At 65.0% G+C, this 112004-nt stretch carries 98 protein-coding genes (1 of these 98 only partly in view); 57 read left to right on the top strand and 41 right to left on the bottom strand.

The window, feature by feature from the left end; translation table 11 throughout:
• The 3 genes from GGD63_RS23690 to GGD63_RS23700 form a co-directional block, all read right to left on the bottom strand.
• Positions 1–600: the 5' portion of a Spy/CpxP family protein refolding chaperone gene (locus GGD63_RS23690; protein WP_183245561.1), read on the bottom strand. 894 nt of this gene lie to the left of the window's left edge; 600 of the gene's 1494 nt are visible here — the first part of the coding sequence; it begins with the start codon at positions 598–600; its stop codon lies off the left edge, out of view.
• Positions 601–1102: 502 nt separating this feature from the next.
• Positions 1103–2317, bottom strand: coding sequence for an ornithine--oxo-acid transaminase (rocD, locus tag GGD63_RS23695; protein WP_183245562.1), 1215 nt, complete (start codon positions 2315–2317; stop codon positions 1103–1105).
• A gap of 221 nt (positions 2318–2538) precedes the next feature.
• On the bottom strand, positions 2539–3759 hold the full coding sequence (locus GGD63_RS23700) for a cytochrome P450 (protein WP_183245563.1): 1221 nt from the start codon (positions 3757–3759) through the stop codon (positions 2539–2541).
• 105 nt (positions 3760–3864) lie between these two features.
• On the opposite strand from GGD63_RS23700, the gene GGD63_RS23705 reads away from it, so the two are divergent.
• The 9 genes from GGD63_RS23705 to GGD63_RS23745 all read left to right on the top strand — a co-directional run bounded on the left by GGD63_RS23705 (position 3865) and on the right by GGD63_RS23745 (position 15332).
• Positions 3865–4407, top strand: a complete 543-nt coding sequence (locus GGD63_RS23705; protein ID WP_183245564.1) for a phosphonopyruvate decarboxylase — start codon at positions 3865–3867, stop codon at positions 4405–4407.
• Complete coding sequence (locus GGD63_RS23710) at positions 4404–4994, top strand: thiamine pyrophosphate-dependent enzyme (RefSeq protein WP_183245565.1); 591 nt, start codon at positions 4404–4406, stop codon at positions 4992–4994. Before GGD63_RS23705 ends, GGD63_RS23710 begins: the two co-directional genes overlap by 4 nt.
• Before the next feature lie 130 nt (positions 4995–5124).
• Complete coding sequence (locus tag GGD63_RS23715) at positions 5125–5826, top strand: TetR/AcrR family transcriptional regulator (protein ID WP_183245661.1); 702 nt, start codon at positions 5125–5127, stop codon at positions 5824–5826.
• Position 5827: 1 nt separating this feature from the next.
• Entirely contained in the window at positions 5828–7021 is a 1194-nt protein-coding gene (locus tag GGD63_RS23720; RefSeq protein WP_183245566.1) for an efflux RND transporter periplasmic adaptor subunit, read from the top strand.
• Between the two features lie 69 nt (positions 7022–7090).
• Positions 7091–10186, top strand: a complete 3096-nt coding sequence (locus GGD63_RS23725) for a MexW/MexI family multidrug efflux RND transporter permease subunit (RefSeq protein ID WP_183245567.1) — start codon at positions 7091–7093, stop codon at positions 10184–10186.
• 159 nt (positions 10187–10345) lie between these two features.
• Positions 10346–12943 carry an ATP-binding protein gene (locus GGD63_RS23730; protein ID WP_183245568.1) on the top strand — a complete coding sequence of 866 codons (2598 nt, stop codon included), beginning with the start codon at positions 10346–10348 and terminating at the stop codon, positions 12941–12943.
• Positions 12940–13329, top strand: a complete 390-nt coding sequence (locus tag GGD63_RS23735; protein WP_183245569.1) for a response regulator — start codon at positions 12940–12942, stop codon at positions 13327–13329. The genes GGD63_RS23730 and GGD63_RS23735 overlap by 4 nt, the downstream gene beginning before the upstream one ends.
• On the top strand, positions 13326–14576 hold the full coding sequence (locus GGD63_RS23740) for an adenylate/guanylate cyclase domain-containing protein (RefSeq protein WP_183245570.1): 1251 nt from the start codon (positions 13326–13328) through the stop codon (positions 14574–14576). The genes GGD63_RS23735 and GGD63_RS23740 overlap by 4 nt, the downstream gene beginning before the upstream one ends.
• A 9-nt stretch (positions 14577–14585) precedes the next feature.
• Positions 14586–15332 carry a hypothetical protein gene (locus tag GGD63_RS23745; RefSeq protein ID WP_183245571.1) on the top strand — a complete coding sequence of 249 codons (747 nt, stop codon included), beginning with the start codon at positions 14586–14588 and terminating at the stop codon, positions 15330–15332.
• A 63-nt stretch (positions 15333–15395) separates the two neighbouring features.
• On the opposite strand, the gene GGD63_RS23750 is transcribed toward GGD63_RS23745, so the two are convergent.
• From GGD63_RS23750 to GGD63_RS23805, 12 genes are all read right to left on the bottom strand, one after another.
• A complete protein-coding gene (locus GGD63_RS23750) occupies positions 15396–16286 on the bottom strand; it encodes an ABC transporter permease (protein WP_183245572.1) in 891 nt (296 codons plus the stop codon).
• Positions 16287–16290: 4 nt separating this feature from the next.
• Positions 16291–17232: an ABC transporter permease gene (locus tag GGD63_RS23755; RefSeq protein WP_183245573.1), complete on the bottom strand. Its 942-nt coding sequence runs from the start codon at positions 17230–17232 to the stop codon at positions 16291–16293.
• A gap of 31 nt (positions 17233–17263) precedes the next feature.
• Positions 17264–18775 (bottom strand): ABC transporter substrate-binding protein, encoded by a 1512-nt coding sequence (locus tag GGD63_RS23760; RefSeq protein ID WP_183245574.1) that lies wholly within the window; start codon positions 18773–18775, stop codon positions 17264–17266.
• A 23-nt stretch (positions 18776–18798) separates the two neighbouring features.
• A complete protein-coding gene (locus GGD63_RS23765; RefSeq protein ID WP_183245575.1) occupies positions 18799–19899 on the bottom strand; it encodes an ABC transporter ATP-binding protein in 1101 nt (366 codons plus the stop codon).
• The gene (locus GGD63_RS23770; RefSeq protein WP_183245576.1) at positions 19899–20888 is read right to left on the bottom strand and encodes an ABC transporter ATP-binding protein; all 990 of its coding nucleotides are present in this window, start codon (positions 20886–20888) and stop codon (positions 19899–19901) included. The genes GGD63_RS23765 and GGD63_RS23770 overlap by 1 nt, the downstream gene beginning before the upstream one ends.
• Entirely contained in the window at positions 20885–21595 is a 711-nt protein-coding gene (locus GGD63_RS23775; RefSeq protein ID WP_183245577.1) for a DUF1028 domain-containing protein, read from the bottom strand. The genes GGD63_RS23770 and GGD63_RS23775 overlap by 4 nt, the downstream gene beginning before the upstream one ends.
• 9 nt (positions 21596–21604) lie before the next feature.
• A complete protein-coding gene (locus GGD63_RS23780; protein ID WP_183245578.1) occupies positions 21605–23410 on the bottom strand; it encodes a gamma-glutamyltransferase family protein in 1806 nt (601 codons plus the stop codon).
• Positions 23411–23497: 87 nt separating this feature from the next.
• Positions 23498–24487, bottom strand: coding sequence for an ABC transporter ATP-binding protein (locus GGD63_RS23785; RefSeq protein WP_183245579.1), 990 nt, complete (start codon positions 24485–24487; stop codon positions 23498–23500).
• Positions 24484–25470: an ABC transporter ATP-binding protein gene (locus tag GGD63_RS23790; RefSeq protein ID WP_183245580.1), complete on the bottom strand. Its 987-nt coding sequence runs from the start codon at positions 25468–25470 to the stop codon at positions 24484–24486. Before GGD63_RS23790 ends, GGD63_RS23785 begins: the two co-directional genes overlap by 4 nt.
• A gap of 13 nt (positions 25471–25483) precedes the next feature.
• A complete protein-coding gene (locus GGD63_RS23795; RefSeq protein WP_183245581.1) occupies positions 25484–26446 on the bottom strand; it encodes an ABC transporter permease in 963 nt (320 codons plus the stop codon).
• 2 nt (positions 26447–26448) lie between these two features.
• Positions 26449–27429 carry an ABC transporter permease gene (locus tag GGD63_RS23800; RefSeq protein WP_183245582.1) on the bottom strand — a complete coding sequence of 327 codons (981 nt, stop codon included), beginning with the start codon at positions 27427–27429 and terminating at the stop codon, positions 26449–26451.
• 114 nt (positions 27430–27543) lie between these two features.
• Positions 27544–29142, bottom strand: a complete 1599-nt coding sequence (locus GGD63_RS23805; protein WP_183245583.1) for an ABC transporter substrate-binding protein — start codon at positions 29140–29142, stop codon at positions 27544–27546.
• A 398-nt stretch (positions 29143–29540) separates the two neighbouring features.
• Here GGD63_RS23805 and GGD63_RS23810 point away from each other — a divergent pair, with 398 nt between their 5' ends.
• From GGD63_RS23810 to GGD63_RS23835, 6 genes are all read left to right on the top strand, one after another.
• The gene (locus GGD63_RS23810) at positions 29541–29798 is read left to right on the top strand and encodes a DUF6489 family protein (protein ID WP_183245584.1); all 258 of its coding nucleotides are present in this window, start codon (positions 29541–29543) and stop codon (positions 29796–29798) included.
• A complete protein-coding gene (locus GGD63_RS23815) occupies positions 29798–30598 on the top strand; it encodes an esterase/lipase family protein (protein ID WP_409334089.1) in 801 nt (266 codons plus the stop codon). Before GGD63_RS23810 ends, GGD63_RS23815 begins: the two co-directional genes overlap by 1 nt.
• Before the next feature lie 45 nt (positions 30599–30643).
• Positions 30644–32194, top strand: a complete 1551-nt coding sequence (locus GGD63_RS23820; protein WP_183245586.1) for a wax ester/triacylglycerol synthase family O-acyltransferase — start codon at positions 30644–30646, stop codon at positions 32192–32194.
• Between the two features lie 10 nt (positions 32195–32204).
• Positions 32205–33200, top strand: a complete 996-nt coding sequence (locus tag GGD63_RS23825; RefSeq protein ID WP_183245587.1) for an alpha/beta fold hydrolase — start codon at positions 32205–32207, stop codon at positions 33198–33200.
• A 124-nt stretch (positions 33201–33324) separates the two neighbouring features.
• Complete coding sequence (locus GGD63_RS23830; protein ID WP_183245588.1) at positions 33325–36564, top strand: bifunctional cytochrome P450/NADPH--P450 reductase; 3240 nt, start codon at positions 33325–33327, stop codon at positions 36562–36564.
• 30 nt (positions 36565–36594) lie between these two features.
• Entirely contained in the window at positions 36595–37269 is a 675-nt protein-coding gene (locus GGD63_RS23835) for a spermidine synthase (RefSeq protein WP_183245589.1), read from the top strand.
• Here GGD63_RS23835 and GGD63_RS23840 read toward each other — a convergent pair.
• Complete coding sequence (locus GGD63_RS23840; protein WP_183245590.1) at positions 37266–38180, bottom strand: alpha/beta fold hydrolase; 915 nt, start codon at positions 38178–38180, stop codon at positions 37266–37268. The genes GGD63_RS23835 and GGD63_RS23840 overlap by 4 nt on opposite strands.
• Positions 38181–38341: 161 nt before the next feature.
• Here GGD63_RS23840 and GGD63_RS23845 point away from each other — a divergent pair, with 161 nt between their 5' ends.
• From GGD63_RS23845 to GGD63_RS23920, 16 genes are all read left to right on the top strand, one after another.
• On the top strand, positions 38342–38725 hold the full coding sequence (locus GGD63_RS23845) for a hypothetical protein (protein WP_183245591.1): 384 nt from the start codon (positions 38342–38344) through the stop codon (positions 38723–38725).
• A complete protein-coding gene (locus GGD63_RS23850; RefSeq protein WP_183245592.1) occupies positions 38722–39804 on the top strand; it encodes an alpha/beta fold hydrolase in 1083 nt (360 codons plus the stop codon). Before GGD63_RS23845 ends, GGD63_RS23850 begins: the two co-directional genes overlap by 4 nt.
• Complete coding sequence (locus GGD63_RS23855; protein ID WP_183245593.1) at positions 39801–40394, top strand: GNAT family N-acetyltransferase; 594 nt, start codon at positions 39801–39803, stop codon at positions 40392–40394. Before GGD63_RS23850 ends, GGD63_RS23855 begins: the two co-directional genes overlap by 4 nt.
• A 260-nt stretch (positions 40395–40654) precedes the next feature.
• Positions 40655–41110: a phasin gene (locus GGD63_RS23860; RefSeq protein WP_183245594.1), complete on the top strand. Its 456-nt coding sequence runs from the start codon at positions 40655–40657 to the stop codon at positions 41108–41110.
• 160 nt (positions 41111–41270) lie between these two features.
• Entirely contained in the window at positions 41271–42557 is a 1287-nt protein-coding gene (locus GGD63_RS23865; protein ID WP_183245595.1) for a DUF445 domain-containing protein, read from the top strand.
• A 189-nt stretch (positions 42558–42746) separates the two neighbouring features.
• Positions 42747–43517 (top strand): triacylglycerol lipase, encoded by a 771-nt coding sequence (locus GGD63_RS23870; protein ID WP_183245596.1) that lies wholly within the window; start codon positions 42747–42749, stop codon positions 43515–43517.
• A 209-nt stretch (positions 43518–43726) separates the two neighbouring features.
• The gene (paaX, locus tag GGD63_RS23875; RefSeq protein ID WP_183245597.1) at positions 43727–44593 is read left to right on the top strand and encodes a phenylacetic acid degradation operon negative regulatory protein PaaX; all 867 of its coding nucleotides are present in this window, start codon (positions 43727–43729) and stop codon (positions 44591–44593) included.
• 76 nt (positions 44594–44669) lie between these two features.
• Positions 44670–45662, top strand: a complete 993-nt coding sequence (gene paaA / locus GGD63_RS23880) for a 1,2-phenylacetyl-CoA epoxidase subunit PaaA (RefSeq protein ID WP_183245598.1) — start codon at positions 44670–44672, stop codon at positions 45660–45662.
• Positions 45663–45672: 10 nt separating this feature from the next.
• A complete protein-coding gene (paaB, locus tag GGD63_RS23885; RefSeq protein WP_183245599.1) occupies positions 45673–45960 on the top strand; it encodes a 1,2-phenylacetyl-CoA epoxidase subunit PaaB in 288 nt (95 codons plus the stop codon).
• Positions 45960–46736, top strand: a complete 777-nt coding sequence (paaC, locus tag GGD63_RS23890) for a 1,2-phenylacetyl-CoA epoxidase subunit PaaC (protein ID WP_183245600.1) — start codon at positions 45960–45962, stop codon at positions 46734–46736. The genes paaB and paaC overlap by 1 nt, the downstream gene beginning before the upstream one ends.
• Entirely contained in the window at positions 46730–47233 is a 504-nt protein-coding gene (paaD, locus tag GGD63_RS23895) for a 1,2-phenylacetyl-CoA epoxidase subunit PaaD (protein ID WP_183245601.1), read from the top strand. The genes paaC and paaD overlap by 7 nt, the downstream gene beginning before the upstream one ends.
• Positions 47234–47235: 2 nt before the next feature.
• The gene (paaE, locus tag GGD63_RS23900; protein ID WP_183245602.1) at positions 47236–48318 is read left to right on the top strand and encodes a 1,2-phenylacetyl-CoA epoxidase subunit PaaE; all 1083 of its coding nucleotides are present in this window, start codon (positions 47236–47238) and stop codon (positions 48316–48318) included.
• Between the two features lie 101 nt (positions 48319–48419).
• A complete protein-coding gene (gene paaI / locus GGD63_RS23905) occupies positions 48420–48869 on the top strand; it encodes a hydroxyphenylacetyl-CoA thioesterase PaaI (RefSeq protein ID WP_183245603.1) in 450 nt (149 codons plus the stop codon).
• Between the two features lie 37 nt (positions 48870–48906).
• Positions 48907–50238, top strand: coding sequence for a phenylacetate--CoA ligase PaaK (paaK, locus tag GGD63_RS23910; protein WP_183245604.1), 1332 nt, complete (start codon positions 48907–48909; stop codon positions 50236–50238).
• 64 nt (positions 50239–50302) lie between these two features.
• Positions 50303–51307, top strand: coding sequence for a zinc-binding alcohol dehydrogenase family protein (locus tag GGD63_RS23915; protein ID WP_183245605.1), 1005 nt, complete (start codon positions 50303–50305; stop codon positions 51305–51307).
• 115 nt (positions 51308–51422) lie between these two features.
• Positions 51423–52478: a YeeE/YedE family protein gene (locus GGD63_RS23920; RefSeq protein ID WP_183245606.1), complete on the top strand. Its 1056-nt coding sequence runs from the start codon at positions 51423–51425 to the stop codon at positions 52476–52478.
• Here GGD63_RS23920 and GGD63_RS23925 read toward each other — a convergent pair.
• The gene (locus tag GGD63_RS23925; RefSeq protein ID WP_183245607.1) at positions 52457–53371 is read right to left on the bottom strand and encodes a DMT family transporter; all 915 of its coding nucleotides are present in this window, start codon (positions 53369–53371) and stop codon (positions 52457–52459) included. The two genes, GGD63_RS23920 and GGD63_RS23925, sit on opposite strands and share 22 nt — an antisense overlap.
• A gap of 103 nt (positions 53372–53474) precedes the next feature.
• Between GGD63_RS23925 and GGD63_RS23930 the strand changes: the two genes are divergently transcribed.
• Positions 53475–54905, top strand: coding sequence for a PLP-dependent aminotransferase family protein (locus tag GGD63_RS23930; protein ID WP_183245662.1), 1431 nt, complete (start codon positions 53475–53477; stop codon positions 54903–54905).
• Between the two features lie 66 nt (positions 54906–54971).
• Here GGD63_RS23930 and GGD63_RS23935 read toward each other — a convergent pair whose 3' ends face one another.
• The 5 genes from GGD63_RS23935 to GGD63_RS23955 are packed head-to-tail and all read right to left on the bottom strand — an operon-like array spanning position 54972 to position 59732.
• The gene (locus GGD63_RS23935; protein WP_183245608.1) at positions 54972–56195 is read right to left on the bottom strand and encodes a bifunctional alpha/beta hydrolase/OsmC family protein; all 1224 of its coding nucleotides are present in this window, start codon (positions 56193–56195) and stop codon (positions 54972–54974) included.
• Between the two features lie 25 nt (positions 56196–56220).
• Positions 56221–56883, bottom strand: coding sequence for a sulfite oxidase-like oxidoreductase (locus GGD63_RS23940; protein ID WP_183245609.1), 663 nt, complete (start codon positions 56881–56883; stop codon positions 56221–56223).
• Positions 56884–56886: 3 nt separating this feature from the next.
• Positions 56887–58209, bottom strand: coding sequence for an MFS transporter (locus GGD63_RS23945; protein WP_183245610.1), 1323 nt, complete (start codon positions 58207–58209; stop codon positions 56887–56889).
• Positions 58210–58242: 33 nt separating this feature from the next.
• On the bottom strand, positions 58243–59463 hold the full coding sequence (locus tag GGD63_RS23950) for a cytochrome P450 (RefSeq protein ID WP_183245611.1): 1221 nt from the start codon (positions 59461–59463) through the stop codon (positions 58243–58245).
• Between the two features lie 59 nt (positions 59464–59522).
• Positions 59523–59732, bottom strand: coding sequence for a ferredoxin (locus GGD63_RS23955; RefSeq protein ID WP_128952982.1), 210 nt, complete (start codon positions 59730–59732; stop codon positions 59523–59525).
• Positions 59733–59887: 155 nt separating this feature from the next.
• Here GGD63_RS23955 and GGD63_RS23960 point away from each other — a divergent pair, with 155 nt between their 5' ends.
• A complete protein-coding gene (locus GGD63_RS23960; protein ID WP_183245612.1) occupies positions 59888–60535 on the top strand; it encodes a TetR/AcrR family transcriptional regulator in 648 nt (215 codons plus the stop codon).
• Here GGD63_RS23960 and GGD63_RS23965 read toward each other — a convergent pair.
• From GGD63_RS23965 to GGD63_RS23980, 4 genes are read right to left on the bottom strand one after another with little or no spacing between them, the layout of a single operon-like run.
• Complete coding sequence (locus tag GGD63_RS23965; protein ID WP_183245613.1) at positions 60532–61170, bottom strand: aspartate/glutamate racemase family protein; 639 nt, start codon at positions 61168–61170, stop codon at positions 60532–60534. The two genes, GGD63_RS23960 and GGD63_RS23965, sit on opposite strands and share 4 nt — an antisense overlap.
• A gap of 49 nt (positions 61171–61219) precedes the next feature.
• Entirely contained in the window at positions 61220–62230 is a 1011-nt protein-coding gene (locus tag GGD63_RS23970; protein WP_183245614.1) for an amino acid ABC transporter substrate-binding protein, read from the bottom strand.
• A gap of 12 nt (positions 62231–62242) precedes the next feature.
• Positions 62243–63592, bottom strand: coding sequence for an aspartate aminotransferase family protein (locus GGD63_RS23975; protein WP_183245615.1), 1350 nt, complete (start codon positions 63590–63592; stop codon positions 62243–62245).
• 3 nt (positions 63593–63595) lie between these two features.
• Positions 63596–64468: a MurR/RpiR family transcriptional regulator gene (locus GGD63_RS23980; protein ID WP_183245616.1), complete on the bottom strand. Its 873-nt coding sequence runs from the start codon at positions 64466–64468 to the stop codon at positions 63596–63598.
• Positions 64469–64555: 87 nt separating this feature from the next.
• On the opposite strand from GGD63_RS23980, the gene GGD63_RS23985 reads away from it, so the two are divergent.
• From GGD63_RS23985 to GGD63_RS23995, 3 genes are all read left to right on the top strand, one after another.
• The gene (locus GGD63_RS23985) at positions 64556–65740 is read left to right on the top strand and encodes an amino acid ABC transporter permease (RefSeq protein ID WP_183245617.1); all 1185 of its coding nucleotides are present in this window, start codon (positions 64556–64558) and stop codon (positions 65738–65740) included.
• 2 nt (positions 65741–65742) lie between these two features.
• Complete coding sequence (locus GGD63_RS23990) at positions 65743–66852, top strand: amino acid ABC transporter permease (RefSeq protein ID WP_183245618.1); 1110 nt, start codon at positions 65743–65745, stop codon at positions 66850–66852.
• 100 nt (positions 66853–66952) lie between these two features.
• On the top strand, positions 66953–68389 hold the full coding sequence (locus GGD63_RS23995; protein ID WP_183245619.1) for a fibronectin type III domain-containing protein: 1437 nt from the start codon (positions 66953–66955) through the stop codon (positions 68387–68389).
• 56 nt (positions 68390–68445) lie between these two features.
• Here GGD63_RS23995 and GGD63_RS24000 read toward each other — a convergent pair whose 3' ends face one another.
• Both GGD63_RS24000 and GGD63_RS24005 read right to left on the bottom strand, forming a co-directional pair.
• Complete coding sequence (locus GGD63_RS24000; RefSeq protein ID WP_183245620.1) at positions 68446–69864, bottom strand: amidase; 1419 nt, start codon at positions 69862–69864, stop codon at positions 68446–68448.
• Positions 69865–69982: 118 nt separating this feature from the next.
• A complete protein-coding gene (locus tag GGD63_RS24005; RefSeq protein WP_183245621.1) occupies positions 69983–70759 on the bottom strand; it encodes an SDR family oxidoreductase in 777 nt (258 codons plus the stop codon).
• A 158-nt stretch (positions 70760–70917) separates the two neighbouring features.
• Between GGD63_RS24005 and GGD63_RS24010 the strand changes: the two genes are divergently transcribed.
• A complete protein-coding gene (locus GGD63_RS24010; RefSeq protein WP_183245622.1) occupies positions 70918–71991 on the top strand; it encodes a tartrate dehydrogenase in 1074 nt (357 codons plus the stop codon).
• 205 nt (positions 71992–72196) lie between these two features.
• On the opposite strand, the gene GGD63_RS24015 is transcribed toward GGD63_RS24010, so the two are convergent.
• The 4 genes from GGD63_RS24015 to GGD63_RS24030 all read right to left on the bottom strand — a co-directional run bounded on the left by GGD63_RS24015 (position 72197) and on the right by GGD63_RS24030 (position 76497).
• Complete coding sequence (locus GGD63_RS24015) at positions 72197–73270, bottom strand: malate/lactate/ureidoglycolate dehydrogenase (RefSeq protein WP_183245623.1); 1074 nt, start codon at positions 73268–73270, stop codon at positions 72197–72199.
• Positions 73271–73281: 11 nt separating this feature from the next.
• Positions 73282–74193, bottom strand: coding sequence for an NAD(P)-dependent oxidoreductase (locus GGD63_RS24020; RefSeq protein WP_183245624.1), 912 nt, complete (start codon positions 74191–74193; stop codon positions 73282–73284).
• Between the two features lie 12 nt (positions 74194–74205).
• Positions 74206–75456, bottom strand: coding sequence for a Zn-dependent hydrolase (locus GGD63_RS24025; RefSeq protein WP_183245625.1), 1251 nt, complete (start codon positions 75454–75456; stop codon positions 74206–74208).
• A gap of 123 nt (positions 75457–75579) precedes the next feature.
• Positions 75580–76497 (bottom strand): LysR family transcriptional regulator, encoded by a 918-nt coding sequence (locus GGD63_RS24030; protein ID WP_183245626.1) that lies wholly within the window; start codon positions 76495–76497, stop codon positions 75580–75582.
• Between the two features lie 119 nt (positions 76498–76616).
• On the opposite strand from GGD63_RS24030, the gene GGD63_RS24035 reads away from it, so the two are divergent.
• From GGD63_RS24035 to GGD63_RS24060, 6 genes are all read left to right on the top strand, one after another.
• Positions 76617–77432 (top strand): putative hydro-lyase, encoded by an 816-nt coding sequence (locus GGD63_RS24035; protein ID WP_183245627.1) that lies wholly within the window; start codon positions 76617–76619, stop codon positions 77430–77432.
• A 93-nt stretch (positions 77433–77525) separates the two neighbouring features.
• Positions 77526–78770, top strand: a complete 1245-nt coding sequence (locus GGD63_RS24040) for an ABC transporter substrate-binding protein (protein WP_183245628.1) — start codon at positions 77526–77528, stop codon at positions 78768–78770.
• Between the two features lie 148 nt (positions 78771–78918).
• Positions 78919–79797: a branched-chain amino acid ABC transporter permease gene (locus tag GGD63_RS24045; RefSeq protein WP_183245663.1), complete on the top strand. Its 879-nt coding sequence runs from the start codon at positions 78919–78921 to the stop codon at positions 79795–79797.
• Positions 79797–80780 (top strand): branched-chain amino acid ABC transporter permease, encoded by a 984-nt coding sequence (locus GGD63_RS24050; protein ID WP_183245629.1) that lies wholly within the window; start codon positions 79797–79799, stop codon positions 80778–80780. Before GGD63_RS24045 ends, GGD63_RS24050 begins: the two co-directional genes overlap by 1 nt.
• The gene (locus GGD63_RS24055) at positions 80777–81508 is read left to right on the top strand and encodes an ABC transporter ATP-binding protein (protein ID WP_183245630.1); all 732 of its coding nucleotides are present in this window, start codon (positions 80777–80779) and stop codon (positions 81506–81508) included. The genes GGD63_RS24050 and GGD63_RS24055 overlap by 4 nt, the downstream gene beginning before the upstream one ends.
• Entirely contained in the window at positions 81492–82196 is a 705-nt protein-coding gene (locus GGD63_RS24060; protein ID WP_183245631.1) for an ABC transporter ATP-binding protein, read from the top strand. Before GGD63_RS24055 ends, GGD63_RS24060 begins: the two co-directional genes overlap by 17 nt.
• 151 nt (positions 82197–82347) lie before the next feature.
• Here the strand turns inward: GGD63_RS24060 and GGD63_RS24065 are convergent, their stop codons facing one another.
• Complete coding sequence (locus tag GGD63_RS24065) at positions 82348–83034, bottom strand: aldolase (protein ID WP_183245632.1); 687 nt, start codon at positions 83032–83034, stop codon at positions 82348–82350.
• 100 nt (positions 83035–83134) lie between these two features.
• Between GGD63_RS24065 and ltnD the strand changes: the two genes are divergently transcribed.
• From ltnD to GGD63_RS24100, 7 genes are all read left to right on the top strand, one after another.
• Positions 83135–84058 carry an L-threonate dehydrogenase gene (gene ltnD, locus GGD63_RS24070; protein WP_409334090.1) on the top strand — a complete coding sequence of 308 codons (924 nt, stop codon included), beginning with the start codon at positions 83135–83137 and terminating at the stop codon, positions 84056–84058.
• Positions 84059–84073: 15 nt separating this feature from the next.
• A complete protein-coding gene (gene otnI, locus GGD63_RS24075) occupies positions 84074–84856 on the top strand; it encodes a 2-oxo-tetronate isomerase (protein ID WP_183245634.1) in 783 nt (260 codons plus the stop codon).
• Positions 84853–86127, top strand: a complete 1275-nt coding sequence (gene otnK, locus GGD63_RS24080) for a 3-oxo-tetronate kinase (RefSeq protein WP_183245635.1) — start codon at positions 84853–84855, stop codon at positions 86125–86127. Before otnI ends, otnK begins: the two co-directional genes overlap by 4 nt.
• 166 nt (positions 86128–86293) lie before the next feature.
• Complete coding sequence (locus GGD63_RS24085; RefSeq protein ID WP_183245636.1) at positions 86294–87985, top strand: methyl-accepting chemotaxis protein; 1692 nt, start codon at positions 86294–86296, stop codon at positions 87983–87985.
• Positions 87986–88223: 238 nt separating this feature from the next.
• On the top strand, positions 88224–89918 hold the full coding sequence (locus GGD63_RS24090) for a methyl-accepting chemotaxis protein (protein WP_183245637.1): 1695 nt from the start codon (positions 88224–88226) through the stop codon (positions 89916–89918).
• 169 nt (positions 89919–90087) lie between these two features.
• Positions 90088–93267, top strand: coding sequence for an efflux RND transporter permease subunit (locus tag GGD63_RS24095; RefSeq protein WP_183245638.1), 3180 nt, complete (start codon positions 90088–90090; stop codon positions 93265–93267).
• On the top strand, positions 93254–94456 hold the full coding sequence (locus GGD63_RS24100) for an efflux RND transporter periplasmic adaptor subunit (protein WP_183245639.1): 1203 nt from the start codon (positions 93254–93256) through the stop codon (positions 94454–94456). Before GGD63_RS24095 ends, GGD63_RS24100 begins: the two co-directional genes overlap by 14 nt.
• 130 nt (positions 94457–94586) lie before the next feature.
• Here GGD63_RS24100 and GGD63_RS24105 read toward each other — a convergent pair whose 3' ends face one another.
• Both GGD63_RS24105 and GGD63_RS24110 read right to left on the bottom strand, forming a co-directional pair.
• Positions 94587–96104, bottom strand: a complete 1518-nt coding sequence (locus tag GGD63_RS24105) for an acetyl-CoA acetyltransferase (protein ID WP_183245640.1) — start codon at positions 96102–96104, stop codon at positions 94587–94589.
• A 114-nt stretch (positions 96105–96218) separates the two neighbouring features.
• A complete protein-coding gene (locus GGD63_RS24110; RefSeq protein ID WP_183245641.1) occupies positions 96219–97352 on the bottom strand; it encodes a nitronate monooxygenase in 1134 nt (377 codons plus the stop codon).
• 378 nt (positions 97353–97730) lie between these two features.
• Here GGD63_RS24110 and yghU point away from each other — a divergent pair, with 378 nt between their 5' ends.
• Complete coding sequence (yghU, locus tag GGD63_RS24115; protein WP_183245642.1) at positions 97731–98606, top strand: glutathione-dependent disulfide-bond oxidoreductase; 876 nt, start codon at positions 97731–97733, stop codon at positions 98604–98606.
• A 195-nt stretch (positions 98607–98801) separates the two neighbouring features.
• On the opposite strand, the gene GGD63_RS24120 is transcribed toward yghU, so the two are convergent.
• The 3 genes from GGD63_RS24120 to GGD63_RS24130 form a co-directional block, all read right to left on the bottom strand.
• A complete protein-coding gene (locus GGD63_RS24120; RefSeq protein WP_183245643.1) occupies positions 98802–100079 on the bottom strand; it encodes an acyl-CoA dehydrogenase family protein in 1278 nt (425 codons plus the stop codon).
• A gap of 290 nt (positions 100080–100369) precedes the next feature.
• Positions 100370–100750, bottom strand: coding sequence for a VOC family protein (locus tag GGD63_RS24125; protein ID WP_183245644.1), 381 nt, complete (start codon positions 100748–100750; stop codon positions 100370–100372).
• A 116-nt stretch (positions 100751–100866) separates the two neighbouring features.
• On the bottom strand, positions 100867–101646 hold the full coding sequence (locus GGD63_RS24130; RefSeq protein ID WP_183245645.1) for an SDR family NAD(P)-dependent oxidoreductase: 780 nt from the start codon (positions 101644–101646) through the stop codon (positions 100867–100869).
• 165 nt (positions 101647–101811) lie between these two features.
• On the opposite strand from GGD63_RS24130, the gene GGD63_RS24135 reads away from it, so the two are divergent.
• The 3 genes from GGD63_RS24135 to GGD63_RS24145 are packed head-to-tail and all read left to right on the top strand — an operon-like array spanning position 101812 to position 103964.
• Positions 101812–102600 (top strand): enoyl-CoA hydratase/isomerase, encoded by a 789-nt coding sequence (locus GGD63_RS24135; RefSeq protein ID WP_183245646.1) that lies wholly within the window; start codon positions 101812–101814, stop codon positions 102598–102600.
• On the top strand, positions 102597–103583 hold the full coding sequence (locus GGD63_RS24140) for a phosphotransferase family protein (protein ID WP_183245647.1): 987 nt from the start codon (positions 102597–102599) through the stop codon (positions 103581–103583). Before GGD63_RS24135 ends, GGD63_RS24140 begins: the two co-directional genes overlap by 4 nt.
• 3 nt (positions 103584–103586) lie before the next feature.
• Entirely contained in the window at positions 103587–103964 is a 378-nt protein-coding gene (locus GGD63_RS24145) for a DUF6285 domain-containing protein (protein WP_183245648.1), read from the top strand.
• A gap of 300 nt (positions 103965–104264) precedes the next feature.
• Here the strand turns inward: GGD63_RS24145 and GGD63_RS24150 are convergent, their stop codons facing one another.
• Positions 104265–105044 (bottom strand): enoyl-CoA hydratase-related protein, encoded by a 780-nt coding sequence (locus GGD63_RS24150; protein WP_183245649.1) that lies wholly within the window; start codon positions 105042–105044, stop codon positions 104265–104267.
• A 212-nt stretch (positions 105045–105256) separates the two neighbouring features.
• On the opposite strand from GGD63_RS24150, the gene GGD63_RS24155 reads away from it, so the two are divergent.
• The gene (locus GGD63_RS24155) at positions 105257–106531 is read left to right on the top strand and encodes an acyl-CoA dehydrogenase family protein (RefSeq protein WP_183245650.1); all 1275 of its coding nucleotides are present in this window, start codon (positions 105257–105259) and stop codon (positions 106529–106531) included.
• A 182-nt stretch (positions 106532–106713) separates the two neighbouring features.
• Here GGD63_RS24155 and GGD63_RS24160 read toward each other — a convergent pair whose 3' ends face one another.
• Together GGD63_RS24160 and GGD63_RS24165 are read right to left on the bottom strand one after the other, a co-directional pair.
• The gene (locus tag GGD63_RS24160) at positions 106714–108291 is read right to left on the bottom strand and encodes a fatty acid--CoA ligase (RefSeq protein WP_183245651.1); all 1578 of its coding nucleotides are present in this window, start codon (positions 108289–108291) and stop codon (positions 106714–106716) included.
• A gap of 117 nt (positions 108292–108408) precedes the next feature.
• On the bottom strand, positions 108409–109281 hold the full coding sequence (locus tag GGD63_RS24165) for an SDR family oxidoreductase (RefSeq protein ID WP_183245652.1): 873 nt from the start codon (positions 109279–109281) through the stop codon (positions 108409–108411).
• Between the two features lie 105 nt (positions 109282–109386).
• Between GGD63_RS24165 and GGD63_RS24170 the strand changes: the two genes are divergently transcribed.
• Together GGD63_RS24170 and GGD63_RS24175 are read left to right on the top strand one after the other, a co-directional pair.
• Positions 109387–110196 (top strand): crotonase/enoyl-CoA hydratase family protein, encoded by an 810-nt coding sequence (locus GGD63_RS24170; protein WP_183245653.1) that lies wholly within the window; start codon positions 109387–109389, stop codon positions 110194–110196.
• A gap of 163 nt (positions 110197–110359) precedes the next feature.
• Positions 110360–111904, top strand: coding sequence for an acyl-CoA synthetase (locus tag GGD63_RS24175; protein WP_183245654.1), 1545 nt, complete (start codon positions 110360–110362; stop codon positions 111902–111904).
• Positions 111905–112004: the final 100 nt, after the last annotated feature.

Here is a 112004-nt window from a genome sequence, read left to right on the forward strand (position 1 = left end):
GAACACGGGCCCGAGCCACGCCACGAAGATCGCAGGATGGCGGTGCCGCCAGGCCTCTCGGGGAGCCCAGCCGCTCTGGCGGGTGATGAGCGCCGCCTGGCTTAGCGGAGTGGCCTGCTCGCGGAAGCGCTCGGTAAACCGCCCGCGCGTGGCGGCCTGCACAGCGGCCGCAGTAGCTGCAGTAGCTGCCGCGCGCCCGACCGGCGCCTGTAGCCCAAGCCGCTGCTGGCGCGCCAGGTCGCTTTGCTGCGCGCGCTGCTCACGCTGAAGCAAGCGGTTCTGCGTCTGGAGCGTCCGTTGCTGCTCGCGCAACGCCCGCGCGCCTTCCGGCTTCTGCGACTGGAGTTGCTGCACGCGCTGCTGCAGGCGATCGATCCGGGTCTGACGCTCCGTGGTCTGGCGCGACAGCATGTCGCGCTGGCGCTGCTGCACCATCTGCTGGTGCTGCTGGATTTGCTGCTGGTGCTGCTGCGCGCGCTGTTCGATTTGATCCCGTCGCGACAGCCGCTCGCTCGCGGCCGGCGGTCCGCTGGGCCGCGAGGGGGCGGCCGAGGGAGCAGCCGAGGGAGCAGCGATGTGCGGCGTCGGCCGGGGGGCCATGGCCGGACGTTGCGGTGCTGCCGGCGCCCGGTGGAATTCAGGCCGCGGCGCCGCCACGTGCGGAGCCGCCCGCGGTGGCGGTGCAGCGAAATGCGGGGCCGGGCGCGGTGGCGGTGAGGCAATATGCGGCGCAGGATGTGGCGCCATGGCCGGTCGCTGCGGCATGGCCGGCGGATGGAATGCCGGCGCGGCGGGACGTGCCATGGCTGGCGGCGCCGCCGGACGGGCCATCGCCGGCGGCGGTGCTGCTGGCCGTGGTGCCGGCGCTGCGGCAGGCCCCGGTGGCCCGCCTCTTCCATGTCCCTGGCCGGGTCCTTGGGCGAACGCGCCAACGCTCACCGCCAGCATCGAGGCACCAACTAAAACAGCCGTCAGGCAAACGCCACGCGGAAGCATGATCGTCGCTCCCAGCTCGTAATCGCCCACGACATTCAACGCACAGCTGGCGGAATCGTTCGTTGTTGGCCACGGCCGGCATTGCGATCTTCCGACGCAGGCAGCCTCAAGAGAAGTCCTGCGTCAGGGTGGTGGCGAGCCGCTCCAGCGCCCAGTCGACCTGGTCGCTTGTGATCACCAGCGGCGGAGCGATGCGGATCGTTTGCTCATGGGTATCCTTGGCGAGGATGCCCTTGCCCTGAAGCGCGTCGCAGTAGCGGCGTGCGCGGCCGGCCTCGGGATGCAGCTCGATCGCCAGCATCAAGCCGCGCCCGCGCACCTCGCGGATCGTATTGGCGCGAATGTCCTTCAAGCCTTCCAGAAAGCGCGCGCCCTGCAGGGCCGCGTTCTCGATCATGCCTTCCTCGACCAGCACGCGCAGCGCCGCGCGCGCCACCGCGCAGGCAAGCGGGTTGCCGCCGAAGGTCGAACCGTGCTGCCCGGGCCTCAATGTCCCGAGCACGTCGTTGTTCGAGAGCACGGCCGATACCGGATAGAAGCCGCCGGACAGGGCCTTGCCGAGCAGCGTCACGTCTGCCTCGATACCCTCGTGCTGTTCGGCGAGCAGCTTGCCGGTGCGGCCGAGCCCGGTCTGGATCTCGTCGAGCACCAGCATCACGTTGTTGGCGGTGCAGAGCTCCCGCACCTTCGTGAAGTAGCCGGCCGGAGGAATGATGACACCGGCTTCGCCCTGGATCGGCTCGACCAGGAAGGCAACTGTGTTTGGGGTGATGGCCTCCTCCAGCGCCGCGGCGTCGCCGAACGGGATGATCCTGAAGCCCGGCGCGAACGGCCCGAAGTGTCCGCGTGTCTCGGGGTCGGTTGAAAAGCCGACGATGCCCAGCGTGCGTCCGTGGAAATTGTTGGCGCAGACGATGATCTCGGCCTGGCCGTCCGGCACACCCTTCACCTCATAGCCCCATTTGCGGACCGATTTGATCGCGCTTTCGACCGCCTCCGCGCCGCTGTTCATCGGCAGCACCTTGTGGGAACCGGTGAGCGCCGCGATCTCCTCGTAGAACAAGGCGAGCTGGTCGTTGTGGAAAGCCCTTGAGGTAAGTGTCAGCCTGTGCGCCTGTTCGACCATCGCCGCCAGGATCTTGGGGTGGCAATGGCCCTGGCTGACCGCCGAATAGGCCGAGAGGCAATCGAGATAACGGTTGCCTTCGGTATCCCAGACCCAGACACCTTCGCCGCGTGACAGGACGACCCCGATCGGCTCGTAATTGCGGGCCCCGAAGCGGGCTTCCGTTGCGATGAAATCAATGACCGACGAGCTCATCTGTCGTCACTCCATGGCGCGCGGGCGTCGACCGACTGCACCGGCGGCCTTCAGCTTGATTTGGGGATCAGCAAGCCGCCTTGGAAGCCTTCATGCACCATTTGCGCGGCGCAGCCCGATTTGCCCGAAACATCAGATGGTTCTGCGGAACCACGGTTTGTCGTTCGTCGACCCGGCCTCTACTGTGCATGGGGTTGTTTTCGACCTTTTGTTTGGAGGCGTCACCCGATCGAGCAGGGCACGCTCAAAAATCCGCGAAACCGCACCCGTCCGCCGCGCACCGGCTGACCGCTCACGGCATAGTTCGGGAAGCGCGCCAGGAAGCGGGAGATCGCAATCGCCCCTTCCAGCCGCGCCAGCGCCATGCCGGCGCATTGATGTGCGCCGGTGGCGAAGGCGAGATGCCGGTTCGGCGTCCGCGCGATGTCGAAACGTTCGGGGTCGGGAAACTGCTCGGGATCGCGGTTGGCCGCCCCGATGCACAGCGTCACCGACGTGCCGGCCTCGAGCATGACGCCGCCGAGCTCGACCTTCTCGGTGGTCATGCGGTTGCCGAGCTGGTTCGAGCTCTCATAGCGCAGCATCTCCTCGACCGCGGTCTTGATCAGGTCCGGGGTGTCGATCAGGCGCTGCTTCTGGTCCGGATTGCGGTCGAGCGCGACGAGGCCGTTGCCGATCAGGTTGGTGGTGGTCTCGTGGCCGGCATTGAGCAGGAAGATGCAATTGTGCAGCAGCTCCTTCTCGGTCAGCCGCTCGCCGTTCTCCTCGCCCTGGATCAGCCGCGTCAGTACGTCGCGCTCGGGATTGCCCGGCTTGGCGCGCCGCCGCGCCACCAGCGTTTCGAGATAGGCGAGGAAATCCGTCACCGCCTTGTTGCCGCGCGCGGCGACTTCCGTCGACACCACGGGTTCGAGCGCGCCCAGGATCGCCAGCGACCAGTCGCGCAGCGGCCCGCGTTCCTCATGGGGCACGTCGAGCAGATTGCCGATCACCTCGATGGGAATCGATGCGGCGAAATCCTCGATCAGCTCGCAAGCGCCCTTGGCCGCGATGGCGTCGAGCAGGCCGTCGACCAGCTTGACGATGTCGCCCTCCATCCCCGCGATCGCGCGCGGCGACAGCGCACCCATGATCAGGCGGCGCACGCGGGTGTGCGCCGGCGGATTGTTGAAGACGAGGCTGGTGGTGTGGTGCTCGTAGAGCGGGGTGTCGCCGTATTTCGGTGCGAACTCGCGCTTCTTGTCCGAGCTGAACGATTTCGTGTTCTTGTAGGTGGTGACGAGATCGTCATAGCGGGTCAGGAACACGGTGCCGTTCGGCAGGCGCTTGACCGGCGCGTTCTCCCGCAGTGCACGATAAGTCGGATAGGGGTTGTCGTAGAATTCAGGCGTCAGCTTCTCGAGGTCGAAGCTGGCCGCCAGCGCCTTCGCATCTGCGTTCATCCCGTTATACTCGCCGGTTAAAGCCGTTATGCCGTTTTTGTTGTTCTGGTCGGCGCACGCATGCGTCTACAGTCGTTGCACCTTGCTAGCCGACCGGACGGGAAAATGCACGCACGCGCTGACGCTGCCGACACGGTGCCGAACTGGCCCGACGATATTTTCGCGACCCTGCAACGCTTCGACGTCCGGCAGGTGCCTTACGTGCCCGATGCCGGCCATTCGAAACTGATCCAGCGCGTGCTGGACTCCTCCACCATGCGCGGCATTGCGCTGACGACGGAGGAGGAGGGCGTGGCGCTGCTCGCCGGCGCCTGGGCCGGCGGCCAGCGCGGCGTCTTGCTGATGCAGTCGAGCGGCGTCGGCAATTGCATCAACATGCTGTCGCTGATCCCGATCCTGCGCTTTCCGTTCCTGACGCTCGTGACCATGCGCGGCGAGTGGGGCGAGTTCAATCCGTGGCAGGTGCCGATGGGCTCGACCACGCAGGGCGTGTTCGAACTCTCTGGCGTCCAGGTGCTGCGCGCCTCGCACGCGGCTGAAGTGCCGGCTGTGCTCGAGGCCGCCGCCTCCCAGGCCTACAACGCGCTCACGCCCACTGCTGTCCTCCTGTCGCAGCGCCTGATCGGCGCCAAGGTTTTCACCAAATGAGCAAGGCCAATCTCCTCGACCGCCGCCAGGTGGTCTCCACCCTGCTTGCGAACCGCAAGGACGTCGTCGCGATCGGCGGCCTCGGTGCTTCCACCAACGACATGTGCGCGGCCGGTGACCATGCCCGCAACTTCTATCTCTGGGGCGGCATGGGCGGCGCGGCGATGATCGGGCTGGGTCTGGCGCTGGCACAGCCGAAACTTCCGGCGCTGGTCATCACCGGCGACGGCGAGATGCTGATGGGCCTGGGCAGCCTTGCCACCATCGGGCTGCAGAAGCCGGCCAATCTCTCGATCGCAGTGCTCGACAACGAGGCCTATGGCGAGACCGGCGGCCAGACCAGCCACACCTCGGCCGCCGCCGACCTCGTCGGTGTCGCCAGGGCCTGCGGCATCAAGGACAGCCAGTCGATCTCGACCATGGCCGAGGTCGAGGCCTTCGCCAAAGCCGTCCATGACGTGTCGGTGGGCCCCCGATTTGCCAATGTGAAGATCGGCAGCGCCAATCTGGAGCGAATTCTGCCGACCCGGGACGGGACCTACATCGTCAACCGGATCCGCGGGGACCTCGGCTTCCAGCCGATCTAGCCGGTCTGCTCCCGACATCCTGCACGCGGGCCGTGCAGGCTGGATCAATTTCGACTAATTCTACACCGCATGCAGGTTGCGGTGCAGTATAATGCTTGACTTTTGCGTGGGTGAGTGCTTACTCACTATCATGAGCTCATTGCGTATGACGAGCGACCTGAGGCGTCAATTGATCCTCGGTGCCGCGAAACGCTGCTTTGCCCGCCACGGATATAACGGCACCACGACGAAGAGCGTGGCGGCCGCTGCTGCCATTTCCGAGGCGCTGCTGTTCAAGCATTTCCCGTCCAAGGCGGCGCTCTACGCCGAAATCCTCAGCGACGAATGCGAGGCGGACCCGGCGCTCATCGAGCTGCTGGAGCGGGAACCGTCGACGGCCACCCTGGTCGAGTTGATCCGCGGCATGGTCCAGCACTTCCTCCACATCGCCGACGGTCCCGACCAGGAAGAAGCGCAGCGCCTGCGACTGATGGCCACGAGCCATTTGGATGATGGCGAATTCGCCCGTCTGCTATATGCCAAAATCGAGAAGCTGATCGGGGCGGTCTTCCTCGCCTCGCTCGAGCGTGCGGTGTCCAGCGGTGACGCGCGGCCATTCAGCGGCGATCCGCTCAACCTGTTCTGGTTTGCGCATCACACGGTGATGACGGCTGCGCTGACCAGGTTGCCGGCCGCGCCTTGCCTCGCCTACGGCAAGGCGGGTGACCTCGAGCGGCAGCTCTGTGAGTTTCTCCTGAGGGGTATCGGACTTAACGACGCCGCAATTGCTTCGCATTTGGGCCGCGATCAGGCCGCGGATGCGGGCAAGACGGCGATTGCAGAAAGTGCATGACATGAACATCGTAGCCGAACACAAGATTTCGGGCGAACCGATCGACAACAAGGCTCCCAAGCGTCCGGTCCGGCCGGTACGCTGGTTTATCATCGTCGGCACGCTGCTTGCCGTGCTCGTCGGTGGTCTCGTCTGGTTCAATAATTTCCGCGGCCAGATGATCAAGCAGTTCTTCGCCAACAACAAGCCGCCGCCGACGGCCGTCAGTGCGGCCGAGGCGAAGTCGGAGGTGGTGCCGAACCTGCTCACCGCGGTCGGCAGCCTCGTCGCCGTGCACCAGGTCGACGTCAGCGCCGATGTCAACGGCCGCGTCACCGAGATCAAGTTCGAGCCGGGTACGCGTGTCGAAGCCGGCACGCCGCTGGTGCAGCTGTTCGACGCGCCGGATCAAGGTGACCTCGCCAACTACAAGGCGCAGGCGACCGTCGCGCAGCTCTCGCTCGACCGCGCCAAGCAGCTGGCCTCGCGCCAGTTCGGCCCGCAGGCGACCGTCGATACCGCGCAGGCTGCCTACGACCAGGCGCAAGCGGGGATCGCCAAGACCGAGGCGCTGATTTCGCAGAAGCTGGTGCGCGCACCGTTCTCGGGCGATCTCGGCATGCGCAAGGTGGAGGTCGGCCAGTATCTGACGGCAGGCACCGCGATCGTCTCGCTGACCGACCTGTCGGAGCTGTGGGCCAACTTCACGGTGACGGAAAAGGATTCCGGCAACCTCAAGGTCGGCCAGACCGTTCGGCTGAAGGTCGACGCCTATCCGGGCCGCACCTTCGACGGCAAGATCACCACGATCGAGCCGCAGATCGCTGCCGACACCCGCAACATCCGCGTGCAGGCAACGATCGCCAATCCCGAGAAGATCCTGAAGCCCGGCATGTTCGTGACCACGACGGTGGTGCTGCCGGAGAAGCCGGCGGTGATCACCGTGCCGGAAACGGCGGTCGACTACACGCTGTACGGCGACTCCGTGTTCGTGATCACCGAGAAGAAGGAAGAGGACGGCAAGACCAGCCTCTCCGCCGTGCGCACCTTCGTGCAGACCGGCAGCCGGGTCGAAGGCCGCGTCGAGATCGTCAAGGGTCTGAAGGCGGGTGACAAGGTCGTCGCCGTCGGCCAGCTCAAGCTGCAATCGGGCGCGGCGGTGTCGATTTCGACCGACCCGGCTCCGCAGATTCCGGCGCAGCCGCCGCGCTACTGACAACATCCTCGCGTGATCCGGCCCGGCCGGATCACGCATCGTGAGACAAAAGAAATCGAGATCGCCGCGATGGCCTTTACCGATATTTTCATCAAGCGCCCGGTTCTGTCGGTCGTCGTCAGCCTGCTGATCCTCCTGATCGGCCTGCGCGCGGCAATGGTGCTGCCGATCCGGCAATATCCGAAGCTGTCGAACACGGTCATCAACATCACGACCGTCTATCCCGGCGCATCCGCAGACCTGATCCAGGGCTTCATCACGACGCCGATCGAGCAGGCGGTCGCCTCCGCCGAAGGCGTGGACTACATGACCTCGTCCTCGGTGCTCGGCACCTCGACGATCCAGGTCTACATCAAGCTGAACTTCGATCCGAACCAGGCGCTCACCGAGGTGCTGGCGAAGACGAACTCGGTCAAATACCTGATCCCGAAGGAATCGAACGACCCGATCGTCACCAAGACCACGGGCCAGACCACGGCCGTGATGTATCTCGGCTTCTCCTCAGAGGAGCTGTCCGGCTCGGCGATCTCGGATTATCTGACGCGCGTGGTGCAGCCGGTGCTGTCGACCGTCGACGGCGTCGCCTCAGCCGATATTCTCGGTGGTCAGACCTTTGCGATGCGGCTGTGGCTTGATCCCATGAAGATGGCCGGCCGCAACGTTTCGCCCGCGGACGTCGCCGCTGCCATCCAGGCCAACAACTTCCAGTCGGCGGCGGGGCAGACCAAAGGCTATCTGATCGTTTCCAACATCTCGACAAACACCAGCCTCACCGACGTCAACCAGTTCCGGAAGATGATCGTCAAGGCCAAGGACGGTGGCTTTGTGCGGATGGAGGATATCGCGACAGTCGAGCTTGCCGCGCAAAGCACTGACGCAAGCGTCGCCTTCAACGGCGAGCATGCGATCTTCATTGGCGTGAACGCAACGCCGCAAGGCAATCCGTTGACGCTGGTCAAGGGCGTGCGGGCGCTGTTCCCGGAGCTTGAGCGCAATCTGCCACCCTCGATGAAGATGAAGGTCGCCTACGACTCGACCAAGTTCATCCAATCCTCGATCGACGAGGTGGAGAAGACGCTGGGCGAAGCCGTGATCATCGTGATCGTGGTGATCTTCCTGTTCCTGGCCTCGCTGCGCTCGGTCATCATCCCGGTCGTCACCATTCCGTTGTCGATGATCGGCGTCTGTACTTTGATGCTGGCGCTGGGCTTCAGCTTCAACCTGCTGACCTTGCTTGCGATGGTGCTCGCGATCGGTCTCGTGGTCGACGACGCCATCGTGGTGGTGGAGAACATCCACCGCCATCTGGAAGAAGGAAAGACGCCGGTACAGGCGGCGATGGAAGGCGCGCGCGAGATCGTCGGTCCCGTCATCTCGATGACGATCACGCTCGCCGCGGTGTACGCCCCGATCGGCTTCCTCGGCGGCCTGACCGGCTCGCTGTTCCGCGAATTCGCTTTCACGCTTGCCGGCTCGGTGATCGTATCAGGCGTGATCGCGCTGACGCTGTCGCCGATGATGTGCTCCGTGCTCCTCAAGAACACCGAGGAAGGCCGCTTCGCGAAGCTCGTGAACCGGGTGTTCGGCGCGATGACGCGCTGGTATGGCCGCAGGCTCGACCGCTCGCTCGACTACAAGGCGATCACCGGCCTGTTCGCGGTGACCATCCTCGGTCTCGTCGGCTTCCTCTACATGCACACCTCGAAGGAACTGGCGCCGGAAGAAGACCAGGGCATCGTCTTCGCGGTGACCAAGGCGCCGAAATACGCCAACATCGACTATGTCGATTACTACGGCGATAAGCTCGACAAGGAGTTCCAGAAGTTCCCCGAGACCGATCTGCGCTTCGTGTTGAATGGCATCAACGGCCCGCAGGGCGGCATCGCCGGCATGCTCTTGAAGGCATGGGACGAGCGCAAGCGCTCGTCGATCCAGCTGAAGCCGCTGGTGCAGGCCGAGCTTTCCAAGATCGAGGGCGTGCAGGCCTTTGCCTTCAACCTGCCGCCTTTGCCGGGTGGTCCCGGCGGTCTGCCGGTGCAGATGGTCATCAACTCGACCGCGGGCTACCAGACCGTCTTTGAGCAGATGGAGAAGCTGAAGGACGCTGCGCGCAAGAGCGGCATGTTCATCGTCTCCGACAGCGACCTCGCCTTTAACCAGCCTAGCGTTCAGGTCACGATCGACCGTAGCAAGGCGCAGGATCTCGGCGTCAACATGCAGAACCTCGGCTCTACGCTCGCGGTTCTGCTCGGCGGCAACTACATCAACCGTTTCAATCTCGAAGGCCGGTCCTACCAGGTGATTCCGCAGGTACCGCGCGCCAACAGACTGTCACCGGAGTCGCTCGGCGGTTACTATGTGACGACCAACACCGGCCAGCAGCTCCCGCTGTCGACCGTGGTCTCGATCAAGACCAGGACCGACCCGAATTCGCTGACGCACTACAACCAGCTGAACTCGGCGACCTTCTCGGCCGTGCCGATGCCCGGCGTGACCGTCGGCGCGGCGGTGGACTTCCTTGAGGGCGAGGCCAAGAAGCTGCCGGCCGGCTTCAGCCACGACTATCTGGCGGACTCCCGGCAATACGTCCAGGAAGGCAATCAGCTCGCGATTACCTTCGGCTTTGCGCTCATCATCATCTTCCTGGTGCTGGCGGCGCAGTTCGAGAGCCTGCGTGACCCGTTCGTGATCATGATCTCGGTGCCGATGGCCATCGTCGGCGCGCTGATCCCGCTGTTCTTCGGCGTGGCGACCATGAACATCTACACCCAGGTCGGTCTGCTCACCTTGGTTGGCCTGATCACCAAGCACGGCATCCTGATGGTGGAGTTCGCCAACGAGCTCCAGATCAAGGAGCGGCTCGACCGCCGTTCGGCCATCGAGATGTCGGCCCGCATCCGCCTGCGGCCGATCCTGATGACCACGGCCGCGATGGTGACCGGCCTGATCCCGCTGCTGACCGCGACCGGCGCGGGCGCGGCCAGCCGCTTCTCGATCGGTCTGGTCGTCGTCGCCGGCATGTCGATCGGCACGCTGTTCACCCTGTTCGTGCTGCCGGCGGTCTACGTGGTGCTGGCGACCGACCATCGTGCCGCGGCCGATTCCGAGCGGAACAAGCAGGTCAACGAGCTCGACCTCGGCGCCAAGGCCCTGCGCCCGACCTGAGGCCGGAAGCAAGCCAATCGAAGGGCGGCAGCGGCGGGTCCGCTGCCGCCCTTTTTCGTTGGGTCCCGGCCCGGCCGATCCGGCGGCCGCAGCCATTGGGGTGGACCTCGGCTGCGCAGGCGAGAGACAAGGTCGGGCCTTCTTGCTAGTTTCCGCGGGATGACCCTCTCCCTCCATCCCGATACCCCGCAAGCCAGGACAGCGCCGAGCACCGCCTCGAACGTGTCCGGGGAAGCGGCCGGGCGCGGGATCAGGACCCGGCTGTTCGCCAAATACGTCGCGCTGTTCGTGGCCGTCGTCGCCGTCGCGCTGCTCGCCAACGGGCTGTTCGAGGTCTTCTTCTATTATCGCGAGCACAAGGCCTCACTGATCCGGGTCCAGCATGAGCAGGCCGAGGCGGCCGCGGCCAAGATCGGCCAGTTCGTCAAGGAGATCGAGAGCCAGCTCGGCTGGACCACGCAGCTGCCCTGGTCGGCGGGCTCGATCGAGCAGCGCCGGTTCGACGCGCTGCGGCTGCTGCGCCAGGTGCCGGCTATCACCGAGCTCGCTCAGGTGGATTCGACCGGCAAGGAGCGGTTGCGGGTCTCGCGGCTGGCGATGGACGCAATTGACAGCGGGCTTGACCTGTCGGCCGATCCAAAATTCACCGAGGCGGTCGCGCGCAAGGTCTATTACGGCCCGGTCTATTTCCGCAGGGACTCCGAACCCTACATGACGCTGGCGCTGGCTGGTGCCCGCAAGGATGCCGGCGTCAGCATCGCGGAGGTCAATCTCAAGCTGATCTGGGACGTCGTCTCGCAGATTAAGGTCGGCGAGCACGGACACGCCTATGTGGTCGGCCCGGAAGGGCGCCTGATCGCCCATCCCGACATCAGCCTCGTTCTGCGCAACACCGACATGTCTGGCCTCGCGCAAGTGCGCGCCGCGCAGGCGGGAGGGGGCACGATCTCGGACGTGCTCCCCGAAGCGCGCAGCATCCAGGGCCAGAAGGTGCTGACCGCATCGGCTCCGATCGCGCCCCTGCATTGGACCATGTTCGTCGAACTGCCGGTCGAAGAGGCCTATGCCGCGCTGTACGCCTCGCTGCAGCGGCTCGCGATCGTGCTGCTGGCGGCATCGATCTTCGCGGTGCTCGCCGGGATATTTCTCGCCCGCCGGATGGTCGGGCCGATCCAGGCGCTGCGCAGCGGCGCCGAGCGGATCGGCAGCGGCGATTTCGCGCAACGCATCTCGATCAAGACCGGCGACGAGCTCGAGGGGCTCGCGGACCAGTTCAACGACATGGGCGCGCGCCTGCAGGAATCCTATGCGGATTTGGAAAGGAAGGTCGAGCAGCGCACGGCGGAATTGAGCGAATCGCTGCAACAGCAGACCGCAACTTCCGAAGTGCTCCAGGTTATCTCCATCTCCCCCGGACAGCTGGGACCGGTATTTCGCATCATGTTGGAGAACGCCACTCGCATCTGCCAGGCTGAGTTCGGGTCGCTTTATCTGCGCGAGGGAGACACGTTCCGCGCCATCGCGATGCACGGCGTCCCGGCCGAGCTGAAGGACCAGATCTACCAGAAGCCGACACGGCCGGCTCCGAACACTGTCATTGGCCGCATCGTTAGGACCAGGGAAACCGTGCATGTCGTCGATACGAGGACGGAGCCGGACTTCTTCGAAACACCTCAAGGATATGACGGACCAATACTGGCGCTGCGCGCGGGAGCGCGGACACTGGTTGGCGTTCCCATGCTCAAGGACGGGGACCTGATCGGCGCCCTTCTGATCTATCGTCAGCGGCCTCTTGCCTTCTCCAGCAAGCAAATCGAGTTGGTGACGAATTTTGCGGCGCAGGCGGTGATCGCCATGGAAAATGCGCGCCTGCTCAACGAATTGCGTGACCGCACGGATGAGCTGTCGCGTTCGCTCGAGGACCTGCGCGCTGCGCAGGGCCGCCTGATTCAGACGGAAAAGTTGGCTTCACTCGGCCAGCTCACGGCAGGGATCGCGCACGAGATCAAGAACCCGCTCAACTTCGTCAATAATTTCTCTTCAGTCTCGACCGAGTTGATCGACGAGCTCAACGAGGTCCTGCAATCGGCCTCGCTCGACGACAGGACCAGGGAGGAGATCGACGAGTTGACCGGCATGCTCAAGGGCAATCTCGAGAAGGTCGTGCAGCACGGCAAGCGCGCCGACTCCATCGTCAGGAACATGCTGCTGCATTCGCGCCAGGGGGCTGGCGAACATCGCCTCGTCGATATCAATGCAGTCGTGGAGGAGAGCCTCAATCTGGCCTATCACGGCGCGCGCGCCGAAAGGCCCGGCTTCAACATCACGCTCGAGCGTGCGTTCGACCCCGCCGCCGGCATGGTGGACATCTATCCGCAGGAGATCACCCGCGTTTTCCTCAACCTGATCTCGAACGGCTTCTATGCAGCGGCCAAGCGCAAGGAGGGCGCGGCGCAAGGTTTCGAGCCGACCCTGAGCGCCGCAACCAGGAGCCTCGGCGACAAGGTGGAGATCCGGATCCGCGACAACGGCACCGGAATTCCGCCCGAGGTGAAGGAGAAGCTGTTCAATCCGTTCTTCACGACCAAGCCGGCCGGTGAAGGCACCGGGCTCGGCCTGTCCATGAGCCACGACATCGTGGCGAAACAGCACTGTGGCACCATCGACGTGAAGACCGAGCCCGGTGTATTCACCGAATTCATCATCACTCTGCCGCGGACGATGGCAGCGGGCGACACACCCGGAGGCAAGACTTGAACGTTTATATCCTGGTCGTCGATGACGAGCCCGACGTCGAGCCGCTGTTCAGGCAGCACTTTCGGCGCGACCTGCGTGCCGGCCGTTTCCAGATGGAATTTGCGCCCTCTGCGGCGGATGCGTTGAGGCGTGCCGCCGAGGTCCGCGATCCCTCGCTGATCCTGATCTTGTCCGACATCAACATGCCCGGCATGAGCGGACTAGACATGCTGCCGCAGGTGCGTGCCGACTATCCGCACGTGCCCGTCATCATGATCACCGCCTATGGCGACGCCGAGACGCGCCGCAAGGCGATCGAGCGAGGCGCCCACGGGCTCCTCACCAAGCCGATCGATTTTGCTCTGCTGCGCCAGGAGATCGATACGAGGCTCGAGCAAGCCGCATGACTGCGACCATCCTCTTCGTCGACGACGAGCCGGACCTCGAGGCGCTGATCCTGCAGAAGTTTCGCAGGCAGATTCGCGATGGGCAGCTCGCCCTGATGTTCGCCCGCGACGGAATCGAGGCGCTGGAGTCGCTCGAGCAGAATCCGCATGTCGACATGGTGGTCTCCGACATCAACATGCCGCGGATGGACGGTCTGTCGTTGCTCGCAAAGCTCCAGGAGGCCGAAGACAAGAAGTCGACCATCATCGTCTCGGCCTATGGCGACATGAGCAATATCCGCACCGCCATGAACCGCGGCGCGTTCGACTTCCTGACCAAGCCGATCGATTTCGCCGACCTGGAAACCACGATCCAGAAAACCATCCGCCATGTGGAGATGCTGCGCGACGTGCGGCGGCGCCAGGCGGAAGCCGAGCGCGCCCATGCCTCGCTGTCGCGTTTCTTCTCGCCGGAGATCGCACGACGCCTGGCGGCGGATGTCGACGGTGACGGCATGGAGGTGCAGTGGCGCGATGTCGCCACCCTCTTCACCGACATCACCGGCTTCACCTCGCTGGTCGAGACCGCGCCTCCGCAGACACTCGGCCAGCTCCTCAACGAATATGTCGGCGGCATGACCGAGATCGTGTTCGCGCATGAGGGAACGGTCGCCAAGATCATCGGCGATGCGATCCAGGTGCTGTTCAATGCACCCGGCGATCAGCCGGACTATGCGACGCGTGCGGTCGCCTGCGCGCATGCTCTCGACGCCTGGGCGCAGGATTTCTCGGCGCGCTGGAAGGCGAAAGGGGTGAATTTCGGTACCACCCGTATCGGTGTCCATGCCGGCCCGGCGCTGGTCGGTAATTTCGGTGGCAATCGCTTCTTCGACTACACGGCTTATGGCGACACCATCAACATCGCCGCGCGGTTGGAAGCCGCCAACAAGTATCTGGGAACGCGCATCTGTGTTAGCGCCAGCGTCGCCAACGCGGCTGAGAATTTTCAAGGCCGTCCCGTGGGGGAGCTGATGCTGCGCGGACGCAGCGAGCCGCTGCGTGCGTTCGAGCCGCTGCCGCAAGCCAGGTTCGAAGCGCCGGCGACGGCGCAATATTCCGAAGCCTTTGCCAAGATGGAGGCGGGCGATGCCGCGGCCATGCCGGCCTTTGCAGCGCTGGTCGGCATGCACGCCGACGATCCGCTGGCCGGTTTTCACCTGAAGCGCCTGCTCAATGGCGCCAAGGGCATTCGCATTCAACTGGAATAGGAGCCCGTCATGACGCGCGAATTCTCCGCCGGCAATTATCGTTTCATTCCGTCCGTGTTCCAGTATTCGGCTGGCGCGGCCGCGGATGAGAGCTACGAGATCGAGCGCGTCCGCTTCGACCGCCTGGTGCCGCTGGCCGAGGGATTTGCGCTGGCCGCAAAATTCATCCAGGAGGCGGGGCGTCCGCTGACGGCGTTCTGTGCCTGCGAGCTGCGCTCGCCCGCCGCCTTCAGCGAAGAGGGCTTTCGCGCGTTCAATCTGCATTATGTGAAGACGCTGTCCGAATGGGGCATCTTCGACGGCACCACCAATCCGGTGGCGCGCAGCAATGTCTGTCCCGAGATCGATCCGCCGTCCGAGCCGTCGTTCTATGCCTTCTCCTTTACGCGCCCGACGCGGTCGAACGCGCCGAGCTTCGTCATCGCCGGCGGTGCGGAGGCACGCGAGGGCAGCGGCACCTATGTCGAGCGTACGGTGCGTTACCGCGATCTCAGCCCAGAAGGGCTGCGCGAGAAGGTGCGCTTCACCACGACGTCGCAGATGGAAAACCGGATGGCGGCCTTCGGCTTCGGCTGGAAGGACACGACCGGCGTGCAGGCCTATTCGGTGCATGACTTCCACCACGCGCTGGTCGACGAACTCGTCCGCCGCGGCGCGCTGCGCTCCGGCCTGACCTGGCATTTCGCCCGGCCGCCGGTGGTCGATCTCGAATTCGAGATGGATTGCCGCCGCGTGATGCGGGAAGTGGTGATCTGACCCGTCGACAGTCGATCTTCACCTCTCCCGTAGGGAGAGGTGAAGGGCGACCTTGACACTACTTCAGCGCTGCCTTGGGTCGAGGGCGTCGCGCAGGCCGTCGCCGAGCAGGTTCAGAGACAGCACCACGAGGAAGATCGCGAGGCCCGGCCAGATCGCCATCCACGGCGCCTGGGTCAGGAAGCGTTGTGCCGCGTTGAGCATGCTGCCCCAGGACGGCGCCGGCGGCTGCTGGCCGAGGCCGAGGAATGAGAGCGCGGCCTCGGCGATGATGGCCGCGGCGATCGAGAGCGTCGCCTGCACCAGCAGCGAGGGCAGGATGTTCGGCAGGATGTGCGAGAACGCGATCCGCCAGGGCGGGTTGCCGAGCGCACGCGCGGCCTCCACGTAATCTTCGGCCTTGACGCTCAGCACCTGGCCACGGGTCAGGCGGATGAAGATCGGGGTTGCCGAGATGCCGATCGCAATCATGGCATTGCCGAGGCTCGGACCGAGGAACGCGGCGAGTGCGATCGCCAGGATCAAGAACGGGCAGGCCAGCATCGCGTCGGTGATGCGGCTGATCAGCGCGTCGGTGAAGCCGCCGCGATAGCCGGCGAGCAGGCCGAGCGGCACGCCGATGCCGAGCGCGATCGCGACGGAGATCAGGCCTGCGAGCAGGGAGGCGCGCGCGCCGTAGACGACGCGGCTCAGGATGTCGCGGCCGAGCTCGTCGGTGCCGAACCAGTGGGCTGCTGTGGGCGGCTTGCGCACCAGGCTCCAGCTCGTCGCGATGGGATCGTAGGGCACGACGATGGGCGCAAGGACTGCAAGCGCGATGAACATCGTGATCACGACAAGCCCGAACACGGCGGCCTTGCGCTTGAACAGCCGCCGCCGCGCGCGGCGCGCCGGGCTGTCGAGCTCATAGGCCTGCGTGGTGGAGGGGGCGGCGGGCAGCGCGGCGTCGGTCATGGCGCTAGCCCCGCAGCCGCGGATTGACGAGGATATAGGCGATGTCGGCCACGAGGTTCAGCGTGATGTAGACCGTGGCCGTCACCAGCACGACGCCCTGCACGACCGCGTAGTCGCGATTGAACACGGCGTCGACGATCAGCTTGCCGAAGCCGGGAATGGAGAAGATCTGCTCGGTCAGCACGGCGCCCGACAGGAGCGTGCCGAGTTCGAGCGCGCCGAGCGTGATGACGGGCGTCAGCGCATTGCGCATCGCGTGCTTGAGGATGACGGACCGCTCCGACAGGCCCTTGGCGCGCGCTGTGCGGACATAGTCGCTTTCCAGCACCTGGAGCATCGCACTGCGGGTATGCCGCATCAGGATCGCCGAAATCGCGTTGCCGAGCACGAAGGCCGGCATGATGGTGGCGGCGAGACTTGCGCGCCAGTTCTCGCTGAGCGGCACGTAGCCCGAGGCCGGCAGCCAGCCGAGCTCGATCGAGAACAGAAAGATCAAGAGGATTCCGAGCCAGAAATTCGGCGTCGAGATGCCCCACAGCGCGAACAGATTGGCGCCATAGTCCCAGGCCGTGCCCTTCTTCACTGCGGAGACGATGCCGGCGGGAATGCCGATGAAGAACGCGATCAGGATCGCCATCGAGCCGAGCTGCAGCGTCACCGGCAGCTTCTGCGCGATCAGCTCGCGCACCGGCATCTTGTTGCGCAGGGACTCGCCGAAATCGCCTGAGAGCACGCCCTTGAGCCAATAGACGTATTGCACGGGAATCGGCTGATCGAGCTTATGGAGTTGCCGGATCTGCTCGATCACGGCGGGATCGCGCTCCTCGCCGGCCATCACCAGCGCGGGATCGCCCGGCAGCAATTGCTGCAGCGAGAAGATCAGCACCGACACGAAGAACAGTGTCGGCACGATCTGCGCGATGCGGCGGGCGAGGAAGTTCAGCATGATGCCGATCGTTTCGTGGGCGCTGTTGCGATCACTTGAACTTCAGCCCGACCACGCGCACGAGGCCATCGGGCATCTGCCGGTAGCCATCGAGCTTCTTGGTGTGCGCGATCAGCAGCGTGCGGTGATAGATGTAGATGATCGGCAAATCGTCGAGCAGGACCTTGGCCAGCTTCGCGTAGATCGCCTTGCGCTGCTCGACGTTGGAGGTGGCTCGGCCCTCTTCCATCAGCTTGTCGGCCTCGGGGTTGGAATAGCCGCCGTCGTTCTGCGGCGCCTTGCTGCGCATGAAGATGTAGGAATTGCCGTCGGGATCGATGCGGCCGCTCCAGGGGATCTGGAAGACCTGGAATTCGCCGGCCTGGGACTGCTTGAAGGTGGTGGCGAATTCGACGGCGCGGATCTTGATGTCGAAGCCGGCTTCCGCGGCCATGGACTGCACGACCTGGGCGACGGCCTCGTACTCGGTGCCCTTGGGAACCATGTAGTCGACAGTGACCGGGAGGCTGACGCCAGCTTCCTTCAACAGCGCCTTGGCCTTGGCGATATCCCGGCCCTGAATGGGAAACGCCTTCTGGTAATAGGGGTGCGTCGGGCTGACCCACTGATTGCCCGGGGTGAACTCGCCGTTGAACACGACCTGGTTGATGGCCTCGCGATCGATCGACAGGCTGAGCGCCTGGCGCACCTTCGCCGACTGGCTGAGCGGCCCCTTGGCCTTGTCGTTGCCGATATTGATGGTCATGCCCTGATAGCCGAGCTCGGGAGCCGTGGACAGCACCAGCTTGGGATCGGCGCGGACGTCCTTGATGTCGGTTGCGAGCACGCGTTCGATCAGGTCGAGCGCACCGGATTTCAGGTTCGCAAGCCGCACGGTCGAGTCGATGATCGGCTGGAACACGACGCGGTCGATGTGAACGTTGTCCTTGTTCCAGTAGTCGGCGAATTTCTCGAAGACCATGCGGTCCTGCTGGACGCGCTCGACGAATTTGTACGGGCCGGCGCAGACCGGATGCAGGCCGAACTTGTCGCCGGCTTCCTTCGCCGCCTTCGGCGAGACCATCATGCCGGAGCGGTCGGTGAGTTGGGCGATCAGCGGCGAGTATGGCGTCTTCAGCACCAGCTTGATGGTGAGGGGATCGACCACCTCGACATGGTCGACGCTGGCAAGCTCCGACTTGCGGAACGAGGTCGGCAGCGTCATGTGACGCTCGATCGAGAATTTTGCAGCCTCCGCATCCAGCGGCTCGCCGTCGTGGAATTTGACGCCCGGCCGAAGCTTGATCGTCATCTCCTTGCCGTCGGCCGACGTCTCATGGGACAGCGCCAGCTGCGGTACGATGTTCAGCTTCTCGTCGATGTCGAACAGCTTGTCGCAGAAGGCGGAGAACACGATGCGGCCGACATAGGTGCGGCCGATGCTGGGATCGAGAATATCAGGATCTTCGGCGATCCCGATGCGAAGCGTGGACTGAGCCTGGGCTGCGCCCGCGAGCGACGTCAGCAGGGCCGACGCCAGGATTGCCAAACGCACAAAGCTCATCGTTCTCAACCTCTGTTTCACGGCTATGCGGGGTCCGCCCCCAATGAACTAACCCCGCCGCCGCGTGCTGCTTCCGGTCCGCCGCTGAAGGCCGCGACCAATTTTTCCAGGACCGGCGAGAAGCCGCCGTCCATGGGAACGATCGCCGCCGAGGATGGCAGTTCCGACGTTCGGTGGCAGGCCGTTGCATGTCCGATGCCATCCGGGACGAGCCGGGGCATTTCGCTGCGGCAGCGCTCGACTACATAGGGGCAGCGGGTGTGGAAGCGGCATCCGGCGGGTGGGTTAAGCGCGCTGGGGATCTCGCCCTGCAGCACAATCCGGCTGCGCTTTGCCCGCGGTTTGGGCACGGGGATCGCGGAGAGCAGCGCGCGGCTGTAGGGATGGCGCGGCGCGGCGAACAGCGCGTCGGCTTCCGCCGTCTCGACGATCTGGCCGAGATTCATCACCGCGACGTGGTCGGCGATGTGCTTGACCACGGCGAGATCATGCGAGACGAAGATGTAGGCGAGGCCGAGCCGGTCCTGAAGCTTGCGCAGCAAATTGAGGATCTGCGAGCGGATCGAGACGTCGAGCGCTGAGACCGGCTCGTCGCAGATGATGAGCTTCGGTTCGACCGCGAGCGCGCGGGCAATGGCGATGCGCTGACGCTGACCGCCGGAGAATTCATGCGGATAGCGCCGGGCGAGGCGCGGCTCCAGCCCGACCAGCCGCAGCAACTCGGCGACGCGCTCGGCCCGCCGCGCCGCCGGCACGAGATCGTGCAGCGCCAGCGGCTCGGTCAGGATCTGGCCGACCGTCATGCGCGGATTGAGCGAGGCGTAAGGATCCTGGAAGATGATCTGCGCCTCACGGCGGAAGGCGCGCAAGCCGCCGGCATCGAGCGAGAGCAGGTCGCGGCCGTCGAAGCGCACCGTGCCCGCATCCGGCTCGATCAGCCGCAGCACCAGGCGGCTGACGGTGGACTTGCCGCAGCCGGATTCGCCGACGAGCGCGAGCGTCTTGCCGGCATCCAGCGAGAAGGACACGCCGTCGACCGCCTTGACATGCGCCAGCGCCCGGCCGAACAGCGAACGCTCGGCGACGAAATGCTTGACCAGGCCTTCGACCTCGAGCAGCGCCATCACGACACCAGGAGTTCGAGCGGCGCGCGAATGCAGCGCGAGAGGTGGCCGGGGCCGACCTCCACGAGCGGCGGTGGCGCCTTGGTGCAGGCGTCCAGCACGAAGGGACAGCGCGCGGCGAAGCGGCAACCGGCGGGCGGCTGCGCCATGTTCGGGACCATGCCCTCGATCGTCGCAAGCTGCTCGGCGCGGTGGTCGAGCCGTGGGATCGAGCCGAGCAGGCCCACCGTGTAAGGATGCTGCGGCGCGGAGAACAATTCATCCACCGGCGCGCGCTCGACGATCTCGCCGGCATACATCACCGCGACCTCGTCGCAGACCTCGGCGACGACGCCGAGATCGTGGGTGATCAGGATGATCGCCGCGCCGCTTGCCGCTTTCAGCTCGCGCATCAACTCCAGGATCTGCGCCTGCAGGGTGACGTCGAGCGCCGTGGTCGGCTCGTCCGCGATCAGGAGCCGCGGGTCGCAGGCGAGTGCCATCGCGATCATCACGCGCTGGCGCATGCCGCCGGAGAGCTTGTGCGGATATTCGTCGATGCGCCGCTCGGGCGAGGGGATGTGGACCCGGCGCAGGAGGTCGATCGCGCGGTCCCGCGCGCTTTTCCGCGAGCCGCCACGATGGCGCAAAATGGTTTCGATGATCTGGTCCCCGATCGTGAAACTCGGGTTGAGCGAGGTCATCGGCTCCTGGAAGATCATCGCCAGCCGGTTGCCGCGCAGATCGCGCAGCGTCTGGTCCGGGGTCTTCAGCAGGTCAAAACCGTCGAAGCGGATCGCGCCAGTAATCTCCGCGCTCTGCTTCGGCAGCAGCCCCATGATCGCCAGCGACGTCACGCTCTTGCCGCAGCCGGATTCACCGACAAGACCGAGCGTGGCGCCATTGGCGACGCTGAGATCGACGCTGTCGACCGCGTGGGTGACGCGGCCGTCATCGCCATGAAAGCGGATACGGAGATCGCTGATCTCGATGAGAGGGCTCGCGCTCATGATTCTCTCGCGCGCGCCGCAGCGATGCTGGCGTCGATGACACTGCGATCGGTGTTGCCGGCCGGGTTCTGCCGCGTCGGCATGGAGGAGCGGAAGTGCACCCAGAGCTCGCGGCTGACGCGCTCGAGCCGTTCCAGCTCGCCCAGCGGATCGGGATGGTCGTCGGCGCGAATGTCCAGCGCCGGCCATTCCTCTTCGCCGTGGATCAGAACCGCGGCCGACTGCTTGCCGCGCTTGTCGCCACCGGCGGCTTCGCCTGCACGCATCGCCGCAAGCAGGCGGCGCGGGAACGGCAGGCTGTCATTGGCGATGTAGGTCTTCGCGGTCTCGTCGAGCACGTCGGCACCGGCGAGCATGTTACCGGCGATCGAGAAGCCGCTGCCGGCGATGTGGCCGCACCAGTCGACGCAGTCACGCCCGGTATGCGCCGCGATCTCGCCGCTGGCATCCATGATGTGGACCTGGCGGCTTTCGCGGCCGTCATCGGTCGCGAGCAGCGTGGCGAGCACGTCGTGTGCGTTCAAACCTTCGCGCAGCAGCTTGACGCCGTCGATGCCGTAATAGGGATTGACGAAAGCCTGGGTCGCAATCGCACCGAGGCCGGCGGCGATGTAGGGTACACGCGCGCCGACGGCGAAGAAGCGGGTCGCAACGGCGATGCCGAACTGGCCGGTGACAGGATCGCGCGCGATGATCGACCAGGTCATGTGCTGCCTTCAGCGTCCTGCGGCGTAGCCTTGCATGCCGCGCGGATTGGCGGCGGCGCGGCGGCGGACCCCGACGCGTGAGGCCGCGGTGAGGCGGCCTTCCGACCAGTCGGGACCGACCTCCACGATATGCCCACGCTCGCGCAGGTTCTCGATCGTCGCCTTCGGCACGCGGTTCTCGACCACGAGCACGCCGGGGCGCGCGGTGCGCGGCCAGAACGAGATCGGGAAATGCTCGGAATGCCAGGCGGGCGCGTCGATGGCTTCCTGGAGATTGAGGTTGCAATGGACGTGGCGCAGGAAGAACTGCGTGATCCACTGGTCCTGCTGGTCGCCGCCGGGCGAGCCCCAGGCCAGATACGGCTCGCCGTCGCGTAGCGCCATGGTCGGCGACAGCGTCGTGCGCGGCCGCTTGCCCGGCGCGAGCGCTGCGGGGTGGCCTTCCTCCAGCCAGAACATCTGGGCGCGGCTACCGAGGCAGAAGCCGAGCTCGGGAATGATCGGCGAGGATTGCAGCCAGCCGCCCGACGGCGTCGAGGACACCATGTTGCCATCCTTGTCGATGATGTCGAAATGCACGGTGTCGCCGCGCACTTCGCCGAAGCGTCCGACCGTCGGCTCGCCGGCGCCGAGCGCGCCGACCGCCTCGCGCTGCCCCTCGGCGCGCCGCAACTTGACCACGCCGCCAAAGCCTTCGACTGAGCCGGGAATGAAATCGAGCGAGGCCTTGTCGGTGACAAGCTTGCGGCGCTCGTCGTTATAGGCATCCGACAGCAGGGTCGCGATCGGGATCTCGGTGAACTTGGGATCGCCGTAGAATTTTTCGCGGTCGGCGAACGCGAGCTTGGCGCACTCGATCTGGAGATGGATGAACTCCGGCCCGGTTGGGTCGAGACCGTCGAGCGCAAAACCCTTCAGCAGCGCCAGCTGTTGGAGCGTCACCGGGCCCTGGCTCCAGACGCCGGCTTTGCAGACCGTGTAGCGGCCGTAATCATAGGTGAGCGGTTCTTCGATCGTCGGCTGCCAGCGTGCCATGTCGTCGGCGGAGAGCACGCCGCGATGCGGCGAGCCGCTGACGTCCATCACGTCCTGGGTGCGGCAGAACTTGTCGATGGCTTCGGCGACGAAGCCTTGCGACCAGGCTTCTCGCGCGCGCTCGATCTCGGCGTCCCGGCCACCGCCGCCGCTTTCCGCCTCGCTCAGGATCCGGGCGTAGGTCGCGGCCAGCGTCTTGTTGGTGAAGAGCGTGCCGGGCTTCGGCACCTCGCCGTTCGGAAGATAGACCGCGGCCGATGTCGGCCAGTGCTTGCGGAACAGCTGCTCGACGGTCTGGATCGTGGCGCAGGCGCGCTCGACTAGCGGATAACCGTCGCGCGCATAGGAGATCGCGGGCTCGAGCACATCGCGCACGCGCATCGTGCCGTAGTCGCGCAGCAGCATCATCCAGGATTCGAACGTGCCGGGAACGCAGGCGGCGAGCAGGCCGGTGCCAGGCACCATGTCGAGGCCTTCGCTCTTGTAATGTGCGATGGTGGCGCGCGCCGGCGCCGGCCCCTGGCCGCAGACCACCTCGGTGCGGCCGCGCTTGACGTCATGTACGATGATGGGGACATCGCCGCCGGGACCGTTCAGATGCGGTTCGACCACCTGGAGCGTGAAGGCGGTGGCGACGCCGGCATCGAAGGCATTGCCGCCTTTTTCCAGAATGCCCATGCCGACGGCGGTCGCGATCCAGTGCGTGGTGGCGACGACCCCGAACGTGCCCTCGATCTCGGGCCTCGTCGTGAACGGATCGGGATTGATATTGCTGCCCATGGGACTTCACCACCTTATTTCCGGCGCGCGCAATTGATCACAGCCGATGCCGCGCCGCCAATGCGCAGGCTGCATGGCACGCGCGCGTCACGCCGGGACCGGCGCGGTGTTGACCGCGTGGCAGGCGACGCCGTCGATCAGTTCCGGCGTTTCCTTGCGGCAGAGATCGAACGCCAACGGGCAGCGCGGATTGAATGCGCAGCCGGGCGGCGGATTGATCGGGTTCGGGATCTCGCCCTTCACCGGAATGCGCTGGCGGCCGCTCATGGCGAGATCCGGCACGGCGCCGAGCAGCATCTTGGTGTAGGGCATGCGCGGGTGGGAAAACAGCTCGCGTCCCTCCGCAATCTCGACGATGCGGCCGAGATACATCACGCCGACGCGGCTCGCCATGTGGCGGACCACGGCGAGGTTGTGGCTGATGAACATGTAAGTCAGGCCGAACTTGTCCTGGAGATCGCGCATCAGGTTGAGGATCTGCGCCTGCACGGAGACGTCGAGCGCCGAGGTCGGCTCGTCGCAGACGATGAATTCGGCGTCGGAGGCGAGCGCGCGCGCGATCGCGATGCGCTGGCGCTGGCCGCCGGAGAACTCGTGCGGAAATTTCAGCCGATCGTCGGGATGCAGGCCGACGAGGCTGAGCAGCTCGCCGACACGGGCCTGGATGTCGCGCTCGCCCTGGATCAGGTCGAAGGCGCGGATCGGCTCGGAGATGATGGCATCGACGCGGAAGCGCGGGTTCAGGCTCGCGTAGGGGTCCTGGAAGATCATCTGGATGCGGCGACGCAGCTTTCGCCGCGCCGGGGCCTGCCGCGGGTCCGCCATCGAGACGCCGTCGATCAGCACGTCGCCGGAGCTCGGCGGCAGCAGGCCGACGACCATGCGAGCGACCGTGGTCTTGCCCGAGCCGGACTCGCCGACCAGCGCAAAGGTCTCGCCCTTCCTGATGTCGAAGGTGACGCCATCGACCGCCTTGAGATATTCGAGGTGGCCGCCTTCGAGCACGCGGTTGAGCCAGGGTTTCGAGACGTCGAACACGCGGCGCAGATTGGTGGCCTGGACGAAAGGCGTGCTCATGCCGCGCTCTCCGCCGGCACGGTGTCGTAGAGATGGCAGGCGACCGATTGCGTGCCGCGCGGCAGGGGCTCCGGTCGCTCGACACGGCAACGATCGAAAGCGAAGGCGCAGCGCGGATTGAACGAGCAGCCGCGCGGGATCGCCGACAGGCGCGGCATGGAGCCCGGGATCTGCACCAGGCGCTTGTCCTCGCCGGCAAGCGTCGGAATCGCGCCCATCAGGCCCTTGGCGTAGGGATGCAGCGGGTTCTTCACGACGTCCTGCACCGGGCCGATCTCGGCGACGCGGCCGGCATACATCACCGCGACTCGGTCCGAGGTCTCGGCGATCACGCCCATGTCGTGGGTCACCAGCATCACGGCGGTGCCGTGATCGCGGCCGAGCCGCTTGATCAGCGAGATGATCTGGGCCTGCACGGAGACGTCGAGCGCGGTGGTCGGCTCGTCCGCGATGATCAGTTCGGGCTCGGCGCAGATCGCGAGCGCGATGACCACGCGCTGGCGCATGCCGCCGGAGAATTCGTGCGGGTAGCCGTCGATGCGCTTTTCCGGCGCGGGGATGCCGACTTCCGCAAGTAGATCGATGGCGCGGCGGCGCGCGGCCGTTTCGGACAGGTTCAGGTGAGTCCGGATCGTCTCCACGATCTGGTCGCCGACCTTGTACAGCGGATTGAGCGAGGTGAGGGGATCCTGGAAGATCATGCCGATGCGCTTGCCGCGGATGCGGCGCATCTCCTCCGGCTGCAGATTGTCGACACGCAGGCCTGCGAGATGAATCTCGCCGCCGGCGATGCGGCCGGGCGGATCGATCAGGCCGATCACTGCGAGGCCAGTGACGGATTTGCCGGCGCCGGATTCGCCGACCACCCCGAGCACCTCGCCCTTGGCGATGTCGAAGGAGACGTCGTCGATGGCACGCAGCGTGCCGCGGCGGGAGGCGAACTCGACTTGGAGGTTACGCACGGAGAGAACGGGTTCGGTCATGGGCGAGGCGCACTCATCGAAGCTTCGGGTTCAGCGCGTCGCGCAGCCAGTCGCCGAGCAGGTTGATCGACAGGATCAATGCGGCGAGAGCGAGTCCGGGGAACGCGACGATCCACCATTCGCCTGCGAACAGATAGCTGTTGCCGATGCGGATCAGCGTGCCGAGCGACGGCATGGTCTCGGGCATGCCCGAGCCGAGGAACGACAGCGTCGCCTCGGTGATGATGGCGAGCGCGAGGTTGATGGTGGCGATCACGAGGATCGGTCCCGTGGTATTCGGCAGCACGTGGCGCAGCATGATCACTGGGGCGGGCAGGCCGATCAATTGCGCGGCTGCGACATAATCCTTGTTCTTCTCGACCAGGACCGAGCCACGCACCGTGCGCGCGTACTGCACCCAGAAACTCAGGCCGATCGCGAAGACCAGGACCGCCAACATGCTCATCTCGTCGAGCTTGTTGCCAAAGACCGATTTGGCGATGCCGTTGATCAGCAGCGCGATCAGGATGGCGGGAAAGGAAAGCTGCACGTCGGCGATGCGCATGATCAGGCCGTCGACGGCGCCGCCGAAATAGCCGGCCGTCAGCCCGAGCAGGATGCCGAGCGCGCCGGAGAGGACCACGCCGAGCACGCCGACGAGAAGCGAGATGCGCAGGCCGTAGAGAATCGCCGACAGCACGTCGCGGCCCTGCTCGTCGGTGCCGAGCAGGAACGGGCTCTGGCCGTCGGCGGTCCAGAGCGGCGAGATGCGCGAATTCATCAGCTGGAGCTGCGCCGGGTCGAATGGATTTTGCACCGACAGCACCGATGCAAAGATCGCGAGCAGGAAGAACAGCAGCGTTACACCCGCCGCGATCATGGTGATCTTGGAGCGGCGGAACGAGTAGAACAGATCGCTGTCGAGCGCACGCCTGAACCAGCCCGGTGCGGCGGCGGTGCGCTTCTCGGCACTCTTCGGAACGACGGCGTCGCTCATCTCTAATGCGCCCGGCTGACCGTCGAGCGCAGCCGCGGATCGACGATGGTGTAGAGGATATCAACCACGAGATTGATGGTGACGAAGATCAGGGACACCATCATCAGATAGGCCGCCATGATCGGGATATCGACGTTCTGAACGGCCTGCACGAACAGGAGCCCCATGCCCGGCCACTGGAACACGGTCTCGGTGATGATTGCGAAAGCAATTACCGAGCCAAATTGCAGGCCTGCGACGGTGATGACGGGAACCAGCGTGTTGCGCAGCGCGTGACCGAAATGGATTGCGCGCGTGGTCAGGCCGCGGGCGCGGGCGAAGCGGATGTAGTCGGTGCGCATGACCTCAAGCATCTCCGCGCGCACCAGCCGCATGATCAAGGTCATCTGGAACAGGCCGAGCGTGATCGCAGGCATGATCAGCGCCTTCAGCCCCGAAAGTGTCAGGAGACCTGTCGTCCACCAGCCGATATGCACGACGTCGCCGCGCCCGAACGAGGGTAGCCAGCCGAGCGTCACCGAGAACAGGTAGATCATGAGGACGCCGATCAGGAAGGTCGGCAGCGAGATGCCGATCAGCGAGACGGCCTGGAAGACATGGGCGAGCCAGCTGTCGCGGCGCAGCGCGGAATAGACGCCCATCAGGATGCCACTGAGCATCGCGAAGATCGTAGCAACGATGGCCAGCTCGAGCGTCGCCGGCATCCGCTCAATCAGCAGATTGGTGACGGGCAGGCGGAACTGATAGGACACGCCGAACTTGAATTGCGCGGCGTTGCCGACATAACGGCCGAACTGCACGATCACGGGATCGTCGAGGCCGAGCGATTTGCGGATCGCGGCGCGTTCGGCGCCGGAGGTATCCATCCCGACCATCTGGTTCACGGGGTCGCCGGCGAAGCGGAACATCGAGAACGCGATGATTCCGACTGCGATCATGACGCCGATGGCCTGGATGGCCCGGCGCAGTGTGAAAGCGAGCATCTGTTCCTTTCACATCTCTTCAGCGGCACGCTTCATCGCGTAGCCCGAAACGGCAAGTCCCGGAAGCCAGATCTTGAAAGCGATGGCTTCCGGGACTTCACAACTTGTCGACACCTACTCGTCCTGCTTGGTCGCCCAGTAGAGCAGGACCTGGTTGTCCGCGCGCTGGGTCAGTTTCACCTTCTTCGACACGCCCCAGGCGAGCGCCTGCTGGTGCAGCGGGACATAGGCCCAGTCCTTCATCGAGATCTCGAAAGCCTGCTTGATCAGGAGATCGCGCTTGGTCGTATCGGACTCAAGGAGAACCTTGTCGGCGAGCTCGTCGAACTGCTTGTTGCAATAGCCTGCGAGATTGGCCTCACCGCGGTTGGGATCCTTCGGGTCATCGCGGCAGCCCATGATGTCGTGCAGCACGTTCTGGGAGTCGAGCGTATCCGGGGTCCAGCCCAGCATGAACAGCGAGGTCTTGTAGCCGCCGGGCTTCAACACCTTGGCGAAATACTGGGCCTTGGGTTGCGCCAGCAGATCCACCTTGATGTTGATGCGGGCGAGCATGCCGACAATCGCCTGGCAGATCGCGGCGTCATTGACGTAGCGATCGTTCGGGCAGTCCATCGTCACCTCGAAACCATCAGCATAGCCGGCGTCGGCCAGAAGCTTCTTGGCGGCGTCGGGATCGAACTTCGGCCGGGTGAAGTCCTTCGAGGAAAAGATCTCTGGTGCGACCATCAATGCGGACGGCGTGGACAGTCCGCGCATGACGCGATTCTTGATCAGGTCGACGTCGATTGCCCGGTAGACCGCTTCGCGGACCCGGACGTCCTTGAACGGGTTCTTGCCCTTGACGTTGGAGTACAGCAGCTCATCGCGCGCCTGGTCCATGCCGACGAAGATGGTGCGGAGCTCGGGTCCGGTCAGCACCGTGGCGTTGGGGCTTGCTTTGACGCGCTCGATGTCCTGGACCGGAACCGGCTCGATCACGTCGACCTCGCCCGACAACAGCGCCGCGACACGCGTGGCGGGGTTTGCGATCGGCGTGAAGACGATCTCCTTCAGATTGTGTTCCGGCTGGCGCCACCAGTTCGGGTTGGGCTTGAAGACGGTCTTCACGCCCGGCTGATGGCTCTCGATGGTGAAGGCGCCGGTGCCGTTTTCATGGAGCGAGGCATAGCTCGGGGTCGTTGCGGCGGCGGGCGTCGGTGCCGCCGCATCGTTCGCCTCTGCCCATTTCTTGTCCATGATGTACCAGGTCGCCCACAACGCCGTCAGGATGGGATTGGGCGAGGTCAGGATGAAATCGACGGTGTAATCGTCGACCTTGACGACCTTTGCATCGGCGGGAACGCGGCTCTGAAAATTCGAACCTTTCGCCCGCACGCGCTCGGCCGAGAACACCACGTCATCAGCGGTGAAGGGGTCGCCATTGTGGAACTTCACGCCCTTGCGCAGGTGAAAGCGCCAGCGTGTCGGCTCCGGCGTCTCCCAGCTTTCGGCGAGCGCCGGGATGATCTTCAAATCCTTGCCGCGGGCGACCAGGCCTTCATAGACATGGCCGAGATGTGCACTGGTGGTCGACTCGTTCAGCGTGTAGGGATCGAGCGACTTGAGCTCACCCTGGTTGGCATAGCGCAGCGTCTGGCTCGACGCCGGCGACACCACCAACGCAAGCGCACCGGCGAGCGTCGCCGCAAACAGACTTCGTCCCACTAACATTCTTGACCCTCTCCACTCGCCCGCACCGTCATTTTTGATTGTTCGGCGGGGCTGATCGATCCATGTTGCCCAGAGTTCTCGACCCGTGCAAGCGCCATTCCAGCAAGGAACGCGCCAAGTTGCACCGCTGTGCAGCAATGCTGCCCGGCAATCTAGGGGAGGCCGGCGCGCGAGCGACATTCGACTTTCGACCCGTGATGTCTCCGGAAGCAGGCAGATTGGCCCGACCGGCCCTCTGCGTTTCAGCCGTCCGCTGCGGTCGCGGCCGGGCGATTTGATTGACCATACCCGTCGATTGCCGAAGCCGGTCCCCGCAGCTTCCCCTCAGGTCGCTTGCGTTGCACACCGTGTCGCGGTGATACTGCCGGCAGGCCGTTCGAATCTCATCCGGAGGGGACATGAAGGTTAACATCGAAATCGACTGCACCCCCCTCGAGGCCCGCCAGTTCTTCGGATTGCCCGACGTGGCGCCGATGCAGACGGCGGTGATGGACAAGCTGCAGCAGCAGATCCTCAGCAATATCGAGAAGGTCTCGCCGGAATCGCTGATCCAGAGCTGGTTCACCTTCGATCCCAAGATCGCCGAGCGGTTTCAGGACATGTTCGTCACCATGGCTGGTCTCGGCAGCCCGCGCAGCAGCGACAAGAAGAAATAGTGCAGTCCGGGCGGGACGGGGCGCAGGATCCAGGTCGGCTTCGTCCGCCGGGTCTCGGCATGCTGCTGGCCGAAGCCCGTGGACTGTTCGAGTTCAATGCGAGCCTGCTGCTCTCGCCGCTCCTGATGCGTGCGCCCAAAGGCGACGGCCATCCGGTGCTGGCGCTGCCGGGCTTTCTCGCCAGCGACCTCTCGATGGCGCCGATGCGGCGCTATCTCAGCGAGCTCGGCTATGAGGCACATGCCTGGCGGATGGGCCGCAATCTCGGCGGGCTGGAGCGGATGCGGGAGGCATTGCGCACGCGTCTTGCCGAAATCCACGCGGCGAGCGGGCGCAAGGTCAGCCTGGTCGGATGGAGCCTCGGCGGCGTCTATGCCCGCGATCTCGCACTTTGCGCACCCGACATGGTCCGCTACGTCGTCACGCTCGGCAGCCCTTTTGCCAATGACGTGCGCGCGACCAACGCCACGCGGCTCTACGAGGCGCTGTCCGGCGAGCGGGTCGAGGATTTCGCGGAAGCGCGCGAAGCCATCGCCGGCGAACTGCCGGTGCCGGCGACGTCGATCTATTCGCGTGCCGACGGTGTCGTGAACTGGCGGACCTGTCTGCTGCATCCCTCCGACCGTGCCGAGAATATCGAGGTGCACCTGGCGAGCCATATCGGGCTCGGCGTGAACCCCGCGGTGCTGTGGGCCGTGGCGGACCGCCTGGCGCAACCGGAGGGACAGTTCTGGCCATTTGACCGGGCGGGGCCCTTTGCCATTGCATATGCCCCGCCGGAGCGGGCAGTATCGGCCTGACGAGAAGCGCCGCCAAGGCGCCCGTCGAATACTCGGGAGGGAACCATGGCTGACGGTAAGAAGCTGTCGTCGCTGGACGCGTCGTTTCTCTATCTGGAAACACCTGAGATGCCGATGCATGTCGGCAGCATGGCGATCTTCCGCCTGCCCGACGACTACAAGGGCGATTTCTTCGAAGACTTCAAGGCGATGATCGTCTCGCGCCTGCACATCGCGCCGATCCTGAAGGCGCGGCTGGAGAAGGCGCCGCTCGACATCGATCATCCCTCCTGGGTCGAGGACGACCAGTTCGACATCGACCGTCATATCTTCCGCGCCAGCCTGCCGCAACCGCGCGACCGCGCCACGCTCGAACGCATCGTCGGCTGGATGCATGCCAAGCTGTTGAACCGCGCCCGCCCGCTCTGGGAGTTCTACGTGTTCGAGGGCATGAAGGACAACGAGGTCGGGCTCTATTCCAAGATGCACCATGCCGCCATCGACGGCGGCGCCGGTGCGGCGCTGACCAACATGATCTACGACATCTCGCCGATCCCGCGGAAGGTCGATCCACCGACGATCGGTGCCAAGCCCGGACAGGAGCCGCGCGACATCGCCGCGAACCTGCTTGATTCCTACCAGCAGCTGTTCAGCCAGCCGCTCGATGCCTCGCAAGCGGCGAAGAACCTGCAGCTGCCACGCACGGGCAAGAGCGACATCGGCTCGATCCTGTTCGACAACGCGATGTACCAGATCGAGAGCGCGGTGCGCTTTGCCGGCAACATTCCGACCATGCTCAAGAGCGTGTCAGACGTGCTCGGCAAGATCGCCGATCCGAAGTCGCGTGAGAGCCTTGCCAGCATGGTGTCGCCGCCGACCATGCTCAACAAGACGATCTCGTCGGAGCGGAGCTTTGCCGGGGTGTCGATCTCGCTGTCGCGGGCCAAAGCGCTTGCGAAGCAGGCCGGCGGCAAGCTCAACGACGTCGTGCTGGCGCTCGCCTCCGGTGTGGTCCGCCGCTACCTCCTGCAATATGGCACGCTGCCGGCGAAGTCCCTCACCGCCGCCGTGCCGATCTCGCTGCGCGAGGAGGGCAACACCGAGGCCAACAACCAGGTGTTCGGCATGATCTGCTCGATCGCCACCAACATCGAGGATCCCAAGGCGCGGCTGGAGGCGATCATCGCGCAATCGACCAAGTCCAAGGAGATGTCGCATCCCCTGCGGGCCTTGATGCCGCAGGTCTCCAACATCTCGATGCTGGGCGCGCCGATCATGGTGCAGATCCTGGCGCTGCTCTACAGTCGCTCGAATCTCTCCGACGTGCTGCCGCCGGCCGCTAACATCACGGTGTCCAACGTGCCCGGGCCGCGGCAAACGCTCTATGCCGCCGGCGCCGAGCTGCTGCACATCTTCCCGGTGTCGATCTCGACGCACGGGCAGGCGCTCAACATCACCGTGCAGAGCTATCGCGACCAGCTCGATTTCGGCTTCATCGTCGGTGCCAACATCATTCCGCACGTGCAGGTGATGTGCGACATGCTGCCGGAGGAGTTTGCCGCGCTGGAGGCGGCCTATGCGCCGCCCGCGGCCGACATCAAGGGCGCTGCTGAGTAGGAAGTTCGCCATGATTGATATGCCGCCGCTGAAGTTTGCGCAGACGAACGGAATTCGCATGGGCTACTACGAGGCTGGTCCGGCCGATGACAAACCGCCGGTCGTGCTGTGTCACGGCTGGCCCGAACTCGCCTTCTCCTGGCGCCACCAGATCAAGGCGTTGAGCGAGGCCGGCATCCGCGTGATCGCGCCCGACCAGCGGGGCTATGGCGCGACCGACCGGCCCGAGCCGGTCGAGGCCTACGACATCGAGCACCTGACCGGCGATCTCGTCGGACTGCTCGATCATCTGCAGATCGACAAGGCGATCTTCGTCGGTCACGATTGGGGCGGCTTCATCGTTTGGCAGATGCCGTTGCGGCACATCGACCGGGTCGCTGGCGTGGTCGGCATCAACACGCCCCACACCGATCGCGCCTGGGCCGATCCGATCGAGCTGTTGCGCGCACGCTTCGGCGACAAGATGTACATCGTGCAGTTCCAGGATCCGGCACGCGAGCCGGACAGGATTTTCGGCAGCCGTGTCGAGCAGACCTTCGATGCGTTCATGCGTAAGCCGGTGCCGCGCCCGACCGACGCGCCGCCGGAGGAGGTCGTTGCCGGTGTCGGCGCTTCGCCGCGGCTCAATCTGGCATTTCCGCAGATGATTGCCGGCTATGACGCGAAGCACGATCCGCGTACGCCGATCCTGTCGCCGGAAGAGAAGAAAGTCTTCGTCGATGCCTTCACCAGAACCGGCTTCACGGGCGGCATCAACTGGTACCGCAACATGTCGCGCAACTGGGCGCGTGCCGAAGGGCTTGATCATACGGTCCGCGTGCCGTCGCTGATGATCATGGCTGAGAATGACGCGGTGTTGCCGCCATCCTCCGCTGATGGCATGGACAAGCTGATCCCCGACCTCGAGAAGTACCTGGTGAAGGACAGCGGCCATTGGACGCAGCAGGAGAAGCCGGAAGAGGTCAGCGCCAAGCTGATCGAATGGCGTAGAAGGCGGTTTGGCTAGCTCGTCATTGCGAGGAGCGGAGCGACGAAGCAATCCAGATCTGTAGCCGTGGATACATTTCTGGATTGCTTCGCTTCGCTCGCAATGACGACGTTGAATATCGATGCAGGGGGAAGCGCATTTAATGTCGTCATCCAAGAACCGATTGGACCCGATCCCGCAGCCGCCGACCAAGCCAGTGGTCGGCAACATGCTGTCGCTGGACCCGGCCGCGCCCGTGCAGCACCTGACACGGCTCGCCAAGGAGCTCGGTCCGATCTTCTGGCTCGACATGATGGGTTCGCCGATCGTCATCGTCTCCGGCCACGATCTCGTGGACGAGCTCTCCGACGAGAAGCGCTTCGACAAGACCGTGCGCGGCGCGCTGCGGCGCGTGCGGGCGGTCGGCGGCGACGGCCTGTTCACCGCGGATACCAGGGAGCCAAACTGGAGCAAGGCGCACAACATCCTGCTCCAGCCCTTCGGCAACCGCGCCATGCAGTCCTATCACCCGAGCATGGTCGACATCGCCGAGCAGCTCGTCCAGAAATGGCAGCGGCTCAACGCCGACGACGAGATCGACGTCGTCCATGACATGACGGCGCTGACGCTGGACACGATCGGCCTTTGCGGCTTCGACTACCGCTTCAACTCGTTCTACCGGCGCGACTACCATCCTTTCGTCGAGTCGCTGGTGCGCTCGCTCGAAACCATCATGATGACGCGCGGCCTGCCGTTCGAGCAGCTCTGGATGCAGAAGAGGCGCAAGACGCTGGCCGAAGACGTCGCCTTTATGAACAAGATGGTCGACGAGATCATCGCCGAACGCCGCAAGAGCGCGGACGCTATCGACGACAAGAAGGACATGCTCGCCGCGATGATGACCGGCGTCGACCGTTCAACCGGCGAGCAGCTCGACGACGTCAACATCCGCTATCAGATCAACACGTTTTTGATCGCGGGGCACGAGACCACCAGCGGCCTGTTGTCCTACACGCTGTATGCGCTGCTTAAGCATCCGGACATCCTCAAGAAGGCCTATGACGAGGTCGATCGCGTCTTCGGTCCTGACGTCAACGCGAGGCCGACCTATCAGCAGGTGACGCAGCTCACCTACATCACCCAGATCCTGAAGGAGGCGCTGCGGCTGTGGCCGCCGGCTCCGGCCTATGGCATCACGCCGCTGAACGACGAGACCATTGCCGGCGGCAGGTACAAGCTCAGGAAGGGTACGTTCGTCACCATCCTGGTGACGGCGCTGCATCGTGATCCCAGCGTGTGGGGTCCCAACCCCGACGCCTTCGATCCCGAGAATTTCAGCCGCGAGGCGGAAGCAAAACGGCCGATCAATGCCTGGAAGCCGTTCGGCAATGGCCAGCGCGCCTGCATCGGCCGCGGCTTTGCCATGCATGAGGCCGCGCTCGCGCTCGGCATGATCCTGCAGCGCTTCAAGCTGATCGACCACCAGCGCTACCAGATGCACCTGAAGGAAACGCTGACGATGAAGCCGGAGGGCTTCAAGATCAAGGTGCGTCCGCGCGCCGATCGCGAGCGCGGCGCCTATGGCGGGCCTGTCGCGGCTGCGTCCTCAGCGCCGAAGGCACAGCGCCAGCCCACCACGCGGCCAGGCCACAACACGCCGATGCTGGTGCTCTACGGCTCCAATCTCGGCACCGCGGAGGAACTCGCAACGCGCATGGCGGATCTTGCCGAGATCAACGGCTTCGCCGTGCATCTCGGCCCGCTCGACGATTATGTCGGCAAGCTGCCGCAGGAGGGCGGCGTGCTCATCATCTGCGCCTCCTATAACGGCGCGCCGCCCGACAATGCCACGCAATTCGTCAAATGGCTCGGTGGCGATTTGCCGAAGGATGCTTTCGCTGGTGTACGCTACGCCGTGTTCGGCTGCGGCAACAGCGATTGGGCCGCGACCTATCAATCGGTGCCGCGCTTCATCGACGAGCAATTGTCGAAGCATGGTGCGCGCGCGGTCTATCCGCGCGGCGAGGGCGACGCGCGTAGCGATCTCGACGGCCAGTTTCAGAAATGGTTCCCGGCGGCGGCCCAGGTCGCAACCAGGGAGTTCGGCATCGACTGGAATTTCACCCGCACGGCGGAGGACGATCCCCTTTACGCGATCGAGCCTGTCGCGGTGACCGCCGTCAACACCATCGTCGCCCAGGGCGGCGCGGTGGCGATGAAGGTGCTGGCCAATGACGAGCTCCAGAACAAGTCCGGCGCGAATCCTTCCGAACGCTCGACGCGCCATATCGAGGTGCAGCTGCCGTCCAACATCACCTATCGCGTCGGCGATCACTTAAGCGTCGTTCCGCGCAACGATCCGACGCTGGTGGATTCGGTTGCCCGCCGCTTCGGCTTCCTGCCCGCCGACCAGATCAGGCTGCAGGTCGCCGAAGGCCGCCGCGCGCAATTGCCGGTCGGCGAGGCCGTATCGGTTGGCCGCCTGCTCAGCGAATTCGTGGAGCTGCAGCAGGTGGCGACCCGCAAGCAGATCCAGATCATGGCCGAGCACACCCGCTGCCCCGTCACCAAGCCGAAGCTGCTGGGCTTTGTCGGCGAGGAGGCCGAGCCGCTCGAGCGCTACCGCACCGAGATCCTGTCCAGGCGCAAGTCGGTGTTCGACCTGCTGCTCGAATATCCCGCCTGCGAATTGCCGTTCCACGCCTATCTGGAAATGCTCTCGCTGCTGGCGCCGCGCTATTACTCGATCTCGTCCTCGCCGTCGGTCGACCCGGTGCGTTGCAGCGTCACGGTCGGCGTGGTCGAAGGCCTGGCCGCCTCCGGCCGCGGCGTCTACAAAGGCATCTGCTCAAACTATCTCGCCAACCGGCGCACGGGCGATACGATCTACGCGACCGTGCGCGAGACCAAGGCGGGCTTCCGGCTCCCGGATGATCCATCCGTGCCGATCATCATGATCGGCCCAGGTACGGGGCTCGCGCCGTTCCGCGGTTTCCTGCAGGAGCGCGCGGCGCGCAAGGCGAAAGGGGCCACGCTCGGCCCGGCCATGCTGCTCTTCGGCTGTCGCCATCCCGATCAGGATTTTCTCTACGCGGACGAGCTGAAGGCGCTGGCGGGCGCCGGCATCACCGAGCTGTTCACGGCGTTCTCGCGCGCGGACGGACCGAAGACCTATGTGCAGCATGTGCTCGCCGCACAAAAGGACAGGGTGTGGCCGCTGATAGAGCAGGGTGCAATCATCTATGTCTGCGGCGATGGCGGCAAGATGGAGCCCGACGTGAAGGCCGCGCTGGTCGCGATCCATCGCGAGAAGAGCGGCGGCGATGCCGCCGCCGGCGCACGCTGGATCGACGAGATGGGCGCGAAGAACCGCTATGTGCTCGACGTCTGGGCGGGTGGATGATTGTTCGACCGATCGTGCTAAAGCATTCCCATGATTCCCTGGGAAAAGATCGACACCGCCAAAATCCCCGGCTCCGACGAAGAACTCCGCCTGATGCGGCGGGGCAAGGAGTTTTCGATCAAGCTCGGTAGCAACGAGCTGATGAACAGCCGTCTGTCGGGCTCGGAAGCAGCGCTGGCGACGCTCGCCGCGAAGCAGATCGACAAGGTCGCCAAGCCCGTCGTCCTGATCGGCGGTCTCGGCATGGGCTTTACGCTGCGTGCGGCGCTGGCCGTGCTCGGAGATAAGGCGAAGATCGTGGTCTCCGAGTTGGTCCCGTCGGTCGTCGCCTGGGCGCGAGGCCCGATGGCGGAGGTCTTCGGCGACAGCCTCGATGATGTCAGGGTCAGCATCCGGGAGACCGACGTCGGCGAGATCATCCGCGCGCAGCGCGCGGCGTTCAACGCCATTCTGCTCGACGTCGACAACGGGCCGGAGGGGCTGACCCGGAAGGGCAATGATGCGCTCTATGGCGCGAGCGGGTTGCAGGCCGCGAAGATGGCGCTGCGGCCCGGCGGCGTGCTCGCCGTCTGGTCCTCGGGACCGAACCCGGCATTCACCAGGCGCCTTCGCAGCGCCGGATTCGACGTCAACGAAGTCAACGTCCGGGCGACCGGCCGAGGCGGTGGCGCGCGCCACGTGATCTGGATGGCAAGGAAGAGTTAAGCCGCCCGCACTGCCGCGCCATGCGCGTGCTTGTCGATGGCGCCGATGATCTCGGGCCAGAAGCGCATCGGCAGTGCGTGGCCCATGCCCGGGATCATCAACAGCTTGGCGTTCGGAATTGACGCCGCTGTGTCCTTGCCGCCCTCGGGATGGACCAGCGGATCGACGGTGCCGTGAATGACGAGCGTCGGCGCCTTCACGGCGTGCAGCCGCTCCTTGCGGCTGCCGGAGGCGAGCACGGCGCGGAGCTGCCGGCCGACGCCGGCCGGATTGAGCCCGCGCGCAAACACGCGCTCGGCACGGTCAGGGTCGAGCGCTTCCTCTTCCGGAAACGATCCGGCGCGCAGCACCTTCCAGGTTTGGCCGTAGCGGACGATGAACTCCTCCTTGCTGCGCGGCGGCGGCGCCATCAGCATCGCCGCGGCGTCGCGGGTCGGGGGCGGCACGCGCGGATTGCCCGTGGTCGACATGATCGAGGTCAGCGAGCGCACGCGCTGCGGAAACGACAGCGTCACCTCCTGCGCGATCATGCCGCCCATGGAGGCGCCGACCAGATGCGCCGACTTGATGCTGAGCGCATCCATCAGGCCGATCGTGTCCTTGGCCATGTCGATCAGCTTGTAGGTTGCGGCCACGGGAATCCTGAGGAAGCGCAGCTTCAGCAGCTCAAGCGGCGTCAGCCGCTTGCCGCCGGTGAGATGGCTCGACTTGCCGATGTCGCGATTGTCGAAGCGGATCACGCGAAAGCCGCGCGCGGCAAGCTGCTCGCAGAACGCATCGTCCCAATGGATCATCTGCGCGCCGAGCCCCATGATCAGCAACAGCGGCTCGGCATTGTCGTTGCCAAAAATCTCGTAGCAGATGTCGATGCCGTTGGTGCGGACGGTCTGGGGCGGCTGATGGGCGGTCACGGGTCCCTCCTGCTGATCGATGCTGTATCGCACGGTTTGCCGCCGCAAAGAAGCGCATGCGCGACGACGCGCCCGCTGCTTGCCGGTTGACCGGCCCCGCGCAACGGTGTGGTATGGCGAAAAAGAAGGGCATCGCAGCTCTCGATACCAGGAGGACGCCGATGACCGACAAGACCAATGACCCGGTCGCCATGTGGCAGAAGATGATGGGGGAGATGGAGAAGGGGTTCAATTCCTTCGCCAACCAGGCCATGTCGTCGCCAGAATTTTCTCAAGCGCTGAATCGAGCCGGCGGCGTTGCTGCAGGTGCTCAGAAGCAGCTCGGCGATCTCATGGAGAAATATCTCGTCGCGATGAATCTGCCGAGCCGGGACCAGGTGACGGGGCTTGCGGAACGGCTGCAGTCCATCGAGGGCCAGCTCAGTGAGATGAAATCGATCCTGACGCAGATGGCGGCAAGTTCCGGAATCTCGCAAAGCCTCGATGCTGCGCCGCGGCCGCCGCGCACCAAGCGGCCGCCCTCCGAAAACGGAGGACAGACATGAACGCGCCGGCGGGACTTGATTTCGCGTCCATCCCGGAGCGCATCCAGTCCGAGGTGCAGCGCGCGATCCAGCGCAGCATCAAGGGCGTCGAATATTTCTCGACCTCGGGTCCTTCGCTCGGCTCGACACCGAAGGACGTGCTGCATTCGCGCGGCACCATGAACCTCTACCATTATCGGCCGATGTCGGACGAGATCTATCGCGTGCCGGTGCTGATTGTGATGGCGACCACCAACCGCGGCTACATTCTCGACCTCGTACGCGGCCAGAGCTTCATCGAGTTCCTGCTGAAGCGCGGCTACGACGTTTACATGCTCGACTGGAGCGCGCCGCGGCCGGAGGAGAAGAGCCTGCGCATGGAGGACTATGTCCTCGACTTTATCCCGGATTGCATCCGCCGCGTGCAGGCCGATTCCGGCGAGCAGGACGTCTCTTTGATCGGCTATTGCTTCGGCGGCGTGCTGTCGCTGCTCTACGGCTCGATCCACAAGGACGGGCCGATGAAGAACCTGATCTGCTTCACCACGCCGATCGATTTCCGCGAGATGAAGCTGTTCTCGAACTTCTCCGACCGCCGCTATTTCGACGTCGACCACCTCGTCGACAGCGTCGGCAACGTGCCGCCGGAGATGATCCTGTCTTCGTTCGAGATGCTGCGGCCGGCCTCGCGCACGGTAAGCCAGATCCAGCTCTGGGAAAACATCTGGAACGACGAGTTCGTGAAGTCGTACCGCATGTTCGACCGCTGGGCGACCGACACGCTGCCGCTGGCGGGTGAATATTTCCGCACCATCACCAAGGACCTGATGTGGGACAACAAGCTGTTCAACGACACCATGTCGGTCGCCGGCCGTCCGGCCATGCTCGAGAACATCACGGTGCCAATCCTGCATGCGGTCGCCGAGCACGACCACATCGTGCCCTATGACGCCGCAAAACACCTGATCGCCAAGATCGGCTCGGCGGACAAGGACGAGGTGATCCTGAAGGGCGGGCACGTCTCGCTCGTCGCCGGCGCCAACGCGGTGAAGCGGCTGTGGCCGAAACTGGATTCCTGGCTGGGGAAGAGATCGACATGAGCGAGCAGCGTTCCTATCCACGCCACGTCAAGACCGACGCGGGCGATATCGAGATCCGCCTGATGTCCCCCGCGGACGAGGCCGCCGTGCTGGCCTTCGGCAAGGGCCTGCCGACCCATGATCTGCTGTTCCTCCCCCGCAACATCAGCGAGCCGAAGGTGCTGTCGGCCTGGGTCAAGGAGATCGAGCGCGGCGCGATTCAGAGCCTGCTCGCGGTGAGCGCGGGCAGGGTTGTCGGCTGCGGCACGCTGGTGCGCGATCCACACTCCTGGTCGCCCCATGTCGGTGAGATCCGCATGGTGGTTTCGCCCGACGTGCGCGGCAAAGGGGTGGGCAAGGCGCTATCGCAGGAGACCTTCGCTCTCGCGCTCGGTGCCGGGCTGGAGAAGCTCTCGGTCCAGATGACGGTCGACCAGCAGGCGGCGATCGCCCTGTTCGAAAGCCTCGGCTTCAAGGCCGAAGCACTGCTGAGGGACCATGTCCGGGACGTTGAGGGCAAGACGCACGACATCGTCGTGCTCGGGCACAACATCGCGCAGGTCCAGGCCCAGATGGAGGCCTATGGGCTGCCAGGCGCCGTCCAGCACTAGGAGCGCCGTCCAGCACTAGGAGCGCCGTCCAGCGCTGAGAGGGCCGTCCCAGCATTAGGTCCGGATCGGTTCGATTGTCGGGACTAATTGGCTAGGGAGGCATCAGGATGCCTCTCGTTGAGGCTTTTCACGACTTCGTGATACCGCAGTGCAATACGAATATTGCATCGCACAATTAACCGTGCCATATACGCCGTGCCCCGGGCCAACGTGGACGGGGTGAGCCCATAGCTCAGACCATTGAGGATGGAGAGAACCCCATGACCACTGAAACCAACACCGCTTTCGAGGGCTTCAAGGACGCTTTCAAGAACATCCAGAACCTGGAAGTTCCCGAGGCCGCCCGCGAATTCGTCAAGAAGACTGCCAACACCGCCAAGGACCGTGCTGCCGAGGTGTTCGCTGGCTCCGAGCGCGTGACCGCCGCCGTCGAGAACGCGGTGACCGAGTCCGTCACTGAAGCCGGCAAGATCAGCCGCAACATCCAGCAGGCGATCTACGAGGACGCCGAGGCGTTCTTCTCGGGTATCGACAAGCTCGCGTCCGCCAAGTCGGTCAGTGAAGCCGTCGAGATCCAGTCGAGCCTGCTCCGCGCCCGCGGCGAAGCGTTCGTCTCGCGCGCCAAGGCGACCGCCGACTATCTCGGCAAGCTCGCCGCCAACGGTGCGAAGTCCGCTCAGGACAACTTTGCCAAGGTCTACAACAAGACCGCCTGATCCGGCGCCTGAGTAGAAACTGAATTTAAGGCCCGCTTCGGCGGGCCTTTTGTTGTGTGCCGCCGTCATTGCGAGCGAAGCGAAGCAATCCAGAGTCTTCCCGCGGAGGCAGACTGGATTGCTTCGCTTCGCTCGCAATGACGAGTACTGTGACGCAGTCATGAACGCACCCGCAACCTTTTCCTTCGACACCCCCGGCGATGCCGAACGCGCGGCCGAGCTGCGCCGCGTGAAAGCGCTGGCGACACTGGTGCTGGCCTCGACGCTCGCCCTGTTCATCGTCGCGAAATGGCTGCTGCCCGTGCATCCCGTGTTCGGCTTCATCGCAGCCTTCGCGGAGGCCGCGACCATCGGCGGGCTCGCCGATTGGTATGCGGTGGTTGCGCTGTTCAAGCGTCCGCTCGGCCTGCCGATCCCTCACACTGCGATCATCCAGAGCAACCAGGCCCGCATCGCCGACAAGCTCGGCGAATTCATCCAGGTGCATTTCCTCGAGACAGGTCCGGTCGAGGCCAAGTTGAACGAGATCGATTTCGGCTCGTTCGTCGCCGATTGGCTGCGCGACCGCAAGCGCAGCGACGACCTCGCGCGTTTTGCGCTGCGTCTGCTGCCGGAAGCCGTCTCCGCGACGGAAAGCTCCGGCCTGATGACCTTCATCATCCGCCGCATGTCCTCGCAGCTCCAGGCGATCGACCTCGCGCCGCTCGCGGCCGGCACGCTGCGCGGCTTCGTGGCGGAAGGGCGGCATCAGATCCTGTTCGACGATCTCCTGCGCGTGATGCACGAGACCTTGAACCAGAAGGAGACGATGGCGATGATCCGCGAGAAGGTGCGCGCGGAGTTGCCGACCCTGCTGCGCCTCTATCGCGCCGACAAGTTTCTGGTGAACAAGATCGTGGCCTCCGCCACCGCATTCTTCAACGAGGTGCGCAGCGATCCCAAGCATCCGTTCCGCGGCGAGTTCGACCGCATGGTGCTGAGCTTCGTCGACCGGCTCGGCACCGACCAGGCCTATATCGACCGCATCGACGGCTTGAAGCGCGATCTGCTGGCGCGGCCGGAGCTTGCCGATCTCGCCCGGACGGTATGGGCCAACACGCGCTCCTTCATCGAGCGCAGCGCGAGCGGCGAGACGCAGGTGCTGCAGCATCATCTCGCCGGCATGTTCGTCTCCGCGGGCGAAGCGCTCGCCGGCGATGCCGAGCTGCGGGGCGAGATCAACAAGGGTCTGGTGACCGTGCTGCGCAGCTTCGTCGCCGACCAGAAGAGCGGCGTCTCGACCTTCATCTCCGACCAGGTCAAGGCGTGGAATATGACGCAGCTGATTTCGCTGATCGAAATCAACATCGGGCGCGACCTGCAATACATCCGCTTCAACGGCTCGCTGATCGGCGGGCTCGCCGGGCTCGCGCTCTACTCCGTAGAATTCCTGCTTCGATTGTTGTGACTTTTGCGTCACGGCCGTTGGCATTAACGCGCGAGCCTATTGTCGCGCCGCATCTCTCCCGCTTGAATGTCCGGAGCCGGCCACCTAGCTGATTCATGTTGCGCTGCGGAACGTTCAAGAAGCCGGCGTATTGGAATTCATGCCCATTTGCCGGCGTCGCAGTCGGCGCCTTCTCCAGGGGAAACATTGATGACCGCTACTGCCCAGACGCTGCGTCCGCCGTCCCGTACCCTGATGTTTCTGGAAGGGCGCGCAATCCATGAGTTCGGTGCATTCCTCGGCGCGCTGCCGCTGCTGAGTCTTGCGCCGCGCGGCGACGGGCATCCGGTGCTGGTGCTCCCGGGCCTCGTAGCGTCTGACGCGTCCACACGCGCGCTGCGCACGTTCCTGACCAGCAAGGGCTATGCGGTGAGCGGCTGGCGCCAGGGCCGCAATTACGGCCTGCGCGAGGGCGTGCAGCACGCGATGGTCGACCTTGTCCAGGAGCTCAGCGACACGCACGGCCGCAAGATCAGTCTGGTCGGCTGGAGCCTCGGCGGCCTCTATGCGCGTCAGCTCGCCAAGATGATGCCCGAGCGCGTGCGTCAGGTGATCACGCTCGGCAGCCCCTTCGCGGGCGATCCCCGCTCGACCAATGCCTGGCGGGTCTATGAATGGGCGAGCGGCCGCAAGGCCGACGAGGTCGATCCGCGCTTCGGCGGCGAGCTCGCCGTCCCGCCGCCGGTGCCGACCACCGCCATCTTCAGCCGCACCGACGGCGTCTGCGCCTGGCAGGGCTGCATGGAGAAGTCGGGTGCACAGACCGAGAGCATCGAGATCGAGAGCAGCCATTGCGGCATGGGGCACCATCCGGCCGCCGTCTATGCCGTGACCGACCGTCTCGCGCAGAATGAGGGCCAGTGGCGCCCCTTCGACCGCAGCGGCTGGCGCAGCCTGGCCTATCCCGACCCGCATCGGTAGCTTCTTTGCCTCTCCCCCCTGCGGGGAGAGGCCGGAATTTGCGAAGAGCAAATTCCGGGTGAGGGGGACTCTCCACGCGTCCAACTCTCACCGAATTCGCGGAGGCTCCCCCTCATCCCGACCTTCTCCCCGCAAGCGGGGAGAAGGAGAAGAGGAAGCGTCGCTCCCGTCCATTGTCGCGGCCGCATCAAACGCGCTATGCCTCGCGCATGGCGCATCCGCTCTCCCGCATCATCGACCAGCTCAAGCGCGAACCGTCGCGCACCGGCTCCATCGTCATCACCGTGTTCGGCGACGCCATCGTGCCGCGCGGCGGCTCCGTGTGGCTGGGCACGCTGCTGGAATTCTTCGAAAGCCTTGATATCGACAGCGGCGTGGTGCGCACCGCGATGTCGCGCCTTGCGGCCGACGGCTGGTTGACGCGCGAAAAGGTCGGGCGGAACAGTTTTTATCGTTTGGCCGACAAGGGCCGGCAGACGTTCGAAGCTGCCACGCGCCACATCTACGATCCGCCGCCGTCGGATTGGACCGGGCGCTTCGAGTTGCTGCTGATCGGCAATGGCGAGGACCGCGACGCCTCGCGCGAAGCGCTGCGCAATGCCGGTTTCGGCAGCCCGCTGCCGGGTGTGTGGGTCGCACCGTCAGGCGTGCCGGTGCCGGATGAGGCTGCGGGCGCGATCCGTCTCGAAGTCTCCGCGGAGGACGACAGCGGCCGCCGTCTGCTCAGCGCGAGCTGGCCGCTGGACCGCACCGCGGACGCCTATCTGAAGTTCATGAAGACGTTCGAGCCGCTGCGCGCCGCGATCGCGCGCGGGACAGACTTGTCCGAAGCCGACGCCTTCACGGCGCGGATCCTTTTGATCCACTACTACCGCCGCGTCGTGCTGCGCGATCCCCTGCTGCCGGAGAGTCTTCTTCCGGCGGACTGGCCGGGCAGGGCCGCCCGCGCGGTCTGCGGCGAAATCTACCGCGCGCTGCTTGCGCCGTCCGAACAATGGCTTGATGGCCACGGAACCAATGAAAAGGGATCGCTGCCGCCGGCGCGAAAGCTTCTGGAACGGAGGTTCGGCACCTGATCTTTATGTTACAGAAATATCTTGCATGACGTAATTTTTGTTATATATTGGCTCCCAATAAAACGGGAGGATGCGCATGTACACCCAGGCGCTGAACACGGTCGAGACCGCTGATCGCGGTCTGGAGGACGCAGGTAAAGCTGCGCAATTCCAGGCCCGCATCGATGCCGAGGAGCGTATCGAGCCGAACGACTGGATGCCGGCGGCCTATCGCAAGACGCTCACCCGCCAGATATCCCAGCACGCGCACTCCGAAATCGTCGGCATGCTGCCCGAGGGCAACTGGATCACGCGCGCGCCGACCTTGCGCCGCAAGGCCGCGTTGCTCGCCAAGGTGCAGGACGAGTGCGGCCACGGGCTCTATCTCTACGCTGCCGCCGAGACGCTCGGCTCATCGCGCGAAGAACTGGTCGACGCGATGCTCGCAGGCAAGGCCAAGTATTCCTCGATCTTCAACTATCCGACGCTGACCTGGGCCGACATCGGCACGATCGGCTGGCTGGTCGACGGCGCCGCGATCATGAACCAGATCCCGCTGTGCCGCTGCTCTTACGGGCCCTATGCCCGCGCGATGATCCGCGTCTGCAAGGAAGAATCGTTTCACCAGCGCCAGGGCTACGAGATCATGGTGACGCTGTGCCGCGGCTCGGACGAGCAGAAGGCGATGGCGCAGGACGCGCTGAACCGCTGGTGGTGGCCGGTGCTGATGATGTTCGGCCCGCCGGACGCGACGAGCCAGCACAGCGACACCTCGACGAAGTGGAAGATCAAGCGCTTCTCCAATGACGAGCTGCGCCAGAAATTCGTCGATGCCACCGTGCCGCAGGCGCAATATCTCGGCCTCACCATTCCCGATCCCGGCATGACGCAGGACGCCGACGGGCACTGGCGCTACAGCGAGATCGATTGGACCGAGTTCAAGCAGGTGCTCGCCGGCAATGGCCCTTGCAACCGCGACCGCATGGCCGCGCGCCGCAAGGCGCATGACGAGGGCGCCTGGGTGCGCGAGGCGGCAGCCAGCTATGCCGCCAAGCGCGCGCAGCGCCAGACCGCGCAAGCCGCCGAATAGGGAGATCACAATGGCCACGCCGAACACGCTGCTGTGGGAAGTCTTCATTCGCAGCCGCAACGGGCTCGCGCACAAGCATGTGGGATCGCTGCATGCGAGCGACGCGACCATGGCGCTGCAAGCCGCCCGCGACATCTACACCCGCCGCGGCGAGGGCCTGTCGATCTGGGTCGTCCCGTCCACCGCGATCACCGCCAGCGATCCCGCCGAGAAGGGCATGATGTTCGAGCCGGCGGAGTCGAAGATCTACCGGCATCCGACGTTTTACGAAGTGCCTGAAGAAGTGGGGCACATGTGATGGCGGTCGCCAACATCCAGGTCTCCGAAACGCCGCTGGTGCTCTACGCGCTGCGCCGTGCCGACGATGCGCTGATCCTCGGTCACAGGCTGTCAGAATGGTGCGGGCACGCGCCGATGCTGGAAGAGGACATGGCGCTCTCCAACATCGCGCTCGACCTGATCGGCCAGGCGCGCGAGCTCTATTCCTTTGCCGCCACGGTCGAAGGCAGGGACAATGACGAGGACAAGCTCGCCTATTTGCGCGACGTACGGCAGTACCGCAATCTGCTGCTGGTCGAGCAGCCGAACGGCGACTTCGCCCAGACCCTGGTGCGGCAGTTCTTCTATTCCGCGTTCGCCGATCTCTATTGGCGCGCGATGATGAATTCGCGCGATGCGACGCTGGCGGCGATTGCCGCCAAGTCGGAGAAGGAGAGCGCCTATCACCTGCGCCACGCCTCGGAATGGATCATCCGGCTCGGCGACGGCACGGGTGAGAGCCACGCGCGTGCGCAGACCGCGATCGATCATCTCTGGGCCTTCACCGGCGAGATGTTTGCCGTCGACGACGGCGAACGCGCCCTGATCCATGCCGGCATTGTTGTCGATCCCGGGAGCTTGCGCGGTCGCTGGCTGACGACGCTCTCGGATGTCACCCGTGAAGCAACGCTCACACTGCCGCAGAACGAGTGGATGCAGCAGGGCGGCCGCTCCGGCCGCCACAGCGAGCATCTCGGTCATCTCCTGTCGGAGCTGCAATCGATGCAGCGAACTTTTCCGGGGCTGACATGGTGACGGTGCTCGAGCGCGACAACGCGCTACGCCAGCGCGCCTGGGATGCCGCCGCGAACGTGGTCGATCCGGAAATCCCGGTGTTGAGCATTGCCGATCTCGGTGTGCTTCGCGATGTCGTTTTCGACGGCGATCATGTCGAAGTCGCGATCACCCCGACCTATTCGGGCTGCCCGGCCATGAACATGATTGCGCTCGAAATCGAGATCGCGCTGGAGCGCGCCGGTTTCCATCAGCCCAAGGTGCGAACCGTGCTGTCGCCGGCCTGGACGACAGATTGGATGAGCGAGGAGGGCCGCCGCAAGCTACGTGCCTATGGCATCGCGCCGCCGCAAGCCTCGAGCTCGCGCCGCGCGCTGTTCGGCGAGCAGGCCGTCGTATGCCCGCAATGCGGCTCGGACAAGACCGAGCTGCTGTCCGAATTCGGCTCGACCTCCTGCAAGGCGCTGTGGCGCTGCAAGGCCTGCCGCGAACCCTTCGACTACTTCAAGTGTCATTGACCATGTCCGCAGCCGCACCGCGCTTCCACCGTCTGGCCGTCAGCGACCTCCGCCGCGAGTCGTCCGACGCCGTCTCGATGACTTTCGCCATTCCCGGCGAACTCGCCGGCGACTACGCCTTCACGCCCGGCCAGTACCTGACGCTCCGCACCATGCTTGACGGCGAAGAGGTACGCCGTTCCTATTCCATCTGCTCCGGCCCTGACGACGGCGAGATCCGCATCGCCGTGAAGAAGGTCGACGGCGGCGCGTTTTCGAGCTGGGCGGCGGAAGATCTCAAATGCGGCGACGAGCTCGACGTGATGACGCCGACCGGGCGTTTTGGCGTGGTCCCGCCCGCCGATGCCGGTCGTATCCATGTCGGCTTTGCCGCAGGTTCCGGCATCACGCCGATCCTGTCGATCGTGAAGGGCGTGCTCGCGCGCGAGCCGGACAGCCGCTTCTTCCTGTTCTACGGCAACCGCACCACCGACAACATCATGTTCCTCGAAGCGCTGGAGGAGCTGAAGGACCGGTTCATCGATCGTCTCTCGATCTTCCACGTCATCTCCGGCGAGGAGCAGGACATCCCGATCCTGCATGGCCGGCTCGACGGCGACAAGGTGAGGGTGCTGCTCCGCTCGCTGGTGCCGGCGGGAAGCGTCGATCACGTCTTCATCTGTGGTCCCCTTGGCATGAGCGAGGAGATCGAGGCGACGTGCCGAGAGCTCGGGATCACCGAAGATCATATCCATGTCGAACGCTTTGTCTCCGAATTCGGCGGCAAGCCGCGGCCGAAGAAGGTCGTTGCGCCCGACGCGCCGCCGAAGGCGATCGCCTCGCTGATCATCGACGGCAAGCGCCGCGATGTGCCGGTTGCCGAGGATGAGGCCATCCTCGATGCCGCGCTGCGGGCCGGGGTCGATCTGCCCTTCGCCTGCAAGGGCGGCATGTGCTCGACGTGCCGCGCCAAGCTGGTCGAGGGCGAGGCGCCGATGGACATCAATTATTCGCTGGAACCGTGGGAGCTCAAGGCCGGCTTCGTCCTGACCTGCCAGGCCAAGCCATCGTCGGAGCGCGTCGTCGTCGACTATGACCATGTCTGATCGGGCGTATCAGGCTCCGACAATGCAAATGCGTCGCATTATTTGACAGCTTGCGCCAACCAGCAGAACATCATGTGCAAACAATTGGCCGGGAGAAGCGCGTGAACGTCAAAGCCGCCCTGTCGCCTGAGGATATCGCCCGCGCCTGCGCTGAGGCGATGTGGACCGAAGACGATGCCTCCAAGGGTCTCGGCATGGAGATCGTTGAGATCGGCCCGGGCTTCGCGACGCTCGCCATGACGGTGCGGCCGGACATGGTCAACGGCCAGCGCATCGCCCATGGCGGCTTCATCTTCACGCTCGCCGATTCCGCCTTTGCCTTCGCGTGCAACTCGCACAATGAGCGCGTGGTGGCGGCGCAGGGGCAGATCAGCTTCATCAAGCCCGGCAGGCTCGGCGACCGACTCGTTGCGAAGGCGCGGGAGATCACCCGCGGCGGCCGCTCCGGCATCTACGACGTACGTGTCACGGCGGGCGAGGCCGTCATCGCGGAATTCCGCGGGCATTCGCGCGTCATTCCCGGCACGTGGCTGCCGGCGCAAGATCAATAAAACCAAAAAGAAAAGAAACCAATGTGGGGAAACGAGCATGGCTCTGACGAGGCTCAAGGAAGGTGGCAACGCTTATAGCGCCGAGATGGACGCGCATGAGCGCGCCTCGCGCGAGGAGATCATGGCGCTGCAGAAGCAGCGGCTGGCCTGGTCGCTGAAGCACGCCTACGACAATGTTGCGCATTACCGCAAGGCGTTCGACAAGGCGGGCGTGCATCCATCGGACTTTCGCGAACTCTCCGATCTCGCAAAATTTCCGTTCACGGTGAAGACGGACCTGCGCGACAACTATCCCTTCAACATGTTCGCCGTGCCGCGCGAAAAGCTGGTGCGGGTGCATGCCTCCTCCGGCACGACCGGCAAGCCGATCGTCGTCGGCTATACCCAACGCGACATCGACACATGGTCCGAGGTGATGGCGCGGTCGATCCGCGCCGCCGGCGGCCGTACCGGCATGATCATCCACAACGCCTACGGCTACGGCCTGTTCACCGGTGGTCTCGGCGTGCACTACGGCGCTGAAAAACTCGGCTGCACGGTGGTGCCGATCTCCGGCGGCATGACCGAGCGGCAGGTGCAGCTCATCAACGATTTCCGGCCCGATATCATCACGGTGACGCCGAGCTACATGCTGGCAATCCTCGACGAGTTCAAGCGTCAGAAGCTCGATCCGCGCCAGTGCTCGCTCAAGGTCGGCATCTTCGGCGCCGAGCCCTGGACCAATGCGATGCGCGGCGAGATCGAGGACGCCTTCGACATGGATGCGACCGACATCTACGGTCTGTCCGAGGTGATCGGCCCGGGCGTCGCGCAGGAATGCATCGAGACCAAGGACGGCCTGCACATCTGGGAGGATCATTTCTACCCCGAGGTGATCGACCCCGAGACCGGCGCGGTGGTGCCGGATGGCGAGAAGGGCGAACTGGTCTTCACCTCGCTCACCAAGGAAGCCTTTCCTGTGATCCGCTATCGCACCCGCGACCTGACGCGGCTGTTGCCGGGCACGGCGCGGCCGGGCATGCGGCGGATGGAGAAGGTGACGGGCCGCTCCGACGACATGATCATCCTGCGCGGCGTCAACCTGTTCCCGACCCAGATCGAGGAGGTGCTGCTCGCGACCGACTGGTGCGGCGGCCATTTCATCCTCGAACTCACCCGCGAGGGCCGCATGGACGAGCTGACCATCATCGCCGAGGCGCGGCCCGAAAGCTGGGACGGCCGCGGGCTCGTCGATCATGCCGACCGGGTCTCGACACACATCAAGAACACGATTGGCGTCAGTTCGAGGGTTCAGGTGGTTGCGCCGGCCACGCTGGAGCGCTCGCTCGGCAAGGCCAAGCGGCTCTACGACAAGCGGCCCAAGGATTGACCTGACGGATTGACTTGACCGGCCCCAGAGGCGACAAGGCCCGCGAGAAATCGCGGGTCTTTTCATGTCACCAGCCGATGCCAGAACTGTCGAAGCGCGCTGTGTGCGCCTCAACGCCAAAGCTGAAAACGCCGCGGCGCTTGCACCTGGCGTCGAGCGCCAGACGCTTGCGCGCGGGCCGAACGATCTCCTGATCGAGGTGAAGGCCGCCGCCGTCAACCCGTCCGACGTCAAGGCTGCGACCGGGCTGATGCCCTATGCCGTGTACCCCCGGACCCCCGGCCGCGACTACGCCGGCGTGGTGATCGACGGGCCGGTCGGCACGGTCGGCCGCGAGGTGTTCGGCTCGTCCGGTGATCTCGGCATCCGCCGCGACGGCACCCACGCAACCCATCTCGTCGTCGAGGCCGATGCGGTCGTGGAGAAGCCCAAGACGGTGTCCTGGGAAGAGGCCGCCGGCATCGGCGTGCCCTTCGTCACTGCCATGGAAGGCTTTCGCCGCGCCGGTGTGCCGAAGAGCGGCGAGACCGTTCTGGTGTTCGGTGTCAACGGCAAGGTCGGCCAGGCCGCAGTGCAGATCGCGACCTGGCAGGGGGCGCGGGTCATCGGCGTGGTACGCAAGGCGGAAGCTTATGAGGGCCATGCCAACGCGCCGATCGAGGTGATCGACGCCTCCGCCACCGACGTTGCCACGCGCGTGCGCGAACTGACCGGCGGCAAGGGCGCCGACATCGTCTTCAACACGGTCGGCGATCCCTATTTCCAGGCAGCGCACAAGTCGCTCGCCTTGCGTGGCCGTCAGATCCTGATCGCCGCGATCGACCGCATCGTGCAGTTCAACATCCTCGAATTCTACCGGGGACAGCACACCTATGTCGGCATCGATACGCTCGGCCTGTCCTCCGCCGCGACAGGTGCGGTGCTGCGCGACCTCGGCCCGGGCTTTGCGAGCGGGCACCTGAAGCCGTTCCCGATCAAGGCGAATGCGATCTATCCGCTGGAGCGCGCGAAGGAGGCATACGTCGCCGTCGCCGGCTCGTCGCGCGACCGCGTGATCCTGAAGCCGTAACACACCGTCATTGCGAGCGCAGCGAAGAAATCCAGAAATGCATCCGCGGAGAAAGGCTGGATTGCTTCGCTGCGCTCGCAATGACGGAGGATGGCGAGAGTTCTGAGAACAACCGATGGAATCCACCCAGTTCGTCATTCTCGCCGGCCTCGCCATCGGCCTCGTCTACGGGGCTGTCGGCCTGCTCAGCGGCTTCTGCCTGATGAGCAGCATGCGCGGCTTTCTGGCGGAGGGCGACGGGCGGCTGGTGCGAACCTACGCGCTGGCGATCGCTGTTGCGATCGCCGCGAGCCAGTTCCTCGCCGGCAGCGGCACCGTCGATCTCGGCAAGTCGATCTACCTGCAAGCAACCTTTTCGGTGCCGGTGCTGTTCCTCGGCGGCCTGCTGTTCGGCTACGGCATGGTGCTATCGAACGGCTGCGGCTCGCGTGCGCTGGTGCTGCTCGGGCGCGGCAATCTCCGCTCGTTCGTCGTCGTGATCGTGCTGGCCATCGCTGCGCAGATGACGCTCAAGGGCCTGATCGCGCCGGCGCGCATTGCGCTGGTCCAGGCCTCGCAAACCACGGTCAGCGCAAGTTCGCTGCCGTCCGTGCTGGCGACGCTCGGACTCACAGAAGGGCTTTCGCGCTCGCTTGCCGCTGCGACGATCGTCGTCGCGTTGATCCTGTTTGCCTTTGCCCATCCGGCGTTCCGCCGCTCGCCCGGCCAGATCGCAGCGGGCATCGTCGTGGGCCTCCTCGTCGCCGGCAGCTGGTACGTCACCGGCTATCTCGGTGCCGACGACTTCAATCCCGTCCCGGTGACCTCGCTCACCTTCATCGCGCCGATCGCGGACGCCCTGCAATATGCCATGCTCTCGACCGGGCTGACGCTCAACTTCGGCATCGCGACGGTTGCCGGCGTCTTCGCCGGCAGTCTGGTGACGGCACTCGCAACTCGCCGCTTCAAGCTCGAAGGCTATTCATCGCCACGCCATATGCTGCGCTCGGGCACGGGTGCTGCGCTGATGGGGATCGGCGGCGTGATGGCGTTCGGCTGCTCGATTGGGCAGGGGCTCACCGGTGTCTCGACCCTCGCGCTGGGCTCGCTCATTGCGGTTGCCGGGATCCTGCTCGGCACCGCGGCGGGCCTGCGCGGAAGCTTGCGCGTTCAGCCGCTCGCGGTGGCCTGACTGCGCAGCAGCCGGTCACCCAGCGTCGCAAGACCGATGCCGGTGACGATCAGTCCGGCCGCGACAGCAAGGCTCATGTCGATCGGCTCGCCCAGCAGGATCGCCGCGCTGGCAATGCCGACCAGCGGTGTCCCAGTGGTGCCGAGCGAGGTCGTCAGCGCCGAGATGCTCTTGTTGACCATCGACATCGCCCAATAAGCCAGCGCCGTCCCGATCAGGCCGGAGTATAGAAACAGCAAGACGAGCCTCCACGACCATTCCACGTGGGGCAGGCCATCCGTGACCGCCGCCGACCCCGTCAGCACGATCGTCGCGACCAGCACCTGCCAGATCAGGAGCTGGAGCGGCGACGCGATCCAACGGTGCGCGCGGATGTAGATGATGTTGGCGGCCCACGAGATCGCGGCCAGGATCACCATGCCGGCACCGAGCACGACGTTCGCATTGGTCCAGTCAATGGACGCGGGGTTCAGGATCGCGGCAAGGCCGATCAATCCGAGCAGGGCGCCGGCGAGCTTTGGCGCGGTCAGCGTATCCTTTCCCAGCAGGGGCGCGGCGATGGCGACCCAGAGCGGCGTGGTGTAGCCGAGCACGATGGCCTTGCTCGCGGGCAGGAAGCGGACGCCGGCCGCAACCAGGACCGAGAATACCGTCATGTGCAGCAGCGCCACGCTCAGGACCACCGGAACGTCGCGCCGCTCCGGGATCACCAGATTCTTGCTCAGCCCAAGGATCACGAACAATCCGGCCAGCGCGATCCAGCTCCGGATCGCTGAAGTCCATAATGGCGAAAGGAACTGGACGAGCTGTTTCGTCACCGACCAGTTCACGCCCCAGGCCAGCACGACGATGAGGAACAGGCCGATGGCGGCGCGAGGGGACAGGGAGTTCATCGCAAGATCATCCTTGAAGCAGTCCAGTCCGGCGGATAGCATCTCGTCTGGTACCCGAAAAAGTGCCAGATTGGAGAAGAATAAGGTGCCAGTTTCCGAGGGCATGATAGCCGGCCTGATCGACCTCAATCGCGCCGACGACGAGGGGCTGGCGGCGCAATTGACGGGTCAGCTCCGCAGCCTGATTGCGAGCGGTCGCCTCGGCAAGGGCCATGCGCTGCCGTCGAGCCGCCGGCTTGCAGGCGATCTCGGCGTCTCCCGCAACACCGTCACTTACGCGTTCGAGCAACTCGCCGCGGAGGGATATCTCGAGGCGTCGCACGGCCGCCGCCCGGTGGTGACGATCGACGGCGGCGAACGCATCGAAGGGGTGCGCACAGTCGCGTCGAGCCCACGATCCGTCAGGCCGCGGCTCTCGCCCTGGGCCTCAAAGCTCAAGCAGACGGACTGGCCGATGTCTTATCTGGCGCCGCTAAGGCCCTTGCGTCCGGGGCATGGCGACGCCAGAGAGTTTCCGAAGGAAATCTGGGGACGCTGCCTGCGCCGCAGCGCCGTAGGGGCAGCCAGGCGCGAGCTCGGACCGGTCAACCGGCCGCGCTTGCGCGAGGCGCTGGCGCATTACCTCGCGACCAGCAGAGGCGTTCGCGCCACGGCGGACCAGATCCTGATTTTGCCGAGCGCGCAGGCCGCGCTCACCTTGATTGCGGCTGCCGTCATCACGCCCGGCGATGAGGTCTGGGTCGAGGATCCCGGCTATCCCGGTGCCGCGGCCGCCTTCCGCGCCTCCGGTGCGCGCGTGACCGGCATCAAGCTGGACGAGCAGGGCATGCAGCGGATTGCGGATCTGGCGACGCCAACGCTGATCTTCATGACGCCATCGCACCAGCATCCGACCGGACGGCTGATGTCGCTGGCACGCCGCACCGAGTTTCTCAGGGCAAGCAGGCCCGGCAAGACCTGGATCGTGGAGGACGACTACGACGGCGAATTCCACTACGACAGCCGGCCGGTACCGGCGTTGCAGGGCCTCGATGCACACGGCCGCGTGCTCTATGTCGGCACCTTCTCCAAGGCGATGATCTCGGATATCCGGCTCGGCTATCTCGTCGTGCCGCCGGCACTGGTCAGCACGCTGGAGATCGCACAGCGGCACATCGGGCTGATCGCCGCCAGTCATATCCAGGAAGCGCTGGCCGAGTTCATTGCGGATGGGCATTTCCTCGCGCATCTGCGGCGGATGCGCCGGCTCTATCACGCGCGTCGCGATCATCTCGTCGAGGGCCTGGAGCGACATCTCGGCGAAGTGCTCACGGTCGAGGTGCCCTCGGGCGGCATCCAGCTCGTGGCGCGCCTCAAGCGCGGGCGCGCCGATCAGGCGGCGGTGAAGCGGCTTATGGAGGCGGGCGTTGTCACGCGAGCCATATCCAGCCTGGCGCTCGGCAAGCCGCGCGATCACGGCCTGCTGCTCGGCTTTGCGGCGTGGCGCGAGAGCGAGATCAGCGCGGCCGTGCGGACGATGGCGTCGTGCTTCTAGAGCATGATCCGGAAAAGTGTGAGCGATTTTCCGAATAGATCATGCTCAAAACAATAACGCGCCGCTTCACTCCACGGCCTTCGTCACGATGCGGATCTCCGATGTCAGCGTCCGGTGTACCGGGCACTTGTCGGCGATTTCCATAAGCTTCTTGCGCTGTTCGGCATCGAGCGCACCGTCTATCGCGATGTCGCGCTCGATCTGGTCGAGCATGCCCTCGCGTGTCTCGCACTCCGCGCAATCCTTGGCGTAGATTTTTGAATGCTTCAGCGTGACGGTCACGCGCTCGAGCGGCAGCGACTTGCGGTCGGCATAGAGGCGCATGGTCATGGACGTGCAGGCCCCGAGGCCCGCGAGCAGGAAGTCATAGGGGCCGGGACCGGCATCCTCGCCGCCGGCCGCGACGGGCTCGTCTGCCACCAGATGATGCGGGCCGACGGTGATGGTCTGGTTGAACTTGCTCTTGCGGGTCTCCTGCACGACCACTTTGCGCGGTTCCTCGGGGAGATCCATCACCTTCGCGGGTTTTGCGGTGTCGATGTAGCGGCTCGCCCAGGCAACAATCACGTCGGCCGCATAGAGCGCATCGGCCGGCCTGGTCAGGAGATGATCGGCGTGGTCGAGCGAGACGAAGCTCTTGGGATGCTTGGCCGCAACGAAAATCCTTGTCGCGTTGTCGATGCCGACGGTGTCGTCAACGGGCGAATGCATCACCAGCAGCGCCTTGTGCAGGCCGGTGACATCCTTCATCAGCTCGTGCTCGGCAATATCGTCGAGGAATTCACGCTTGATCCGGAACGGGCGCCCCGCGAGCGAGACTTCGACCTCGCCCTGCGTACGGATGTTGTCGATGTGCTCCTTGAACAGGCCGGTGACGTGGGCGGGATCGGAGGGCGCCGCGATGGTGACCACCGACCTTGCCTCGGGAATCTTTCCGGCTGCGGCCAGGATCGCCGCGCCGCCGAGGCTGTGGCCGATCAGGACCGACGGTGCCTTGCGGACGCTGCGCAGATGATCGGCGGCGCGCACGAGATCGGCGACGTTGGAGGAGAAGGTCGAATTGGCGAAATCACCCTCGCTGGAGCCGAGCCCGGTGAAGTCGAAGCGCAGCACCGCGATGCCCCTGGCCGCGAGGGCGACCGAGATGCGCTTGGCCGCCAGCGTATCCTTTCCGCAGGTGAAGCAGTGCGCGAACAGCGCGTAGGCGGCGGGCTCGCCGTCGGGCAGCTCCAGCGCGGCCGCAAGCTGATGGCCGCCTTCTCCGGTGAACTGAAAGCGTTCCGTGGGCATGGGATTCCCCCGTTCTGTTTGAATTCTAGTCGTCCGAATAGCGCTGCTCGGCCCAGGGATCGCCGCGGTTATGATAGCCGCGGACTTCCCAGAAACCCGGCGCGTCCTCGGTCAGGAATTCGATGGCCTGGAGCCATTTCGCGCTCTTCCAGAAATAGAGATGCGGTACCATCAGGCGCACCGGGCCGCCGTGCTCCTCCGTCAGCGGCTGTCGCGACCAGCTATGGGCGAGCAGAGCGTCCTCCGCGGCAAAGTCTTCCAGCGCGAGGTTGGTGGTGTAGCCGTCATAGGAATGCAGCACGACGAAGCGTGCATCCTCGCGCGGCCGGCAGACGGCGAGCAGCTCGCGCGTGGCGAGGCCTTCCCACTCGTTGTCGTAGCGCGACCAGGTCGTCACGCAATGAATGTCGGAAGTGAAATGGTCCTGCTTCTGCGCCGCGAACTCGGCAAAGGTCCAGAACACGGGGTTCTCGATCGCGCCGTAGACATCGAGCCGCCAGCGTTCGCGCGACACCGGCGGCATGACACCGAGATCGAGTACCGGCCAGTCCTTGGTCAGGTGCTGCCCGGGCGGCAGGCGCTGGTCTTCCGGGCGCGTGATCTTGCCCGTCAGGAAACGGCCTTCGCGCGCCCATTTCTCCTTGGTGCGCGTCAGCTTGCTGTCGGGCAGCGGCTCGTCGTCGGCCATGAGCTACTCGTGACGGTGCATTGCGGAAGCGTGCTTGGTGTCGCGCATGGTGGAATAGATGATCAGCGACAGGCAGATGATGCCGGCGAGATAGTAATAGAACCAGTCCTCGTGCCCGATGGTCTTGAAGTACAGCGCGATCGCCGGCGCGGTGCCGCCGAAGATCGAGACCGTGATGGCGTAGGGCAGGCCGACGCCGAGCGCGCGGACATTGGTCGGGAACAGTTCGGCCTTTACCACGGCGTTGATCGAAGTGTAGCCGGCGACGAACAGCCAGGCGCAGCAGATCAGGATGAAAGCCATGAAGGGCGACTTGGCCTCCTTCAGGGCCATCAGCAGCGGAACGGTTGCGAGCGTGCCGGCGACACCGAAAAAGATCAGCAGCGGCTTGCGGCCGATCCTGTCGGAGATGGCGCCGTAGATCGGCTGCAGGATGGTCGCGAAGATCAGCGTGCCGAAGATCACGAAGGTGGTCTGGTCCTCGGTCAGCCCGACCGAGAGCTTGACGAAGGTCTGCATGTAGGTGGTGAAAGTGTAGAACGCCGCGGTGCCGCCGGCGGTGAGGCCGACCACCAGCAGCAGCTCACGCGGATAGCGCAGCAAATTGGTGATCGAGCCGGTCGGCTTCACCACCTTCTTGGCCTCCTCGAAGGCCTCGGTCTCGTGCAGGCCGCGGCGCATCACCGCGGCGAATATCGCGAGCGCCGCGCCGATTGCGAACGGGATGCGCCAGCCCCAGGCCTTCAGCTCTTCCGGCGTCAGGAAGACCTTTTGCAGGAGCAGCAGCACGATGATCGCGGTGAGCTGGCCGCCGATCAGGGTGACGTACTGGAAGCTGGAATAGAAGCCGCGGTGCTTGGGATCGGCGACCTCGCTGAGATACGTGGCGCTGGCGCCGTATTCGCCGCCGAGGCTGAGGCCTTCGATCACGCGGGCGAGCGCCAGGATGACCGGCGCGGCAAAGCCGATCGTGGCATAGGTCGGCGTCAGCGCGATGATCAGCGAGCCAAAGCACATGAAGACGACGGACAGCGTCAGGGAGATGCGCCGGCCGAAATGGTCGGCGAGGTAGCCGAAGAACCAGCCGCCGAGGGGACGCATCAGGAAGGTCGCCGCGAACACGACGGCGGCGTTCAATTGCTGGACGACGGGATCGTTGCCGGGGAAGAAGGCCGGAGCGAAATAGAGAGCAAAGGCCGTATAGGCGTAGAAATCGTACCATTCGACGAGATTGCCGACGGAGCCGATGAAGATCGCCTTGATCCGCCGCTCGGCGTCGGCAATGTCAAAATGTGCGGAGGCCGGTTTGATTGCTTGCTCTGTCACGTCCGGCCTTCCCACTTCCTTTGCTTAGAAGGCCTACATCGCCTTTCCCAGCAGAAATGGCAACTGCCGGGGGCCTCTCACCGTACCCTGCGACCAGGTCACGGCGCCTGCCGGATCGAGGCGAAAATCCGGGATTCGTTTCAGCCATTCCTCCAGCGCAACCTGCATCTCCATTCGCGCAAGGTTGGAACCGACGCAGCGATGGATGCCGAGGCCGAAGGCGGCGTGGCGGTTCTCCCGACGGTCGATCACGACTTTGTCAGCGTCCGGAAACATTCTTGGATCGCGGTTGGCGGCCGGGAAGGACAGCAGCACCATGTTGCCCGCCTTGACCGGGCAGCCCGAGATCGTGGTCTCCTTGACCACCTCGCGCGCCATGGTCACCGGCGAATAGGCGCGCAGCAGCTCTTCCACGGCGGTCGGCATCAGTCCGGGTTCGGCGATCAGGCGCTCGCGGTCGGCGGGCGTCCTGGCGAGATGCCACAGCGATGAGCCGATCGCGCTCCAGGTGGTGTCGATGCCGGCGATCAGAAGCAGGCGCAACGAGCCCAGCACGTGGGAATCCTCGAGCGGGTTGCCCTCCTTGTCCTTGGCTTGCATCAGATAGGAGATCAGGTCGTCGGTCGGCTTCTTCTTCCGCGCCTCGATATGCCCCCTGAAATAGTCGCTCATCTCCTGCACGGCCTGGAGCAGCTTGCTCTCGTCCTTGATGCCGAGCTCGAGGATCATGTGGATCCAGTTGACGAAGAGATCGCTATCGCTCTCGGGAATGCCGAGCATATGCGCGATGGCCCGAACCGGGATGTACTTGCTGTAGCGCGCGGCGGCATCGACCTCTCCGTCGGAGACGAAGCCGTCGATCAGCTCGTTACAGATTGCGCGGACGCGCGGCTCGAGCTTCTTCATCGCGTCCGGCGTGAACGGCGGCAGCAGCAACTGCTTGGCCGGCTTGTGCACGGGCGGATCGGAGGTGATCGGAGGGGCGGCGTTCCTGGCAATCTCCGGTCGCACGTCGCGGACGATGATTCGGCGCGAGGAGAAATGCTCGGTGTCGTTGGCGATCTCGCGCACGGCCTCGTAGGTCGTCGGCATGTAGCAGCCGAGGAACCGCTCGGTGTGCACGACCGGGCTGGCGGCGCGCAACTCATCCCAGATCGGGAAGGGATCGTCCGTCCATTGCGGATCGGTGTGGTCGAAATCGTTGACCCAGTCGGTGACAGGCGGATGGGCGACAGGCTGGCTAACGTCGGACATCTCGAAAGATCCCTTGGGGCTGTGTTCGCTGAATGCAGGCGGGTCGGCCGGAGGCCGCGCTACTCCTCGATCACATCGATTGCGATTTCCGGGCAGTTGGATTTGGCAAGCCACGCCTTGTCCTCGAGTCCCGGCGGGACAGTGCCATCGCCGGCTTCGTGGGCGTTGCCGTATTCGTCGAGCTCGAACAGCTCCGGCGCCAGCGCCTTGCAGCGGGCGTGGCCCTGGCATTTGTCGGGATCGACGTGAACCTTCAGTCGCGCTGCCATAGCGGCTTCCTTGGTCGTTTGCGTGCGCGCGAAAGGCGGCCCGCGTTCCTCATGTCATTTTATCGGCGGCATTTGCCGCTCGGTCTAAGTTATATGCTATTACATTCGCGCCGGGCTTCCCCTGTCAAGCGCAAACTTATAGGCTTCGCCGTAACATGCGCTCACAACTCGCTCGCAAGCCCGAGAATACCTACCACCATGGCGATCTCCGCGACGCCCTGATCAAGGCCGCGTTGCGCGAAGCCGAGCAGGGTGGCGCGGAAGCGATCAGTATCAAGGCGCTGGCGAAACAGCTCGGCGTCTCGCAGCCGGCGCCGTATCGGCACTTCGCCGACCGTGATGCGCTGCTAACGGCGGTGACGGCGGAAGCATTCCGGCAGCTCAGTGCAATCTTTCGGGCGGCGATGGCGAAACCGTCAAAGCAGTCGAAGCTGTCGTTGCTGGCGCAGGCGATGCTGGACTTCGGATTGCGCCGCAACGGCATCTATCGCCTGATGTTCGCGTCCCGCACCGTCTCATGCGCCGCCAAGGGCAGCGAACTGCACGAGGCCACGCGCGAGACGTTTGCATTGGTGATCGAAGCGCTGGAAGCGCCCGCGGTCGATTATTTGCGCGAACGCCAGGCGCTAAAGATCTGGGCGGCGCTGCATGGCGTGGTGATGCTGGCCGAGCAGGGCCTGTTCACCGGCGAAGCCGCGCACGCCACGCGCGAGGAGCTGGTCGAGGATTTCGTCAATGAGACGAAGGCGGCACTGGCTGCTGCGATCAAGGATGCGCGGCGGCGGAAAAAGATTGGCGCTTAAGCCTTCGCCTGCAGTAGTTTCATCAATTTGTCGACAGCGCTATCGGGAGTGGTCACGACAGGGCGGCCGGTCGCCTCGGCGACCAGCGGCGCCGTCGCCGCGATGCTGAACTGCGCCAGTGCGATGACATCGCAATCGCGTAAGTCGCGCGAGGCTTCCGCGATCAGCCGGTCGTGTGTGGCGCGATCGCCGCGGTCGAGCGCCGCCAGCGCGCCCTCGGCGAGTTTCGGCACGACCTGGACCGAGGCGGGGAATTCCGGCGGCATCGAGACCAGCGTCGGCGGGAAGGTCGAGAGCAGGCCGATCCGTTTGCCCATCGTCACCGCGCGCTCGATCATCGCTTCATTCGGTTTCAAGACCGGCATCGGCGCATGCGCTTGTGCGACGGCCTCGATGCAAGGACCGAACGCCGAGCAGGTGAACAGGATCGCGTCGGCCCCCGTTGCCGCCGTGTAGTCGCCGAGCGCGAGAAAACGCTCGGTCATGGCATCGTTGAGCTCACCGTCGCGCGCGAGATCCGCCGACAGGCTGTCGTCGAGCAGGTTCATCAGCCGCGCCTGCGGCCACGCCTGCGCGAATGCCGCCTCGATCGGCGCGATGGAATGCTTGAGGGCGTGGATCAGTGCGATGCGCATGGGATGTCTCTCCTCCCTCTCCCCCTAAGCGGGGGAGAGGGAGAACTCCTTACTTGAACGGCACCGCGTACATCAACCCGCCCTTGCTCCAGAGACCGTTGAGGCCGCGATCGAGCTTGAGCGGGCTCGCCTTGCCGACGTTGCGCTCGTAGATCTCGCCGTAGTTGCCCGTGGCCTTGATCACGGTCACCAGCCATTTGTTGTCGAGCCCGAGCCGCGAGCCGAGATCGCCGGAGGCGCCCAGCAGGCGCTGGATCGCCGGCGTCTGAGACTTCGCCATCTCCTCGACATTGGCCTGCGTGACGCCGAGCTCCTCGGCCTCGATCAGGCCGTAATGCAGCCAGGTGATGATGTCGCTCCAGACCTCGTCGCCGTTGCGGGTGAAGGGGCCGAGCGGCTCCTTGCTGATGGTCTGCGGCAGCACGACGTAGTCGGCCGGGTTCGGCGCGGCGGTGGTCACCGCGCCGGCGAGCGCGGAGGCGTCCTGGGTCATGGCATCGCAGCGGCCGCCGAAGAAGGTCTGGTACATGGTGTCGACGCGGTCGAACACCAGCGGCTTCCAGTCGATGCCGTTGGCGCGGCCGTAATCGCCGAGCGTGACCTCGTGCGTCGTGCCCTGTGCGACGCAAACGGTGGCGCCCTTGAGGTCCTTCAGCTCCTTCACGCCGAGGTCCTTCTTCACCACAAAGCCCTGGCCGTCGTAGAAGTTGATCGGGCCCTGCCGCAGGCCGAGCGTGACGCCACGCAAGTATGTTTGCGTCGAGTTGCGGTAGAGCACGTCGATCTCGCCCGATTGCAGCGCGGTGAAGCGGTTCTGCGCGGTCAGCGAGACATAACGCACCTTGCTGGCATCGCCGAGCACGCCGGCCGCAAGTGCGCGGCAATAGTCGACGTCGAGGCCTTTGTAGTTGCCTTGCGAGTCCGGCGCCGAGAAGCCGGCGAAACCGGCGCTGACGCCGCACACCAGCGTGCCGCGACTCTTCACCGTGTCCAGCGTCGCTGCCGATGCGATCGCCGTCGATGCTGCGAGCACGCCCGCTGCGATAACCACTTTCCTCATACTACTCTCCCCTCAGTGATTGACACTACGCAACACGTTGTCGACGGCGGCGCCGAGCTTGTCGACGATCAGGTCGATCTCGTCGGCGGAAGCGATATAGGGCGGCGCCAGCAGCACGTGGTCGCCGCGAACGCCATCCACGGTGCCGCCACCGGGATAGCAGCCGAGCCCGCCAGCGAAGGCTTCGGCCTTGATCTTCTGGTGCAGCTTGAGCGCGGGATCGAACGAGGCGCGCGTCGCGCGATCGGCGACCAGCTCGATCGCCCAGAACAGGCCGCGGCCCCTGATGTCGCCGACATGGCGGTGATTGCCGAAACGCTCGGTCAGGCGCTGCTCGAGCTGCCGGCCGCGCTCCTTGACCTGGCCAAGCAGGCCGTCCTCGCGGATGACGTTCTGCACCGCGAGCGCCGCCGCGCAGGCGAGGGGATGCGCAAGATAGGTATGGCCGTGCTGGAATGCGCCCGAGCCCGCGCGGATGGTGTCGATGATCTTCCCGCTCGCAAGCATCGCGCCGATTGGCTGGTAGCCCCCGCCGAGACCTTTTGCGATCGCCTGGATATCGGGCGCAATGCCCTCCTGCTCCCAGGCGTGCGTCGTGCCGGTGCGGCCCATGCCGCACATGACCTCGTCGAGGATCAGCAGCGCGCCGTGCCGGTCGCAGATCTCGCGCATCGCCTTGAAGTAACCGTCCGGTGCCGTCACCGCGCCGGCGGTGGCGCCGACGACGGGCTCGGCGAGGAACGCCGCCACGGTATCAGGGCCAAGCCGCTGAAACTCGGCTTCGAGCTCCGCGGCCAGGCGTGCCACGAACTGTGCGTCGGATTCCTCCTCGCGCTTCTCGTGATAGGCAAAGGCCGGCGTGACGTGGCTGAATGCTCCGGAAAGCAGCGGTGCATAGGGCGCGCGGCGCCAGGCATTGCCGCCGGCGGCGAGCGCGCCGAGCGTATTGCCGTGATAGCTCTGCCGCCGCGCGATGAAATGCTGCCGCTGCGGCTCGCCGCGCTCGATGAAATATTGCCGCGCCAGCTTGATGCTGGCTTCGATCGCCTCCGATCCGCCGCTGACGAAATAGGCGTAGGCGAGACCGCCGGGCTCATGCCCGACCAGCCTGTCGGCCAGCGCTTCGGCGGGCTCGGAGGAGAAGAAGGCGGTGTGGGCATAGGCCAGCGTCGAGGCCTGTTTCATCATCGCCGCGATCACGCGCGGATGCTGATGGCCGAGGCAAGAGACCGCCGCCCCGCCGGAGGCGTCGATGATGCGGCGCCCGTCCTCGGCAAACAGATAGACGCCTTCGCCGCCGATCGCCTTGGGCGGCGTTTCGCGTAGCGAGCGATGCAGCACGCGGCTGGTGCGAGTGCTCATGGATCAACCTTTCTCCGAGACGTAGGTGGAGGCAGCAGTGAGCCGCGCCTCGGTATTTTCCAGGCGCTTTTTCGCGGCGACGCCGCCGAGCGAGAACGTGACCGCCGCGAGCGACTGCGCGATTGCGATCGCGCCCGTGAGACTGGGGAAAAAGCCGGGCGACGACGCCGCTTCGAACAGCAGCACATGGTCGGCGCCCTCGGCCATCGGCGCCGAAAGGCTGTCCGAGATCGCGATCAGCGTAGCTCCGGCGCGATGAGCGGCCTGCGCGACGCGGACGCTCGCATGCGTGTACGGCAGGAAGCCCACGACGATGACGGCTTCGTCATGACGGAACGCGCCGAGATCGAGATCGTCGGGACCGGATGCGCCGACGAGTTGCACCTGCTCGGGGCGGAACAGCCGCAGCTCGTAGTTCAAGAGTTCCGCGACGCTGCGGCAGCTGCGATAGCCCGCGATCCAGATCCGCTTCGCATCGTGCAGCGCGCGGGCCGCTTCCGCAATGGGTTGTGCCGGAATGCGCGGAAGGCCGGCGGCCTCGGCCTCGAGCTTGTCGATGACGAGCGCGACATCGGCATTGGGGCCATGACGGCGGCTCCTGGCGCGGCCGGAGAAGGGCGAGGTCTGCGACGGTCGTCGCGCTTCCGTCAGTGCGGCGCGCAGCTCGTCCCAGCCGGAATAGCCGATCGCCTTGGCGAGCCGCGTGAATGCGGCGGGATCGGCGCCGGCTTCCGCGGCGAGATCGCGCATCGAACGGGTGGTGGCGTCGTAATCATTGGCCGCGACGAAGCGTCCGACCTCCTGCAGCCGCATCGGCAGCGATGGCAATGCAATGCGCAGTTCACTCAGGGGTGAGGATTTTGCAGGCTCGGCCATGAAACATTTGTTGCATGAATTGGAGTTTGGTGCAACAGTTGACGTGCGCCGCCGGAAATCGCTGCATTTGAGAAGGATTTTTGTGCTGTGACCGCCGATCATCCCAGACCACCGCCGCGCCGCCGTTTCCTTGCGTTTGGGCGCAACGAATTGAAGGGCCTGTTCTGGCAGGTCCTGGTGGTCGGGATCGCGGTTGGCGTAATCGCCTTCCTCTGGTCCAACACCGTCACCAACCTGTCGGCCCGCCGCATCACCACGGGCTTTGCCTTCCTCGGCCGCGAGGCCGGCATGCCCATTGCCGACAGCCTGCTCGCCTACAATCCGAGGGATACCTACCTCTGGGCCTTCATCGTCGGCATCGCCAACACCCTGCGGGTCGCGGTGATCGGCATAGTTCTCGCCACCATCCTCGGCACGCTGGTCGGCATCTCCAGGCTGTCGGCCAACTGGCTGTTATCGCGGCTTGCTGCCGTCTATGTCGAAACGCTGCGCGACATCCCGCTGCTGCTCCAGCTGCTGTTCTGGTACGTGCTGATGCAGGCGCTGCCGGCGGCGCGCGCGGCATGGCGGCCCGTTGAGGGCGTGTTCCTCTCCAATCGCGGCCTGATCCTGCCGGCGATCCCGGTCGGGCCGCCGCAGCTCTGGGTGCTCGGCACGGCGGTGCTGGGCGCGGCCGCGTTCTATCTCATCAGGCGATGGCTGATCGCGCAGCAGATGCGGGACGGCAAGCCGCGGCCGGCCTGGCCCTTCGCGGTTGGCCTCGTCCTGGCGCTGCCGACGGCAGTGTCCGTGGCGCTTGGCGTGTCCTGGACAATCGAATGGCCGCAACTGCGCGGCTTCAACTTCGTCGGAGGGCTGACGCTCGCACCCGAATATTTCGCGCTGCTGATAGCGCTGGTGACCTACACTTCGGCCTTCATCGCCGAGATCGTGCGCAGCGGCATCCAGTCAGTGCCGCGCGGGCAGTGGGATGCCGCCAATGCGCTTGGCCTGCGCCGCAGCTTCATGCTGCGGCAGATCATCCTGCCGCAGGCGCTCCGTGTCATCGTGCCGCCGATGACAAGCCAGTATCTCAACCTGACCAAGAACTCCTCGCTCGCGGTCGCGATCGGTTATCAGGACGTGGTCTCGGTCGCCAACACCACGCTGAACCAGACCGGGCAGGCGATCGAGGCGATCGCGCTGATCATGGCGGTGTTCCTGACCATCAGCCTTTCCATCAGCTTCTTCATGAACTGGTACAACGCGCGCATCGCGCTGGTGGAGCGCTGAGCATGACCGCGATCACCGACATCCCCGAAGCCCCCCGTGCCGCTCGCCGACCGCAGATGGGCAATCCGGTGCTACGCTGGCTGCGCACCAATCTGTTCTCGTCGATTCCCAACGGCATCCTCACGGTCGTGCTGCTGGCGATCCTTGCCAAGGGCATCTTCAGCTTCCTGCAATGGGGCGTGGCGAATGCAGCCTGGCTGACGCCGACGAACGATTCCAGCGCCTGCCGTGCGGTGCGCGGCCTCGGCGCCTGCTGGGCGATCATCCCCGAAAAGTACCGCTTCATCCTGTTCGGCACCTATCCGTTTGACGAGCAGTGGCGGCCGGCGCTGTCGGTCGTGCTGTTCATCGCGCTGTACTATCTCTCGACCCGCCGCGCGCTGTGGCGGCGCGAGCTGGTGTACCTCTGGATCGGGGCACTGGCGCTGATCAGCGTGCTGATGTGGGGCGGCGTGTTCGGGCTCTCATTTGTCTCGCAGGACCGCTGGGGCGGACTGCCGGTGACGCTGATCCTGGCGACATTTGGACTGGCCTTCGGCTTTCCGCTCGGCATCCTGGTGGCGCTCGGTCGGCGCTCGAAGCTGCCGGCGATCCGCTCGCTCAGCGTGCTCTATGTCGAGCTGATCCGCGGCGTGCCGCTGGTGAGCCTGTTGTTCATGGCGAGCGTGATGTTTCCACTGTTCATGCCCGCCGGCTTCAACATCGACAAGCTGCTGCGCGCACAGATCGCGATCATCCTGTTCGCGGGTGCCTATCTTGCCGAAGTCATCCGTGGCGGTCTCCAGGCAGTGCCGCGCGGACAGTATGAAGCGGCGGATGCGCTGGGATTGTCCTATTGGCGCAAGCATCGGCTGATCGTCCTGCCGCAGGCGATCCGCCACGTCATCCCGCCGCTGGTCAACACCTTCATCGCCTTTTTCAAGGACACTAGTCTCGTCCTCATCATCGGCATCTTCGACCTGCTCACGACAGCCAAGACAGCGATCATCGATCCCGCCTGGCAGCAGTTTTCGGTCGAGGTCTACATCTTCGTGGCCGCGATCTACTTCATGTTCTGCTTCGCGATGTCGCGCTACAGCCGAAGCCTGGAGGCGCCGACAACGCCGAAGTGAGGGTTCCTCGTTTGGTGCCGCTTGTTTGCGCTTGCACCGATTGCCGATCTGGAGCTGTAATACCAGAGGTTGCCCCTGCGGTCGATTTGGCGAGGCTGTCATGCGCGTGGCCGTTTTGCGGCAATTCACCGCCGCCCTGATCTGCGTCCTGATCTTCACAACCACTCTCGGCGTGTCGTCGCGTGCCGCCGAGGGGTTACGGGGCTATCGCGCGCCGATCGGTGAGAGTTCGATTTCGGGAATTTCCTCGGGCGCGTTCATGGCCGTTCAGTTCGGCACGGCGTGGTCGTCGGTGATCAAGGGCGTTGGCGTGGTCGCAGGCGGCCCCTACTGGTGCGCGAAGGCGGACGCGCTCGACGCCGCCATCTGGTACTGGGGGCCGATCTGGCGGGCCACGGGTGCATGCATGAAAGGGCCGGCGTCGGGTCTGGATCCGAAGGATTTTACGGCAAAGGCCGACGCGAAGGCCGCAGCGGGCGAGATCGACCCTCTCAGCAATGTCGGCAGGCAGAAGATCTATCTCTTTCACGGCTACAATGACGCGGTCGTCGACAAGGCCGCGACCGATGCGGCCGCCGATTTCTATCGCCATTATCTGGGGGATGCCAATCGCGGCAACTTGTTCTATCAGGCCACGCTCGGCGCGGGCCACTCGTTCGTCGTGACGAAACAGGGCGCACCCGGGCTCAACGAATGCAAGGCCAACGCGGAGCCCTATATCGACCAATGCGGCTATGACCAGGCCGGCGTCATCCTGCAGCATATTTACGGCCGCCTGAATCCGCCCGGTCCCGCGCAGCTTGCAGGCTCGGTGAAGAGCTTTGATCAATCGATCTATACCACGCCGCATCTGCCCGACGCGCTGAGCATGGGTGATACCGGCTATGTGTTCGTACCTCAGGATTGCGAGCAGGGCAGTCCGTGTCGTGTCCACGTCGCGCTCCACGGATGCAAGCAGGACGTCGCCGATATCGGACGCAAATTCGTGGATGAGGCCGGCTATAATGCGTGGGCGGACACGAACCACCTGATCATTCTCTATCCGCAGACCAAGACCAGCTCATACTGGCCGAGCAATCCGCAGGCCTGTTGGGATTGGTGGAGCTACGTCGACCATCAGGATAGCTACGTGACGAAGTCCGGATCGCAAATCAAGGCGATCAAGGCCATGCTGGATGCGCTCACGGCCGGGGCCGCGGCGCCCGCCGGCGCGACCGCGCCATCGCTATCGGCACCGCAGTCGCTCACGGTGATCGATACGTCGGACAGCAGCGCTGGCCTGGCCTGGTCTTCAGTGGGCGACGTAACAACCTATCGGGTTTGGCGTGCGGGGCCAGATGGCGCGTTCCAGGCGATTGGCGACGTGACAGGAGCGAGCTTTGGGGATTCCGGCCTGGCGCCGCAAACAACATATCGCTGGCGTGTCTCGGTCATTCTGAACGGAGCGGCGGGCCCCAGCTCCGACGATGCGACCGGCACCACGCGATCGACGCCTCCGCGCTGCGATGATCCGGGCTCCTGCCCGATCGCCAAATAGCGAACCGAGCAACCGTCGGGGTTACCTGAGGCGCGGAGCTTGCCGCGCCGCTCGCCTCACTTCTTCACCTTCGGGTCAACAGGCGTCGTCCCGCGCAGGCCGAGAATGTCTTCCAGCACCTTCGCTCCGGCAATCACCTGCGCATCGGCGCGCGGGGCGCCGACGACCTGCACGCCGACCGGCAGGCCGGAGGCCGTGAAGCCGCAGGGCAGCGACAGCGACGGGCAGCAGGCGAGCGTGATGGCGTACACGATGCCGAGCCATTCGATGTAGTTCTCGAACCTCTTGCCGTCGCATTCGGCGACGTAGCGGTTCTCGATCGGGAAGGGCGGCACGATCGTCGTCGGCACCAGAAGCAGGTCGTAGCTCTTGAAGAACTCGACCGCGCGGGCGGTCATGCCGACGCGCTGCGCCTCGGCGCGCGCGAGCTGCTCGACCGTCAGCTTGAGGCCTTCCTCGATGTTCCAGATCACCTCGGGCTTGAGCAGGTCGCGCTTGGTGCGCAGCAGATTGGCCTTGGTGATCGCGAAATCGAAGGCGCGCAGCACGTGGAAGCATTCATGCGCCTCGCGCCAGTCCGGATGCGCCTCCTCGACGATGGCGCCGGCTTCCGCGAAACGTTCGGCGGCCTTGCGCGTGATCGCCTTCACCTCCGGATCGACCGGGGTGATGCCGAGATCGGGCGAGTAGGCGATGCGCTTCGGTCTCTTGCCCGCCTGGGCCGCCGACAGGAACGAGGTTGCGGGGGCCGGCAGCGATAGCGGATCGTCCGCATAGTCGCCGCTCATGGCATCCAGCAGCAGCGCGAGATCCTCGACGTTGCGCGCCATCGGGCCCACCACGCCGAGATTGCGATCGATGCCCGATTTGGGGGTATGCGCGACGCGCCCGATGCTCGGCCGCATGCCGACGACGCCGCAGAATGCCGCCGGGCTGCGCAAAGATCCGCCCATGTCGGAGCCCTGCGCGAGCCAGGCCATGCCGGTCGCAAGCGCCACCGCCGCGCCGCCGGACGAGCCTGCAGCCGATTTCGTCGTATCCCACGGATTGAGCGTCGCGCCGAACACCTCGTTGAAGGTGTTGGCGCCGGCGCCGAACTCCGGCGTGTTGGATTTGGCGTAGACCACCGCGCCGTTGGCTTCGAGGTTCTCGACCATGAGATCGGACTTCGCGGGAATGCTGTCCTTGAAGATCGGCGAGCCCTGCGTGTTCAGCACGCCCGCGACATCGGTCAGGTCCTTGATCGGCACCGGCAGGCCCGCGAGCAGTCCGCGCGCACCGGCCGGCTTCTGCATCATTGCTTTCGCATTGGTCCGCGCGCGATCGAAGCATAGTATCGGCAACGCGTTCACCCTGCCGTCGACCTCACCGATGCGCTTCTCGAGCACATCCAGCAGCTCGAGCGGCGATACGTCGCCGGAGCGCAGCTTGTCGACGACGTTGCAGGCGGTTTCGCGGATCAGGTCTTGAGACAACTATTTTACTCCTGTGCGTATTCTAGTTCGTCATTGCGAGCGTAGCGAAGCAATCCAGAAATGCATCTGCGGAGACAGTCTGGATTGCTTCGCTGCGCTCGCAACGACGAGGATAGGGTTAACCCCAGCCCGCGCTGATGCCGCCGTCGACCGTGTAGATCACGCCCGAGGTATAGCCGGCGCGGTCCGACGCCAGGAACGCCATGAGATCGCCGATCTCCCGCGCATGCGCGGGGCGGCCGAGCGGCAGGCTCTTCTGGAATTCCTTGTAGCGGCTCTCGTCGCCGAACTGGTGCTTTGCGCGCGTCTTGAGCAGGGTGACGTGGCGGTCGGTGCCGACGGGGCCGGGATTGATGCCGACCACGCGGATGTTGTCGGCCAGACTTTTTCCCCCGAGCGCGCGGGTGAAAGCCATCAGCGCGGCATTGCCGGCGCTGCCGCAGATGTAGTTGGCGTCGAATTTCTCGCCGGCTGCGCCGATGTCGTTGACGATGACGCCGCCGCCCCTGGCCTTCATCTGGGCGTAGATATGCCGCGTGAGGTTGATATAGCCGAACACCTTCAATTCCCAGGCGTGCCGCCAGGCCGCCTCGTCGATCTTGTCGATCGAGCCGCCGGGGATATCGCCGGCGTTGTTGACGAGGACGTCGATGTCGGCGGCTTCCTTCGCCAGCCTTGCGACATCCTCTTCCTTGCGCAGGTCGACAACGCTCGTCGTGGCGTCGATCTGGTGCGCGGCGCGCAAGCGGTCGGCCAGCGCCTTCAGCGCCTCGCCGCTGCGGGCGGCCAGCAGGAGATGCGCGCCTTCCTCGGCAAACGCCTCGGCAGCGGCTGCCCCGATGCCCTTGGACGCGCCGGTGATCAGGACGCGCTTGCCACGCAGATGCAGATCCATGGGAAGTAACTCGCAGGATGGGAACTGGATGAAATCAGTAGGCGCCCGGCTGCGCCATGGTCAACATTGCAGTGCAGCGTTGCACTGCCGCCGACTTTGGTCCATTGCAGTGCGGTCAAAAAAGACGGCGGCTGCCGGACCAACCAAGGACGTTCTCGATGAGCAAGAAACAATACCGGATCGCGGTCATTCCCGGCGACGGCATCGGCAAGGAAGTGATGCCGGAAGGCCTGCGCGTCCTGGAAGCGGCCGCGAAGAAGCATGGCGTCTCCGTGCATTTCGACCATTTCGACTTCTCGTCCTACGACTATTACGAGAAGCACGGCCAGATGATGCCCGATGACTGGAAGGAGAAGATCGGCAAGCACGACGCGATCTATTTCGGCGCGGTCGGCTGGCCGGCGAAGATTCCGGATCACGTTTCGCTGTGGGGCTCGCTGATCAAGTTCCGCCGCGAGTTCGATCAGTACGTGAATTTGCGCCCGGTGCGGCTGATGCCCGGAGTGCCGTCGCCGCTGGCGGGCCGCAAGCCCGGCGACATCGATTTCTGGGTGGTGCGCGAGAACACCGAAGGCGAGTATTCCTCGGTCGGCGGCCGCATGTTCCCGGATACCGACCGCGAGTTCGTCACCCAGCAGACGGTGATGACCCGCACCGGCGTCGATCGCATCCTCAAGTTCGCCTTCGAACTCGCCCAGTCGCGGCCGAAGAAGCATTTGACCTCGGCGACGAAATCGAACGGCATCTCCATCACCATGCCCTATTGGGACGAGCGCGTGGAGGCGATGGCCAAGAAGTTCCCGGGCGTGAAGTGGGACAAGTATCACATCGACATTTTGACGGCGAACTTCGTGCTGCATCCGGACTGGTTCGACGTCGTGGTCGGCTCGAACCTGTTCGGTGACATCCTGTCCGATCTCGGCCCCGCCTGCACCGGCACGATCGGCATCGCCCCGTCAGGCAACATCAATCCGGAGGGCGATTTCCCCTCGGTGTTCGAGCCGGTGCACGGCTCAGCGCCTGACATCGCAGGTCAGGGAATTGCGAACCCGATCGGCGCGATCTGGTCCGGCGCGATGATGTTCGAGCATCTCGGCGAGAAGGAAGCCGGCAAGTCGATCGTCGATGCGATCGAGCGCACGCTGGCCGAACGCACGCTTCGCACCAAGGACCTCGGCGGCAACGCGGATACGGCCGCTTGCGGCAAGGCGGTTGCGGATATGGTGGATTGAGGCAGGGGCACTGCGTAGGGTGGGTTAGCCCTGCGGCCGCGCGAAGCGTGGTCCGCTGGGCGTAACCCACCTCTTCTGTTTCCGCGGATACGAACAGTGGTGGGTTACGCCGCGCAGATGCGCTTCGCGCATCCGCACGACTAACCCACCCTACGATTAAACTGCGCTTGTCCGGGACGACGCCGATAGGATGCTTCGGTTCTATTTACCCCACGATCTTCTCGATCGCGGCCTGATCCAGCCCGAACTTCTTCCCGGCCTCCAGAATCTCCTGCCAGGTGGTCGGATCGACCGGAATGCCTTCGGCGAGGCGCGTCTTCTTGGTTTCGCGCTCGGGGTCGCCGGCGATCTTGACCTTGTCGACGCCGGGGCTGGGAGGCGAGCCGGTGTGCCAGGCCACAAAACTCTCGACCTCGCGCGCGAGGTTTTCGCCGGTGCCGAGCTTGCCCGGGTCGATGACGATCGAGAGCATGCCGTTGATGACGTTGTACTTGCCGTCGGACGGACCCTTGACCACCTGCCCGCCGGAGAGCGCGCCGCCGAGAATTTCGCACACCAGCGCGAGCCCCGAACCCTTGTGCTCGCCGAACGGCAGGATAGCGCCGTACGGCGGGATCACGGTGTAGCGCGGGTTGACCGTGGGCTTACCTTCATTGTCGATGATGGTGCCGGGCTCGAGTTCGACTCCCTTGTTGTGGGCGACGCGGGTTTTTCCCTGCGCGATCCTGCTGGTGGCGAAGTCGAGCACGATCGGGTCCTTGCCCCTGCGCGGAATGCCGACGCAGAACGGGTTGGTGCCGTGGCGCGCATCGCTGCCGCCCCAGGGTGCCACGATCGGGCGCGAGATCACATTGACGAAGTGGATCGAGACCAGCCCGTGGTCGATGCACTGCTCGGCCCAGTGGCCGATGCGGCCGATGTGGTGCGAGTTGGAGAGGCCGACGAGGCACACGCCGTTGCGCTTGGCTCGCTCGGCCGCCAGCTCCATCGCTTCATGGCCGATCACCTGGCCGTAGCCGGTGAGGCCGTCGAGAGTGAGAAGCGGTCCAGTGTCGAGCACGATCTTGACGTGCTGGTTCACGGCAAGGCCGCCATTGGTGACGCTCTGGACATAGCGCGGGATCATGCCGACGCCGTGCGAGTCGTGTCCTTTGAGGTTGGCCTCGACGAGATTGGTGGACACGAGTTCGGCTTCGCGGTCGGTGGAGCCGCCGGCCTTGACGATGGCGCGGACGACATTGGTGAGCGCTTCGGCCTTGATGGTGCGATAGTCAGCCATTGTTGCTCTTCTTATCCCTTCACGATCCGGCGGCAGTGGATCCACGCCGCTTCAATCAGGTTCTCGCTGGCCTCCGGTGTGCGAAACGCCGAATGCGCCGACAGCGTCACGTTCGGCAGTTTCGTCAGCGGATGATCGCCGGGCAGCGGCTCGATGTTGAAGACGTCGAGGCCGGCATGGCGGATATGGCCGGACTTCAGCGCATCGATCATGGCGGCTTCATCGACGATCGCAGCACGGGCGGTGTTGACGAGGATGACGCCACGCTTCATCGCAAAAATCTTCTCGCGGGTGATCATGCCGCGCGTTTCGTCGTTGAGCAGCAGGTGCAGCGAGACGACGTCGCTTTTCGCCAGAACCGTGTCGAGATCGGTAAACTCCACGCCCGGATGGCTCTTCGGCGAGCGGTTCCAGGCGATCACCTTCATGCCGCTGCCCGTGGCGATGCGCGCGACTTCCGCGGCGATGCCGCCGAAGCCGATCAGGCCGAGCGTCTTGCCGGTGAGCTGCATGCCGTCCTCGCGCAGCCAGTTGCCGGCGCGCATCTCGCGGTCCATCATTGCGATGACGCGCGCCGAGGCCCACATCAGCGCGATCGCGGATTCCGCCACGGCGGTGTCGCCATAGCCCTTGATGAGGTGCACGGAGATGCCGAGCTCGGCGAGCTCCTCCGGGTTCATGTAGCTCCGTGCGCCGGTGCCGAGGAACACGACGTGCTTCAGGCCGGTGCATTTCTTCGCGACCTCGGTCGGCAGCGCGGTGTGGTCGACGATCGCGATCTCGGCGCCGTCAAGGATCTCAGGATATTGCTCGGGCTTGATGTCGGGATCCCGGTGGATCCGCACCTTGGGGTCGCCGGGCCTCGTTAGCCGCTCCATGATCACGGCGAGGGCTTCGTTGGCGTCGACGAAAACTCCGCGCATGGCTCTCTCCGGTCAGGACGCGACGCCGGCGATCGCCAGCACGGTGTGCATGAGGACGTTGGTGCCAGCAGTGCAGTCGGGCTGCGTGGCATCCTCCAGCTCGTTGTGGCTGATGCCGTCCTTGCAGGGCACGAACACCATCGCCGCCGGCATGACGGTGTTGAGGTTGCAGGCATCGTGGCCGGCGCCCGAGGTGATGCGGCGGGAGGAATAGCCGAGCGTCTTCGCCGCGTTCTCGACCGCCGCGATCAGCTTCGGATCGAAATGCGTCGGCGGCTTGCGCCAGACCAGGTCGATCTTGACCTCGACCTTGCGTCGCGCGGCGATCTCGGCGATGGCGGCGCGCAGGTCGCGATCGAGCGCATCCATGATGGCGCCATCCGCGCTGCGGCAGTCCATGGTGAAGGCGATTTCGCCGGGAATGACGTTGCGCGAGGGGTTTGCGATCACGGCCTCGCCGATGGTGCCGACCGCCTTCGGCCCGTGCTTCTTGGCGATCGCCTCCATCGCCAGCACGATCTCCGACAGTGTCGCCAGCGCATCGCGCCGCAGCGGCATCGGGGTCGAGCCCGCATGGCTCTCGAAGCCGGAAATCTTGCCGTCGTACCAGAGCACGCCCTGGCCGGAATCGACCACGCCGATGGTCTTGCCTTCTGCTTCCAGGATCGGGCCCTGCTCGATGTGCAATTCGACGAAGCAGCCGAGCTTCTGGAAGCCGACCGGCTTGTCGCCGCGATAGCCGATGCTGTCGAGCGCCTGGCCGACGGTCGTGCCCTCGATATCCTTGCGCGACAGGATGTCGTCGGTGGTGAAATCGCCGACATAAGCGGCGGAGGCCATCATCGCCGGCGCGAAGCGCGAGCCTTCCTCGTTGGTCCAGTTGACGACGCAGATCGGCGCCTCGGTCTCGATACCGGCATCGTTCAGCGTGCGGATCACTTCCAGCGCGCCGAGCGTTCCCAAAATGCCGTCGTACTTGCCGCCGGTCGGCTGGGTGTCGAGGTGCGAGCCGATGCCGACGGGCAGCTTCGACATGTCGCGGCCCTTGCGCAGGCCGAACATCGATCCCAGCGCGTCGACGTGAACCTCGAGGCCGGCGTCCTCGCAGGCCTTGCGGAACCAGTCGCGCACCTGCTTGTCTTCGCTGCTCAGCGTCAGTCGCCGCACGCCGCCCTTGGCCGTCCCGCCGAACTGCGCGGTCTCGTGGATGGAGCCCCAGAGGCGGGCGGAATCGATTTGCAGGTTGGTGGCGGCTCGGCTCATGCGGTCAGTCTCTCAGTTGTCATTCCGGGGCGGCTCGAAGAGCCGAACCCGGAATCTCGAGATTCCGGGTCTGGTGCTTACGCACCATCCCGGAATGACGGTGAAGGTTGTCCGGCGCCTGTTTCAATGACGCGCCAGCGCGGGCGCGTCAACCGCGAGGCTGCTCTGCGCAATCTGCCGTGCAAGCTCGGCGACGCGCTCCACGGCGACGACATCGGGTGAGGCGAGCCAGCTTGCGGTGAAGGTGAGTGGCGCGATGGCGAGGTCGGTATCGAGCAGTTGCAGACGCCCGTCGGCAAGCTCGTTCTCGACGATGGCGTCGGGGATCACGGCGATGCCGAGCCCCTCGACCGCCATGTGGATCACGGTCGCCAGCGAAGCGGACGCATGCAGCCGGATCGGTGGCAACTCCGGCCGGTCGAACACCTCGCGCACGACCTCGTAAGGCTTTGTCTTGCGCGGGAAGGTGATGATCGGAAACCGCGCGAGCTCCGCCGGCGTGACCGGGCCCTTGCCGAGCCCGAGCGAGGGGCTCGCGAGGAATCCGATCGGGTAGTCGGCGAGCACGCGGTTGTGCACGCCGGAGGCCGACAGCGGCCCCACCACGAAGGCGAGCTCGATCTCCTGCGCGAGCAGGCGCGCGGTGAGGTTCGGCGTGATGTCGACCTCGATCTCCAGCGACAGGTTCGGATAGGCCTCGTTCACGCTCTTCACGAGCCGCGGCAGCCAAGTGTGCACGATGGTCTCGGCGACGCCGAGCCGCATCACGCCGCGCATCGCCGAGCGGTCTCCGATCTCCGCCAACATCTGCGCGCGCAGGCCGATCAGCTTCTCCGCATAGACCATCATCTGCCGGCCACTCGGCGTCGGCGAAGCGACGCGATGGTCGCGGTTCAGGAGCTTCACGCCCATCTCGCGCTCGAGCTGGGCGATGCGCTGCGAGATCGCCGGCTGGGTGGTATTGAGCCGTTGTGCAGCGCCGCGAAAGCTGCCGAGCTTCACAACCCAGAGGAACGTCTCGATCGACCTGAAGTCCAGCATTGGAAGGATTTTCCCAGTCGATAAATTGGATTTATCGAGATTGATTAGAAACGAAGATTAGACTTTATAGCACGCTTGGTGTTGGCTGTCTTTGTCGAGTTTATAGGCAGGTCAATCCCATGACTGTTTTGGTGGCAGCGCAGCAAACTGAAACACCCGACGCCCTCCCGAGCCGCCAGGCGCGGCTCGCCTATCGCGCCGGCGAAGTGGGGTCGACCGCTGGGGTCGCTCCCGGCTTCGTTCAGGGTAATCTCGCGATCCTGCCCGCCGAATACGCCAGCGCCTTTCACCGCTTCTGCCAACTCAATCCGAAACCGTGCCCGATCATCGGCATGTCCGACGTCGGCAGCCCGCACATCCCCGCTTTGGGCGCCGATCTCGACATCCGCACCGATGTTCCGCGCTACCGCGTCTGGCGTGACGGCGAAGTCGTCGACGAGCCGACCGACGTGAAGAGCTACTGGCGCGACGATCTCGTGACCTTCGTGCTCGGCTGCTCGTTCTCGTTCGAAGAGGCGCTGCTCGACGAGGGCATGCCGATCCGCCACATCGAGCAGAACGTGCGCGTGCCGATGTACCGCACCAACATCGCCTGCGGCGAGGCCGGTCCGTTCGCTGGCCCCATGGTGGTGTCGATGCGCCCGTTCAAGCCGGCAGATGCGATCCGCGCGGTGCAGATCACCTCGCGCTATCCCGCCGTGCACGGCGCGCCCGTTCATCTCGGCCATCCGCACCTGATCGGCATCAAGGATATTGCCAAGCCCGACTACGGCGATCCGGTGCCCGTCGCGGACGACGAGATTCCGGTATTCTGGGCCTGCGGCGTGACGCCGCAATCGGTGATCAACGCCGCGAAGGTGCCGTTCGCAATCACGCATTCGCCCGGCCTGATGCTGGTGACGGATCTGAAGAACCGGACCATGGCCGTGATTTAATGGGCAGCGTTTGCTGCTTCTTCGGGCTTTACGCTATCTTCCAATCGCTTCATTCGATACGCGCAAAATACGAATAACAGGGGACTTGAACCAATGACGATCACTCGCCGCGACGTTTTGCTCGGAGCTGCCGCCACCGCCGCGTTGATGCCGCTAGCCGCGCGGGCGCAGACGTCCGAAGTTGTGATCGGCCTGACCTATCCGATGTCCGGCGCCAATGCCCAGATCGGCGTCGATGCGCAGCGCGCCTACGAGACGGCGGCCGAGATCATCAACAAGGACTTCGATTTCGACCTGCCGCTGGCAAAGGGTGAAGGCCTGCCGGGCCTCGGCGGCGCCAAGATCCGCCTCGTCTATGCCGACCATCAGGGCGATCCGCAGAAGGGCCGCGCCGAAGCCGAGCGCCTGATCACGCAGGAGAAGGTTTGTGCCATCCTCGGCACCTATCAGAGCGCGGTCGCGGTCACGGTCAGCCAGACCTGCGAGCGCTATCAGATTCCGTTCATCTCGGCGGACAATTCCTCGCCGAGCCTGCATCGCCGCGGCCTCAAGTACTATTTCCGGCCGTCGCCGCACGACGAGATGTTCTCGGCCGCGATGTTCGATTTCTTCGATGCGCTGAAAAAGAAAGGCACCAAGGTCGAGACGCTGGCGCTGTTCCACGAGGACACGATCTTCGGCACCGACTCCGCCAATGCCCAGCTGAAGCTGGCCGCTGATCGCGGCTACAAGGTCGTCGCCGACATCAAGTACCGCGCCAACTCGCCCTCGTTGTCGGCGGAAGTGCAGCAGCTCAAGGCGGCGAACGCCGACGTGCTGATGCCCTCGAGCTACACCACCGACGGCATCCTGCTGGTCAAGACCATGGCCGAGCTCGGCTACAAGCCGAAGGCGATCGTGGCGCAGGCTGCCGGCTTCTCCGAGAAGGCGCTCTACGATGCCGTCGGAGACAAGCTCGAGGGCGTGATCACGCGCGGCAGCTTCTCGCTCGATCTCGCCGCCAAGCGGCCGATGGTCGGCAAGATCAACGCGATGTTCAAGGAGAAGTCCGGCAAGGACCTCAACGACAACACTTCGCGCGAATTCATGGCCTTGATCATCATGGCGGACGCCATCAACCGCGCCAAGTCGACCGACGGCGAGAAGATCCGCGATGCGCTCGCGGCAACCGCGATGCCGGCCGGGCAGACCATCATGCCCTGGAAGAGCGTCAAGTTCGACGAGATGGGCCAGAACAACGACGCCGATCCGGTGCTGCTGCAATATATCGGCGGCAAGTTCGTCACCGTTTCGCCGGAGCAGGCCGCGGTGGCCGAACCGGTCTGGCCGATGAAGTGAGGACGGGCGCGGGGGCCCGGTAGCCCCCGACCTCGATTCTGAGAAACGGACGAAGCCCGCGTCGCAAACGACGGAGGCGGGCTTCTGCCTTGCGACGTGCGTTCGATCACGCCCCTCGGGGCGAGGGCTTTTTCTGGGGGACAAGTTGCTGACAGTCGAAACCGTTGTCCAAAGTCTCGCGAGCGGCCTGTTGATGGGGCTGCTCTATGGACTGATCGCCGTCGGCCTCGCGCTGATCTTCGGCCTGATGGACGTCACGAACTTCGCTCATGGCGAGTTCCTGATGATCGCAATGTACCTGTCCTTCTTCCTGTTCGCGTTCTTCGCCATCGACCCCTTGCTGTCGGCGCCATTGGTCGCCGCCGCACTCTTCGTGTTCGGCGCGGTGATCTATCTGCTCCTGGTACGCTTCGCCATGCGGGCCAAGGCCAATGCCGGCATGGTGCAGATCTTCACCACCTTCGGTCTCGCCATCGTCATGCGCGGCCTCGCGCAGTATTTCTTCACGCCGGACTATCGCAGCATTCCCCAGTCCTGGCTCGGCGGTAAAACCATCTCGATTGCCGGCATCTTCCTGCCGGAGCCGCAACTGGTCGGTGCGCTGGTCTCGATCGTGGCCTTCGCCGGTCTCTACCTCTTCATCCACCGCACCGACTTCGGGCGCGCGCTGGAAGCCACCCGCGAGGATCCCGGCGCGGTCGCGCTCGTCGGCATCGACAAGAATCGCGTGTTCGCGTTCGGCTGGGGCCTCGGCGCGGCGCTGGTCGGTCTCGCCGGTGCGATCATGGCGGTGTTCTTCTACATCTATCCCGACGTCGGCGCGTCGTTTGCCCTGATCGCCTATGTCACGGTGGCGCTCGGCGGCTTCGGCAGCGTGTTCGGCGCCTTCGCCGGTGGCATCATCGTCGGTCTCGTCGAAGCGGTCACCGCACTGGTGCTGCCGCCGTCGCTGAAATCGGTCGGCATCTACGCCGTGTACCTGCTCGTCGTCTTCATCCGGCCGCGTGGCCTGTTCGGGTCGATGTGATGGACAAGAATTTTGCCGCGCGGCGCCGCCGCGACCTCATCATCGCCGCAGCTCTGGCCGTGATTGCGGCGCTAACGCCATTGTTCGTGAAGGACGTCGTCGTCCAGAACATCCTGATCCTGACGCTGATGTATGCGGGACTGTCACAGAGCTGGAACATCCTGTCCGGCTATTGCGGGCAGATCTCGCTCGGGCACGCGCTCTATTTTGGTCTCGGGGCCTACACCACCGAGCTGCTCTTCACCAAGTTCGGCGTGCTGCCCTGGTTCGGCATGCTGGCGGGCGGCGTGGTGTCGGCGCTGATCGCAATGGGGCTCGGTTATCCCTTCTTCCGCCTGCGCGGCCATTACTTCGTCATCGCGACCATCGTCATCGCCGAGATCGGGTTGCTTCTGTTCCATAATTGGGAATGGGCCGGCGCCGCGATGGGCATCACCATTCCAATCCGCGGCGACAGCTGGCTGAAATTCCAGTTCGCCCGCAGCAAGCTGCCGTACTTCTATTTCGCCCTGTTGCTGGCCTGCGTCGCCTGGTTCGTCACCTGGTGGCTGGAAGATTCCAAATGGGGATTCTGGTGGCGTGCGGTGAAGGACAATCCGGACGCGGCCGAAAGCCTCGGCGTCGACGTGTTCAATTCCAAGATGGGCGCGGCCGCGGTCTCCGCCTTCCTGGTTGCCGTCGGCGGCAGCTTCTACGCCCAGTTCGTCTCCTACATCGATCCCGAAAGCGTCATGGGCTTCCAGTTTTCGCTGCTGATGGCGTTGCCCGCCGTGCTCGGCGGCATCGGCACCCTGTGGGGGCCGGTGCTCGGTGCTGCCATTCTGATCCCGCTGACGGAGATCACGCGCTTCAAGTTCGGCGGCTCGGGGAGCGGTGTCGACCTCATAATCTACGGCACGCTGATCGTCCTGATCTCGCTGGCCTTGCCGCGAGGGCTGATGAGCCTGTTTTCACGCCCGAAGAAGACGGGAGCCACGCGATGACCGCACTCCTGGAAACACGCGGCGTCTGGCAGCGTTTTGGCGGCCTCGTCGCCAACAGCGACGTCTCGATCTCGGTCGGCCGCGGCGAGATCGTCGGCCTGATCGGCCCGAACGGCGCCGGCAAGTCGACGCTGTTCAACCTGATCGCCGGCGTGTTGCCGCCCACCCAGGGCTCGATCATCTTCGACGGCGAGGACGTCACCAGGCTGCCGGCGGCGGCGCGCTGCCAGCGCGGGGTGGGGCGCACCTTCCAGGTGGTGAAGAGCTTCGAGACCATGACTGTCGTTGACAACGTCATCGTCGGCGCTCTGGTGCGCAACACCGTGATGCGCGAGGCGCGCCGCAAGGCGCATGAGGTGCTCGAGTTCACCGGCCTTGCCGCGCGCGCCGACGTGCTCGCAAGCGACCTCGTGCCGGCCGAGAAGCGCCGCCTCGAAGTTGCGCGGGCGCTTGCGACCGAACCGAAACTGTTGCTGCTCGACGAGGTCCTCACCGGCCTCACGCCGACCGAGGCGCAGACCGGCGTCGCGCTGGTGCGTAAGGTGCGCGATGCCGGCATCACCGTGCTGATGGTCGAGCACGTCATGGAGATCGTGATGCCGCTGGTCGACCGCGCCATCGTGCTCGACCTCGGCAAGGTGCTGGTCGAGGGCAAGCCTGCGGACGTCGTCCGCGACCCGAAGGTGATCAGCGCGTATCTGGGAGATCGTCATGCTGTCGGTGCATGAAGTCACGACCGCCTATCAGGGCCTGGTTGCGATCTCCGCGGTCTCGATCAAGGTCGAGAAGGGCGAGATCGTCTGCGTCGCCGGCGCCAACGGCGCGGGCAAGTCGACGCTGCTGAAATCCATCGCCGGCGCCGAACGTCCGCGCTCGGGCACGGTGACCTTCGACGGCAAGCGCCTCGACGGCATGGCGCAGCACCACATCACCGCCACCGGTATCGCCTATGTGCCGGAGAACCGCCGCCTGTTCCCCCGCCTGTCGGTGCGCGACAATCTGCGTCTCGGCAGCTATCTCTACCGCGGCGATGCGAATCGCGAAGGTCCGCTCGATCTCGTCTTCACGCTGTTCCCGCGTCTCCAGGAACGTTTGGAGCAGCGCGCCGAGACGCTCTCCGGCGGCGAGCAGCAGATGCTCGCGATCGGCCGCGCGCTGATGACGCGCCCGCGGCTGTTGATGCTGGACGAGCCCTCGCAAGGAATCATGCCGAAGCTGGTGGACGAAATCTTCCAGGCGGTGAAGCGCATCCGCGACGCCGGCATGACCGTTCTGATCGTCGAGCAGCGCATGGCCGAGTGCCTCGAGATCGCCGACCGCGCCTACATCCTGCAGACCGGCCGCGTGCTGATGCAGGGCCCGTCGGCGGAGATCAAGGGCAATCCCGACGTTCGGAAGGCGTATCTGGGGCTGTAGCGGGGAAGTGTTGGGCGCACTCGCGTAACACACTCGGTGTCATCGCCCGCGAAGGCGGGCGATCCAGTATTCCAGCGACGTCGGAAAGATACGGAGAAACTGCGGCGTACTGGATTCCCAGCTTTCGCGGGGAATGACAGCGGTGGGGGTGCTAATGCTCGTGCCTATGCTCCGGCAGCGTCACCCCGAACACCTTCACCAGATCCTTCACCTGCTCCGATGACAGATATCGCGGGTTCATCCCGCGCAGCAGCAGGTACAGCTTCGCCGTCTCTTCCAGTTCCTCCGTCGCGAACACCGCCGCCTCCAGCGTGTCGCCGGCGACGACTGGGCCGTGATTGGCGAGCAGCACGGATGAATACTTTCCCGCCAGTCCCTTGATCGCATCCGCCACCGCCGGGTCGCCGGGGCGGTAATAGGGCACGAGTGCAGTGGCGCCGCACTTCATCAAATAATAGGCCGTCATCGGTGGCAGCGCGGCGCGGGGGTCGATCTCGGGTAGCATCGAGAGGGCCACCGAATGAGTGGAGTGCAGATGCACGATCGCGCGTGCGCTGCCGCGCGTGTCGTAGAGCGCGGTGTGCAGCGGAACTTCCTTGGTGGGGGCATCGCCCGAGATCAGCCGGCCGGTTTCGTCCAGCCGCGACAGCTTTGCGGGATCGAGGAATCCGAGCGAGGCGTTGGTCGGCGTCACCAGCCAGCCGCCGCCGTCCAGCCTGACGCTGATATTGCCGGAGGAGCCCGGCGTCAGCCCGCGCTCGAACAGGGATCGTCCGAAGCGGCAGATATCCTCACGCAGCCTTGTCTCGTTGCTCGTTTCAGGTCTCATGGCCGTCATGCCCGCTTGTCTCACGCTTTGGCAGCGCGGCCAAGCCGTGTTATTCGGTTGCCAAGCTGCCGCAAAGGGCGGCTATTCGGGAAACGTTCGCAAGGATCAGTTGCATATGTCCGCCTCCACCTCACAAAGTCAGCGTATCGCCGTCGTCGGGCTTGGCTCGATGGGATTTGGCATGGCGACCTCGCTGCAGCGCGCCGGCCATGCCGTCACCGGCTGTGACGTTTCGGCTGACGCGGTGGCGCGCTTCGTGAAGGACGGCGGCGCCGGCGCCAGGACGCCGGCGGAGGCGGCCAAGAGCGCCGACATCGTCGTCAGCGTCGTCGTCAATGCCGCCCAGACCGAGGCGATCCTGTTCGGCAAGGATGGCGCCGCCGAGACCATGCCGAAGGATAGCGTGTTCGTCTCCTCCGCCACCATGGATCCCGAGGTGGCGCGGCGCCTCGCAAAACAGCTGGAGGCGACCGGCCGGCATTATCTCGATGCGCCGATCTCCGGCGGGGCGCAGCGCGCCGCGCAGGGCGAGCTGACGATTCTTGCCTCCGGCAGCCCGGCCGCCTTTGCAAAGGCGCGGCCGGCGCTCGATGCCATGGCCGCAAAGCTCTACGAGCTTGGCGATGCCGCTGGCCAAGGCGCCGCCTTCAAGATGATCAACCAATTGCTGGCAGGCGTGCACATCGCCGCTGCCAGCGAAGCGATGGCGTTCGCGGCCAAGCAGGGGCTCGACATCCGCAAGGTCTATGAGGTGATCACCGCCTCCGCCGGCAATTCCTGGATGTTCGAGAACCGCATGCCGCACGTGCTCGACGGCGACTATACGCCGCGCAGCGCGGTCGAGATCTTCGTCAAGGACCTCGGCATCATCCAGGACATGGCGCGCAGCGCCCGATTCCCGGTGCCGGTCTCGGCCGCTGCCCTCCAGATGTTCCTGATGACGGCCGCCGCGGGCATGGGCCGCGATGACGATGCGTCGGTCGCGCGCATGTATGCGCAGGTTACCGGCGTGAAGCTGCCGGGCGACAAGTAAGCAAGAGGATCTGCAATGCCCCGTTTCGCCGCCAACCTCTCGATGATGTTCACCGAGGTGCCGTTCCTCGACCGCTTCGATGCCGCCGCGCAAGCGGGCTTCACCGCCGTCGAGTTCCTCTTTCCCTACGAGCATCCGGCCGAGGAGGTCGGCGAGCGACTCAAGCGCAACGGCCTCACCCAGGCGTTGTTCAACCTGCCGCCGGGTGACTGGAATGCGGGCGAGAAGGGTTTTGCGGCGTTGCCGGCGCGCTTCAATGATCTCAAGGCGAGCCTGGAGACCGCGCTGCCCTACGCCAAGGCGACCGGCGTCAAGCGCCTGCACCTGATGGCCGGCATTGCCAATCGCGGCGAGCGCGTCGCGATCGAGGCCTTTTACAAGTCGGTGGCGTGGGCCGCCGAGTTCTTCGCACCGCATGGCATCGACATCGTGATCGAGCCGATCAATGCCCGCAACGTGCCAGGTTACTTCCTCAACGATTTCGGCTTTGCGCGCGACCTGATCCAGGAGCTGCGGCTGCCGAACCTGAGGCTCCAGTTCGACATCTATCACTGCCAGATCATCCACGGCGACGTCACCATGCGGCTGCGCGAGATGATGCCGATCATCGGCCACGTCCAGATCGCCAGCATTCCCTCGCGCAACGAGCCGGACGGCGAGGAGCTGAACTATCCATTCCTGTTCGATGAGCTCGACCGGCTCGGCTATGCCGGCTTCGTCGGCTGCGAATACAATCCGCGCGGCAAGACCACCGACGGCCTTGCCTGGTTCAAGCCCTATGCGGGAGTGAAGCCGTGACCCTTGCCTTGGGCTGCATCGCCGACGACTACACCGGCGCCTCCGATCTCGCCAACACGCTGACGCGCGCGGGCCTGCGCACCGTGCAGACCATCGGCGTGCCCTCCGACGATCTGGCGCTGCCCGAGGTCGACGCCGTCGTGGTGTCCTTGAAGAGCCGATCGATCGAGGCCGGCCTTGCCGTATCGCGCTCGCGCGCGGCGGACAAATGGCTGCGCGGCCGCGGCGCAAGCCACGTGCTGTTCAAGATCTGCTCGACCTTCGATTCCACCGATGCCGGCAATATCGGCCCTGTCATGGATGCGCTGCGCGCCGACTGCGGCGAGGGCGCCGTGCTGGTGACGCCGGCCTTTCCGGAGACCGGCCGCACCGTCTACCAGGGCAACCTCTTCGTCGGCGCGGTGCCGCTGAACGAGAGCCCGCTGAAGGACCATCCGCTCAACCCGATGCACGATTCCAATCTGGTGCGGGTGCTGGCGCGCCAGAGCAAGACGCAAATCGGCCTCGTCGATCTCGCCACCGTCACGCGCGGCGCGGACGCCGTGCGGGCGCGATTGGCCGAGCTTGCGGGCAAGGGCATCGGCGCTGCGATCATCGACGCTGTCTTCGACCGCGACCTCGAGACCATCGGTCTCGTCGCCGCCGAGCACCGGCTGTCGGTCGGCGCTTCCGGCATCGGCCTCGGGCTGGCGCGGGCGCTGGTCGCGACCGGCAAGGTCAAGTCGGCTGCGGCGAGCAACGAAGCCGGCGCTGCGGTCGGCGGACCAGCGGCGTGTCTTGCCGGAAGCTGCTCGCAGGCGACGCTTCAGCAGATCGCGAATGCCGAGCGTGTCATGCCGGTGTTACATCTCGACCCGGACCGTATTCTTACGGGAGCGGGCGAAGCGCAGCGTGCGCTGGACTGGGCAAGGCCGCGACTGCCCGAAGGTCCGGTGCTGATCGCATCGAGCTCGACACCCGATCAGGTCGCCGCGCTTCAGGCGCGTCACGGTCGTGATGCGGCCGGGCATGCCATCGAGCAGACGATGGCCGACATTGCCGAAAGCCTTGTAAAATCAGGTGTCCGGCGTTTGGTCGTTGCCGGTGGCGAGACATCCGGCGCCGTGGTCGATCGGTTGAGGATTCCCGGCTTTCTCGTAGGAGTAGAAATTGCCGCGGGCGTTCCGGTGCTGCGTGCGGTCGGTGCTGGCGACGAGATGCTGCTCGCGCTGAAGTCCGGAAATTTCGGCGGCGCGGAGTTTTTCTCGGACGCGCTTAGGCTCATGCGCTGAGCGCAGAGCATTCTTAGGCGCTCGTTCATTTCTTTCGGCTTCCGTCCTTGGGCGGAGTCGGAGTTCACAACTGCTCGGTCGCTTTGTTGTTGGATATCGGCGTCGCAACTTTTGGTTGATTCACCATTTCGGCACGCGACGCCGCGCCAACGCAAAGAGAGCAGTTATGTTCGCCACCATTTCCATCCGCGCCAAGATCATCAGTGTCGTGGCGTTCCTGCTGGTCGCGATGGCCGGCATGGGCCTGCTCGCCGTCATGAAGATGCGGTCGATGAATGCCAACACGGTCGACATCACCACGAGCTGGATGCCGAGCGTGCGGGTGCTGGGCGAGCTCCGGGCCTCCGTCATCACCTACCGCAACGTGGTCCGCCAGCACATGCTGTCCGAGACCCTAGAAGACAAGCTGGCCAACGAAAAGACGGCGGCGACCGTCATCGAAGCTCTCGCGAAAGCGCGCAGGGCCTACGAGCCGATGATCACCTCTCCTGAGGAGCGGAGGCTCTACAACGAATGGGCCAAGCTCTGGGACGACTACAAGAAGGGCACCGAAGAGGTCATGGCGCTGTCGCGCAAGGAGGCCGGCAAGGTCCCGCACGACGCGCGGGAGCTGAACACCAAGACGGTCAACAAGATCGGCCTCGCGTCGGACGAAGTCCTGACCAAGGACATCGAGCTCAACACCAAGGGCGGTGATCAGGCCGCGCAGGATGCGGCGGACAGCTATTCCTTCGCCTTCATGCTGGTCTCGATCATCCTCGGAGCCGCTATCATCGCCGGCATCGGTATCAGCTTCTATCTCGTCCAGGACGTGTCGAAGGGTATCAACTCGATCATCCTGCCGATGCAAGCGCTGGGCAGGGGCGACCTCTCTGCCGAGGTCCCGCACCGCGGCGAGAAGACGGAGATCGGCGCCATGGCCGACGTGCTCCAGATCTTCAAGGAGGCGCTGATCGCCAAGAAGGCCGCCGACGAAGCTGCCGCGGCCGACGCGGAGGCCAAGATCGAGCGCGGTCGCCGCGTCGACAACATCACCCGCGAATTCGAAACGATGATCGGCGAGATCGTCCAGACCGTCTCATCGGCCTCGTCCCAGTTAGAGGCCTCCGCCTCGACGCTGACCTCGACCGCCGACCGCTCGCAGCGGCTGGCCACCACGGTTGCCGGTGCGTCGGAGGAAGCCTCGACCAACGTGCAGTCGGTAGCCTCGGCCACCGAGGAGATGGCCTCGTCCGTTGGCGAGATCAGCCGCCAGGTGCAGGAATCGGCGCGGATGGCGGGCGACGCCGTCGGTCAGGCGCGCGCCACGACCGAGCGCGTCAGCGAGCTCTCCAAGGCGGCGTCCCGCATCGGCGATGTCGTCGAGCTGATCAACACCATCGCCGGCCAGACCAACCTGCTGGCGCTGAACGCGACCATCGAGGCGGCGCGCGCAGGCGAAGCCGGCCGCGGCTTCGCCGTGGTCGCCTCCGAGGTGAAGGCGCTCGCCGAGCAGACTGCGAAGGCGACCGGCGAGATCGGCCAGCAGATCTCCGGCATCCAGGCGGCAACCAACGATTCGGTCGGCGCGATCAAGGAGATCTCCTCGACCATCGAGCGCCTGTCGGAAATCTCCTCGGCGATCGCGGCGGCCGTGGAAGAGCAGGGCGCAGCGACGCAGGAGATCGCCCGCAACGTCCAGCAGGCGGCGCAGGGCACCCAGCAGGTCTCCTCGAACATCACCGACGTGCAGCGCGGTGCGACCGAAACCGGCACGGCCTCCTCGCAGGTGCTGTCGGCGGCGCAGATGCTGTCGAACGACTCGAACCGGCTCAGGACCGAGGTCAGCAAGTTCCTGACCAACGTCCGCGCTGCGTAAGCCGCGACGCCGGACCCCGCATCGACGAACGGGCGGCGCCGCAAGCGCCGCCCGTTTTTCTTTTTGCGGTAGCATGATGTCGTCTGCAGGTAGCATTGTGACGGTCAAGCGTAATTGTACGGGCCCGCCGTTTCATCGATGGTTAAATTCGATTTACAAGAATTGTGCGCGGGCTGTTTCGAACGGCGGCAGCCCCGGTTGGAATGAGTCCATACCGAATCTCGCCCTGGGGGCCCAGATGCGCAAGAATTTTCCCGTCACCGACGTTGAATATCCTGTTAGCGACGAGACGCTGATCGTCTCGCGCACCGACCTCAAGGGCAAGCTCACCTACTTCAACGAGGACTTCCTGGCCGCCGCCGGCTTCACGTCGGCAGAGCTGATGGGCCAGCCGCACAACATCGTCCGTCACCCCGACATGCCGCCGGAGGCGTTCGACAATCTCTGGGATACGCTGAAGGCGGGCAAGCCCTGGCTCGGCGCGGTGAAGAACCGGCGCAAGAACGGCGACTTCTACTGGGTGCTCGCAACGGCCTCGCCGATCCGCGAGAATGGCCAGCTCAGGGGCTACACCTCCATCCGCACCAGGCTGCCGGCCGACCAGCGCAAGCTCGCTGAAGAAGTCTACGCCGCGATTCGCGAGAAGAAGCCGTATGGCTATCGCATCGACGCCGGCATCATCCGTCGCCGCTCGCTGCTTGATCGCTTCTCGATCCTCACCAGCACCCTGAAGGCGCGCCTCGTCACGATGATGGCGCTGCAGGTGCTGTTCATGCTGGTGCTTGGCATCGGCGGTGCGCTCTCCACCGGCGGCTCGACCAGCCTGACCCTGGCTCTGCTGGCCTTGTCCGGCGCCGGCATCGTCGGCTTTGCCGGCCTTGCGACCATGCGCGCGATCCAGGGCCCGATGCAGCATCTCAACGACACCCTGGTCAACCTCGTGCAGGACAAGCTCGACAACCGCATCGTCATCGACCGCGATGACGAGATCGGCGAGGCGCTGCGCAACCTCCAGACCGTGCAGACCATCATCCGTTTCAGCCGCGACGAGGTGCAGGCGGTGCAGCGCCGTGCCGAGGCGCAGCGCAAGTCTGACATGACCAGGCTCGCCAACGGCTTCGAGGCCGCGATCGGCGAGATCGTCGAGACCGTGTCCTCGGCCGCGACAGAGCTCGAGGCTTCGGCCTCGACCCTGTCATCGACTGCGGGCCGGGCACAGGAATTGGCCACGGTGGTCGCATCCGGCTCGGAGGCCGCCTCCAGCAATGTCCATTCGGTGGCGTCGGCCGCCGAGGAGATGTCATCCTCCGTGCGCGAGATCGGCCGGCAGGTGCAGGATTCCACCCGGATCGCGAGCGAGGCCGTCAGCCAGGCGCAGGCCACCACCGAACGCGTCAGCGAGTTGTCGCGGGCCGCGGCACGGATCGGCGATGTCGTCGAGCTCATCAATGCCATCGCGGGCCAGACCAACCTGCTGGCACTCAACGCCACGATCGAGGCGGCGCGCGCGGGCGAGGCCGGCCGTGGCTTCGCGGTGGTCGCTTCCGAGGTCAAGGCACTGGCCGAGCAGACGGCCAAGGCGACCGGCGAGATCGGCCAGCAGGTCGGCGGCATTCAGGCCGCGACGCAGGATTCGGTCAGCGCCATCGGTGAGATCAGCGGCACCATCGCGCGTCTATCGGAAATCGCTTCGGCGATTGCTGCGGCCGTGGAGCAGCAGGGCGCGGCCACTCAGGAGATCGCCCGCAATGTGCAGCAGGCGGCCCAGGGCACCCAGCAGGTTTCGTCCAATGTCGGCGACGTACAGCGCGGTGCATCCGAAACCGGCTCGGCTTCCTCGCAGGTGCTGTCGGCGGCGCAGATGCTGTCCCGCGACTCCAACCGGCTCAAGCTCGAGGTCGGCAAGTTCCTCAACTCCGTCCGCGCGGCGTGAGATGTCTGGCCGCATAGCTGCGATGTCGATTTCGCAGTGCGGTAGCAGGGAAGTGAATGCAGGATAGTGCCTGGTTATTAGCGTTTCCGGCGGTGCTCGGGTAAAGGGGAAAGAGGATCCCCGTGGGGGCGGATTCCGTATCCCTGCCTGACCTGGAATTGCCTGGCGCATGATTGCTCTGGTCCGTATTGCCCTGAGCCGGCCTTATACATTTGTCGTGCTCGCGCTCCTGCTGCTGATCATCGGACCGCTCGCGGCGCTGCGGACGCCGACTGACATCTTCCCGGACATTCGCATTCCCGTGATCGGCGTGGTCTGGCAGTACACCGGCCTGCCGCCGGACCAGATGTCGGGCCGCATCACCACGCCGTTCCAGCGCGCGCTGACGACGACCGTCAACGACATCGAGCACATCACAGCCAATTCCTACAACGGCTTCGGCATCATCAAGATCTTCTTCCAGCCGAACGTCGACATCCGCACCGCCAACGCGCAGGTCACCGCGATCTCGCAGACGCTGCTCAAGCAGATGCCGCCTGGCGCAACGCCGCCCTTGATCCTGAACTACTCCGCCTCGACCGTGCCGATCATCCAGGTGGCGCTGTCGGGTGACGGCCTCACCGAGCAGAACCTCGCCGACATCGGCATCAACCAGTTGCGCACGCCGCTGGTCACCGTGCCCGGCGCGGCGATCCCGTATCCGTTCGGCGGCAAGCAGCGCCAGGTCCAGATCGATCTCGATCCGACCGCGCTCCAGGCGCGCGGCCTGTCCGGCCAGGACGTCGCCAACGCGCTCGCCGCACAGAACCTGATCACGCCGGTCGGCACCCAGAAGATCGGCCAGTTCGAATACAACATCCAGCTCAACAACTCGCCTCTCCAGATCGACGAGCTCGGCAATCTGCCGATCAAAACCGTCAACGGCGCCATGGTCTATGTGCGAGACGTCGCGACCGTGCGCGACGGCAATCCGCCGCAGACCAACATCGTCCATGTCGACGGCAACCGCTCGGTGCTGATGATGGTGCTGAAGGCGGGCGCGACCTCGACGCTCGATATCATCGCCGGCATCAAGCAGAAGGTGATCGAGGTCAAGGACCAGCTCCCGGACGCCTTGAAGATCGGCTTCATCGGCGACCAGTCAGTGTTCGTCCGCGGCGCGATCCAGGGCGTCGCCTTCGAGGGCGTGATCGCGGCGCTGCTGACCAGCGTCATGATCCTGTTGTTCCTCGGCAGCTGGCGCTCGACCATCATCATCGCGGTGTCGATCCCCCTTTCGGTGCTGGGCGCCATCATCATGCTGTCGGCGATCGGCGAGACGCTGAACATCATGACGCTCGGCGGCCTTGCGCTCGCAGTCGGCATCCTCGTCGACGACGCCACCGTCACGATCGAGAACATCAACTATCACCTGGAGCAGGGCAAGCCGGTCGAGCAGTCGATCCTCGACGGCGCCAACCAGATCGTGACGCCGGCCTTCGTCTCGCTGCTCTGTATCTGCATCGTGTTCGTGCCGATGTTCTTCCTCACCGGCGTCGCGCGCTTCCTGTTCGTGCCGATGGCGGAAGCGGTGATGTTCGCGATGATCTGGTCGTTCATCCTGTCGCGCACGCTGGTGCCGACCATGGCGAACTATCTGCTCAAGGCCCATGTCCATCACGAGGATGGGCCGCCGAAGTCGCGCAATCCCCTGGTCTGGTTCCAGCGCGGCTTCGAGGCGCGGTTCGAGCGCATTCGCGGCGGATACCACAATCTGCTGGGGTTGGCGCTTGGACACCGAGCGGTGTTCGTGATCGGCTTCCTCTGCGTGGTCGGTACGTCCTTCGCGCTGGTGCCGTTCTTGGGGCGCAACTTCTTCCCTGCGGTCGATGCCGGCAATATCCTGATGCATGTTCGCACCCAGGTCGGCACCCGCGTCGAGGAGACCGCCAACCAGCTCGCCGACGTGCAGAAGGCAGTGCGCAAGCTGATCCCGGGCGAGATCGAGACCATGACCGACAACATCGGCATGCCGATCTCCGGCATCAACATGACCTACAACAACACCGGCGTGATCGGCCCGCAGGACGGCGACATCCAGATCAAGCTGAAGGAAGGCCACAAGCCGACCGAGGAGCATGTGAAGGTGCTGCGTGAGCAATTGCCGCGCCTGTTCCCCGGCGTGAGCTTCGCGTTCCTGCCGGCCGACATCGTCAGCCAGATCCTGAACTTCGGCGCGCCGGCGCCGATCGACCTGCAGATTCGTGGCGCCAATCTCAGCGCCAACTTTGCCTATGCCAACAATCTTTTGGCAAAGGTCCGGCGCATTCCGGGCGTGGCCGATGCGCGCATCCAGCAATCGCCGAGTAACCCAACCTTCAACATCGATGTCGACCGCACCCGCGCGCAATATGTCGGCCTGACGGAGCGCGACGTCACCAACAGCCTCGTGGTCAATCTCGCCGGCTCCTCGCAGGTGGCGCCGACCTACTACCTCAACCCTGATAACGGCGTGTCCTATTCGATCGTGATGCAGACGCCGCAATACCAGATCGACTCGCTCAGCGCGCTGCAGACGCTGCCGATCACGGCCGCCGGCAATGCACAGTCGCCGATCCTCGGCGGCATCGCCGACATCAAGCGTTCGACCTCGAGCGCTGTCGTCTCCCAATACGACATCCAGTCGATGGTGCAGATCTTTGCCACGACCTCGGGCCGCGATCTCGGCGCTGTCTCTGCCGACATCCGAAAATTGATCGCCGATACCGCGAAGGAAGTTCCGAAGGGCTCCTCCGTGGTGCTGCTCGGTCAGGTGCAGACCATGAACAGCGCCTTCACCGGTCTGCTGTTCGGCCTGCTCGGGGCCGTCGTGCTGATCTACTTCCTGATCGTCGTGAACTTCCAGTCCTGGTCCGATCCGTTCGTGATCATCACGGCGCTGCCGGCCGCGCTCGCCGGCATTGTCTGGATGCTGTTCATGACGGAGACCACGCTGTCGGTGCCGGCGCTCACCGGCGCGATCATGTGCATGGGCGTCGCCACCGCCAACAGCGTGCTCGTGATCTCCTTTGCGCGCGAGCGTTACGAGGAGCTCGGCGATCCCATCGCCGCAGCGCTCGAGGCAGGCTTCGTCCGGTTCCGCCCCGTGCTGATGACCGCACTCGCCATGATCATCGGCATGGCGCCGATGGCGCTGGGGCTGGGCGAGGGCGGCGAGCAGAATGCGCCGCTCGGCCGCGCCGTGATCGGCGGCCTGATCTTTGCAACCTTCGCCACGCTGATGTTCGTTCCCGTGGTGTTCAGCATGGTCCACAAGAAACAAGGCGCCAAAGTCGCCGCCTCATTGGAGACTCCGCATGTCGCCCACTGAATCCCGCTCCCCGGTATCGCACCGGAAACTGGGCATTTTCGGCGTGGTGGCGCTGATTGCGGCAGGCCTTGTCGTCGGCACCGGCATCCGCGCCCGCGAGGAGCAGGGCTCCAAGCTGAAGGAATGGACCGACGACCAGGCGGTTCCCAGCGTCGCGGTGACCCTGCCGAATGCCAAGGCTCTCAACGCCACCATCGATCTGCCGGGACGGCTCGAGGCCTATTATCGCGCGCCGATCTTCGCCCGCGTCAGCGGCTATCTCAAAAGCTGGAGCGCCGACATCGGCGCCCGCGTCAAGGCAGGGCAGGTGATCGCCGAGATCGAGGCGCCGGATCTCGATCAGCAGCTGTTGCAGGCTAGAGCCGACCTCGCCAGCCAGCAGGCCAGCGCAAGATTGTCCGAAGCAACGCTCAACCGGCGCAAGACACTGGTCGCGTCCAACTTCGTCTCCGCGCAGGAGATCGATGAACGGACCGCCGATCTCTCCAACAAGAACGCCGCCGTCAATTCGGGCAAAGCCAATGTCGAGCGGCTGGAAGCGCTCGCCGGCTACAAGAAGATCACTGCGCCGTTCGACGGCGTGGTGACGGCACGCGATACCGATGTCGGCGCACTGATCAATGCCGGCGGCGGCTCGGGCCCGGCGATGTTCGTGATCTCCGACATCACCAAGCTGCGCGTCTACGTCAACGTGCCCCAGAACTACGTGCCGGCGATCAGGATCGGCGCCAAGGCCACGATCACGCTGCCGGAGTACCCGAACCGCACCTTCCAGGCGACGGTGGAGGCCTCCTCGCAGGCCGTCGACATTGCCTCGGGCACCACGCGAATGCAGCTTGGATTGGATAACTCTTCCGGCGAGCTGATGCCCGGCGGCTATGCCAGCGTGAAGCTGAACCTCCAGCGCGACTCCGCGCCGCTCAGCATTCCCGCCAGCGCGCTGATCTTCAACGGCAACGGCCTGCGCGTTGCGACCGTCGGCGCGGACGACAAGGTGCGGTTCAAGACCGTGACCATCGCCCGCGATCTCGGCCGCGAGATCGAGCTCGCCTCTGGGATTGCGCCGGACGACCGCGTCATCACCGCTCCGCCGGACGGCCTCTCCGACGGTGATGCGGTCCGCGTCGTCGGCGCCGGCGCCAAGGGCAAGCCGGCGACCGCGTCGGAGAAGCAGCCGCCGAAGAGCTAGGGCGGTCTCGTAGGGTGGGTTAGCCTTGCGACTGCGCAAAGCGCAGTTCGCTGGGCGTAACCCACCTCTTCTGTTTCAGTGGATACGAACAGTGGTGGGTTACGCCTTCGGCTAACCCACCCTACAAGAGCTACGCCACCCGCCACTCCGGCACGCCATCCGCAGCCATCTTGATCTCGCCGAGCGAGCCGACCGGTGTGCGGTCCATGTCGAGCAGATGCGCCAGCGTCGCACGATCACTCGCCGGAATTCGCGCCAGCGTGCGGCGATCGTCCTGCGTCCGCAGCATCACCACGCCGTGCTCGACATCGCCGCCGCGGCCATAGAGCACCGTGAAGCTCTCGACCTTGCCGTTGCCCGAAGCCTCCGTCACGAACTCCGGCACCGCGCGCTTGTTGCGGTCGGCCTCGGCTTGCACGCTCGTCTCCTGCGCCAGCGCCTCGCGCGGCGGCGTCTTCGAGACCACCAGCGCATGATGCTTGGTGACGAAGCCGCCCTGGCCATAGAGCAGGCCGAGTCTGGCGCCATCGCGCACACGCCGCACCATCGCGCAGGCCGCATGGGTCATGTAAGTGTTGAGCGGCGCGCCGAAGAAGGTGAGGCCGCCGGTCACGGTCGGCTGCACGTCGGGGCCTAGGCCCAATGTTCGCCGCGCCATCTTCGGGACGCAAGGGAAGCAGCTGTAGAGCTCGATTGCGTCGAATTTTTCGCCATCGCCGCCGGCGAGGTCCATCACCGCTTTCAGCACCGCATTCTGCGGATGGCTCTCGTAAAACTGGTCGCGCAAGAGATAGTCGCGCGGCTCCTCCGCCGAGGCGCCGCCGAGCGGATAGACCAGCTTGTCTTCCGCAATGCCGGCCGCGCGCGCCTCGGCGAGGCTCGTCAGCAGCAGCGCGCCGCCCATGTTGACGCTGGGATTGGCGACCATGAGCTTGTTGTAGGGCCAGGCGATCAACCGGTTGTCGGCCGTCGGCGTCGTGATCTCCTCAGGCGCATAGCGCCGCTTCAGCCAGGCGTTGGGATTTTGCGCGGCGGCTTCCGAATAGCGCGACCACAGCGTGCCTGACTCCGCCATTGCCTCGCGCGGTGTCTGCCCCCAATGCGCGGAGGAGGCGGCCTCGTAGAACGGATAGACCGTCACGGGACGGAACACGCCGAGCTTCACCGCCAGCGGCTTCTGGAACGCCGCGCCGCGCTTGGGCTCCTCGACATCATGGGCGAACGGCGTCCATGGCAGCTTGACGCCGGCACGCTCCGCCTTGGTCGCAGTCGACTGCGCCTCCGCGCCGCAGATCGCCGCGACGCTGCATTCGCCGCGCGCGATGCGCTTGGCCGCCTCGTGGATGTAGCGGATCGGGCTCTCGCCGCCGACCGGGCCGTAATAGCAATGCGCAGGCGCGACGCCGAGGCGTTGCGCCAAAAGTCTTTCGGGATCGCGATAGCGCCAGCTCAGGAAGTTGACGACGTCGAGCGACTGCACCTCACCAAGCAGCCTTGCGCCGGCATCGACTTCGGCGCGCCGCAGCGCCTGTTCGAGCAGATCGAGCGGCTCGAGGCCCTCAGTGATCTCCTTGGGGCGATCGACGATCTCGCCGATGCCGACGATGACGGGGGTGCGGTCTTCGGGGATGTTGGTCTTATCTGTCATGCATCAATTCACGATGTCGGTTGTTCGTCATTGCGAGCGGAGCGAAGCAATCCAGATTCTTTCCGCAGAGGCAGTCTGGATTGCTTCGCTGCGCTCGCAATGACGATGTGGATGCTACTCCGCCACCAGCGCATTCATGTGCTCGACGGCTTCGGCAAAATCTTCCTTGAACTCCTGCACCACCGCACCCGCCGACTTCACGCTGTCGATCAGGCCGACGCCCTGGCCGACAAAGTAGCTGACGAGATCGCGCGCCTTCGCATTGCCGGCCGCTGCTGCGCGATCGATCGCGTTGAAGGCGTCGCGGCTGACGATGCTTTGCAGCGGCATCGGGAGCGCGCCAGGGCTCTCCGGCGCACGGTCCCAGGCATCGGTCCAGACCGAGCGGAGCTGCCGCGCCGGCTTGCCGGTGCGGCCCTTCGAGCGCACCGCATCGCGCGAGGACGCCGCGATCATCTTCTCGCGGAAGATCTCCGTGGTCTCCGCCTCCACCGTCGCAAGCCACACCGAGCCGGTCCAGGCGCCGGCCGCGCCCATCGCCATGCAGGCCGCCATCTGCCGGCCCGTCATGATGCCGCCGGCCGCCAGCACCGGCACGTCGCGGATGGGCTTGATCGCCTTGATCACCTCCGGCACCAGCACCATGGTCGAGACCTCACCGCAATGGCCGCCGGCCTCGGTGCCCTGCACCACGAGGATGTCGACACCGGCCGCGACCTGGCGCAGCGCGTGCTCCTTGGCGCCGACCAGCGCTGCGACCGGCACGCCGTGCTTCTTGCCCATCTCGATCATCGCCTTCGGCGGCACGCCCAGCGCATTTGCGATCAGGCGGATCGGATGATTGAAGGAGACCTCGAGCAATTGAAGTGCGGTCTTCCCGTCGAACGGTTGCGGCTGATTGTCCGCGACTTCAGTGGTGGTCAGCTCGATATCGTATTTCTTCAGGAGATCGCGCGTGTAGTCGCGGTGCGCCTGCGGCACGCGCGCCTCCAGGCTCTTCCAGGTGACGTCCTTCTCGCCCGCGGTGGAGATGTTTTCGGGGATCAGCACGTCGATGCCGTAGGGCTTGCCGTCGACGTGGTCGTCGATCCATTTCAGCTCGCGCTCGAGCGTGTCGGGCGTGTGCACGGTGGCCCCCAACACGCCAAAGCCGCCGGCGCGGCTGACGGCGGCGACGACGTCGCGGCAATGGCTGAAGGCGAGCAGCGGAAACTCGATGCCCAGCATGTCGCAGATCGGCGATTTCATGGTTCTCTCCCGGCGGCAGGCTTCGCGTTCTCGTTGCCAAGCAAAGTGACGCTAGTCGATCGATGACATGCCGGATTCGGCGAGGCATCTTGTGTGTAGACGTCGCGCTCTATCCGCGGGCCGCAGGCCGCGGCGTCCTAGGTGACGCCGTCATTCCGGGGCTCGCGCAAGCGAGAACCCGGAATCCATTTCTCACAGCATTCCTGGCGATGCGATGGATTCCGGGCTCGCCCTCCGCCCGCCCCAGGAATGACGGCGGGGAGGGGGTGCCATGACAAAACGCAGAGTTGCCCCGCCCGGCAATGCATTTCGGTGCCCTTGTCATCGGCCGTTTGCGGGCTAATTAATGCAGACGCATCTTTCCGCCGGAGCCCCCGCATGACCGACGCCCCCGCCTACGTGCCGCCCAAAGTCTGGACCTGGAACAAGGAGAATGGCGGGCAGTTCGCCAGCATCAACCGCCCGATCGCCGGCCCCACCCACGACAAGGAATTGCCGGTCGGCAAGCATCCGCTCCAGCTCTATTCGCTGGCGACGCCGAACGGCGTGAAGGTCACGGTGATGCTGGAGGAGCTTCTGGCGCTCGGCCACAAGGGGGCCGAATACGATGCCTGGCTGATCAGGATCGGCAATGGCGACCAGTTCGGCAGCGGTTTCGTCGACATCAACCCGAATTCGAAAATCCCGGCGCTGATGGATCGTTCCGGTCCGGAGCCGATCCGGGTGTTCGAGTCCGGCTCGATCCTGTTCTACCTTGCCGAAAAGTTCGGCGCCTTCCTGCCCAAGGACATCAAGACCCGCACCGAAGCCATGTCCTGGCTGTTCTGGCAGATGGGCAGCGCGCCCTATCTCGGCGGCGGCTTCGGCCATTTCTACGCCTATGCGCCGTTCAAGATCGAATACGCCATCGACCGTTTCGCGATGGAGACCAAGCGCCAACTCGATGTGCTCGACCGTCGCCTTGCCGACAACGAGTATCTCGCGGGCAAGGAGTACACCATCGCCGACATCGCGGTGTGGCCCTGGTACGGCGCGCTCGCCAAGGGGCTCGTCTACGGCGCCGGCGAATTCCTGTCGGTGCAGGACTACAAGAATGTGCAGCGCTGGACCGACCAGATCGCGCAGCGCCCGGCCGTGAAGCGCGGCCGCATGGTCAACCGCGTCTCCGGCGATCCCGCCAGCCAGCTCCACGAGCGCCACGACGCCAGCGATTTCGAAACGAAGACGCAGGACAAGCTCGTGCCCGCGACGTAGGCGCTTTCTTCTTCACCTCTCCCCGCTTGCGGGGAGAGGTCGGAATGCGCGCTGAAAAGCGCGGATTCCGGGTGAGGGGGCACAGGTCTCACTGCGATCTCAGGCGCGGAGAGAGGCCCCTCACCCCAACCCTCTCAGCGCGAGCGAAGCTCGTCGCCGCCCCGTAAGAACGGCGAGAGGGGGACGAGAGAGTCTTCACGCCATGCTCAGCTCGTGGCGGCCGACCACCATCCAGTGCACCTCGTCGGGACCGTCGGCAAAGCGCAGGTGGCGGACGTCCTGGTACATTTCGGCGAGCGGGGTCCAGTGTGAGATGCCGGTGGCGCCGTGCATCTGGATCGCCTGGTCGATGATCTTGCAGGCGCGCTCCGGCACCATGGCCTTGACCATGGAGACCCAGACGCGGGCCTCCTTGTTGCCGAGCACGTCCATCGCCTTGGCGGCCTTCAAGACCATCAGCCGCATCGCCTCGATCTCGCAGCGGGCCTGCGCGATGATCTGCATGTTGCCACCGAGATGGGCGATCTTCTTGCCGAAGGCTTCGCGGGTGAGGCCCCGCTGCACCATCAGATCGAGCGCCTTCTCGGCCTTGCCGATGGTGCGCATGCAGTGATGGATGCGGCCCGGCCCGAGGCGGAGCTGCGAGATCTCGAAGCCGCGGCCTTCGCCGAGCAGCATGTTCTCCTTGGGCACGCGCACGTTGTTGAAGCGCATGTGCATGTGGCCGCGCGGCGCGTGGTCCTGGCCGAACACATACATGGGGCCGAGCACCTCGACGCCGGGCGTGTCGCGCGGCACCAGGATCTGCGACTGCTGCTTGCTCGGCGCCGCGTCCGGATTGGTCTTCACCATCACGATGAGAATCTTGCAGCGGGGATCGCCAAGGCCCGAAATGTAATACTTCTCGCCGTTGATGACCCATTCATCGCCGACGAGCTTTGCCGTCGTCGAGATGTTCTTGGCGTCGGAGGAGGCGACGTTCGGCTCGGTCATGACATAGGCCGAGCGGATCTCGCCGTTGAGCAGCGGCTTCAGCCACTTCTCCTTCTGCTCCTTGGTGCCGACGCGCTCCAGCACCTCCATGTTGCCGGTGTCGGGCGCCGAGCAGTTCATGGTCTCGGAGGCCAGCGGGCTCTTGCCGAGCTCGGCGGCGATGTAGGCATAGTCGAGATTCTTAAGGCCCTTGCCGGTCTCGTCATCGGGCATGAAGAAGTTCCAGAGGCCTTCCTGCTTGGCCTTGTTCTTCGCTTTCTCGAGCACCTCGAGCTGCTTCGGCGTAAAACTCCAGCGGTCCTCCTTGCCTTCGCCGGCCTTGGCGAACTCGATCGACATCGGCTCGACGGTGTCGCGGATGAACTTCTTGACGTGGTCGTAGAGCGGCCGGACCTGGTCCGACATCCGCAAGTCGTTGAGCTCGTCGCCGGGATTGAGGGTGTAGTTGGTGGTGCGGGGAATGTAGGTGTGTTTTGTCATTGTTCCTCCCGGGGGCGCTGAGTTCGTGCTGAACGCGAGAATAGTCGCAGCGCGGCCAAAGTGCGAGCGCGCATTTTTCACGCGGCGCCATACCACGCGATGGAATATCGCGAGGGCGTTTGAAATGTTGTTTGAATGAAGGAGCGCGCTGGGCACACCGCGCCACACTCTCCGCCGTCATCGCCCGCGGAGGCGGGCGATCCAGTACTCCGAGACGGCAGCGATTGAACCGAGAAGCTGCGGCGTACTGGATTCCCCGCCGTCGCGGGGAATGACAGCATCCTGAGCGATCAGTTCGCCATCCGGTGCATCGCGCAGATCTTGTTGCCGTCGAGGTCACGCAAATAGGCGAGATAAAGCTTGTTCCCCGCGCCCTCGCGGATGCCGGGCGGATTCTCGATCGGCGTTCCACCGGCGGCGACGCCGGCGGCGTGCCACTTGTCGACCTGCTCAGGCGAGTTGGCGGCAAAGCCGATGGTGCCGCCGTTCGCGCAGGTCGCCGGCTCACCGTTGATCGGCTTCGACACCGAGAACACGCCGGTCTTGGTGATGTAGAAGATGCGATGGCCATCGACCCTGGCCGGCCGCACCTCGAGTGTGCTCAGCAGGCTGTCGTAGAACGCCTTGGCCTTGTCGAGGTCGTTGGTGCCGATCATCACGTGCGAGAACATTTGCCCTATCCCCTCAGATTCTGTAGCCCGGATGGAGCGGAGCGAAATCCGGGTCTTGCTTGCTTCTAGAAATCCCGGACTGCGCTTCGCTCCATCCGGGCTACGAACGGAAAAGATCAGAACGCCGTGTAGCCGCCGTCGATCACGAACGTGTCCGCGGTGTGATACGACGATGCCTTGCTCATCAGGTACACCGCGATGCCGCCGAAGTCGGATGCTTCGCCGAAGCGGCGCTGCGGAATCCGCGGCATCACGTTGGCGACGAACTTGTCGTTGGCCATCAGCCCTGCGGTCATGTCGCTCTTGATCCAGCCGGGCAGGATCGCGTTTGCAGTAACGCCGTGGCGCGCCAGCTCGACGCCGAGCGCGCGCACCAGCGCATTGATCGCGGCCTTGGTCGCCGCGTAGTGCTCGTTGCGGGCGGTGCCGAAGATCGAGGCGAGGCTCGAGGTCGCAACCAGGCGGCCGAAGGGATCGCCGGCATTGGCGCGCTCGGTCATGTGTCTGGCCGCGGCCTGGAATGCGTGGAAAACGCCATCGAGATTGGTCGCAAACATCGTCCGCCATTCCTCCTCGGTGCGCTCGATGAAGGAGCGCCGTCCGCCGCCGCCGATGCCGGCATTGGCGAAGCAGCCATCGACCCGGCCGAAAATGTCGAGCGTGGCTTTCATCGCGGCGTCGACCGAGGCGGGATCGGTGACGTCGCAGACGCGGGTCTGGACCTTGCCTGAGAGCCCCGCCATGCTCGCGGCAGCAGCCTTGTTCTTGTCGGCGTTGCGGCCCCAGATCGAGACGTTGCAGCCCTGGCCGGCAAGCGCCTGTGCGATGCCGAGCCCGATGCCGCCGTTGCCGCCGGTGATCACGGCGACGCGGCCGGTGAGGTCGAAAATGGTCATGGAGCGTTTCCCAGATTTGGCATGGCGCGCGTCAGCCGCTGCGCACAAGATTGCTTGCTATGTCCCGATCACCATGGACAAGGCCGCGACAAAAATCAAATATGCGCCCCGGAACAGGCAAATTCCGGTCTGCGAAACATCGCGGCCGCAACGGACGAGGAAACAATGCAGTTCAAGCACGTCACGCTCGACTTCGATGGCTCGGTCGCGATCCTCAGGCTCGACCATCAGGAGGTGATGAACGCGGTCTCGATGGACATGCTCGGCGGCCTTGCCGAGGCGCTCGACACGATCGAGGAGAAGAAGGACGAGGTGCGCTGCGTGGTGCTGACCGGCGCGGGCCGCGCGTTCTGCACCGGAGCGAATTTGCAGGGCCGCAACAACCAGTCGAAGAAGACCAAGGCCGGCCTGACGCTGGAGACCGGCTTTCACCCCTTCCTGCGCCGCATCCGCAATCTGCACTGCCCGATCGTCACCGCAGTCAATGGTCCGGCCGCGGGCGCCGGCATGAGCTTCGCGCTGCTCGGCGACATGATTTTATGCGCGCGGTCCTCGTACTTTCTTCAAGCGTTCCGCCGCATCGGCCTCGTGCCGGATTGCGGCTCGACCTGGCTGCTGCCGCGCCTCGTCGGCCGGGCACGTTCGATCGAGCTGTCGCTGATGGGCGAGCGGCTGCCGGCAGAGAAGGCGCTGGAGTGGGGCCTCGTCAACCGCGTCTATGACGATGGCGTGCTGATGGAGGAGGCGATGAAGCTCGCGCGCGAGCTCGCCAGCGGCCCAACGGTCGCGCTGTCGCTGATCCGCAAGCTCTACTGGGACAGCCCGGAAAATTCCTTCGAGGACCAGCTCAATCTCGAATTCCAGTGCCAGCTCCGCGCCGGCGGCACCCAGGATTTTCGCGAGGGCGTCGGCGCGTTTCTTGAGAAGCGGCCCGCGCAGTTCAAGGGCAAATGATCGAGGCCGAGCTTTCGCGCAGCGTCGTGCGCTGGTACCCGGGCGCGACCGGCGTCACTGGCGCGGCAAAACTGTCCGGCGGTGCCAGCCAGGAGACCTGGCGCTTCGACATCATGCATCCCAATGGGCCAATCGGCGCGATCCTGCGCCGCTCGCCGAAGGGTTATGGCGCAGCGCCAACGCGCGCGGCGGGCCTCGCCGTCGAGGCGCAGCTGATGCAGCTCGCGTTCGAGGCCGGCGTGCCGTCGCCGCGCGTGATGCATGTGCTGACGGCTGAGGATGATCTCGGTACCGGCTTCATCATGCAGCGGATCGACGGCGAGACCATCGCGCGCAAGATTCTTCGCGATGACATGTTCGCGGCGGCGCGGCCGCATCTCGCGCGGCAGATCGGCGGCGTGCTTGCGGGCCTGCACAGGCTGCCGCTGGACAAATTGCCGGAGCTGCGCGGCCGCGGCGCCACCCAGGAGATCTCTGAGTTCGAGCGCGACTATCGCAGCCTGGACTGGCCCAAGCCCGTGTTCGAGCTCGCGCTGCGCTGGCTGCGCGACCACGATCCCGGCCCCTCAGTCGAGACCACGCTGGTGCACGGCGACTTCCGCAACGGCAATCTCATCATCGGCCCGGACGGTGTTCGCGCCGTGCTCGACTGGGAGCTCGCCCATCTCGGCGATCCCATGGAGGACCTCGGCTGGGTTTGCGTGAACTCCTGGCGTTTCGGCGAGATCGACAAGCCCGTCGGCGGTTTTGGCACACGCGAGGAGCTGTTCGCCGGCTATGAAGCGGCAGGCCGCGAGGTCGATCCCGCACGCGTAAAGTTCTGGGAGGTGATGGGGACGCTGCGCTGGGGCATCATGTGCGGCGGCATGATGCAGCGGTTCCGCGAAGGGCCGGATCATTCCATGGAGCGCGCCATGATCGGCCGCCGCGCCTCCGAGACCGAGATCGATCTGTTGCGGCTTTTGGCGCCGCGCGGGAGTTGACACATGCAGGACGAGCCGACCCCGATCGAGCTGACCAAATCGGTCGCCGACTTCCTCCGCACCGACATCGCGCCGCTGATCTCCGGCCACCAGGCCTTCAAGCTGCGCGTCGCCATCAACATCCTCGATCTCGTGACGCGGCAGCTGATGCAGGAAGAGGGAAGTGATGCTGCGGAGGTGGAGCGCCTGCGCGCGCTGCTCGGCATCGATGGCTCGGTGACGGAGCTCAACCGCGCGCTCGCCGATCGCATCGCGAGCGGCGAGGTCGATCTCACAACCCCGGGCCTCGCCGAGCATCTGTGGGCGACCACAATGGACAAGCTGGCCGTGGACCAGCCGAACTATGCCTCGTACAAAAGGGAGCAGGGGCGGGGCGGGTAGGGAGGTCGCGCTCCACACTCGCTGTCATCGCCCGCCTAGTGCGCAATTGCGCACAGGGGCGGGCGATCCAGTATTCCAGAGACGGCAGAGATTGAACCGAGAAGCCGCGGCGTACTGGATGCCCCGGTCAAGCCGGGGCATGACACCGGTGATGTGGGCTAGGTGCGTGCCACTCTCTCCCCCGTCATTCCGGGGCGTCGCGCAGCGACGAGCCCGGAATCCATTTATCCGCGTGTTCTGTCGCTCAATGGAATCCGGGCTCGCGCCCCAAGTGGGCGCGCCCCGGAATGACAATCGGGGTTACTTCCCCACCCATTTCGGCGGCCGCTTCTCCGAGAACGCCTTCGGGCCCTCGATATAGTCCTGCGAGGCCACCATCGCCTTCACGGCCGGATACTCCCGCTGCTCCTCGATCGCCTGCTCCAGCGATACGCCAAGCCCCCGCTGGATCGCCTGCTTCGACGCACGGATCGACATCGGCGAGTTCTTGGTGATCGTCTCGGCCCAGCGCAGCGCGGCGACGAGCGCCTCGCCCTGCGGCACAACCTCGTTGACGAAGCCGAGCTCGAAACCTTCCTTGGCGCTGACATGGCGTGCGGTGAGGATCATGCCCATGGCGCGCTTCAGCCCGATCTGCCGCGGCAGCCGGTGCAGGCCGCCGGCGAGTGCGGCAAGGCCAACGCGCGGCTCGGGCAGGGCGAAGGTCGCATTCTCCGAGGCGATGATGAGGTCGCAGGCCAGCGCGATCTCGAAACCGCCGCCCATGGCGACGCCGTTCACCGCGGCGATGATCGGCTTGTCGCAGTCGAATCGCGAAGTGAGGCCGGCAAAGCCGCCCTTGTCCCAGCCGCGCTTGCCGCCGGCCGCTTGCCACTTCAAGTCATTGCCGGCGCAGAACGCTTTGTCGCCGCTGCCTGTGACGATCGCAATCCACTGTTCGGGATCGGCAGAGAAATCGTCGAACACTTTTTGCAGCTCGAAATGCGCGTCGGTGTGCAGCGCGTTGTAGACCTCGGGCCGCGACAGCGTGACGATCGTGATTGGACCCTTGCGTTCCAGCTTGGAAAATTTCAGCTCCATCGCGCGCTCCCGCATTCTCTTCTGAAGGAATATCGGCGTCATACTAGCGCGCGTCGGCGTTCGAGCACCATCGAATTGCGCTGGTGCGCCTTGCGTAGCCGGCACGCCTCGGCTTGCTTGACTTGCGCGCGCTCCTCTCACCTTAATCGTGCGAAGCAAAGGTGCGCCTAGCGCCTTAACGCAAAACGACAAAATCGATCCGGGAGAGAGCCATGGATTTCTCGCTGCCTGCCGACCTCGTTGCCTATCTCGGAGAACTCGACCGTTTCATCGAACGCGAGATCAAGCCGCTGGAAGAGGCCGATGACAACATCCGATTCTTCGATCATCGCCGCGAATGGGCGCGCACCGATTTCGAGAATGGCGGCCTGCCGCGGCATGAATGGGAAGCGCTGCTGCGCAAGGCGAAGGATCTTGCGGATGCCGCCGGGCACCTGCGCTTTCCGGTGCCGAAGCAATATGGCGGCAGGGACGGCTCCAATCTCTGGATGGCGGTGATCCGCGAGCATTTTGCCGCAAAGGGGCTCGGCCTGCACAACGATCTCCAGAACGAGCATTCCATCGTCGGCAATTTCCCCGTCGTCACCATGCTCGACCGCTACGGCCGCGACGACCAGAAAGCGATGATCGACGGCTCGATCAGGGGCAAGTACCGCATCACCTTTGGCCTGACCGAGCCGCATCACGGCTCGGACGCCACCCACATGGAGACGCGCGCGGTGCCGGCGACCCGCGACAACGTCAAGGGCTGGATCATCAACGGCGAGAAGATGTGGACCACCGGCATGCACGTCGCCACCCACTGCGCGCTGTTCGCGCGCACCAGCGGCAATGACGGCGATGCCCGCGGCATCACCTGCTTCCTGGTGCCGGCCAAGAGCCACGGCGTCAGGATCGAGGAGTACATGTGGACCTTCAACATGCCGACCGATCACCCGCGTGTCAGCTTCACCGACGTGTTCGTGCCGGAAGACGCGCAGTTCGGCGAGGTCGGCCGCGGTCTGTCCTTGGCGCAGTGCTTCGTGCACCAGAACCGCATCCGTCAGGCCGCGAGCTCGCTCGGCGCTGCCGTCTATTGCATCAACGAGAGCGTCAAATATGCGCGCGAACGAAAGCCGTTCGGCAAGGCGCTGGCCGAGAACCAGGCGATCCAGTTCCCGCTGGTCGAGCTCGCGACGCAAGCCGAGATGCTGCGCCTTCTGATCCGCAAGACCGCCTGGGAGATGGACCAGCTCACCGAGGAGCAGATCGAGCGCACGCTGTCCGACCGCGTCTCGATGTGCAACTATTTTGCAAACCGCCTCTGCTGCGAATCCGCCGACCGCGCCATGCAGGTCCATGGCGGCATGGGCTATTCACGCCACAAGCCGTTCGAGCACATCTACCGCCACCACCGCCGCTATCGCATCACCGAGGGCAGCGAGGAAATCCAGATGCGCAAGGTGGCGGGGTTTCTGTTCGGCTATATGGGGCCGGGGAAGCATTGATAGCCGTGCGAATGCGACGAAGCGTCTTGCTGCGGCGGCAGTCTGGATTGCTTCGTCGCAAGGACTCCTCGCAATGACGGGGAGAGAGGCGCGCACTGTCTCCACACCGTCATTGCGAGCGAAGCGAAGCAATCCAGAAATGTCACCGCGGTGGTGCTGTGGATTGCTTCGCCATTTCGCAATCAATTCACCCGCCGGTCCTTGCCCGCCCAATACGGCTCGCGCAACTGCCGCCGCAGGATCTTTCCGCTCGGATTCCGCGGCAGCGCCGGCAGGAACTCCACGCTCTTCGGCGTCTTGTAGCCGGCGATGCGCTCGCGGGTGAAGTTGATGATGTCGGTGGCTGTCGCCTGCTTGCCTGATTTCATCACCACCACCGCCTTCACCGCCTCGCCCCATTTGTCGTCGGGAACGCCGATCACGGCGGCCTCGGCGACATCGGGATGATCGCACAGCGCGCTCTCGACCTCGGCGGGATAGATGTTCTCGCCGCCGGAGATGATCATGTCCTTGATGCGGTCGTGGATGTAGAGATAGCCGTCCTCATCCATGTAGCCGGCATCGCCCGTGCGCAGCCAGCCGTCACCGCGCAATGTTGCGGCGGTCGCCTCCGGCAAATTCCAGTAGCCCGCCATGTTCGAGCCCGAGCGCGTCGCGATCTCGCCGACCTCACGCGGCGGCAGCGGCTTGCCGTCGATGTCCAAAATCGCGATCTCGACGCCCGGCAGTGCCTTGCCGGCCGAACGCATCCGCTCGAGGCCCTCGATATGATCCTCAGGCGGCAGCGCGACGATGGTGCCGGTGGTCTCGGTCATGCCGTACATCTGCACGAAGCCGCATTTGAAGACCTCGATGCATTCCTTCAGCAGCGCCGCCGGAATGGGCGAGGCGCCGTACAGCATGTATTTCAGCCGCGAAAAATCCACCGTCTTCGCGCGCGGTTGCCGCACCACGAACTGCATCGCCGCCGGCACCATGAACAGCTTGGTGATGCCCGACTGCTCGAAGAAATCCAGTACCTTGGTCGGGTCGAACTCGCGCGCGATCACGCCGCGGGCGCCGTGATACAGCCCCATCACGCCCCAGCCCGAGCCGCCGATATGGAAGATCGGCATCGCCACCAGCGAGACGTCATCGGTCGACCACCGGTTCCACTCCGGCTTGTCCGCGGCATTGCCTGTCTGCACGAGGTTGAGGAAGTTCGCATGCGACAGCATCGCGCCCTTCGGCTTGCCTGTGGTGCCCGACGTGTAGAGCTGGATCGCGATGTCCTTCGTGTCGATCGGCACTTTTGGATTGTCGCCGCTCTGCGCGTCCCGCCAGGCCGTAAAATCCTGCCATTCCGGCGCGCCGCCTTCGGTGGTGATGATGGTGCGCACGCCCGGCAACTGGTCCCTGATCTGGCGCACCTGCGTGATGAACTCCGGCCCGACGAACAGCACCGGCGCCCTGCAATCGGAAACGATGAAGGCGACCTCCGGCCCTGCGAGCCGCCAGTTCACCGGCGCCATCACCACGCCGGACTTCATCGCGCCCATCAGCAGCTCGAAATAGAGATCGCTGTTCTTGCCGAGATAGGCGATGCGATCGCCCTTGTTCACGCCCATCGCGAGAAGCGCGTTCGCGACCTTGTTGGTCTTGATGTCGAATTCGGCAAAGCTGGTGGCGCGGCCCTCGAATTCATAGGCAATGGCGCTGCCGCGGCTCTTCGCGCGCTCGCGCACCATGTCGGCGAGGTCCGCCAATGGCTGTGTGGACATGTTTCTCCCGTGGCGACTTGTTCTTATGCCGGGGAGTGTGGCGTCATCCGCGGGTGAAGACAAGACGTGGCCCCGCTGTCGTCCTGGCTTTCGTCAGGACGACGGCGGAGAGCAGTTCTACCCCCGCTTCGCCCGGTCCTTCTCGTTCTGCGCCATGATGCTCTCGCGGGCGGTCTTCCAGTCGTCGTCACTCCAGTCGCGGAGCTGGTAGAAATTGCCGCCCATGGCGAGCGCCTGCGCGCCGTCCATGGCGATGGTCTCGCCGTTGATCCAGTCGCAGCCGCCGGAGATCAGGAACACCGCGAGGTTCTGCAGCTCCTCCATGGTGCCGACGCGGCCCATCGGGTTCATCGCCTTGGTGCGTGCGCCGGCCTCGTCGCCCGGCTTGATGCGCTTGCTCATGCCCTCGGTCGGGATCTCGCCCGGCGCGATCGTGTTGAGGCGGATGCCGTAGCGGCCCCATTCGGTGGCGAGCGACATCGTCATGGCGTGGATCGCCGACTTGCTCATCGCCGACGGCACCACGTAAGGAGAGCCGTTGCGCACCCAGGTCACGGTGATCGAAACGACGTTGCCGGGCTGCTTCAACGCGATCCAGCGCTTGCCGATCGCGTGCGTGACGTAGAACGTGCCGTGCATGACGATATTGGCGACCGCATCGAAGCCGCGCGGCGATAGCTCCTCGCTGCGCGAGATGAAATTGCCGGCGGCATTGTTGATGAGGTCGGTGAGAGGGCCTTCGCGAAAGATGGTCTCGATCATCTCGTCGACAGCGAGCGCGTTGCGGATATCGACGCCGTGGCTGGTGACGCGGCCGCCATATTGGTCCATCAGCTCGGTCGCGGTCTCGTCGCACACGATCTTGCGCCGGCCGCAGATGTGGACCTCGGCGCCGAGCTGCAGGAAACGCGCCGCCATCGACTTGCCGAGCCCGGTGCCGCCGCCGGTCACGAGAATGCGCCGTCCGGCCAGAAGATTTTCCTTGAACATCGCTGTTTCTCCCGTACGGATTGTCAGTTAATTGGTCGATTGACTAAATCCGGCCGCCAGCTTTCTGTAAAGCGGCACCGAACAAGAACAGGGGAGAATTCATCCATGGAAGAGCGCGTCTCGATCTCGATCTCGGAAGGCGTCGCCGACGTGCGCCTGGTGCGTGCGGACAAGATGAACGCGCTCGATCAGGCCATGTTCGAGGCCCTTGTCGCCGCAACGGACCGGCTTTCGAAGGACAAGAGCGTACGCGCCGTCGTGCTCTCCGGTGAAGGCCGCGCCTTCTGCGCCGGTCTCGACATGGGGCGTTTTGCCGCCATGCAGGAGAAAGGCGGCAATGGAATTCCGGGTGGCGAAAATCGCGACCTCACCGTGCGCACGCACGGCCAGGCGAACTTCCCGCAACAGGCGGTATGGGGCTGGCGCCAGCTTCCGGTTCCGGTGATCGCGGCGGTGCACGGCGTCGCCTTCGGCGGCGGCTTCCAGCTCTCGCTCGGTGCCGACATGCGGTTCCTCAGCGCCGATGCGCGGATGTCGGTGATGGAAATCAAATGGGGCCTCGTGCCCGATATGGCGGGCACGCCGATCCTTGCCTCGCTCGTGCGCGACGACATCTTGCGCGATCTCACCTACACCGGGCGTATCTTCTCCGCGCAGGAGGCGATGAGTTACGGCCTCGCCACGCGCATCTGCGATGACCCGCGCGCGGCCGCGCTCGAGGCTGCGCGCGAGATCGCGGGAAAAAGCCCCGATGCGATCCGCGCCGCCAAGCGTCTCCTCAACAATCTCTCGGTTGATCCGGGGCCGGCACTGCTCGCGGAGTCGGTCGAGCAGCAGAAGCTGATCGGCAGTCCGAACCAGACCGAAGCGGTGCGCGCCAACCTGGAGAAGCGTGCGCCGAAGTTTGCGGATTAGCTTTCTGACATTCCGGGATGCGCCGTAGGCGCAGGCCCGGAATCCATCGCGCCGCATGTCTTGCTGCGACATGGATTCCGGGTTCGATGCTTCGCATCGCCCCGGAATGACGAGTTGTGTGGTGTCCACGTTTCTCAACCCGACGAAAGATCGGAAAACAAAAGTGAGCGAAACGTCCCCATTTCTCGGCATCGTCTCCGGCGAGCGCCGCCGTTCCCACGCCGAGGTCGCCGACCGCGCCGATCGCATCGCCTCCGGCCTCGCCACAATCGGCGTCCGCCAGGGCGATTGCGTCTGCATGCTGATGCGCAACGACATCGCCTTCCTGGAAGCTGCCTACGCCGCGATGCGGCTCGGGGCCTATGGCGTGCCGATCAACTGGCATTTCAAGCCGGAGGAGATCAACTACATCCTTGGCGATACCGGCACCTCCGTGCTGATCGGGCATGCCGATATGCTGCATGGCTTGCGCGATGCGATTCCCAAAGGGGTCACTGTGCTCAGCGTGCCGACGCCGCCGGAGATCCTGTCCAGCTACAAGATCGATCCGGATCACCTGACCACGCCGGACTTCGCGATCGATTTCGAATCCTGGCTCACGCAGCAGCAACCCTATGACGGCCCGGTCGTGCCGCAACCGATGAACATGATCTACACCTCGGGCACGACAGGCCATCCCAAGGGCGTGCGGCGCAACGCGCCGACACCGGAGCAGCAGGCTGCCGGCGAACGCGTGCGTGCGATGATCTATGGGCTCAAGCCCGGCGCCCGCGCGCTGCTGCCGGGCCCGCTCTATCATTCCGCGCCGAACTCGTTCGGCATCCGCGCCGGCAAGCTCGGCGGCGCGCTGGTGCTGATGCCGCGCTTCGAGGCGGAGGAGTTTCTTGAGCTGATCGAGCGTTACAAGATCGACACCATCTTCATGGTGCCCACCATGTTCATCCGTCTGATGAAGCTGCCGGAAGAAGTGCGCGGGAAGTACGACGTCTCTTCCCTGCGCCATGTCATCCACGCCGCGGCGCCATGCCCGGCCGACGTCAAGCGCGCCATGATCGAGTGGTGGGGGCCGGTGATCTACGAATTCTACGGCTCGACCGAATCCAGCGCCGTGACCTTCGCGACCTCAGAGGACGCGCTGAAGAAACCCGGCACCGTCGGCAGGATATCGCCCGGCGCCGAGCTGCGCTTTCTCGGCGAGGACGGAAGCGTGCTCGGCGTCGGCGAAATCGGCGAGATCTATTCCCGCATGGCGGAGCTTGCCGACTTCACCTACCACAACAAGCCGGAGAAGCGCGCCGAGATCGACCGCGACGGCTTCATCACCTCCGGCGATGTCGGCTATATCGACGAGGACGGCTACGTCTTCATCTGCGACCGCAAGCGCGACATGGTGATATCAGGGGGCGTCAACATCTACCCGGCCGAGATCGAATCCGTGCTGCACGCCGTATCCGGCGTGCACGATTGCGCGGTGTTCGGCATCCCCGATGCCGAGTTCGGCGAGGCGCTGATGGCCGTGGTGGAGCCGCAAGCCGGCGTCACGCTCGATGCCGCCGATGTTCGCGCGCGGCTGAAGACCTCGCTCGCCGACTACAAGGTGCCCAAGCACATCGAGATCCGCTCCGGGCTGCCGCGCGAAGACTCCGGCAAGATTTTCAAGCGCCGCCTGCGCGATCCCTATTGGGAGCAGGCAGGCCGGAAGATCTGAGGTGATGCCGTAGGACCTCCTACCCGTGGTCAAGGGGGAGCGTCCTTGAATAGGGCAATATCGTAGCGCCGTGCTCGATGCAGTCCAGGACGCTGCGCGC

This window comes from Bradyrhizobium sp. cir1, from assembly GCF_014198245.1.
Classification (GTDB): Bacteria; Pseudomonadota; Alphaproteobacteria; order Rhizobiales; family Xanthobacteraceae; genus Bradyrhizobium.

Excerpts from the sequence above, each read along its gene's own strand:
- paaX (WP_183245597.1), top strand. The coding sequence starts at position 43,727 with ATGGCGCATCCGCTCTCCCGCATCATCGACCAGCTCAAGCGCGAACCG.
- GGD63_RS23700 (WP_183245563.1), bottom strand. The coding sequence starts at position 3,759 with ATGAACGCAGATGCGAAGGCGCTGGCGGCCAGCTTCGACCTCGAGAAG.
- yghU (WP_183245642.1), top strand. The coding sequence starts at position 97,731 with ATGACCGACGCCCCCGCCTACGTGCCGCCCAAAGTCTGGACCTGGAAC.
- GGD63_RS23920 (WP_183245606.1), top strand. The coding sequence starts at position 51,423 with ATGGAATCCACCCAGTTCGTCATTCTCGCCGGCCTCGCCATCGGCCTC.
- GGD63_RS24025 (WP_183245625.1), bottom strand. The coding sequence starts at position 75,456 with ATGAGCCGAGCCGCCACCAACCTGCAAATCGATTCCGCCCGCCTCTGG.
- GGD63_RS24020 (WP_183245624.1), bottom strand. The coding sequence starts at position 74,193 with ATGCGCGGAGTTTTCGTCGACGCCAACGAAGCCCTCGCCGTGATCATG.
- GGD63_RS23755 (WP_183245573.1), bottom strand. The coding sequence starts at position 17,232 with ATGCTGAACTTCCTCGCCCGCCGCATCGCGCAGATCGTGCCGACACTG.
- GGD63_RS24015 (WP_183245623.1), bottom strand. The coding sequence starts at position 73,270 with ATGGCTGACTATCGCACCATCAAGGCCGAAGCGCTCACCAATGTCGTC.
- GGD63_RS23855 (WP_183245593.1), top strand. The coding sequence starts at position 39,801 with ATGAGCGAGCAGCGTTCCTATCCACGCCACGTCAAGACCGACGCGGGC.
- GGD63_RS23830 (WP_183245588.1), top strand. The coding sequence starts at position 33,325 with ATGTCGTCATCCAAGAACCGATTGGACCCGATCCCGCAGCCGCCGACC.
- GGD63_RS23955 (WP_128952982.1), bottom strand. The coding sequence starts at position 59,732 with ATGGCAGCGCGACTGAAGGTTCACGTCGATCCCGACAAATGCCAGGGC.
- paaK (WP_183245604.1), top strand. The coding sequence starts at position 48,907 with ATGGCTCTGACGAGGCTCAAGGAAGGTGGCAACGCTTATAGCGCCGAG.
- GGD63_RS24150 (WP_183245649.1), bottom strand. The coding sequence starts at position 105,044 with ATGGAGCTGAAATTTTCCAAGCTGGAACGCAAGGGTCCAATCACGATC.
- GGD63_RS23970 (WP_183245614.1), bottom strand. The coding sequence starts at position 62,230 with ATGAGGAAAGTGGTTATCGCAGCGGGCGTGCTCGCAGCATCGACGGCG.
- GGD63_RS23760 (WP_183245574.1), bottom strand. The coding sequence starts at position 18,775 with ATGAGCTTTGTGCGTTTGGCAATCCTGGCGTCGGCCCTGCTGACGTCG.
- GGD63_RS23990 (WP_183245618.1), top strand. The coding sequence starts at position 65,743 with ATGACCGCGATCACCGACATCCCCGAAGCCCCCCGTGCCGCTCGCCGA.
- GGD63_RS23860 (WP_183245594.1), top strand. The coding sequence starts at position 40,655 with ATGACCACTGAAACCAACACCGCTTTCGAGGGCTTCAAGGACGCTTTC.
- GGD63_RS24010 (WP_183245622.1), top strand. The coding sequence starts at position 70,918 with ATGAGCAAGAAACAATACCGGATCGCGGTCATTCCCGGCGACGGCATC.
- GGD63_RS24050 (WP_183245629.1), top strand. The coding sequence starts at position 79,797 with ATGGACAAGAATTTTGCCGCGCGGCGCCGCCGCGACCTCATCATCGCC.
- GGD63_RS24125 (WP_183245644.1), bottom strand. The coding sequence starts at position 100,750 with ATGTTCTCGCACGTGATGATCGGCACCAACGACCTCGACAAGGCCAAG.
- GGD63_RS23730 (WP_183245568.1), top strand. The coding sequence starts at position 10,346 with ATGACCCTCTCCCTCCATCCCGATACCCCGCAAGCCAGGACAGCGCCG.
- paaD (WP_183245601.1), top strand. The coding sequence starts at position 46,730 with ATGGTGACGGTGCTCGAGCGCGACAACGCGCTACGCCAGCGCGCCTGG.
- GGD63_RS23775 (WP_183245577.1), bottom strand. The coding sequence starts at position 21,595 with ATGACCTGGTCGATCATCGCGCGCGATCCTGTCACCGGCCAGTTCGGC.
- GGD63_RS23805 (WP_183245583.1), bottom strand. The coding sequence starts at position 29,142 with ATGTTAGTGGGACGAAGTCTGTTTGCGGCGACGCTCGCCGGTGCGCTT.
- GGD63_RS24005 (WP_183245621.1), bottom strand. The coding sequence starts at position 70,759 with ATGGATCTGCATCTGCGTGGCAAGCGCGTCCTGATCACCGGCGCGTCC.
- GGD63_RS23915 (WP_183245605.1), top strand. The coding sequence starts at position 50,303 with ATGTCACCAGCCGATGCCAGAACTGTCGAAGCGCGCTGTGTGCGCCTC.
- GGD63_RS23965 (WP_183245613.1), bottom strand. The coding sequence starts at position 61,170 with ATGCGCATCGCACTGATCCACGCCCTCAAGCATTCCATCGCGCCGATC.
- GGD63_RS23925 (WP_183245607.1), bottom strand. The coding sequence starts at position 53,371 with ATGAACTCCCTGTCCCCTCGCGCCGCCATCGGCCTGTTCCTCATCGTC.
- GGD63_RS23845 (WP_183245591.1), top strand. The coding sequence starts at position 38,342 with ATGACCGACAAGACCAATGACCCGGTCGCCATGTGGCAGAAGATGATG.
- GGD63_RS23770 (WP_183245576.1), bottom strand. The coding sequence starts at position 20,888 with ATGAGCGCGAGCCCTCTCATCGAGATCAGCGATCTCCGTATCCGCTTT.
- GGD63_RS24100 (WP_183245639.1), top strand. The coding sequence starts at position 93,254 with ATGTCGCCCACTGAATCCCGCTCCCCGGTATCGCACCGGAAACTGGGC.
- GGD63_RS23870 (WP_183245596.1), top strand. The coding sequence starts at position 42,747 with ATGACCGCTACTGCCCAGACGCTGCGTCCGCCGTCCCGTACCCTGATG.
- rocD (WP_183245562.1), bottom strand. The coding sequence starts at position 2,317 with ATGAGCTCGTCGGTCATTGATTTCATCGCAACGGAAGCCCGCTTCGGG.
- GGD63_RS23745 (WP_183245571.1), top strand. The coding sequence starts at position 14,586 with ATGACGCGCGAATTCTCCGCCGGCAATTATCGTTTCATTCCGTCCGTG.
- paaB (WP_183245599.1), top strand. The coding sequence starts at position 45,673 with ATGGCCACGCCGAACACGCTGCTGTGGGAAGTCTTCATTCGCAGCCGC.
- GGD63_RS23705 (WP_183245564.1), top strand. The coding sequence starts at position 3,865 with ATGCACGCACGCGCTGACGCTGCCGACACGGTGCCGAACTGGCCCGAC.
- GGD63_RS24130 (WP_183245645.1), bottom strand. The coding sequence starts at position 101,646 with ATGACCATTTTCGACCTCACCGGCCGCGTCGCCGTGATCACCGGCGGC.
- GGD63_RS24095 (WP_183245638.1), top strand. The coding sequence starts at position 90,088 with ATGATTGCTCTGGTCCGTATTGCCCTGAGCCGGCCTTATACATTTGTC.
- GGD63_RS23720 (WP_183245566.1), top strand. The coding sequence starts at position 5,828 with ATGAACATCGTAGCCGAACACAAGATTTCGGGCGAACCGATCGACAAC.
- GGD63_RS24170 (WP_183245653.1), top strand. The coding sequence starts at position 109,387 with ATGGAAGAGCGCGTCTCGATCTCGATCTCGGAAGGCGTCGCCGACGTG.
- GGD63_RS24145 (WP_183245648.1), top strand. The coding sequence starts at position 103,587 with ATGCAGGACGAGCCGACCCCGATCGAGCTGACCAAATCGGTCGCCGAC.
- GGD63_RS23835 (WP_183245589.1), top strand. The coding sequence starts at position 36,595 with ATGATTCCCTGGGAAAAGATCGACACCGCCAAAATCCCCGGCTCCGAC.
- GGD63_RS24140 (WP_183245647.1), top strand. The coding sequence starts at position 102,597 with ATGATCGAGGCCGAGCTTTCGCGCAGCGTCGTGCGCTGGTACCCGGGC.
- GGD63_RS23715 (WP_183245661.1), top strand. The coding sequence starts at position 5,125 with ATGAGCTCATTGCGTATGACGAGCGACCTGAGGCGTCAATTGATCCTC.
- GGD63_RS23995 (WP_183245619.1), top strand. The coding sequence starts at position 66,953 with ATGCGCGTGGCCGTTTTGCGGCAATTCACCGCCGCCCTGATCTGCGTC.
- GGD63_RS23825 (WP_183245587.1), top strand. The coding sequence starts at position 32,205 with ATGATTGATATGCCGCCGCTGAAGTTTGCGCAGACGAACGGAATTCGC.
- GGD63_RS24155 (WP_183245650.1), top strand. The coding sequence starts at position 105,257 with ATGGATTTCTCGCTGCCTGCCGACCTCGTTGCCTATCTCGGAGAACTC.
- GGD63_RS23785 (WP_183245579.1), bottom strand. The coding sequence starts at position 24,487 with ATGAGCACGCCTTTCGTCCAGGCCACCAATCTGCGCCGCGTGTTCGAC.
- GGD63_RS23725 (WP_183245567.1), top strand. The coding sequence starts at position 7,091 with ATGGCCTTTACCGATATTTTCATCAAGCGCCCGGTTCTGTCGGTCGTC.
- GGD63_RS23960 (WP_183245612.1), top strand. The coding sequence starts at position 59,888 with ATGCGCTCACAACTCGCTCGCAAGCCCGAGAATACCTACCACCATGGC.
- GGD63_RS23820 (WP_183245586.1), top strand. The coding sequence starts at position 30,644 with ATGGCTGACGGTAAGAAGCTGTCGTCGCTGGACGCGTCGTTTCTCTAT.
- GGD63_RS23850 (WP_183245592.1), top strand. The coding sequence starts at position 38,722 with ATGAACGCGCCGGCGGGACTTGATTTCGCGTCCATCCCGGAGCGCATC.
- otnI (WP_183245634.1), top strand. The coding sequence starts at position 84,074 with ATGCCCCGTTTCGCCGCCAACCTCTCGATGATGTTCACCGAGGTGCCG.
- paaE (WP_183245602.1), top strand. The coding sequence starts at position 47,236 with ATGTCCGCAGCCGCACCGCGCTTCCACCGTCTGGCCGTCAGCGACCTC.
- GGD63_RS24065 (WP_183245632.1), bottom strand. The coding sequence starts at position 83,034 with ATGACGGCCATGAGACCTGAAACGAGCAACGAGACAAGGCTGCGTGAG.
- GGD63_RS23950 (WP_183245611.1), bottom strand. The coding sequence starts at position 59,463 with ATGTCCGACGTTAGCCAGCCTGTCGCCCATCCGCCTGTCACCGACTGG.
- GGD63_RS24120 (WP_183245643.1), bottom strand. The coding sequence starts at position 100,079 with ATGACAAAACACACCTACATTCCCCGCACCACCAACTACACCCTCAAT.
- GGD63_RS24040 (WP_183245628.1), top strand. The coding sequence starts at position 77,526 with ATGACGATCACTCGCCGCGACGTTTTGCTCGGAGCTGCCGCCACCGCC.
- GGD63_RS23780 (WP_183245578.1), bottom strand. The coding sequence starts at position 23,410 with ATGGGCAGCAATATCAATCCCGATCCGTTCACGACGAGGCCCGAGATC.
- GGD63_RS23975 (WP_183245615.1), bottom strand. The coding sequence starts at position 63,592 with ATGAGCACTCGCACCAGCCGCGTGCTGCATCGCTCGCTACGCGAAACG.
- GGD63_RS23790 (WP_183245580.1), bottom strand. The coding sequence starts at position 25,470 with ATGACCGAACCCGTTCTCTCCGTGCGTAACCTCCAAGTCGAGTTCGCC.
- GGD63_RS23810 (WP_183245584.1), top strand. The coding sequence starts at position 29,541 with ATGAAGGTTAACATCGAAATCGACTGCACCCCCCTCGAGGCCCGCCAG.
- GGD63_RS23740 (WP_183245570.1), top strand. The coding sequence starts at position 13,326 with ATGACTGCGACCATCCTCTTCGTCGACGACGAGCCGGACCTCGAGGCG.
- GGD63_RS24105 (WP_183245640.1), bottom strand. The coding sequence starts at position 96,104 with ATGACAGATAAGACCAACATCCCCGAAGACCGCACCCCCGTCATCGTC.
- GGD63_RS23800 (WP_183245582.1), bottom strand. The coding sequence starts at position 27,429 with ATGCTCGCTTTCACACTGCGCCGGGCCATCCAGGCCATCGGCGTCATG.
- GGD63_RS23795 (WP_183245581.1), bottom strand. The coding sequence starts at position 26,446 with ATGAGCGACGCCGTCGTTCCGAAGAGTGCCGAGAAGCGCACCGCCGCC.
- GGD63_RS24110 (WP_183245641.1), bottom strand. The coding sequence starts at position 97,352 with ATGAAATCGCCGATCTGCGACATGCTGGGCATCGAGTTTCCGCTGCTC.
- GGD63_RS23765 (WP_183245575.1), bottom strand. The coding sequence starts at position 19,899 with ATGGCGCTGCTCGAGGTCGAAGGCCTGGTCAAGCATTTCGTCGCCGAG.
- GGD63_RS24030 (WP_183245626.1), bottom strand. The coding sequence starts at position 76,497 with ATGCTGGACTTCAGGTCGATCGAGACGTTCCTCTGGGTTGTGAAGCTC.
- GGD63_RS24135 (WP_183245646.1), top strand. The coding sequence starts at position 101,812 with ATGCAGTTCAAGCACGTCACGCTCGACTTCGATGGCTCGGTCGCGATC.
- GGD63_RS24085 (WP_183245636.1), top strand. The coding sequence starts at position 86,294 with ATGTTCGCCACCATTTCCATCCGCGCCAAGATCATCAGTGTCGTGGCG.
- paaC (WP_183245600.1), top strand. The coding sequence starts at position 45,960 with ATGGCGGTCGCCAACATCCAGGTCTCCGAAACGCCGCTGGTGCTCTAC.
- GGD63_RS23940 (WP_183245609.1), bottom strand. The coding sequence starts at position 56,883 with ATGGCCGACGACGAGCCGCTGCCCGACAGCAAGCTGACGCGCACCAAG.
- GGD63_RS24165 (WP_183245652.1), bottom strand. The coding sequence starts at position 109,281 with ATGTTCAAGGAAAATCTTCTGGCCGGACGGCGCATTCTCGTGACCGGC.
- GGD63_RS23750 (WP_183245572.1), bottom strand. The coding sequence starts at position 16,286 with ATGACCGACGCCGCGCTGCCCGCCGCCCCCTCCACCACGCAGGCCTAT.
- GGD63_RS24055 (WP_183245630.1), top strand. The coding sequence starts at position 80,777 with ATGACCGCACTCCTGGAAACACGCGGCGTCTGGCAGCGTTTTGGCGGC.
- GGD63_RS23930 (WP_183245662.1), top strand. The coding sequence starts at position 53,475 with ATGATAGCCGGCCTGATCGACCTCAATCGCGCCGACGACGAGGGGCTG.
- GGD63_RS24160 (WP_183245651.1), bottom strand. The coding sequence starts at position 108,291 with ATGTCCACACAGCCATTGGCGGACCTCGCCGACATGGTGCGCGAGCGC.
- paaA (WP_183245598.1), top strand. The coding sequence starts at position 44,670 with ATGTACACCCAGGCGCTGAACACGGTCGAGACCGCTGATCGCGGTCTG.
- GGD63_RS24090 (WP_183245637.1), top strand. The coding sequence starts at position 88,224 with ATGCGCAAGAATTTTCCCGTCACCGACGTTGAATATCCTGTTAGCGAC.
- GGD63_RS23935 (WP_183245608.1), bottom strand. The coding sequence starts at position 56,195 with ATGCCCACGGAACGCTTTCAGTTCACCGGAGAAGGCGGCCATCAGCTT.
- GGD63_RS24060 (WP_183245631.1), top strand. The coding sequence starts at position 81,492 with ATGCTGTCGGTGCATGAAGTCACGACCGCCTATCAGGGCCTGGTTGCG.
- GGD63_RS23865 (WP_183245595.1), top strand. The coding sequence starts at position 41,271 with ATGAACGCACCCGCAACCTTTTCCTTCGACACCCCCGGCGATGCCGAA.
- GGD63_RS24035 (WP_183245627.1), top strand. The coding sequence starts at position 76,617 with ATGACTGTTTTGGTGGCAGCGCAGCAAACTGAAACACCCGACGCCCTC.
- GGD63_RS23980 (WP_183245616.1), bottom strand. The coding sequence starts at position 64,468 with ATGGCCGAGCCTGCAAAATCCTCACCCCTGAGTGAACTGCGCATTGCA.
- GGD63_RS23710 (WP_183245565.1), top strand. The coding sequence starts at position 4,404 with ATGAGCAAGGCCAATCTCCTCGACCGCCGCCAGGTGGTCTCCACCCTG.